This window comes from Corynebacterium sp. H130 (assembly GCF_037572395.1).
In the GTDB taxonomy this organism is placed as follows: domain Bacteria; phylum Actinomycetota; class Actinomycetes; order Mycobacteriales; family Mycobacteriaceae; genus Corynebacterium.
Genome location: NZ_JBBHLA010000001.1, coordinates 630,268 through 714,219, shown reverse-complemented (window position 1 = coordinate 714,219; position 83,952 = coordinate 630,268). Strand labels below are relative to the sequence as shown.

The following is an 83,952-nucleotide window of genomic DNA, read 5'->3' as shown; positions in this document are numbered from 1 at the left end:
TGGTTGATAGCGTAAGGGAAACGCCCGGTCCCATTCCGAACCCGGAAGCTAAGCCTTACTGCGCCGATGGTACTGCACCTGGGAGGGTGTGGGAGAGTAGGACACCGCCGACCAAAAACTTTATAAAAACAGAAAGACCCAGGGAAAAACCCCTGGGTCTTTCGCCATTTATAAAAGAGTTCAAGCCCCATAATCGCCCACAGTCGCTAGTAGGAGCGGAAGGCAACTCTTCCAAACTCCACGTTCTACACCGCGAATAGACGTCATATTGTCCGCGTGAACCCGCGCTTTGGTCTTCTGCTGTCGCCGCGAACAAGGCGTTCCTGATGTCTATAGAATCACGGACTCGAAGAATCGTCGCCGAAGGTTCCAGGACCGAAAAGTAGTCGAGCTTAACAAGCTAGGTGCCAAGACCGCAGCCGTAATGGCCCAAAGAAAAAGCCCGGCCGAAGCCGGGCTACACATTAGGTATTAGAGAACCAAGAGATTGAGCGGAGTCGCTTTTACGTCTTCAAGCTTGTCCAAGTACTTGGCCAAGCGGTTCCACTCGCTTTCCGGGATCGCCTTCTGAGCATCCGATAAAACCTCTGCAGAAGGCGTACCCCAAGCAATCGGCATCGGCGAGATTTCATCCCACTGGTCTGAGGATCCAACGGAGCGCCGCCCGGCTACTGCCACTGCAGGAACACGCTCGCCGACTTCGCGTTCGTGTCCACGCAAGTTAGAGATATTGCGGATCGCGAGCGCCGGCACGGGCTTGCCGGATTCGGAGGCGTTGGCGTCGACAAGCGCCATGAGCACGAGGCCGCGGGGCAGCACCTCAGCGACCATCGCAGGAACCAATGGGTAGCTGTCGAACATGCGCTGCGCGGAGCCCATCTGGCGGGGGAGGATGAAGATGAGGGCGAAGCAGAAAATCGCGAAGGAACCGAGGGCGATAGCAACAGCGAGGGACCACGCGGCGCCAATGCGGAAGATCAAGAACGCGATCGCGGCGAGGATCAGGCCGAAGATGCCGCTCGTGATCTGGAGCCGGGAGGCGTCGCGGAAGAACTCATTGTTCTTCTTGTTGTGCTCGGAGTCAACGGTGAAGTCAAAGTGTCGCATTACAGGTCCTCAGAATCGATGATGCGGTAGGCATAGCCCTGCTCAGCGAGGAAGCGCTGGCGGTGAGCTGCATATTCAGCGTCTAGCGTATCGCGGCTAACAACGGTGTAAAAGTGGGCCTCGCCCCCGTCTGCCTTCGGGCGGAGCAGGCGACCCAATCGCTGGGCCTCCTCCTGACGCGAACCGAACGTGCCGGAGATCTGAATGGCTACCGCAGCCTCTGGCAGATCAATGGAAAAGTTGGCGACCTTGGAGACAACCAAGGTGTTTAGAGAGCCGTCACGGAAGGCGTCGAAGAGCTTCTCACGCTTGGCATTGGACGTCTTGCCCTCAACCACCGGCACATCCAAGAGCGCTCCAATTTCCTCCAGCTGATCAACGTACGCCCCAATGATCAGAGTGGGAGCCCCAGCGTGGCGCTCCAGCAGGCGACGAATGACAGAAATCTTGGCAGAGGAGCACGCAGCTAGTCGATAGCGGTCCGCTGACTCTGCCGTCGCATAGGTCATGCGCTCGTCTTCTGGCATGGTGACGCGAACCTCGGTGCACTCCGCCGTCGCGATAAATCCTTGTGCTTCCAGGTCCTTCCATGGCGCGTCGTAGCGCTTGGGTCCAATGAGGGAGAACACGTCGCCCTCGCGGCCATCCTCGCGCACCAGGGTGGCCGTCAGACCGAGGCGACGGCGGGACTGGAGATCGGAAGTCATACGGAACACCGGGGCGGGGAGGAGGTGGACTTCGTCGTAAATAATGAGCCCCCAGTCACGGGAGTCGAAGAGCTCGAGGGCGCGGTATTCGCCCTTCGTCTTGCGGGTGACCACCTGGTAGGTAGCGATGGTGACCGGCCGGATCTCCTTCTTCTCTCCGGAGTATTCGCCGATCTCTTCTTCAGTGAGGGAGGTACGAGCAAGAAGTTCATCTCGCCACTGGCGCCCCGCCACCGTGTTGGTGACAAGAATCAGCGTGGTTGCCTGTGCCTTCGCCATCGCGGCCGCACCCACCATCGTCTTTCCAGCGCCACACGGTAGTACCACGACGCCGGAGCCACCTTCCCAGAACGCCTCGGCGGCATACTGCTGGTAGTCGCGAAGCTGCCAGCCGTCCTCCACTAGGGAAATCGGGTGTGCCTCGCCGTCAACGTAACCCGCAAAGTCTTCTGCAGGCCAACCGACCTTGAGCAGCTCCTGCTTGAGTCGGCCACGTTCGGAAGGGTGCACCACGATGGTCTCAGCATCGATCACCGCGCCGAGCATCGGCTTGATCTTCTTATGGCGCTGCAGTTCCGCCAAAATCGCCGGCTCTTTGGACTCCAAAATCAGTCCGTGGGCGGGGTGTTTGTGCAAGCTAACTCGCCCATAGCGCGACATGGTCTCCGCAATATCCACCAACAATGGCTGTGGCACCGGGAAACGGGAGTAGGTTTCCAACATGTGGACCACCTGCTCAGCGTCGTGCCCGGCCGCGCGAGCATTCCACAGTGCAAGCGGAGTAATCCGATAGGTGTGAATGTGCTCGGGAGCGCGCTCGAGCTCAGCGAAAGGGGCGAGAGCAGCGCGCGCCTCGCCAGCTTTCGGGTGATCGATCTCCAGCAAGATCGTCTTGTCAGACTGGACGATCATCGGCCCATCAAAATTCACGGGTTCAACTCCTTAGCAAGTCAAACCACCATTATTGCACTATTACTTCAGTGATTCTGTGCACCTGGAAGCGGTGAACGTCGCCCGTGGTGGCATCGATGGCGTCGACAAGCCCGGCCGCAACCGTCACGGGCCGCACCACTCGGTGTACGGCAACGCCATGCTTATCGACGAAGCCCAGCGTCACCGTCTTCCCCGCGCGGGCAGCGGCCTGCAAGATGCTGAGCGTCTCCGACGCAGGCGCACGGGTTCCTGCAGAAACCGCGGCCTTGGCGGTGTCCCCGCGACGAATCGCAGCAACGGCTGCCTCGATGCGACCTTCGTCGATAGTGCTGGCAGGCGGGCGGTGCTCAGGCTGCGGTACCCGGCTTGGCTCGGGTGCGAGGTCTAGGCTGAGCCCGAACGCATCTTCTGCGATGGGTTGGAAGCCCGCAGCGCGCAACGCTTTGATGACCTGGACGAGCGGAGCTTGGGCCACCGCGACCGTAGGTGCCACAGCCCTTAGCGCAACGGCGTCACCAATGGCGGAAACAGCCTGGGCGATGAGCGAAGGATCATCGCACCGGAGATAGCTCATTGCCGGTCCGCCACGAAGGCTGCCGTGCTTTCGCGCAACGTCATCGACCAGATAGCTGATCGACTGTGGCAGCTCCATCACGGACAATTCCTTCAGCTGCCCAATGATGTCGGGGCCGGAGAGCCCTGAATCGAGCGCCCTGCGAATCGACGCTTCGGTAACCCGGTACACGCTGGCTAGGCCAGAAGATTCCACATCCGCTATCTGATCAACAAACTTTTGTGCCCGCGGGGTGAGTGGGCCTGGTGCGAGCATCGTCATGTCTGCCTGGACGATGAGCTGCTCGACGGCCGCGGGCACATCAATTCGGTCAAAGCGCATCGCACTAGTCACCGCGCCATTAGCTACAGCTCCGATCCATTGAGCCTCATCCAACAGCTGGGCAAAAGTCTCTTTACTCAGCGAGAGCGTAGTGAGCGGGTATCGGAACCTGACGTAGTCGTGGGGCTCGGATACGGCTCCGCCTGGGGGAAGGTGGCTCAGGGCGTCGATAAGCTGCTCTCTCCAGCGAGCAAACCGTTCCTCGTGCATCTCCCTGGCGAGGAGGTGGACCTTCGACTTATCGATGGTGGTGCCCAGCAGCCATGGGGCCCACGAGCTGGAGTGCCACCCGGTTAAGAGGGTTCGCAGTTGCTCGTCGAGGGGCTGACTGACCCACTCATCGGCGCGTGGGGTGGGGGCGTAGTAGTCGCCGCCGTCATCGTCCTCGGGGAGCGGTTCGGGTACACCGCGCGCGATGAGGTCGCTGGCGACGCCGAGACACATAAGCCTCGCGATCTCGGTTTCGGTGGCATCCAGCGTCTTACTCAGGCGACCGATCATGCGCACACCCACAGCGCCACCCTTCAGGGTTGACACCGGATGCTCGCCCAGCTCCTGCAACAGGAGCCTCATCTGGCGACAGACCTCCAGGCCTGCGGAAATCCCCGAAGGGTCAGCAATGGCCAGCGCATCGTCCCCCGAAGTTACGGCCGGAGGTGCGGTGAGCGGAAGCGGGCTTGTCGACGCCATCGCCTGGCGCACAACCTGAGGCAACCTCACCGTGGACTCGTCCACCCGATGCAGTAGTCCTTGCGCAATGAGCTGCGGAATCGGCCGAGCGGGATCCGCATCCAGCGCAGCGTCCTTTGTCACGCCCGTCCCGCCGGATTGGGCCAAGGTGGTGAGGATCTTTTTAGATCGCTGTGGCAAGGATTCCAGCACCTCAGTGAGGTTGTCCGGAGACTGTTCAGCATCGGGGAGCAGCTGCCAACCGCTCGGCAGCGCAGACATCGCCTCTTGGACCACCATCTTGGCGTCGCTGCCGTAGATAAGGCCAAAAGACTCGAGCTTGGCCAGGCTAGCGACGATGTAAGCCTCCACCGGAGCTGCTACGCCATGAAAAGAGGTGCGTTCGTTAATGAGCTCCACCACTTCGGGGGCAGAAACAGGGGTAAACTCCCCGCCGAGCTCCGCCACGGACTCCATGACCAGAAGATCGGTGGTATTGAGCATCCGAAGCGCCCGGCTCACCGATGCCCGCAGTTGTAAACGCGCAGCTAACGGCCCAATTCCAGGTGGAAGTGGCAAGACCGTATCTGGACGCAACTGAAGCAAACCCGACAGTTGCTCGTCATTCAGCCCGGCGAGCCAGTCCCGGAATGAGGCCACTTCAGGCGACGGTGACGTTGGTTTTTTCATGATTCACCAAGTTTAACGTCTCTAGAAGTGACTTTTTTAGCTGAGGTTTGAAACAATAGACGCATGGCAAAAATCGAGAAGAAGAGCTACGTCGATCCGGGCTGGCCAGAGCACATCCCGGGTACCAACAGTCACCCTGTTACGGAAATGGTTTCCCGTCTCGCTGGCGCATCCAGCCCATTCGGTGACGAGACGCCATTCCCGCTGCCAGTGGAGAAGATTGGTTACGTCCACCCATACACCCGCATTAACAAGTAATTGTTAGCTTTTCGGCCCCGGTAGCTCTTCGGCTGCCGGGGCCTTTGCTTTTTGTGCCTCGATGGACCGCGAGTTTAGGACCCCGAGTTTCGGAGGGGATGAGGACAATTTGCCCGGTGCTCTCGCCGAAACTCGGGTTCCTAAACTCGGATTTTGCCCTTTTGCCACGGACGAAAAAGAGCGAGCCCGGGGTAGGGGGGGGCTCGCTCTAGCTTTAGCCGTCGAAACGCTTAGTGCGCCACGGCCTTTTCTACGCCAACACCGGTGAGGGAGCGGACTTCCATCTCGGCTCGCTTGAGTGGGAAGTTGTCAGGCTTACCGATCAGCGTGCCGATGATGCCAAGGATGAAGCCAGTTGGGATCGCAACGATAGACGGGTTGGTCAGCGGGAACCAGGCAAAGTCAGCGCTCGGGATCATGGAGGACGGTTCTCCGGAAACTGCTGGGGAGAAGATGATCAAGATGATCGAGGTCAGCAGTCCGCCGTAGATGGAGAACAGTGCGCCCGTGGTGTTGAACTTGCGCCAGTACAGCGAGTACAGGATGGTCGGAAGGTTCGCTGCCGCGGCGATGCCGAAGGCGAGGGCCACCAGGAAGGCGATGTTCTGTCCCATGGCGCCGATGCCCATGACAATCGCCAAGACTCCAATGACGACCACGGTGATGCGCGAGACGCGGACCTGCTCTTCTTCGGTGGCGTTGCCGTCGCGAAGCACAGAGTTGTAGATGTCGTGGGCGACGGATGCGGAGGCCGTGATGGCGAGGCCTGCGACAACGGCGAGGATCGTGGCGAACGCGACAGCGGAGATACATGCCATGAAAATCGTGCCACCAACCTTTGAGGAGAGCAGCAAGACTGCGGAGTTCGCGCCACCTGGAGCTGCGGAGATCTGCTCAGGGCCGACGAGTGCAGCTGCGCCGTAACCCATGACCACGGTCATCAGGAAGAACAGTGCCACGATGGCGGTGGTCCACACGATGGAACGGCGGGCTTCCTTCGCGGTAGGGACGGTGTAGAAACGCATCAGAACGTGTGGCAGACCCGAGGTTCCGAAGACGAGAGCCATACCGAGGGAGATGAAGTCCAACTTGGTCAGCTCGTTCTTGCCGTATTTGAGTCCTGGATTCAGGATCGCGTCGCCCTTTGGATGATTGGCGACAGCAGCCTCAAGCACCGCGTTGAAACCGCCTTTGACTGCGAAGAAAGTGAGCAGGGTGATGATGATGGAACCACCGACCAGGAGAACGGCCTTGATCATCTGCACGTACGTCGTGCCCTTCATGCCACCGACGAGGACGTAGACGATCATCAGCACACCCACGATGGCAACAACAATCGCCTGTGCTGCCTTGCCACTAATACCAAGCAACAGCGCGACAAGTCCGCCAGCGCCAGCCATCTGGGCGATGAGGTAGAAAAGGGAAATCGCGAGGGTGGAGATGGCTGCAGCCATGCGAACTGGCTTTTGCTGCAGGCGGAAGGACAGCACGTCGGCCATCGTGAATTTTCCGGTATTTCGCAGCGGCTCGGCCACGAGAACCATGGCAACCAGCAGCGCGATGAGGAAGGCAACGGAGTAGAGGAAGCCGTCGTAACCGCTCAGTGCGATAGCGCCAGTCACGCCCAGGAAGGCTGCTGCCGACAGGTAGTCGCCGGAAATTGCGAGGCCGTTTTGCCAACCAGAGAAGGATGCGCCGCCGGTATAGAAGTCAGAGCCCTTTTGGGAGGTCTGGCGGGTGGCGCGGACAACGATGCCCATCGTCACCACGATGAAGAGGACGAAGATGGAAATGTTGAGGATTGGGTTGCCGGTTGACACTGCTTCCGACGAGGCCAGGTTGTAAGACATTTAGACCACCGCGCTTTCGTGGGAGGAGTCGGTCATGGAATCACGCAGCGCTGCCGTAGCGGGGTCCAGCGTGTTGTCCGCAAAATGGACGTAAATCCACGTGACGAGGGCAGTTGTTGCGAACTGGGCCAGGCCGAGGACCATGCCAACATTGATCGCGCCGTACAGCTTCGTGGACACGAAATCATGGGCGTACGTAGCTGTGACGATGTAGAAGAGGAACCAAGCGAGGAACGCGAAAGACAGCGGAAAAGCGAACTTGCGGAACGTTCCACGAAGCTCACGGAACTGTTCGGACTCACTGACTGCGAGAAACTCTTCAGGAGTTGGGACTGCGGGTTTCATAATCACCTCGATTGCAAATGCGATGTCTGTCACCTTTGTGAAGATCATGTGTGACGCTACACACTAATTCAGTGTGATGTAAGTCTTTCGAGGTGATGGGTGTGATTTGAGGCAAAGTTCAGTATTTGCAACTTTGTGAAGATGTGGCTCAAAGTGATGTTTGTGAACCTTTTAAATCGGGTTGCGGGGGTGAAATTGTGCCCTGATGGGGTGGAAAAGTGGATCCGAAAGCTGTCAAATAACAAATCTGAAGGCTGGGGGGACTTTCGAGTTGTAGACGTAAATGGGGGTAGTGGAAAAATGAAAAATCCCCTAACCACTCCATGTGGTTAGGGGATAAAAGCTCTAAAGACTAGGAGCTGGTGACAACCTGGTTCAGGTCAAGGTTCATCAGAGCCTGTACATTGCCCTTGTTGGCGTTGTAGAAGTCAATGACGGCCTGTGGGGTAGCCATGCCGCGAGCGGAGAAGAAAGCGTTGATCTGCGCGAGCATTGGGTCCTGTGCTGGAGCTGGTGCAGGAGCAGCCTGCTCTGCTGGAGCGTCGTAAGCAACTGGAGCTGGTGCAGGAGCAACGTCGCGTGGGGTTGGTGCGGAGTTCAGGCCGAGGGAAGCGGAGCAGGCTGGCCATGCGCCCCAGCCCTGGCCGGCGAGAACGCGCTCGCCAACAGCGATCTGCTGCTCACGGGTTGCCATGTATGCGTATGGTGCGAATTCCTGTCCACCGTATGCGTTCCAGGTGGATGGGGAGAACTGCAGGCCGCCGTGGTAGCCGTTGCCGGTGTTGATGGCCCAGTTGCCGCCAGCTTCGCAGCCTGCGAGGCGATCCCAGTCGGAGTCAGATGCAGCGGAAGCGGTCGGGGCAAGCAGGGTAGCTGCAGCGCCGAAAGCGACGGTGGAAGCAGCGAACTTAGCCTTGAAAGATGCGGACTTAGCAGCGTGACGTGCCATGTGAATGTTGTTCCTCTCATATAACGCCTGCGAGGTTAGCTGTCGGGTTCGGACGGAGGAGCATGGTGTCCGGCCTCTGTGTAGAGGCTTCACCCCTAGGGAAAATCCCAAAGTTGGGTTCCCCGCCCCTGTCTGTGTATGAAATTTCGGTTTCAGGATGTTCAATTGCACTGACTTGTACTCATCGTCTCTCCGCTCAGACAGGGTTAGGCGAAAAACGAAAAGGCAACGAGTGCCGTGCTTGAGAAGTAACGGTACTTGTTTGTTGCTGAAGAGTCACGCTCCTGGGCTGGAAAAACGCTGACAATCTCATTTTGATAACGAACTGCCTGCGTAGCTGGGGTAAATTTCTCCTGTGAACTGCGTCACTTATTCGCTTTTGCTGGTAAGTATGATGTGAATGTGAAAAGAGTAGATAGGTGGGGAAATGCCCTCTGATCGCTACTTAGTTTGACCGCTGCGCTACAATCTAAGCTTTATCTTGACGTGCAGAAAAGGCGTGTCTCACATCCGCCTTCAAGCGTCCCTATATAAACAGGAGGTCCAATCATGCCAATTGGCAAAGTGAAGTGGTTTGATGTGGAGCGCGGTTTCGGATTCGTGTCGAACCCGGGTGACGAGGATGTGTACGTCAACAAGCAGGTGCTTCCAAAGGGAGTTACTGAGCTGCACCCTGGCCAGCGCATCGATTTCGATTTCGCTGCTGGACGTCGTGGCCCGCAGGCGCTGCGGGTGCGCGTGCTTGACGACGCCCCAGCCCGCAAGCCTCAGCACAAGTACAAGCCCGAGGAACTGGCGTCCATGATTTCCGACATGATGACCCTGCTGGAAACCTCCATCCAGGGTCCGCTGCTGGCTGGGCGCTACCCGGAGCGCAAGGAAGGGCGTCAGGTAGCAGAAATCCTTCGCGCTGTGGCGAAGGAATTGGACGCCTAAGAAGCGTTAACCGACCAAACCACGGTGTATGGCGTTTCCACGCCATTGGCATCGTGACCAATGAGAACCGTTGACACCTCGACCACAACCAAACGTGGTCGAGGTTCTCCGTCTGTAGACCCTGGTACTTCAACGCTCTTCATCTCATTGCCCTTGAAGTAATCCTGGGCATTTGCGACTGGATCGTCGTAAATCTTCAGCAGCGACCAGTCATGGTCATAGATTTCGCGCGGGACCTCGATCTTCAGCTTTTCATCTGCACCGATCTGGACACGCGGAACCTCGCCCTCAGGGCACTCCACTCCCGGCTCGCACACCATGTAAGGCTTAATCTCCTGGCCGTTGACCTTGATAGTCACGGTCTCTGGCTCAGGGCCTGGGCGGGAGTTCCACCAATTTTGGAAGGCGATAGAACCGGCGACTACGGCCACCACCGCCACAATCAAAACGAGGAACTGGATGAGGTTCTTCTTGCGCGTTGCTGACATGGAAAGTAATGCTAGTTAACTTTTCGGAACAAACCGAACTTCGTACACATCCGGCCACCTCTTTCCGGTGACATAGAACCGGTCGGTGCCTGGAATATGGGCAATTCCGTTGAGCACGTTGTTCGGATCTTTAGCAGCATTGTTGGGCAGGCCGGAGGCGTCGATATGTGCCTGCACCGCACCTTCGGGGCTGATCTTGACGATCTCCGCGGTCATGAAGCGGTTCGCGTAAATGGCACCGTCGGCGCACTCCAGCTCGTTGAGCTTGTCGACGCCCGTGGCCACGCGTCGCTTTTCCGCAAAGGTTTGTGCGTCCAAGACCCGTAACGTGTCGGTGCCGTCGGACAAGTAGAGGTCGTTGCCCAGCGCGCACAGCCCCCAACCTTCACCCGGGAAGGATGCTTGTTGGGTGACCTGCAGCGTCTGTGGATCGCGTTTGTAAGCGACCCCGTTCTTCCAGGTAAGTTGCCATACGGCGCCATCCACTTGAGCGATGCCTTCACCGAATTCATTGGGCGCGAGCCCGGCACTAGCGAGTTCTTTGCCGTCCAGGGTGCGTCGATAAATGCGGGACTCGCCGTACCAACCCGTGCCTACATACAACTCACTGGGGTTGGTGCGAGAGACTTCGAGCCCCTGGGTGAAAGTCGCGGGATTTCCCGGGTGAGTGGCCACAATTTCGGCAGTCAGATTCTGTGTTGACTGCTGCGGTGCCGGTTCACTTGAACACCCCACAGCGAGAGGACAAACAGCCACGACCCAGAACAACTTCGATCTCATAGCTATTCATTTTGCCTCATCGGACATAATGGTTGGGTGCCACAAAAGAAACAAGGACATCGAGGACCGCTGTTTGACGCTCGCGCCATCGGCATTGCTCGGCGTGCCCTAGCAGACATGGGGGAGGACGGCGTCGGCGATCACGTGGGAGTGACCGTGCTATCAAAAGACGCGGTCATGCACCATTTTGCTGCCGACGTGCCCGGCTACCGTGGCTGGGAATGGAACGTAGTGTTGGCATGCGCGCCGGGCTCACGCTTTGTCACCATCAACGAAGTTGCGCTCATGCCTGGCCGCGACGCCCTGCAGGCCCCTGATTGGGTGCCATACGAGGACCGCGTGCAACCCGGAGACCTCCAACCCGGCCTATACATCCCGCCACGCGCCGACGACGAGCGATTGGAAGAAACTCCGAACGGCCACAAACTCACCAAGAAAGGCCTGGACAGTGCGCTAGCTCGCTGGCGCGAGGCCTACGGCCCCACCACTGAGAGCGCGGAAAAGTCACCATTGCAGTGCACTACCTGCGCATTCTTCCTTCCGGTGGAGAACATCGGCAACTTCTTTGGAATTTGCAGTAACGAATTCTCCGACGACGGTCACATCGTGCACGCCACTTACGGATGCGGCGCCCACTCCGAAACTCCACCAGCGAAAAACCTGGCGAGCCAGGAGCACACGCCTTTCGACGACGAACAGTTCTAGAAATCTTTCCCCTCAAAAGATCGCGTTTCAAGCGTTTCCCCAGGACGCCCGGCCCAAATACGGGAAAGATTTCGGCTATACCGACTCCGCGAGCTCCCAGAGCCGGGCGTTAATCTCTTCTACCGGGTAGCTTTCGTCAGTGGTTCGCACTCCGGAAAAGGCGTTGAGCAGCCACAACGGCTGGCACAGGTCTTCTGGAGTGAGGAGATCGAGATCGATGTCCATTAGCTGTCGCACCGCAGCAAGAGTGGTCGAGTTCAACGCTCTTGGGTGGGCGGATGCGACTGGCTCGCCGTCGCGCCATACGATGAGCGCAGAAAACACACCCTCGACGAGCACGCCGGAGGAATCCATCAATATTCCTTCGTCGAAGCCCCGACGCTGAGACGCAGCTTGACGTTCATCTAGCCACGCCAAATCTGGCCCCTTTACCGTGGGATTCGTTCGGGCATCGAAGTGTGGCCTCGGGTCCACTGTGATCAGTGGCGAAAAGGGGCGGTCGGGGCGGAGAGTGACGGTGCCGGAGGCGTCGATAAGCGGGAAGAATGCGCCGGGGCCGGCGCTGCGCAGCTGGGCGTTGATCGCGGTGGGGTCGGTGATGTCCAACCGCTCATAGTGAGCCGTCAGGTTGCGCACGCGGCCGTCAACCATGCGAAAGCTTGTCACTCGCATTGTTGCCCCAGTGTGAGGAAGAAGGGCTGCATTTTGACCAGGACTTCGTCGTACTCGTCGTCTGCGTCGCTGAGGGCTGTGATGGCACCACCTGCACCGTAGGTCAGCATTCCGGCTTGATGAACAATGGTGCGGATCAGGATAGAGAAATCGGCGTCTCCGTTGGCGGAGACGTAACCCATGGCGCCGGAATAGAAACCGCGAGGCTCCTCTTCCAGCTCAGCGAGGATTTCCATTGACCGTTGCTTCGGTGCGCCCGTCATGGAGCCGCCTGGGAACGCCCGCTGGATGGCATCGAGAGCGGACACCTCAGGACGGAGCTGCCCGGAAATAGTTGAGATCATCTGATGCGCACGGGAAAAGGTGTACACCTTGCATAGCTCAGGCACCTCGATGGATCCTGGGACGCAGGAGCGCGCGAGATCATTTCGTAGCAAGTCCACAATCATTAGGTTTTCTGCGCGGTCTTTCACGCTGCTTGCGAGGTCGGCTACAAGGCGTGCGTCCTCCTCAACACTTTCGCCGCGACCGCGGGTTCCTTTGATCGGGCTGGCAGAAGCGACCCCACCGCGTATCTGCAAGAACCGCTCCGGTGAAGCGGAGAGAACGTCCACAGGGCCGAGGAAAAGCCCGGCCATGGGGGAGGGCGCGAGCTCGCGAAGCCTCAGATAGAGCGCCAATGGGTCCACCTCGCAGGAAGCGCTGGCAGAGGTGGTCAGGCATAGTTCGTAGGAATCGCCCGCTGCGATCGCCTCCTGGCAGTGAGCAATCAGGGTGGCGTAGTCCGCGCGAGAATGGCGCAACTGAATTTCTGCAGCGACGGGGGTGGGAAGCGGAACCTCCCGAAGCTTTGGCAGGGAAATTCGCTGACGCGACAAAAGATAGGCCTCGCCGTCGCAGACCTGGTACACGACCTCTGGGGCTAGCAGCATACTTCCCACCAACTCGCCCCCATCGATGCCACCGGTGGCCTCATAGGGGAGCACACCTAACGCGCCGGGAATGAAATCGAGCGGAGCCTCGCAGGAGTCATGGGACAACATGCCATGGGGAATCTCGTGTGGGGCAACCAATGTGTGGCCGGCTCCGATCAAATGCATGCCGTCGCCTGAGGCAGAATCGAGCCAGCACACCAGGGGATATTCTGCGCGCCACGTCGCGGCAAGCGCTGCTGGGTCAACAAGCTCGGCATGCTGCCGGTGCCAAGTGGGAATCGTGCCGGTGGCGTCGAGAAGCTGGCGCAGGAGCCGTTCGCCGTGCTCGGAACCGATGGACTCGGGGTGAAACTGCAGCCCCCACTGTGGCTTGTCGAGGCGGCGCAGGGCCATGATCGTGCCGTCTTCTGCGCGCGCTAGGACTTCGATCCCTTCAGGGTGGGTGACTTCGAGAGAGTGGTAGCGAATGACATCAAATGGTGACGGCAAGCCTGCGAAGATGCCGGTGCCGTCATGGTGGACCTGGCTGGTGAGGCCGTGCCGGGCATGTCGAGCACGCTCGACGACGCACCCCGCGTCCAGCGCGATCGCCTGGTGCCCCAGACAAATGCCGATGACAGGGGTGTCCCCAGCTATCGCGTCCATTGAAGAGCCGATGTCGGCAGGGATACCCGGGTGGCCCGGACCAGGGGAGATCACGATGACGTCGGCCTCGGGCAGTGGTTGATCGTTGGTGACAATCTCGGGACGGATGCCCACCGCGCGATATATGAGGTCGCCGAGCAAATGGGTGAAGGAATCGTGATTGTCGATGAGTAGGATCTTGGTCACTGTGCTGGCGCCCGCTTTCGGTGTTTTACGCATTTATCCTATCGCTCTAGTTGCTAATGCCAGGTGTGAGGTGCAATTGTTAATCGGGCACCAATCAACAATTTAAGGTGCACAAATTCTTTTGGGAGAACACATGACGGCATCTGCCACGCCACCCAAGGGTGCGCTCGATAGATTCTTTTCCATTAGCGACCGTGGATCAACAGTCGGCACGGAAATCCGCGCTGGCGTTGTCACGTTCTTCGCGATGGCTTACATCATTATCCTTAACCCGCTGATCATCGGCACCATCGAAGACCACACTGGTCACGCGCTCGGCATTCCGCAGGTTGCGGCAGCCACCGCTCTCGCTGCCGGCGTTATGACCATCTTCTTTGGCCTCGTGGCCCGCTACCCGTTCGGTATCGCAACGGGTCTCGGCATTAACACCCTGGTCGCAGTCACGATGGTGGCTGGCGAGGGCCTGACCTGGCAGGAAGCCATGGGCCTGGTGGTCATCGACGGCATCATCATCGTGTTGCTGGCGATTTCCGGCTTCCGTGTGGCCGTGTTTAACGCTATTCCTGATTCTCTGAAGGCAGCGATGGGCGTGGGCATCGGCCTGTTCATCGCCATGATCGGCCTGGTCGACTCCGGCTTCGTGCGCCGCATCCCAGACGCTGCCGGAACCACCGTGCCAGTAGGCCTGGGCATTGATGGCTCGATCGCTTCCTGGCCGACCTTCGTCTTCATCATCGGCCTGATCATTTCCGGTGTGCTCGTGGCACGCAACATCCGTGGTGGCCTGTTCATCGGTATCGTGTCCACCACCCTGATCGCCATGATCGTCGAGGCCCTAACCGGTGCTGGCCCATCCTTCGTCGACGGCAAGCCTGTCCCAACCGGCTGGTCCCTGGCCGTGCCTGAGATGCCGAGCTCCCTCGGCGGCATGCCAGACCTGTCCATCATCGGAGCTGTCGACCTCTTCGGCGCGTTTTCCCGCCTGGGCGTTCTCGCCGCTACCTTGCTGGTCTTCACCCTCGTGCTGGCGAACTTCTTTGACGCCATGGGCACCATGACCGCACTGGGCAAGCAAGCAGGGCTTACCGATGAGCACGGCAACCTGCCAGACATGAAGCAGGCCCTGATCGTGGAGGGCTGTGGCGCCATCGTCGGTGGCGGCATGTCCGCGTCCTCCAACACCGTCTACATCGACTCCGCAGCAGGTATTGCTGACGGTGCCCGCACCGGTCTGGCAAACGTTGTCACCGGCGTTCTCTTCCTGCTGGCCATGTTCTTGACCCCGCTGTACTCTGTCATTCCGATCGAAGCTGCCGCTCCGGTCCTCGTCATCGTGGGTGCCCTGATGATGGGACAGATCAAGGAAATTGATTTCACCGAGTTCAATATCGCCTTGCCTGCATTCCTCACTATCGTGGTCATGCCTTTCACCTACTCCATCGCCAACGGTATCGGTGTCGGCTTCATCGCCTACACCCTGATGCAGCTGGCTTCGGGCAAGGGCGCGAAGGTGCACTGGCTGCTGTGGCTGATCTCCGCGCTGTTCATGGTGTACTTCGCCATCGACCCTGTGATGAGCCTGTTCCAGTAACTTCCGTACCATTTGGGTATGGAGATTCAGTACATCGAGGACCCGAGCGATCCTCGCCTCGACGACTTCCGCGACCTCAAGCACTCTGACAATCGCCCCGACCTGCCAGGCGGGAAGGGGCTAGTCATTACCGAAGGCCCCCTCGTGGTGCGCCGATGCTTGGAGTCGCGGTTTTCTGTTCGCACACTCTGCGGTTTCGAGGCCAAGCTGGAGTCCTTCCTCGCGGAACCCGGTGTCCCCGAGCTTGTGAAGGACATTCCGATCTACTGCGTCACCCGCGAGGTCCTCGCTGAAGTTGCAGGTTACGACATGCACCGCGGACTTCTCGCCGCAGCCGACCGTGCGCCTGCCCTGACCGTCGAGGAAGCAATCGAGGGCGCACGCACCGTGGTGATTCTGGAGGGCGTGGGCGACCACGAAAACATCGGCTCGATCTTCCGCAACGCCGCCGGCATGGGAGTTGACGCCGTGCTATTCGGAGCTGCCTGCGCCGACCCACTGTATCGACGCTCCGTACGTGTCTCGATGGGGCATGTGCTGCGAACACCATTTGCCCACTTCGGCGGCACCCCGCGTACCTGGCAGCATGAACTGCAGCTTCTCGACGGCTACCGCCTCGTATCCCTGACCCCGAACACAGACACTTTGCTCAAAGAGGCATTGGCTGGCAATCCTGAAAAGGTCGCCTTGCTGGTTGGCGCGGAGGGGCCGGGGCTTACTGAACGCGCGATGCGCGCGACGCATGCGAGGGCAAAGATTCCGATGGCTCCTGGCACTGATTCCCTGAACCTGGCAACTGCCGCCGCGATCGCATTCTACGAGAGGCAGCGCGCGCTCGTCGATTAGCCTCGATCGGTGTGCTTGAGCTTGTCTTTGACCACGGAGCCGAAGTTTCGTAGTTTTCGGCCTACCGAGCGGGCAAAGCGCTTGGAACCCGTGACGGCCTGATTCACGTACTCACTGCTTGGTTCGGTTGGAGGCGCATCTTCGTAGTCGTCGTAGTCACGGGTGGCTGGGTTGATTCCCAGCTTTGTGGAAGCAGAGGAGACGACATCGGAGACGGTCTTTACCGGCTTGCGAATTTGCACGCGCGGCTCCTTGCGACCGTCCACGGCGTATCCAACCACCTGGAGGTCCGGGCCTTGGTCCGAGACATCGATGCCGATCCAGTGGGTGTCGGCTTCGCGCACGAGGTCGATGGGATTGAACGGCAGATCGATCCCGGATCGGGAACCACTATCTCTCTCGCCTGACCAGAAGGGGTTTTCAAACGGCTCTGGAAGCCCGATGTCTTCATAGACGCGATCGCGCTTTGCGCAAAAGCTGCGCCTGATCTTGCCGCCCCGCCAATGGGCGATTCCGCCGAATCCAGTGTCGGTGTTCTCGGCGAAGGCGAAAATGTTGGGGGCCTGAATGGAATTGAGCAGCTTGGGGCTGAGCTCGGACAGCACAGTCATGTTTTCGACCAAAGTCTGCACGACGGTGACACCGGGGTATCCCGCAATGTAAAACTCACCCCTGGACGCTGCAACAGAGCGGTTCAAGGGGAACTCTCCGATGACCGCAATCGGCCAGGTTGGGTCCATGAGGGCTAGGTACTTTCGGCCAAAGCCACGATCCGCTTTAGGGCTCGTAGATAGCACCTCGGCCGGATTCTCAGCGCTCACAAACCACAATGTCACCACGGCATCGTGCGGCTGCATCGGACTTAGCTCCTAGGTCGCTTGGTGTTGGTACGAACGCCGAGGAGCACATCCTCCCAATGCGGGGTAACTGCCTTGCGGCGACGCTTGTTCGGCTGAGGCTGATCATCAGGATGCTGGAGGAAATCTTCCGACGCCTCCACCGTCTCGACAGGCTCCGCCTCGTCCTCCACTGGGGAGAGATTTCGGACGGCAGGCTGACCGAAATCTGGATCGGTGAGATCGGCAGCGATGGCATTTCGGGCGACGGCCGTCGCATTACTAACGCCATGGCTGTGGTAGGACCACTCAGCGACGTTGTCGGAAAGGCCTGCCTGCCAAGACACCCGCACGACCCACTGGCCGGCTGGATCCTTGTACGCGTCCCACTTGGTAGTGGTCAGGTCATTGCCACGTGCGGCAAATGCCGTTGCCAGGACCTCCCACAAGGTGAGCTTGGCTGGGCCATCTTCGCGAACCGGGTGGGAACGCTTGGCCATGTCGGCGATACGGGCACGCTCGATGAGCACAGGGTGCGCGAATGGCTCGATGCGGGCTTCCGCGACATCGTTCTCAGCTGCGACCTCGGCGATAGTGGCGCCAGATCGGATGCGTTCCTGGATTTCGCGCGGACGCATCTTAAGCGGAGCGGACAGCCGCGGGTCGATTTCCCGTGGTGCGGGCTTTTCTTCTACAGCTTCTGGCTCCGGCTCCGGTTCGACTGCAACCGGTTCTGGTTCTGCCTCGACTGGAGGGGCGACCTGTTGGCCGTCGATAAGCGCGCGCAGTTCGTCGGTGACCTCGATGAAGAAATCCTCGTCGCCGTCGCGCAGCACCAGGGAAGTGGCGGTCGATTCGGCGCTTACGAGCTTGAGTTCGCGCAAGGGGCACTCCTTATCGAGGTTGAATATGTCACAGACCACTGTAGACCAAAAAAGCGCAGCAACGTGGGAGTTACTGCGCTATTTGAAGGGTGTGTTTAGAGCTGCTCGATCGCCCAGTCAATGGCACGGGTGAGCTTCTCGACGTCCGCGGAATCGATCGCAGGGAACATACCGATGCGCAGCTGGTTGCGGCCGAGCTTGCGGTAAGGCTCGATGTCGACGATGCCGTTGGCGCGCAGCAGCTTTGCGATCTGAGCTGCATCGATATTCTCGTCGAAATCGATGGTGCCGACGACGAGGGAACGCTTAGCAGGATCGGTCACGAATGGGGTTGCGCCCTCGCGGGCCTCGGCCCACTGGTAGAGGATGTCGGAGGATTCGGTGGTGCGCTTAACCATGCCGTCAAGGCCACCGTTTTCATTCATCCACTTGACCTGGTCGTCCATCATCAGCAGGGTGCCGACTGCTGGAGTGTTGTAGGTCTGGTTCTTGCGGGAGTTGTCCACCGCGGTCTGCAGGTTCAGGAAGGCAGGGATGAAGCGATCGGAAGCGTTGATCTTCTCGATGCGCTCAATAGCCTTAGGTGACATGGCTGCAAACCACAGGCCGCCGTCGGAAGCGAAGCACTTCTGAGGGGAGAAGTAGTAGACGTCAGCGTTGGACATGTCCACTGGCAAGCCGCCGGCGCCGGAGGTGGCGTCGATGGCAATCAGCGCGTCGGTGTCTGGACGAACGACGGGGACCATAGCGCCGGTCGAGGTCTCGTTGTGTGCCCAACCGATGAGGTCAACACCTTCCATCGCCTGTGGGGCAGGGGCGTCGCCTGGCTCTGCCTCGACGACGACTGGTTCTTCGAGCCAAGGAGCCTGCTTGGAGGCCTTAGCAAACTTGGAGGAGAACTCGCCGTAGGTCAGGTGGCCGGACTTCTTCTCGATGAGACCGAAGGTAGCGGCATCCCAGAATGCGGTTGCGCCACCAAGGGACAGTACAATTTCGTAGCCTTCAGGCAAGGAGAATAGGTCGCTGAGTCCCTCGCGCAGAGAGCCGACAACATCCTTGACAGCAGGCTGGCGGTGTGAGGTGCCGATGATTCCCGTTGCGCCCTTCACGATCGCGTCGATCTGCGCTGGGCGAACCTTGGATGGTCCGCAACCGAAACGGCCGTCTTCTGGGAGGAGTTCTGCGGGCAGGGTAGGGAACTGTTCAGGCATGACCACACCTTCTGTAGTTGTCGTGGATAACGATGTGCATATTTTAGCGAAAAATCTTCCATTTCAGTGCAATTATGCAGAAATGGGGGTGGTGGCTCCGTTGTTTGCAGAACTGGCAGTGATGCCCACGGAGGGGTGAACTTGCAAAGTTTGCGAACGTTTTTACCTGCGTTGCAAATATTGCAAGGGGGTGGCTGGGGAAAATTTAGAATCAAATGTAGGCGACGTCACAATTTTTGCTATGATGTGTGATGTCCCACGGATGGTTGGGTGGTCACCGCGATTCGTGAGCCAGAAACTAATGCGCAACGCGCAAAGGTTGGCTAAAGGCGTACATGCAGTCACAACTGCGCAACAGGCTAGCTTTTGGTAACCGGTTTGTAAAACTGTGGACCAGATTGTGTAGGTTTGCCTAAGTTGCAATATGATGTGGCTCATACGTGCTGCACTTTACAATCCTACTTTTCTTACGAAAGGTAGGCTCAAGTAAGGACGCCAAAGCCTCACACTAAGTGGCGACAATTAAATAGCACTACCCGCTGACAGCGCCGATAGCCCAACAGGGAACCTGGCCTGTGAACAATTGAAAGGGAAACTGTGGCTTCTGACAATAACGAGAAGGCTGTACTCCACTACCCAGGTGGCGAGTACGAGTTCGATATCATTCGTGCAACCGAGGGTAACGACGGTCTCGTCCTCGGCAAGATGCTGGCTGAAACTGGCCTGGTTACCTTTGATCCTGGTTACGTGAGCACCGGTTCTACCGAGTCCAAGATTACTTACATTGACGGCGAGCAGGGCATCCTGCGCTACCGCGGTTACGCCATCGAGGACCTGGCAAAGCACGCGACCTTCAACGAGGTCTCTTACCTCCTCATTAACGGTGAGCTGCCAACTCAGGAAGAACTGTCGAAGTTCAACGACGAAATCCGCCACCACACCCTCCTGGACGAGGACTTCAAGGCACAGTTCAATGTCTTCCCACGCAACGCACACCCAATGGCAGTGCTTGCATCTTCCCTGAACATTCTGTCCACCTACTACCAGGACACTCTGGATCCACTTAACCCAGAGCACCTGCACAAGGCCACCATTCGCCTCATGGCGAAGGTCCCAATGCTGGCTGCATACGCTCACCGCGCACGCCACGGCGAGCCTTACATGTACCCAGACAACGCCCTGAACGCACGTGAGAACTTCCTCCGCATGATGTTCGGTTTCCCAACCGAGCCATACGAGGTTGATCCACTGTACGTCAAGGCTCTCGACCAGCTGCTCATCCTGCACGCTGACCACGAGCAGAACTGCTCCACCTCCACCGTTCGCATGGTTGCTTCTGCACAGGCAAACATGTTCGTCTCCGTCGCTGCTGGCATCAACGCACTGTCCGGCCCACTTCACGGTGGTGCAAACCAGGCTGTTCTGGAAATGCTCGACGAGATCAAGGCTAACGGCGGCGACGCTACCGACTTCATGACTCGCGTCAAGAACAAGGAAAAGGGCGTCAAGCTGATGGGCTTCGGCCACCGCGTGTACCGCAACTACGACCCACGCGCAGCCATCATCAAGGAGACCGCTCACGAGCTGCTCTCCAAGAACGGCAACGACGAGCTCCTCGAGCTCGCCATGAACCTCGAGCAGATCGCTCTGGCCGACGACTACTTCATCAGCCGCAAGCTGTACCCGAACGTCGACTTCTACACCGGCCTGATCTACCGCGCTATGGGCTTCCCAACCGACTTCTTCACCGTGCTCTTCGCTATGGGTCGTCTCCCAGGCTGGATTGCACAGTACGTCGAGCAGGTTTCCCAGCCAAACGGCAAGATCTACCGCCCACGTCAGATTTACACCGGCGAAGCCCTTCGCCAGTGGGTGCCACGTGAGCAGCGCGGCTAATCAGCAGATTTAACGAGTGAGCCAAGCCTCTCCCAAAAATTGCGTAAGCTGTTTCGGGAGAAGTTTGGCTCACTTTTTGCAAAGGAGAAAACAACATGGAAAAGCCAGTTATCGAACCCCAGCAGGGCCCAGCTCCAGAAGACCTCGTCATCAAGGACATCATCGTCGGCGACGGTGAGGAAGCACAGGCCGGTGGCATGGTCGAGGTTCACTACGTAGGCGTGGACTTCGAAACCGGCGAGCAGTTCGACTCTTCCTGGGACCGTGGCCAGACCATCGAATTCCCACTTGCAGGCCTCATCGCGGGTTGGCAGGAAGGTATCCCAGGCATGAAGGTGGGCGGCCGTCGTCAGCTCACCATCCCACCAGAGGCAGCTTACGGCCCAGCCGGTGGCGGACACCCACTGTCCGGTCGCACCCTGGTCTTCGTTATCGACCTGGTCAGCACCCGCTAGTAGAAAAGCAAAAAAGACTCACGACCCGTTAGTGGCTGTGAGTCTTTTTGTATGTGTAAAACCTATTTCCGTGCGATTGTCGCTGCTCGCACTGCCTCAGCCACGGCTGGAGCCACGCGAGGATCAAGTGGCGACGGCACGATGTGGTCTACGTCGAGATTCTCGTGCGCAATGTCAGCGATGGCCCGCGATGCTGCCAACTTCATCGTCTGAGAAATCTCGGTAGCCCCAGCTTCCAGGGCGCCCTTGAAGATGCCCGGAAACGCCAACACATTGTTGATCTGGTTCGGCAGGTCTGATCGGCCAGTGGCAACCACGGCGCCGAACTTGCGGGCAAGCTCTGGGTCGATTTCAGGAGTTGGGTTGGCCAGCGAAAAGAGGATCGGTTCCGGAGCCATGAGCTGCAGCTGTTCCTCGGATACTCTGCCCCGAGACAGGCCAATGAACACGTCAGCGCCAAGCAAAGCGGTCTCAATGCCGCCGGTGAGCCCTGCGGTATTGGTAATTTGGGCCAGCTCCTGCTTGATGCTGGTCAGGGGAGCACGGTCGGGGTGGATGATGCCACGGGAATCCACCATCACGATATTCTTCACGCCAGCGGCGATGAGCATCTTTGCCGTCGCTACGCCCGCGGCACCCGCACCAGTGATGACTACTTTCAGGTCGCCCAGCTTGCGTCCCAACACCTCGGCTGCATTGCGTAGGCCGGCGGTGATGACGATCGCGGTGCCGTGCTGGTCATCGTGCATGATCGGCATGTCGAGCGCCTTGACGAGGCGACGCTCCAGCTCAAAGCACCGCGGGGCGGAAATGTCTTCCAGGTTGATGGCGCCGAAGGATGGCGCGATGCGGACGATGGTGTTGAATAGCTCATCGACGTCCGTGGTGTCCAGAACTACTGGGACCGCGTTCAGTCCCGCGAAGCGCTGAAACAGCTGCGCCTTGCCTTCCATGACTGGCAGAGCAGCGGCTGGCCCAATATCGCCGAGGCCAAGCACTGCGGTGCCATCGGAAATCACGGCGACCGTGCGAGATGTCCAGGTGTATTCCCGAGTAAGTGATGGATCCTCATGAATCGCCTCGCACACCCGGGCAACACCCGGGGTGTAGGCGAGAGAAAGGTCGCGAGTGGTCTCGAGGGGCCGGGCCGAAGAAACGGTCAGCTTGCCCCCACGGTGGGCATCGAAGATATCCTGGTCGCTGATCATCTTTCCAGGCTACTGCAGGGTTGCTAGCTTCTCGTAGTGCTGGAAGCGCTGCTCGCGCCCAACACGCGACGGATTGTGATCCAGTTCCCATAAAGTGTGGCTAATCGTCGTTAGAACTCGGTCAATGAACTCCGTTGGTTCGTCCGCAGCGTCCCCCTTTTCGGGGATAATGCTGTCGACGATACCCGCCTTGAGCAGTGCAAATGATGAAACGTCTTGCTCTTCCATCATTTGTGGTGCGTGTTCTGTGTCACGATAGATGATCGCAGAGGCCCCTTCTGGGGGAAGCGGGGACAGCCAGGCGTTGCTGGCGGCCAGAACACGGTCGGAAGGCAGCATCGCGAGGGCGCCACCGCCACAGCCTTGGCCGAGGATGATCGAGATCGTAGGAACATCCAGGTAAGCGAGTTCGCCAAGCGTGCGCGCGATCGACCCGGCCATGCCGTGTTCCTCGGCATATTGCGACAACTCGGCGCCTGGCGTATCGATGATTGACACAAGAGGCAACTGGAGCTGATGTGCCAGCGCAATGCCACGACGAGCCATACGCAGCGCCTCGGTGCCCAGCGGATGCACGCCAAGCGGTGGCTGTTGGTGCCGGTCCTGCCCAATGAGCACCACCGGGCGTCCATTAATCTTCGTGAGCGCGACAGTCACAGCAGGGGAGCGACGACCATCGCCACTACCCGACAGTGGAATCAACTGTGAGCGCAGCTTTGCGACGATATCCTGCACGCCAGGCCTGTCGGTCCGGCGGGTGCGCTGAATCGAGTCCCAGACGCTCCCCGGTTCCGGCATATCAATCTCTGGGATTTCCGGCTGCACAGTCGGAGCCTCGGACAGCAGCACCTCATTAATCTTTTGCACAGCCGCGCGCAGGTCCTTAGGGGAAACAACGCCATCGATGACGCCGCACTTGGCCAGGTTTTCGCCGGTCTGCACGCCTTCTGGCATTGGGGTGCCAGTGGTCAGTTCGACAACGCGAGGGCCGAGGAAACCAAGCAGAGCGTCCGGCTCCGCGAAAGTGAAGTGGCCCGCCGAGCCCCAGGACGCCATCACTCCACCCGTGGTTGGGTTACGTAGGTAAACCAGGAATGGCAGGTGCTGATCCTTGTGACGGTAAACCGCAGTCGTGATAGACACCATGAGTGCAAAGGCGGGGGTGCCTTCCTGCATGCGGGTGCCACCGGAAGACGGGGAAATGAGGAGTGGAAGCTTCTCTGAGGTGGCGCGGTGGATGCCGTCGATAATGCGGCGCGCGGTCGCAGCGCCGATGGAGCCACCGAGGAAGCTGAATTCAGACAAGATAGTGGCTACTCGACGCCCATTGATGGTGCCCTCACCAGTAATAACAGACTCGTCAACGCCTGACTTCTCGCGGGCGCGTTCGAGGGAAGCGCGATAGTCGTCGGAGATATCGCCGTAAACGGGTGGCGTGTCCCAGCTGACGTAGGAATCAGGGTCGAGGACTTGGCTGATGAGGTCGTGTGCGCTGGTGCGTGTCATGACTTAAAAGTAGCGAAACCCACACATGGTTCGTGTGGGTTTCGGGAATGCGGGGGTGAAATTGGTTCAGCTAGTCCTCGTCAGGCTTATTCCAGGCCAAGGCGAGCGCGGGGTAGCCTCCCACCGTTAATGTGATGAGCAGAAGCAAGTAACCAGCCACCATGTAGATAGCTCGCGGATTCACTGCCAAGTCGGGAATAAATGACCCCAGTGCAATGAGGAAGAATGCAATAGCTGAGGCAAAGAAACCGTAAAGGCGGAAAGCGAAAGAACGGTAGCCTTCCAAGCGTTCGAATTGGAACTCGTCTAGCGCTTCCGGTGGAGCTTGATCTTCGGAATCGATGGTGATGCGGATGATCGTCCATAGAATGGCCAGCGCTCCCAGGCCGGCGATCAAGGAGAGATAGATGTTGCTGCTTGGGATGAGCAACACTCCTAATGCGGTGAGGGCGGCAATGATCACGTAGACGCTAACTAGTACGCGCCTACGGCTTTGGCTGCGCCAACCCGGAAGCATATTCGTGGTGCGTTCCTGCTGCTTGCGGTAGGTTTCGAGCTTCATTACTTGTCTCCTTGGTAGATCTGCGTGGACATCGGGGCGAATTCGGTGCGGGAGAAGATGGCTTCGATGGGGAGGGAGAAGGCCTCGGAGAGGTTCATGGCGAGGTCGAGGCTGGGGTAGTGGTCGCTGCGCTCGAGTGCGCCCACCGTTTGAACGTTGACTCCGATGATCTCGGCGAGCTGGGCTCGGGAGAGTCCGCGTTCTGTTCGGAGTAATCGGATCCGATTGAATATTGGTTTCGTAGGCTTCTTTGCTGGGCTCATGCTTCATAGTGTTGTATAAACACAACAGTTTGTCAAGAGTTAGCAATTCTCCCTGCATGAGTGGCCTAAACCGCGTTTAATGGGGGATATGACTAGCGCCACCCAGCAGACCACCCTGACCTTTCGCGACGGCACTGAGTTTCCCCAGCTAGGACTGGGAACTTGGCAGCTTAAAGATGACGCCGCCTACCGTGCGGTCCGTACCGCAATTGAAGTTGGCTACCGACACATCGATACCGCGGCGATCTACAAGAATGAAGAACAGGTAGGCAAGGCCATCGCCGATGCGATCAGCGCAGGTGACGTCACCCGAGACGAGCTTTTCGTCACCTCAAAGCTGTGGCATAACCAGCAGGGCGAGGACGCCCCGACGGGCTTCAATCAGTCCCTTGAGCGACTCGGCCTCGACTACTTGGACCTCTACTTGATTCACTGGCCATGGGCGTCGGCAAGCAAATATGTGCGTTCCTTTGAAGAAATGGCGCGCTTGCAGGGGCTCGGTAAGGTGCAATCCATTGGTGTGTCGAACTTCTACCCGGAGGTGCTGGATGATCTCATTGAGCAGACGGGGATCGTTCCTGTGTGCAACCAGATTGAGCTGCACCCGGGCTTTTCGCAGGCAGGGCTGCGCAAATACCATCAGGACAAGGGCATCGTAACCGCAGCCTGGTCGCCGCTGGGTAGCGGAGAGACGATTGATCTGCCGGAGATCGCAAAAATTGCGGAAGCGGTGGGCAAGACCAATGCCCAGGTCATTTTGCGCTGGCAGCTGCAGCTCGGCAACCTGGTGATTCCGCGCTCGCAGAACCCAGAGCGCATCGCGCAGAACTTTGAGATTTTCGATTTCGAGCTCAGCGACGAGCAGATGTCGGCCATCACTGCCCTCGACGAAGGCGACGCTGCAGGCCGTCGTGGCGCCGACCCGCTGACCTTCCCAGAGCCAGTAGAGCAGGGCTAAATCATGTCAGCAATTGTGCGTACCGCAGAAGATAAGGTCCTCATTCTCACCATCGATCGTGATGAGCGACGCAACGCCCTCACCGCGGACATGTGCATGGACATCGCCGAAGCTGTCAACGCCATCTCCTTGGAAGACGATGCCCCCATCCGAGCGGTGCTCATTCGAGGCGAAGGAGCTGCTTTTTGCGCAGGTGCGGACCTGGGAGATGACGCCGGCGGAGTGTTCGGAGACAACTTCCACACCTGCCTGCAGCACATGCTCACTTCCCTGATGAATTGCCCAGTCCCCATCATCGCCGACATCCAGGGCCCAGCCGTCGGTGCCGGAGTGCAGCTGGCCCTCGCCTGCGATTTGCGTGTCGTCGGGCCAAACGCTTGGTTCCAGGTACCACCTGCAAAGCTCGGATTTGCGCTGGACAACTGGACAATCCGCAGGACCGTGGAACTGCTCGGTGGCTCCATCGCCCGTGGCGTCCTCATTGCCGCGCAGAAGATCGATGCTCAGCAGGCACACAATGTGGGTTTCGTGCATGTGCAGGGTGATGCGGCCGCAGCACTCCAATTCGCGCACGAAGTGTCTGGTAACGCGCCACTATCGATGAAGCATCTCAAGAGCGTGCTCAACGATGAAGGCTTCGGCTTCGAACTATCCGCTAAGCAACATCAGGACTATCTCGCAGCTTGGAAGAGCGAGGATGCCAAAGAGGCACGTTTGGCCCGGAGTGAAAAGCGTCAACCCGAATTTAAGGGCCGCTAGCCTGCACTAGACTTATGGCCCATGAGTTTCGTGGTGCCCGCAACTGGCCTCAGTGCGACTGAGGTGGCCGATAGGCGTGCCCGAGGGCAGGTCAATAAGGTCGTTCGGCGCGCGGGCCGCACGAACTGGCACATCATCAGGTCGAATGTCTTCACGCGAATCAACGCGATCCTGGCCATCCTGTTTGCCATCGTGATGACCACCGGCAGTTGGATCAACGGCGCGTTCGGCCTGCTCATCATCGCCAACTCAAGCATCGGAATCATCCAGGAAATGCGCGCCAAACGCACTCTGGATCGCCTCACCATCCTCGGCGAATCACGCCCCAGAGTGCTTCGCGACGGCCAAAGCCAAGAAATCGCCCAGTCTGACATCGTCCTGGATGATCTCATTGACCTCGGCGCAGGCGATCAACTCGTGGTCGACGGCATCGTCCGATCCGCCGCTGGGCTCAAAGTCGATGAATCCATGCTCACTGGTGAGTCCGATGCGGTCCACAAAAGCGTCGGCGATAAAGTCCTGTCCGGTTCCTTTGTTGTTGCAGGTGAAGGCACTTTCCAGGCGACAGCAATTGGCGCCGATGCTTATGCTGCCCGGCTCATTGCAGCCGCCGGGGAATTCACGCTAACCGGTTCCGAGCTGCAAAAGGGAATCGACAAAATTCTGCGCTTCATCAGCTGGCTGCTCATTCCAACCGGCGTGCTCACGATGTGGACCCAACTGTGGCGAACCGAAGCGCCCCTGAATGAAGCGATCCTCGCGATGGTTGCCTCTCTCGTACCGATGGTCCCCGAAGGGCTGGTCCTCATGACCTCGATCGCCTTTGCCGTCGGGGTGGTGCGCCTGGGACGTCGACAAGCGCTCGTCAATGAACTCAACGCGATTGAAATGCTGGCGCGCGTTGACGTGGTGTGCGTGGACAAAACCGGAACGCTGACCGAAAACCGCATGGAACTGGTGCGGATTCGTGCTTTGGAGGGGGAGCCGGAGAATGCGAAGCGCGTGTTGAGCTCCATGGCGGCTGCCGACAATCGGCCGAATGACACGATGAAAGCCATTGCAGAGGACCTTGAGGGAGTCGCGCCTTGGCCGGTCGTTGGTATTGAGCCCTTCGACTCGAAAAAGAAGTGGTCCGGAGTTGACCTTGGCGAGCACGGCACATGGGTGCTCGGAGCCCCCGACATGCTCACGAGTGATCGCGAACTCCTCGGTATTATCAGCGACGATTCCGATGCCGGCCTGCGAGTGCTACTTCTGGGCCAAGTTCCTAGCTTTGCGGATATCACGAAAGTACGCCCGAGAGCGTTGGTCGTGCTGCAACAGAAGGTTCGTGCGGATGCGCCGGCAACACTGCAGTTCTTCGAGAAGGAGGGCGTGGACCTTAAGGTCATTTCCGGAGACAATGCCGTCTCGGTAGCCGCGGTGGCGCGGCAGGTAGGGATTGATGCGGAGCCCGTCGATGCCCGCGAGATGCAACCCAACGATGTCCTCGATGGCAAGGTCTTCGGACGCGTCACCCCAGAACAGAAGCGCGATATGGTGCAGGAACTCCAGCGCGCCGGGCATCACGTGGCCATGACGGGCGACGGTGTGAATGACGTGCTGGCGCTCAAAAGCGCGGACATTGGAGTTTCCATGGGTACCGGCGCACCAGCTAGCAGGTCGGTCGCCCAGGTGGTGCTGCTCGACAACAGCTTCTCGACGCTGCCCCACGTAGTAGCCGAGGGGCGACGCGTGATCGGAAATATTGAGCGAGTAGCCAATCTCTTCCTCACCAAGACGATCTATTCGGTGGTGCTAGCTGCCGTCATTGGGCTGTGGGGAGCCACCTACCCGTTCCAACCCATCCATGTGACGATGATCGGTTGGTTCACCATCGGCATCCCTGCGTTTTTCCTGTCGCTTGGCCCTAACACGGAACGGGCCCGGGATGGGTTTGTACGCCGAGTTCTGACCCAGGCGGTACCAGCGGGCCTGCTGATTTCCGTGTTCACCGTGGGCTTTTGGATGATGCACTACCCGGCTGAAGTAGGTGGTCAAGAGCATCGACAGGCCTCGACCGCGACCTTAGTGGTGCTGCTAGTCATGGCAATGTGGGTGCTCGGCATTGTTGCTCGGCCATGGACGTGGTGGAAGGTTTTGCTCGTGGCTGGTGGCGTTGCCGGCTATATGGTGATCTTCTTGATTCCGCAGGTGGGGCAGTGGCTTCTTTTGGACGCTTCCAACACGACTCTCATGTTGCGCGCACTCTGCGTGGGAGCGGTCGGCGCGGGCTGCATTGAGCTCGCACGCATGCTTTTCCATCAACACAAAGTTGGCTAATGCGTCGTTTGCGAAGCGAAGAATTGCAAGTTTTTAATCATTAACAAAATTTGCAAACCGTGGTTGTTGGCATTAGTGGGGGTGATTTCGCAACATGCATAAGGCCTGTTCAATCGCGTTAGCGGGGGTGGCTGTTAACTTGCGAAGAAAAATCTTGGGAGAAACAGTTCTTCATTGCAATGTGAGCTAGGTAACTTCACTTGCAAGCGGAAAATTGTGATCGGCTACACACTGTCAACTAAGTGAAGTGCAGATTACCTCCGCAGATTGTTTCAACGTGTACCAACCAAGAAAGCGAGAGGACCGCCACGATGAGCACCGGAACTCGACCACAGCTCACGCGCCGTGAACCCACGGCTGCGGAGTTTCGCGCTATGCAGCAAAGCCCACAGTTCCAAGAACTGCGTTCCACTTTCCGAGGCTTTACTTTCCCCATGTCCGTTCTGTTCTTCGTATGGTTCATCGCCTACGTGCTGGTCGCGACCTACATGCCAGAGCAAATGGGAATGAAGGTGTTCGGAAACGTTAACCTGGGCATCGTCCTGGGAATCCTCCAGTTTGTGACCACCTTCATCATCACGTGGGTATACATCAAGTTCGCAAACAAGAACATTGAGCCGCGGGCCACCGCGATTCGCCAGGAAATGGAAGGGGTCTAAGGTGTCCAACACTGTTTTTCTCGCAGCTGAAGCTGGTACGAACACCGGCAACCCGATTCTTAACATCGCGGTCTTCGTTATCTTCATCGTTGTCACCATGGGCATCGTCATGCGCGTGGGCAAGAAAACCTCCGAAGCCTCCGACTTCTACACCGGTGGCGCATCCTTCTCCGGCACTCAGAACGGTCTCGCCATTGCTGGTGACTACCTTTCTGCTGCGTCCTTCCTGGGCATCGTGGGCGCCATCGCACTCACGGGTTATGACGGATTCCTTTACTCGATCGGTTTCTTCGTGGCTTGGCTTGTCGCCTTGCTGTTGGTGGCTGAGCCGCTGCGCAACGTCGGCAAGTTCACCATGGCAGACGTTCTGTCCTTCCGACTGAAGCAGAAGCCGGTCCGCATGGCAGCTGCGATGGGCACGCTGTTCGTGTCCTTGTTCTACCTGATCGCCCAAATGGCTGGTGCCGGTTCCCTGGTGGCCGTGCTGCTGAACCTGCACGGCAAGACTGAACAGGCAATTGTCGTGATCGTGGTCGGCGTAATCATGATCGCCTACGTTTTGATCGGTGGCATGAAGGGCACCACCTACGTGCAGATGATTAAGGCAGTGCTGCTCGTTGGCACGGTCCTCATCATGACCGGCATGGTGTTCTTCGCAGTCAAGGGTGGCTTCTCTGAACTATTCACTAAGGCCGTCGAGGCGCACAAGGGCAACGAGGCCCTGCTCAAGCCAGGCATGAAGTACGGTAAGACTGAAATTTCCAAGCTGGACTTCGTCTCTCTCGGCCTGGCGCTGGTGCTCGGTACGGCAGGTCTGCCTCACGTGCTGATGCGTTTTTACACCGTCCCAACGGCAAAGGAAGCCCGCAAGTCCGTGACCTGGGCGATTATCCTCATCGGTGCCTTCTACCTGATGACCTTGGTTCTTGGCTACGGCGCCGCAGCGCTTGTCGGCCCAGATGCAATCAAGAAGGCACCAGGCGGCGCGAACGCAGCAGCTCCACTGCTTGCTCTCGAACTGGGTGGTTCCTTCTTCATGGCAATCATCTCCGCAATCGCCTTTGCGACGGTTCTTGCAGTCGTGGCAGGCCTAGCGATTACCGCCTCCGCGTCAGTTGCTCACGACGTCTACCACTCCATCATCCGCAATGGTCAGTCCACGGAAGAGGAGCAGGTCCGTGTCTCTCGCATCACCGTGGTTGTCATCGGTGTCGTCGCCATTGTCCTTGGCATCCTGGCTATGAGCCAGAACGTGGCCTTCCTGGTGGCACTGGCCTTCGCAATCGCGGCTTCCGCAAACCTGCCAACGATCCTGTACTCCCTGTACTGGAAGAAGTTCAACACCACCGGAGCCGTCGTAGGTATTTACGCAGGTCTCGTATCCGCCCTCGTGCTAATCGTCTTCTCCCCGGCAGTGTCCGGATCGGCGACCGCGATGTTCCCGAATGTCGACTTCGCATGGTTCCCACTGGCTAACCCTGGCATCGTGTCGATCCCGCTCGGCTTCCTGGGTGGCATCATCGGTACATACATGGGTAAGCCGGACAACCTCGATGATCTGCAGGCTGAGATGGAAGTTCGCTCCCTCACCGGTGTGGGTGTGGAAGCTCCAGTTGATCACTAATTGAGCAGATCGAATCAAAGATAGCCCGTAGTTCCAGAAAACCTGGACTGCGGGCTACTATCTTTTCTCGTGTTCGAAAATCGGTTGGCGACGGTGCGCTTTGTTGGCGCTTTAGGCTTGGTTATTGCAGGCATTGCTGGAACCGTCACGCTGAAACACGAAACAACGGTCGTATCTCCTGAGCTGCAGCAGGTTGCTGCAGAGGCGGCTCCAGCGTCGGACTACATTGACCGCGCCAGCCTCGATAACTTCATCGACAATCCGGCAGGTACCCAGCTCACCTTCGTCCGGTTGTCTGATGGTGAGCATCTTGGGAGCTCAACTGAGCGTTTTCCGCGCCCCGCGTTGAGTTTGATCAAGCTCTACGTGGCTGATTATGTGCTGCTCAAGGGGACTGAGGATGAAAAGCAGCTTGCCCTGGAGATGATCAAGTCCTCTGACGATGAAGTCGCGGCCGAACTGGTGGAGGAATACCCTGATGCCATCGAGGCAACGGCCCGCACCTACTCGCTGTGGTCAACTGAGGCAGGGGAGAGCTGGGGAACCAGCAGGACGTCGACCTATGACGCAGTGAAGTTCCTGCGGGCGAAGATCGAATCCGATCCGAATTCGCCGCTGCTGGAAGCGATGCGTGAAAGCCATGAGGTAGCAAATGACGGCTACGAGCAGGACTTTGGCACAGCGACGCTCCCCGGGGTGAAGGGGACCAAATGGGGCTGGTCAAACGATCGCATGCTGCACTCGTCGATAAGCTTCGGCGACGACTTCGTGGTAGCCGCCGCCGTACTGGGGTCAGCGGAAGACCTCACTGACCTGGTGGAGCGCCAGGTGGCGCCGCACCTAGCTCGATAGCGCCTGGGCGCGACGCACTAGCTCCATCGCGGTGTTGATTTCCTGCTGGCTTGGGAGGCGAATGCCTCGCAGGTCGGCGGGCAGGAGGCTGGAGAGCTGGTCAACGTTCGGGATCGATGGAATGGTTTCCGGTGCCGGGGTTGGGCCGTAGCCTGGCTTCCACTGGCCCCAGTCGTGTGCGTAGACGTTATTGACGTCCACTTCGATGCCACTGATCGTTTCGCGCAGGCCGGCCTTTTGGTGGATGGTGGTGCGTGGGTGGATTTGGCCGTTGGAGCCCCAGTCGTGCATCCAGAAGAACTCGCCGAGGCCGTCGCGGGACGCCCACTCGATGACGTTGTAGTTGCCGTACACGCCGAGCTTCAGGCCGGCGCCTTCGAGGGCGGTCTTGAAGGCCTGCAGGTATGGCTTGATCTGGTTGTCGTACTGTGCGCGGGAAGGGTTGTCATCGATCGCGACATAGATCGGGCGACCGGTCGGGCCACCTGCTGCGGCGTGCAGGGAAATGGCCTGAGGTGCGTGGACAGCTGCACCGGCAGCGCCCTGGAGCCAGTCAGCGGTGGTGCCCTTGCCGAACTGGTACACGGAAGCCACCTCAAGGCCAGCGGCTGCGAAAGCCTTGGTCTCATCGATGCGCACCGGCTTGCCCTTCATCCATTCCGCGCCCGGGCGACGCTCAGAAACGTAGCGAACAGCGCCCAGGTGGCCACGAGCCTTCACCTCGCCAGCATTTGGAACGCCAGCAGAGTAGTCAATCACGGTGCCAACCGGTGCGCCGAGTGCGTGCGCAGCGGGCAGCTTCTCGACGGCGCTGAGCGCGAATGGTGCTGCACCCGCCAGGGCGGTGGCCTTTAGGAATGAACGACGGGACAGGGACATAGATACTCCAGGTGCTGTAGTGAACTCATGAGTCGTCTCTAGAAACAATAGTCACAATAGCAACTGGCGGGGAAAGATGATAGGTCAAAGATGCGCTAAGCCCCGACACGAGTCGAAAACACCAGGTAAACGACGCATATCGGGGCTTAGAAAGTGGTGCCCCAGAGAGGAATCGAACCTCCGACACCGGCTTTAGGAGAGCCGTGCTCTATCCACTGAGCTACTAGGGCGCGAAAAATAAGTTTAGCGCACCGCGTTCTACGGCCAAATCACGTGCCCAACGTACACTTTTGGGGGGCGAAATGATCGAATCCCAGCGAAAGGTGGGTGATTCGGAATACTGTAGACATAAGTCTTGCTCACAACTTAGAAGGAATAGGTGTTTATCATGGCCGATCTGAAGCCAACTTTCACGGATGTTAACCGTCGCGATGTTCTCGCCCGCATTATCACCAAGAACGATGTTCCAGTTCTGTCCGTGGAGGAAATCCTTGAAGACGGCACCACCAAGCGCATTATGCTGCTGAACAAGTATGACGCTAAGCAGCTCTCCGCGATGTGCGAGCTTTATCTGCAGCAGATTTTCTCTGTTCAGTTCCACCAGAACACTAACTCCCTGTCCCCAGAGGAGATGGCTGAGATCTTCCACGACCTCACCTAAAGTCAGTTCTTCTTACGCCACCTGAAAAAAAATTGGGTGGCGTTTTCTTTTGTTATAAACGTAGGTATGCGACACATCGAAGTCATCGGCATCGGCGCGGGAAATCCCAACCACCTCACCCTGCAAGCCATTGAGGCACTACGCCGGTCTGATATGGTGTTGGCCCTGGACAAGGGCGACGAAAAGGCCGACTTGCTGAACGCGCGACGGGTAATCGTCGACAAGCATGCGCCCGGCACGCCAATCGTGAGGGTGACGGACCCCGAGCGCGACCGCAACCCCGCCGACTACAAAGCGGAGGTGGAGCGCTGGCACCAAGAACGCGCCCAATTGCTTCTCGACGCCATGCCCGCCGAAGGCACCGTCGCGTTCCTCGTATGGGGAGATCCTTCGCTGTACGACTCCACCTTGCGCGTCATCGAGCGGATGCGTGGGCTTGGACTAGAGGCGACAGTCAATGTCACGCCTGGAATTACCGCAGTGCAGGCGCTGACGGCAGCGCACGCTGTGTTGATCAACCGCATTGGTGAAGATATTCGCATCACCACCGGACGTGCGCTTTTGGACGGACCCACTTCCAATTGCGTGGTCATGCTCGATGGCGGGGCCGCGTGGATGCGCGTCCCTGATGCCGAGATCTATTGGGGCGCTTACCTCGGCACGGATAAGGAAGTGCTTCGCAGCGGTCGCGTGTCCGAGATAGGGGCGGACTTGGCGCAAGAAAAAGCCGCGCTTCGGGAAAAGCACGGCTGGATCATGGATATCTACTTGCTTAGGAAGTAAGCCTGGTGTACTTCCGGATGGCCACCTTCGGCTGCGGATTAGTCGCCACCGAGCCATCCGGGTACTTCACCGTCGGGACAATGCGGTCGCCGTTATTCACCGATTCGACCCACGCGGCAGCTTCCTCGTCTTCCTCCACGTCGATGCGGACGTAAGGGATCTCGGCCTCATCGAGAGCTGCGACGAGCTTCTGGCAAAACGGGCACCACTCGGTGGTGTACAGGGTGAAATCAGCCATGTCAGAGCCTTTCGTAGGTGAGGAAACGATACTTCAGAGGGGATTTCTCCGGATCAGATAGCAGGTGTCCTGTTTCGGAAGTCATCCACTCGGATTCTTGTGCGAGCGCGAATTCTTCCAGCGATGGTGCGTGAACTGAGCCTTCGAGATCGGCCAGCTCTACATCGATTTCCGTGACGATAACCCGGGAAACCTGCTTGAGGGTAGTTCGGTAGACCTGGCCACCTCCCATGATCCAGGCGTCGATAAGCGGAGGTTCGGTGACCACCTGCGCACCTTCAGACCACTCGCCGGGCGAACGACGGGAGAGCACGTAGTTGTCACGCCCTGGGAGTGGTCGGAACTTTTCTGGGATCGACTCCCACGTCGCGCGGCCCATAATGACTGGCATGCCAAGGGTGGTTTCCTTGAAATGCTTCAGGTCTTCGGGCAGGTGCCAAGGCATGTCGGTGCCGTCGCCGATGACCCCGTCGCGCGACTGCGCCCAAATGGCCTGCCACATTAGACGGCGACCTCAGCTTTGATGGTTGGGTGAGGGTCGTAGCCCTCGAGCTGGCAATCCTCGAAGCTGTAGCTGAACAGATCATTAGCCTTGTTGAGCTTCAGCTGTGGGTAAGGTCGTGGCTCCCTTTGGAGCTGGGTCTCGACCTGTTCGAAGTGGTTGTTGTAAATGTGGCAGTCGCCACCAGTCCAAATGAACTCGCCGACATCCAGGCCTGCCTGCTGCGCAAACATGTGGGTGAGGAGAGAGTAGCTCGCGATGTTGAACGGCACGCCCAGGAACATGTCGGCGCTGCGCTGGTAAAGCTGGCAGGACAGCTTACCGTCAGCGACATAGAACTGAAACAGCAGGTGACACGGTGGCAGGGCCATGTTCTCCAGCTCGGAGACATTCCACGCGGAGACGATATTGCGACGGGAATCCGGGTTGTTCTTAAGCATCTCCAACGCGCCACTGATCTGGTCGATGTGGCGGCCATCCGGGGTTGGCCAGCTGCGCCACTGCACGCCGTACACCGGGCCCAGCTCACCCTCAGGCGAGGCCCACTCGTCCCAAATATGGATGTTGTTGTCCTGCAACCACTTCACGTTCGAGGAGCCCTGCAGGAACCACAGCAGCTCGCCCACAACGCCCCTCCAGTACACCTTCTTCGTGGTGATGAGCGGGAAACTCTCCTGCAGATCAAAGCGAATCTGCTGGCCGAACAGGCTTTTCGTGCCTGTTCCGGTGCGGTCGCTCTTTTCGGCGCCTTCGCGCAGGATCTTGGCAAGGAGGTCTTCATAAGGGGTCGCGATCATGATTCAAAGAATACACAGTGCCCCGTGGGGGTAGGGTTTTTCGATTGATAACCAGCGGTGTTCGAATGGGGTGGGGGTGGTGTCTGGGGTGGTTTGTAGGGTCAGGGGCGTGAATCAATTCGAATGTATCGCGGAACAGCTGGAGCGGGCTCATGAGGCCCAGCTTCATGCCTCCGCCATGCTCGAAAACCACCTCGCAAACGCTGAAAATCTAACAGAACTGCTATTACAGGTTCGATCGCTGACGCGCACCTGCGAGCTGCTGAGCATGCAGCTTATCCGCGAATTGGAACGCTCTCATGCCTTCCATCCGAACTCTCGAGCGAGTTTCAACGACCTAATGCACAAGTGCCGATTGGGGAGGCGGGAACTAAAAGACCTGGTCACCCTGGCACAGAGCCTCTTCGAACAACCTGCCACCGTCGACAGCGACCCGATTCCGGCGCGCATGCCTGCCACTGCACGCGGGCTTGTCGACGCCACCTTCGGTGCCAACTCCGCCATGGAAATTTCCAAAGTCCTGGACCTGATTCCAGAGGGAACACCAGAGGAGACGGTTCGGCAAGTCGAGGAAATGATGGCCGGATTCGCCTCGGTCTTGGCGCCTGATGACCTCCGCAAAGCTGGTATGAAGATCTTGCAAGGCCTCAATGCCGAGCACCCGCCGACTGATGCGGATAGGCAGCGTCGACGAAACATCCAGATTTCACCTCAGCAGGCGGACTTGATGTCCACTCTCAAAGGCGAGATCACCCCTGATCTCAAGGCACTGCTAGACCGTCTTTTCGCTGACTATGCCGGGCCTGGAAACTTACTCCCAGAAGGGGAGAAGGAGTCTGATTCCCGCTCGGCTGGCCAACGTCGTCACGACGCCCTGGTGGCTGCATTGAAGACGGCACTGCACCGAGAAGGTCCGATGCCTCCAACCCGTGGCTGCAGCACTGTGGTGGCAACCATGACACTTGAGCAACTGCAGCGTGCAGCGGGGATCGTCCCCACCGATGTCGGGACAGTACTTTCTATTCCGGACTTGATCCGGCTGGGTGCGGACAAGAATGCTTTTCTTGCTGTACTGGATGACAGTACCGGAAATCTCATTGAGCTTGGCCGATCGAAGCGCGCTGCGGATGTCTACGCATACCTGGGGCTCATCGCCGCGCAAGGTGGAGACATGACCCCTGGATCTGACCTTCCAGCAGCACTGTGCGAGATTCATCATCCGCACGCCTGGCGACTCGGAGGCTCAACTACCGGGGACAACCTGTTGTTTGTAGGACATAAGGTTCACCGAAACATTGATGACCTGCGTGAAAACCCGCAAAAGTATTGGACCTGGTGCTCGGCAACAGGGCAGATGCTGTGGCGACTGCCGAAAAACCTCGACCCCGATCGAAGACCGACAGCAAACTTCAATCCCGCGACCTGGTTCAACCCAGGGCAGATGCTGCGATTCGGGATGCACATCCCGCAGAAAGACCCGCCATTCCAGAAACCATTGTGCGCGGAGTGCGGAAAGCAGGTGGCCTAGAGATGCTTGAGTGCTTCCCGCTTCGACAGTGGCTGCATTTCATCCTCGTGCGCTGCAACGAACTCGCGAACCCACTCGGGGTTGTGACGTGCGTAGTCGCGCAGCGCCCAGCCGATGGCTTTAGCGATGAAAAATTCCCGATCAGCAAGATTAGGAAGGATGCAATCCGACAACAGCGAAGTGTCAGTGTCCTTTTTGCAGTGCAGCTGGCTGATGATTGCGTATCTGCGGACCCACATATTCGAGTCCGTAGCCCACGCACGCATGAGCGTTGCCGACTCCTTTGGGAAGGCCGGTCCGAGGTAGGTTTGCACCTTCACCACTGCATCAACCAGATCCCACCACGCACCCTCGCGGACGATCTGTTTCACCAAAGACATCGCCGTCATGGAAAGGCTTCGACCGTATCGGGGCAGCGTGAGCACAAAGATCGCAGCCCGCCGTTCATCGCGTGACTCCGCTTCGGTCCACAGAGTGCTGACTTCTGCCAGGATTTCCGCTTCCGTCGCGCTCTCGCCAAGGACATCCAAGGAGTGCACGTTGGCGAGCCTGCGCAAGTCCTCAGTGACCAGACCATGCATGGGCTCGGTCGTTTTCAGATAGCGTTGCTGCCCGGCTGCACGTTCGGGGTCGGCTAGTTCTTCGAAAGCAGGACGCAGCGACAGCGCTAGTCGGCTAGTAAGAGCCATGCGAGTCGAGGTAAGTGTTTGCGTGCTCGATAATCTCGTCAGCAAGCTCCGGACGGCAGATGAGCAGGTCCGGCATGTAGGTGTCCTTGTTGTTGTAGGTCAACGCATCGCCATTGAGACGAGAGCAGTGCAGGCCTGCTGCCTTCGCCACACCCACAGGCGCAGCAGAGTCCCACTCGTACTGGCCACCTGCGTGCACGTAAGCATCGGCGTCGCCGAGCAACACGTGCACCGCCTTCGCGCCAGCGGAGCCCATCGGGGTGAGCTCGTAACCCATCGAGTCAGCAATATGCTGTGCAACCTTTGGGGCGCGGTTTCGGGACACTACGATTTTGCGGGCTAGTGGTCCGGTCACTGCCTTGGACTCTTCGCTGGTTAAAACTACACCGAGGTCGGGGAGTGCCACAGCAGCCTGGATTGGCGTGCCATTCTCAACCAGTGCGATGTGGACAGCCCAGTCCTGGCGGCCACCTGCGAACTCCTTGGTGCCATCGAGTGGGTCAATGATCCACACGCGGTCCTTGCTGAGGCGGGACTGATCATCGGCAGCTTCTTCCGACAGCACTCCGTCCTCAGGGCGGTGCTGCGCGAGCACGCGAGCGATCCAGTTTTGGGCGAGGTCATCGCCGGCATCACCAAGGTTGCGGTCGCGGAGCAAACCGACACCGCGGACACCCTTTAGGATTTCACCGGTGCCAAGGGCAAGTCGGAAAGTCAGGCGCGCGTCATCAATCGAAGCAGTCATACGTTTCATGCTAGTTGTTTGGTTACATAGAAGCATGACTACCGAGGTTTTGGAGCGCTTCCGCCCCCACGTAAAAACGTGGTTTAGCGATGTTTTCGCAGCTCCCACCCCGGTGCAGGCCCACGCGTGGGAGGAAATTTCCGCCGGATCGCATGCCTTGGTCGTTGCCCCGACGGGTTCCGGTAAGACACTTGCAGCGTTTTTGTGGGCAATCAATTCACTGGTCGGCGAACCAGATCAACCCGCACTACCAGCGCTTATCGACGCCCCGCTGGCGCCAACTCGCACAGGTGGCAAGGTCAAGGTCGTCTATATCTCTCCGCTCAAGGCTCTGGGCGTGGACGTGGAGAACAACCTGCGAGCGCCACTGCTTGGCATCAGCCGAGTCGCCAACAGACTTGGGATTCCTGAGCCCGAAGTCACCGTCGGGGTCCGTTCGGGGGATACACCTGCGAGCGAGAGGAACCGCCAGCTAAGGAACCCGCCGGACATCCTTATCACGACCCCAGAGTCGCTGTATCTGATGCTGACTTCAAAGGCTGCCGCGATTCTTGACGAGGTCGACACCGTGATTGTGGACGAAATCCACGCCATGGCGGGTACCAAGCGTGGTGTGCACTTGGCCCTCACCTTGGAACGTTTGGCAGAGAAGGCCGGCGAGTTTCAAAGAATCGGGCTATCTGCCACGGTGCGCCCCCTCGAAAGAGTAGCTGCGTTCCTTGGTGGCGATCGTCCAGTGGCACTCATCGCTCCGGGCGCGGAAAAGAGCTGGCAGCTGGATGTGCATGTGCCAGTTGAAGACCTTTCCGATTTGCCCACACCAGACCAGGGGTCGCCTATTGGGGAGGCAGTGCTCGATGATCCGCACGGTTTTGGCGGTCCAACCCCGGCACAAGAGTCAGCGTTGCCACAGCAGAAGTCGATTTGGCCTTTCATCGAGCAAGAGCTGTACCAGGAAGTCATGGCTGCTCAGTCGACGCTGGTCTTTGTGAACTCTAGGCGCAGCGCCGAACGGCTCACCTCGCGACTCAATGAGATCTACGCCCAAGAGCACGATCCATCAGCCTTGAGCCCCGAGCTTAGACGCGACCCGGCGCAACTCATGAAATCAGTGGATGTGGCGGGCAAAGCGCCTGCGATCATCGCGCGGGCTCACCACGGCTCGGTGTCGAAGGAAGAGCGTGCTCACACGGAAGCCCTCCTGAAGTCAGGCGAACTCAAGTGCGTGGTTGCCACCAGTTCCTTGGAACTTGGCATCGATATGGGTGCGGTCGACCTGGTCGTTCAGGTGGAGTCGCCACCATCTGTCGCCTCCGGCTTGCAGCGCGTGGGTCGTGCCGGGCACTCCGTGGGGGCAGTGTCCAAGGGCTCGTTCTATCCCAAGCATCGCGCTGACCTGGTGCAGTCCGCGGTGACTGTGCAGCGGATGAAGAGTGGCATGATCGAGGAACTAAAGATTCCGCAGAACGCGCTTGATGTCCTCCTGCAGCAGACCGTGGCCGCGGCGTCGATAAGCGATGTGGCGGTGGATGAGTGGTACGAGCGCGTGCGACGCGCATATCCCTACCGTGACCTGCCACGGGACGTTTTTGATGCGGTGATCGACCTGGCATCTGGTGTGTATCCCTCGACGGACTTTGCTGAACTCAAGCCACGCGTGGTGTTCGATCGTGCTACCGGCGTGCTGCAGGGTCGCCCGGGTGCCCAGCGCGTCGCGGTGACTAGCGGTGGCACCATCCCTGACCGAGGCATGTTTGGAGTGTTTCTGGTCGGCTCCGAGGGAGCGCCGCGTCGCGTGGGTGAGCTCGATGAGGAGATGGTGTACGAGTCGCGTGTCGGTGACGTCTTCACACTGGGAGCCACCAGCTGGCGCATTGAGGACATCACCCGAGATCAAGTGCTGGTCAGCCCCGCGCCTGGCCACACCGGGCGCTTGCCGTTTTGGACCGGTGACCAAGCCGGACGCCCCGCCGAGCTAGGCCGGGCCGTCGGTGCCTTCCGCAGGGAAGTGCGCGCAAATCCGGGAATTGTCACGGACTTGGACGAACGTGCCCTGAACAACCTCGTCGCCTTCTTACAGGAGCAGGAGGAAGCCACCGGCATCATCCCGGATGAGCAGACGCTGCTTCTGGAGCGCTTCCGAGATGAGCTGGGCGATTGGCGCGTCGTCCTACACACCCCGTTCGGTAGAGGAGTCAACGCTGCGTGGGCGCTGGCCGTTGGCGCCCGGATTTCGGACACTACAGGCATGGACGCGCAGGCAGTGGCCGGTGATGACGGCATCGTCCTGCGCTTGCCGGAGTCCGACCGGGAGCCCTCAGCCGACCTGTTCTTGTTCGACGCCGACGAAATCAAGGACATCGTCACGGAACAGGTAGGCAATTCGGCGCTGTTTGCTTCTCGTTTCCGCGAGTGCGCCGACCGAGCGCTTCTGCTTCCGAGGCGAAACCCAGGCAAGCGTGCCCCGCTCTGGCAGCAGCGACAGCGGGCGGCCCAGTTGCTCGATGTGGCACGGAAATACCCGAGTTTCCCGATCATCCTCGAAACGGTCCGCGAGTGCCTCCAGGACGTGTATGACCTGCCGGAACTGACCCAAGTGCAAAAGGATTTGGGGCTGCGCAGGATCCGCATTGCCGAGGTCACAACTGATCAACCCAGCCCCTTCGCATCCAGCCTGCTGTTTAACTACACGGGCGCGTTCATGTACGAAGGCGACACGCCGCTGGCCGAAAAACGTGCGGCAGCGCTCGCCCTGGATCCGACTCTGCTGGCAAAACTGCTCGGCACCGTCGAGTTACGGGAACTGCTGGACCAGGACATCATCGCCGAGATCCATGCCCAGCTCCAGCGCACCACTCCTGACAGGCGCGCCCGCACCGCCGAAGAACTCGCCGACACGCTGCGACTCATTGGCCCCATCCCGGTTGATGACCTAACAGACCACACCGACGTCCCGCTGGACACCGCGCTGCAGACATTGGGGAGTCGAGCCATGCTCGTGCGCATCGCCGGCCGTGACCACCTCGCCCAAAGCCTCGACGCGCCTCTGCTTCGCGACGCCCTAGGCATCCCCGTTCCCGCCGGCGTATCCGCTCAAACCACGGTCATTACCGATGCGTTGGCACAGCTGGTCAACAGGTATGCCCGCAGCAGAGGGCCATTCACGGTGGCAGAGCTTGCGGAAAGTTTCGGCCTCGGCCACTCGACCGCGCTCACCGCCATCCAGGGTGCCTTGACCCAGAAAGTCGTTGTCGAGGGGCATTTCCGCACTGGGATCGAAGGTAATGAATACTGTGCCTCTGAGGTGCTGCGCAAGATCCGTTCCCGCAGTTTGGCTCAGGCTCGCGCCGAAGCTGAGCCAGCGTCAGCGACCACCTTTGCCCGCTTCCTTCCCGAGTGGCTCGGCGTGGCTCCCATTGGGGAACATCCACAACTCAGTGGAGCCGATGGAGTATTCCAGGTGCTTGAGCAACTGGCCGGGGTGCGTCTCCCGGCGAGCGCGTGGGAAAGCATCATCTTGCCAAGCCGAGTTGGAAACTATCAACCAGGAATGTTGGACGAACTTACAGCCAGCGGTGAGATCCGCATCCTTGGGGCTGGCGTCGCTGCTGCCAAGGACCCATGGATCATGCTGCTTCCTGCTGACTATGCTGCGGAGCTTGCTCCGGAACAGCCGGAACCAGCACTGTCACCGCTGCAGGAGCAAGTCATTCAGGTTCTTGGCCAAGGCGGAGGCTTCTACTTTTCAGACTTGCTCGATCAGTTAGACGTGCCCGCCTCTGAATTGAAGGACGCACTGTGGACGCTGGTGGATGCGGGCCTGGTCACGCCCGATAGTTTCGCAGCGATCAGGGCTCGGCTCTCTGGCACTGCGGTTAAAGGCGCAGCACATCGCGCCTCCAGGAGGCCAACCCGCGGTCGACTGCGCATGGGGCGCACGTCCTTTGCCCAGAGTCAGCAGCAGGGAACTCCGCCGGACATGCTCGGGCGTTGGTCACTTGCTGTGCAGCCGAGTACCGACGCCACTTCTCGCTCAGTTGCACATGGTGAAGCTTGGTTGGACAGGTATGGCGTGGTCACCCGCGGATCCATCGTCGCTGAGGACGTGCTCGGCGGATTCGCCCTGGCATACAAGGTGTTGTCCCGCTTCGAGGAAAACGGCAAAGCGCTGCGCGGATACCTCATCGAGGGACTCGGGGCCGCCCAGTTTTCCGCGCCTGCGATCGTCGATAGGCTCCGCGGCCTCGCCGACAGCCCCGACCTGACTGGCTGGCCATCCGGTACCGACGACCCACGCACCTACGTTCTCGCCGCCACCGACCCCGCGAACCCATATGGCGCAGCGCTGCCGTGGCCGGACACCGACCTGCGACCTACCCGCGCTGCCGGGGCGCTCGTCGTGCTTGTCGACGGGCTGCTCCTCGCACACCTGTCCCGTGGTGGCCGCACTCTGAACCTATTCTTCGATCAGCTCCCTGGTGGCATTGGAGAATCAAATCAAGATCTGGCCGGGCGAGTAATTCAAGCGCTGGGCACATTGGTCGCCGAAGGGCACATGAGCCGCATCATCGTGGAGAAAATCAATGGCGAGTCCGTGTTCGAGTCGACTTACCTCGGAGACCTCAAAGCCGCCGGTGCCTCGATCACCCCGAAGGGCCTGCGGATCGGTGGCACGACGCTACCTGCGCGTAAGCCCGTGGTTCGCACGCTCGAGGACATTTCCTTCGACGACGATGACGATCCACCGCCCATGAGCTTCGGTAATCCTTTTGGTAGGAGGCGCTGATGCCCGAGGGAGATTCCGTCTATCAGCTCGCCAAAAGGCTGCAATTCATGCGTGGCAGGGAAGTGCTCCGGACTTCACTCAGAGTTCCAAGCGTCGCCCTAGAAAGCTTTGATGGCCAGCGCGTGCAGCGAGTATGGCCCTATGGCAAGCACCTATTCATGCAGTTCAATGGTGGGAAAGTGCTGCACACTCACCTGAAGATGGAGGGTACCTGGTCCATCCACCGGCTGGGCGAGAAGTGGCGCAAGCCCGGGTACAAAGCCCGCGTGGTCCTGGTGCTCTCCGAAACTCCAGTTCCCATCGAACTCGTCGGCTTCGAACTTGGTCTGGTGGATGTCTTTCGAGCCAACGAGTACGCTGAGCGAATGGGCTATCTTGGCCCCGACGTGCTCTATCCCGACTGGGACTCATACGGCAAAGAAGAAGCGAAGCGTCGCCTAGCCGTGATCCCGGACCGACCCATTGGCTCCGCCCTGCTCGACCAAAAGAACCTCGCCGGCGTGGGCAACGAGTACCGTGCTGAAATATGCTTCCTCGCCGGACTCCATCCGAAAACGCCGGTCGCACACACTGATCTGGACAAAGTCCTCGACATCACCCGTCGCATCATGTGGGCAAACCGAAACTCGCCCATCCGCGTAACTACCGGCGTGAAGCGTGCCGGGGAGAACGGCTACGTGTTCGGGCGCGAGGGCCAGCCTTGTCGACGCTGCGGCGCCCCGATCCACAAAGACACGTTGCAATGGGGTAATGACGAACTCGAAAGACTGATCTGGTGGTGCCCCAACTGCCAGCTAGGACCCTAGCTCCTTCATGCGTTTCTCCGCTTCAAGCAGACGCTGCTGACGTTCCTTTTCCTCCTGCTTCTCCAGCGCTTTGAGCGCCTTTTCGTCGGCTGAATTCACACCTAGGAACTGCCGAGACAGCAAAATGACTGGACTGACAGCGAGGAACGCCAGCCAGGAGTAGCTCCAATGGAAGACAAAGAGGCCGAGGAAGAACACAATGAGAGCGAGCGATCCGGCCACGGAGTCGATCGTCTTAATCAGGTCGCCTTTTTTCTTTAATTCAGCGAGCTCCCTAGAGGAGTCGCTTGCTGTCGTCGCGGGCAAATTTGGGGTCAGTGAGCCTGGCTGGAAGGGGATTCCGCCCGGGAGGTCGTCGAAAAGCGGGCGGAGTTCGCCGATGGTGCGGGCCTCGCCGACCTTAGCGGTGCGCTCGTTGAACTCGGTGATGTCGAGTCGGCCGTCGGCGAAGTGGGTGCCGAGGGCTTGGAGAGCGGTCATGCGTTCGTTGTCGGAGAGGCGGATTTCGTCGTGGCTCACGGTGTTTATCCTAGTTATGCTTGAGTCATGAAGACGATTCTGAACATTATTTGGGTGATCACCGGTGGCATTTGGTTGGCACTGAGCTACTGGGTGGCCGGCGTTATTGCGTGCCTATTTGTCGTGACTATTCCGGCAGGTGTGGCTAGTTTCCGCATCGCAAATTACATTTTGTGGCCGTTCGGTCGCACGGTGGTGCAGCCGGTCGGCGGTGACAGCGCGATGGGCGCGATCTCCAACGTGATTTGGTTCCTGGTCGCTGGCCTCTGGCTGGCGATTGGGCACGTGACGACGGCTGCCGCTCAAGCAGTCACGATTATCGGTCTTCCGCTGGCGTGGGCCAACATTAAGATGATCCCGGTGACGTGCTTCCCATTCGGCAAGAAAGTTGTCAGCTCCGACGCTATCCCGTATGGCTACGAACCGATGGTGAAGATGTAAAACGAAAACCCCGCCGAGGCGGGGTTTTCCTATTGTTCTGCAGCTCGCTTGGATTTGATGTCGCGGCGAACCAGGTGCACGAACAGCCAGACCAGCGCAATGCCGACGATGGCATAGACCACGTTGGAATACTTGTCGATGACGTCGGCGACGATGGTGTAGCGGTCGCCCAACCAGTAGCCCAGGGCCACGAGAATAGCGTTCCACACTGCCGAACCCAGGGTGGTGTACAAGCCGAACTGCAACAGATTCATGCGGTCAATACCAGCAGGAATCGAAATCAGGGACCGAATACCAGGAATCAGGCGGCCGATCAGAATCGACCAGGTGCCGTACTTATCGAACCAGTGCAGGGACTTATCGACGTCTTCACGAGTGGTCAACCACATCCAGTCCGCAATCTTGCGGAGGCGCTCAGCGCCAACGGCTGCGCCCACCCAATACAAAATGTAGGCGCCGACCACGGAACCAATTGTGGCGAACACGAACGCTAAGTACACGTTCATCTTGCCTTGCGCAGCAGTGAAACCAGCCAGCGGAAGAACGACCTCGGAAGGAATCGGTGGGAACAGATTCTCCAGAAGAATCGCGACGCCGACGCCTGGGGCGCCGAGCGTAGCCATGAGAGAAACTACCCAGTCAACGATAGAAGACAACAAACAATCCTTTGGTTCAGAAGTGGCCTATTGGCGCAGGTAGATCGAAAGTCTAACAGAAACATCCAGCGCTTGCCGATAGGCAGCGCCTACTGAGTCTGCTGCGCTGGCTAGAGGTTTAGTTCGTGCTGCGAGCGACGTCGGGCGTACTGGCGATGTAGTACTACTACAGGCGAGGCCAGATTTTCTCCGAAAACAATGGCGGGGAAGTCGTAGTACTACATTTCGAGTACGCCACCCCAAGAAAACAAGAAAATGCAGCCCGTCGAACTGAACGTCGACGGGCCGGATTTGCGAGCGAAAACTACTTCTGCGCGCGGTACCAGTTGATCAGCGCGTCGGTAGAGGAGTCGCCGGATTCAGCTGGGGCTGCGCCGGTGACGGCTGGCAGCAGATCGCCGGCTTGCTTCTTGCCGAGCTCAACGCCCCACTGGTCGAAGGAGTTGATGTCCCAGATGATGCCCTGGACAAAGGTGATGTGCTCGTAGAGGGCGATGAGTGCACCGAGCACTGCTGGGGTGAGCTCTTCGGCCATGATAGTGGTGGTTGGGCGGTTGCCTGGCATGACCTTGTGGTTCACCAGCTCAGGAGCAACGCCTTCTGCTTCGATCTCTTCTGCAGTCTTGCCGAAGGCCAGCACCTTGGTTTGTGCGAAGAAGTTGGACATCAGCAGATCGTGCATGGAGCCGTCGCCGGAAGCGGTTGGCAGGTCTTCCTTTGGGCAGGCGAAGCCGATGAAGTCGGCTGGTACCAGGCGGGTGCCCTGGTGGATCAGCTGGAAGAATGCATGCTGGCCGTTGGTGCCTGGCTCGCCCCAGTAGATTTCGCCGGTGCCTGCGGCGACTGCAGTGCCGTCGCGCTTGACGGACTTACCGTTGGATTCCATGGTCAGCTGCTGCAGGTAGGCAGGGAATCGTGCCAGGTCCTGGGAGTATGGCAGCACGGCGTGGGTTTCTGCGCCGTAGAAGTCGGAGTACCAGATTCCGAGAAGTGCCATGAGCACTGGAACGTTCTGAGCGAATGGGGTGGTGCGGAAGTGCTGGTCCATGGCGTGGAAGCCTTCGAGGAAGCGCATGAAGTCCATTGGGCCGATGACTGCCATGAGGGATAGGCCGATGGCGGAGTCAACGGAGTAGCGGCCGCCTACCCAGTCCCAGAAGCCGAACATGTTCTTGGTGTCGATGCCAAACTCAGCGACCTTTTCAGCATTGGTCGACACTGCCACGAAGTGCTTGGCGATCGCGGACTCGTCGCCATCGAACTGCTCGAGCAGCCAGCGCTTTGCAGCATGTGCGTTGGCGAGGGTTTCCTGCGTGGTGAAGGTCTTGGAAGCGATCACGAACAGGGTGGAGTGTGGGTCGAGTTCGTCGAGGGTGGCGACCATGTCTGCTGGGTCCACGTTGGAGACGAACTTGGCATTGATGCCGGCTACTGCGTAGTGGCGCAGGGCCTTGACTGCCATTGCTGGGCCGAGGTCGGAGCCGCCGATGCCGATGTTGACGATGGTCTTGATGGTGTGGCCAGTGTGGCCAAGCCATTCGCCGGAGCGGAGGTCGCGGGCGAAGTCACGCATGCGTCCAAGGACTTCGTGCACGTCAGCAGCCACGTCCTGGCCATCGACCTCAAGGGAGCCCTCCACTGGCATGCGAAGTGCGGTGTGCAGGACAGCGCGGTCTTCGGTGTTGTTGAGGTGCTTGCCGGTGAACATGTCCTCGGTGCGGGCCTTGAGTTCGGCTGCCTCTGCAACCGCGACGAGGCTCTCGAGTACTTCGGAGTCCACGAGGTTCTTGGACAGGTCGACGCGAAGGCCAGCTGCATCGAAGGTCAGCTTGTCTGCACGTGCTGGGTCGGCGGCGAACAGTTCGCGAAGGGTCTTGCCTTCGAAGTTCTCGAACTGCTTCTCAAGCTCAATCCACTGGTTGGTGCTCGTGATATCCATGGCGCTTATGCTCCCAAAAGTTAAGGTTGTATAACTTGCACTCCACAGTAGTTCGGTGCGGGCGTTCGCGTGTGCTAGCCGAGCTTGCCTCGCCCCATTCGCAGCAAAATACCAGCTAGGGCGGGCCCTTCCTCGCCGATTTCGTCCCGAAAGTGGTTGATGATTGCCACTTCGCGGGTGTGGACGAGTCGTGTACCGCCGGAGCCCATGCGAGTGCGGCCGATGGCTTGAGAGACGGCGGTGCGTCGCTTGACGGCGTCAAGAATGACCTGATCGAGGCGGTTGATTTCTTCCCGGTACTTTTGAATCTCCGCGTCCGACAGCGGGTCATCTGTGCCCGAAGGCATCCGAATATCAAGTTGTTCGCTCATGAGTAACTATTGTGCCACCTGGCGTCACCCGGCCAGTAGGCTAATAGGCATTATGAACATGAATGTGAGTGGTGACAGCCCGTTTGGGGGCCGAAGGGCGTCGATAAGCAGCGCTGACCTGCTAATGGACCTCAACCCGCAGCAGCAGGCCGCGGTGGAGCATCGGGGGGTGCCGCTGCTCATCGTTGCGGGCGCCGGTTCCGGCAAGACCGCTGTGCTGACGCGACGCATCGCGCATTTGCTCACTCAGGGCGTGCAGCCGGGGCAGATCCTGGCGATTACCTTCACCAACAAGGCGGCCGCGGAGATGCGCGAGCGCGTGATGAACCTGGTGGGGCCCGAGGCGGAGCGGATGTGGGTGTCGACGTTCCACTCAACGTGCGTGCGGATCTTGCGGCAGCAGGCGGGCCTTATCGACGGCCTGAACTCGAACTTCACCATTTACGACAGTGACGATTCGAAGCGACTTCTCACGATGATCGCGAAGGATTTCGATCTGGACGCCAAGCGTTTTACTGCGCGCGGTTTGGCCAATGCGATTTCGAATCACAAGAATGAGCTGGTGGGGCCGGAGGAGGCACTCTCTGAGGCTGGTGCGGATCCTTATGCTCAGACCGTGGCGAAGGTGTACGCGGAGTATCAGCGTCGCCTGCGCGGGGCGAACGCTGTGGACTTCGATGACCTCATCGGCGAGGTTGTGTATCTGCTGCAGTCGCACCCCGATATTGCTGAGTACTACCGCCGTCGTTTCCGCCACGTGCTGATCGATGAGTACCAGGACACCAACCACGCTCAATATGTGTTGGTCTCCACGCTGGTGGGTCGTCCGTCTGATGATCCGCATGCGGTGCCACCCGCGGAACTGGCTGTGGTTGGTGACGCTGACCAGTCCATTTACGCCTTCCGTGGCGCCACGATCCGTAATATCGAGGAGTTTGAGAAGGACTATCCGGAGGCGCGCACGATCCTGCTGGAGCAGAATTACCGCTCGACCCAAACGATCCTGTCCGCTGCGAACGCTGTGATCGCGCAGAACGAGAATCGTCGCGAGAAGAAGCTGTGGACCGCTCTGGGGGACGGCGACCCAATCATCGGCTATGTTGCCGACAATGAGCACGACGAGGCTCGCTTCGTCGCCTCCGAAATCGACCGCCTCGTGGATAACGGCATGAACTTCGGCGACATCGCCGTCATGTACCGCACCAACAACGCCTCCCGCGCGCTGGAAGATGTGTTCATGCGCACCGGCATTCCATACAAGGTGGTCGGCGGCACGCGTTTCTACGAGCGCAAGGAAATCCGCGACATCGTCGCCTACCTGCGCGTCCTCGACAATCCTGATGACGAAATGTCGCTGCGCCGCATCATCAACACCCCGCGCCGCGGCATCGGCGACCGCGCCCTCGCCTTCATCGGCGTCCACGCCCAGCAGCACGGCGTTACCTTTGGACAAGCGCTTATCGACGCTGCCGAAGGCGAAGTGAACCTGCTCGGCGGCCGTGGCCGAAACGCCGTGGCTAAGTTCAACGAAATGATGACGTCGCTGCGTTCATCCTTGGACACGTCTGAGGTACCTAATTTGGGTGCGGTGGTCTCCCAGGTCCTCGATGTAACTGGCTACAAGGCCGAGTTGGAGGCCTCAAACGACCCACAGGACGGCGCTCGTTTGGACAACCTCAACGAGCTTGTTTCCATCGCCCATGAGTTTTCCTCCGAAGCAGCTAACCTGTTGGCGCTTGATGAAGCACCCGTTGCCGATGGTGAGCCGGAAATTGGCTCCCTGCAGGCCTTCCTGGAGCGCGTCTCCCTGGTTGCCGACGCCGACCAAATTCCAGACAACGATCAAGGCGTCGTCACTCTCATGACGCTGCACACGGCTAAGGGCCTTGAGTTTCCGGTCGTTTTTGTCACCGGTTGGGAAGATGGGCAGTTCCCGCACTTGCGAGCCCTTGGCGACCCACGAGAGCTCGCCGAAGAACGACGCCTGGCCTACGTGGGCATCACTCGTGCTCGCAAGCGCCTGTACCTCACGCGTGCGATGATCCGCAGCTCCTGGGGTAATCCGCTCACCAATCCGGCATCGCGCTTCTTGGGGGAGATCCCATCGCATTTGGTGGATTGGAAGCGCGAGGAACCGACCAGCTCCTTCGGAATGGGCTGGGGATCCGGCGGTGAATCCGGTTGGGGTCGCCAAGGTAGCTCCAGAACTGAGTGGAAGAAGCCTGCTGCTCCGTCAACGCTGCCTAAGGCACCGAAGCGCAATAACGATTTGCAGTTGGCGCCAGGGGATAGGGTCAACCACGATAAGTACGGGCTTGGCAAGGTGCTGTCGGTCGACGGCGTCGGGCCGCGTGCGACCGTGACTATCGACTTCGGCTCCTCGGGAACGGTCCGCCTCATGCTTATCGGTGGCGTGCCGATGGAGAAGCTGTAGTTCTCCGGTCCCACGCGGTTTGTAGCTGCTAGTAAACGTGAAAAGAGAGGCTGTCTGATCAGACAGCCTCTCTTCGTTTATGAGCTCTTAGAGGTTAATTCCGCGCTGTGCGAGCCACGCAGCTGGGTCAACTGGGGTCTTGCCATCTGGGTGGATCTCGAAGTGCAGGTGGGAACCGGTGGAGAAGCCACGGCTGCCCATGCCCGCGATCTTCTGGCCGGCGGTGACCTTCTGGCCCGCTACGACGTCCAGGGTCTCCATGTGGCCGTAGATGGAGACGGAGCCATCTTCGTGCTGGATGCGGATCCAGTTGCCGTAGCCGGAGGCTGGGCCGGATTCGAGAACGGTGCCGTCCATGACGGCGACGATTGGAGTGCCGACGGCGTTCGCAATGTCAACGCCGTTGTGCATGGTGCCCCAGCGTGGGCCGAAGCCGGAGGTGAAGGCACCTTCAGCTGGCTTTGCAACCTTTGGTGCGCGGGCTGCGAGATCAGCTGCAACGCGCTCCTGGTTGTACTGGATCGCCTTGTTGATCTGCTCGTTCAGGTTAGCCATTGGCTTGAACTCGGAGATAGCAAGGATCTGTGGGGTTTCGTTGGAAAGTGCTGGGGCAGCGTCTGCTGCGAGCTCAATGGTTGGCTGAGCGTGTACTTCCTGGTTAGTAGCTTCAGCTACGGCAATTCCACCAGCACCTGCGGTAGATGCTGCGCCGGTTGCGACTGCGACGAGGGCGACGCGTCCTTTGGTCGTCGGCGAAACGCTCTGCTTGCGGTGGCGACCGACGCCCGCCCGCGTTGCACGCTTTTGCATGTAGCCTTCTTCCATCGTTACTCACAAAACATATATTTTGTGACCGTCTCGTTACCTAACGAGAGATTACGATAGCGCTTCGTTACAACCGGGGCAAGTGAAAATGATTCAATCCAGTAAATTTTTTGTCACTTGATTGGAAAAGATTCAACCTTGGGTTGAGGGTTCGCTGTCATTGTGTTTATAAATACTTGTTAAGTAGTATCTCAGGAAATTGTCAGAAAGTGCAAATTTTGCCCCTGAAGGGAGCGCCTTTCCAGCCATGGGTGGGGGAGCGTGGCACAGTGGAGATGATGAGTAAAAACACTAGTCCACAGGCGCGTCCGTCGCGAAGGGTGCGCAGTCGCAAACGTGATGGTGCAGCTACGGCCGTCGGTAAGCGTGTGCGAGCCGGTAAGGCGTCACTCCCAGACCGTTCAAATAATCGGGCTCGCCTCCGGGAGTTTCTCCCACTGTCGTTAATCGCGAATGTGATCATTGTCTCATTCTTGATTATTCTGGCCTTGGCGGCACTGTTGCTCACAAATTCCAGCTTCGTGGCGCTGCCGGCGAGCATCGCTCAGCTGTGGCTCCTGGCTAATGCTGCGCCCGTCGCGAGCGTGAATGCCGAACTTGGGTTCGTGCCTCTACTGCCGGCGATGGGTGTGATCGCGGTAATTGCCTGGCGTGTGTATTCCGTGGTGAAGGAAAAGGTCTCGCTCGCGGATCTCACTATTCTTATTGCGTGCATTCTTGGCGTCCCACTCTTGCTGACGTTGACTGCGCTAGCGATGCTGCTCGACGCCTCCACGGTCCTGCCGGTCGCGGTACCAAATGTTGCGTTGGCATCGGGGCGGACGCTGCTCGTCCACTCGCTTGCCATGATTATCGGTATGGGGCCTAGGTTGTGGCGCGCGCTGGAGCGTCGATATGGAGGAGGCCTGTCGCTGTTTGACACGGCCGTTGTTGCGCTGAAGTACTGGGGTTATTTCTTCGCGACGGCGCTCGTCGTGCTCGTCGTACTACTGGCTACGCACGCAAAGACCGTGGGGGAGCTTTATCAAAGCATGGGTGGCGCAGGATCCGCTGCGGGACTCACTGCTCTTAATATCGTGTACCTGCCCAACCTGCTCATCGCGATCGTCATGGTGCTAGCTGGTGGCGAATTCGCCATTGGCGATGGCAGTGTCAGTTTGTTCGGCTCGTACTTGGTTCCATTGCCTCCGCTGCCGATTCTTGCCGCGGTGCCTGGTTCGATGTGGTCCTATGCGTGGCTGTTCCTGCTAATCCCACTCGTGCTGGCAGCCTTCGTTGAATTCCGTTACCTCCGCGGTGCCGACCGCCCCTTCCGTGACGCGGGCCTTATTGGTGCGTGGTCGCTCGTCATTGCGCTCATCGTGATCGCTTTCGCCACTGGTCGGCTCGGAGGCTACGGAGTTATCGGCCCTGTTTGGTGGCTCGCGCTGGTCACGGCGCCAGTTTGGCTCTGGGGTGTTGGGCTGGCGATTGCTGGCGTTGGTTGGGTTATGGACTCCCGCCATGACGCGGAGCTTGTCGACGACATAGAGGATGAATCCGAAGAGGTCGCTGAAGAAGAAACCTCTGAGGAAGTCTCTGAGGAAGCAATGGAAGAAGAAACACCGGAAGAGCAGGCTTCTGAAGAAGAAGTGGAAGAAGAGGAAGCTTCTGAAGGGGAGGCACCTGAAGAGGATGCTTCTGAAGAAGAAGTGGAAGAAGAGACCGAGCAGGAGGAGGAACGTAATGGCAAAGACGACGACTAGGAAAGTGGTCATTCTTGCCTCGGGGACGGGCTCTTTGGCGGAATCGATCATTCGCGGTGCTGGCGAAGGCTATGAAGTGGTCGGAATTATCGTCGACCGCGAATGCCGCGCAATGAAAGTTGCAGAAGAAAATGGTGTGGCGTGTGGTGCTGTTATATATAAGGACTACAGTGATCGCGAAGTATGGAATAAAGACCTGCTTGCAGCGATTTCCGGCATGAATCCAGACTTGGTTGTTTCTGCCGGGTTCATGCGCATCATTTCTCCGATCGTGCTGGAAGTTTATGGCGGTCGGATCATCAACACGCACCCCGCCCTTCTGCCTTCGTTTAAGGGCGCGCACGCGGTCCGGGACGCCTTGGATGCAGGCGTCCGGGTTACGGGTTCAACGGTGCACGTTGTAGATGCGGGTGTAGATACAGGTGCCATCATCGCTCAAGTTCCGGTACCTGTGGAACTCGGTGATACCGAGGAAACCCTGCACGAACGGATCAAGGTCGCCGAGCGAGAATTGATCGTCAAGGTGCTCAATTCGTCAGATCCACTAGCTGCGCAATAGTATCAATACCGGTCAACTGAAAATTTGGGAAAGGGCTGCTCACCATGAGTGAAGATCGCAAGGACATCAAGCGCGCCCTCGTGTCGGTCTACGACAAGACCGGCCTCGAGGACCTCGCGCGTGCACTGAACGAAGCCGGCGTGGAAATCGTCTCCACCGGCTCTACAGCAGCAAAGATCGCTGACCTGGGAATCCCGGTCACCCCGGTTGAGCAGCTCACGCAGTTCCCGGAGTGCCTGGAGGGCCGCGTTAAGACCCTGCACCCACGCGTGCACGCTGGCATCCTCGCTGACACCCGCAAGGAAGATCACCTCAACCAGCTCGCTGAGCTGGGCATTGAGGCTTTTCAGCTGGTAGTAGTCAACCTTTACCCATTCCGCGAGACCGTCGCCTCCGGCGCTGACTTTGATGGCTGTGTTGAGCAGATCGACATCGGAGGCCCTTCCATGGTTCGCGCAGCAGCGAAGAACCACCCTTCCGTGGCAATCGTCGTCGATCCAGCGCGCTACGGCACCGTCATCGAGACCCTCGGCAAGGGTGGCTTCACTCTGCAGGAGCGCCGCGAGCTTGCCCGCGATGCCTTCCTCCACACCGCTTCCTACGACGCGGCAGTTTCCGAGTGGTTCGTCTCCCAGCTTTCCGAGACTGAAACCACCACCACGCTGCGCTACGGCGAGAACGCTCACCAGTCCGCCACCGTCACTCGCATTGGCTCCAAGGGCCTGGCAAACGCCAAGCAGCTGCACGGCAAGGAAATGTCCTACAACAACTACCAGGACGCTGAAGCTGCCTGGCGCGCTGCGTGGGACCACGAGCGTCCATGTGTTGCGATCATCAAGCACGCTAACCCTTGTGGCGTTGCAGTGTCCGAGGTGTCTATCGCTGATGCTCACCTCAAGGCTCACGCTTGCGACCCAGTGTCTGCCTTCGGTGGCGTTATCGCGGTAAACCGTGAGGTCACTGCCGAGATGGCCAACCAGGTCAAGGACATCTTCACTGAAGTTATCCTCGCGCCTTCCTTCGAGGACGAGGCAGTCGAGATCCTGAAGACCAAGAAGAACCTGCGCATCTTGGTTGCCGAGTACGAAGCCCCAACTGAGGAGAAGAAGTTCATCTCCGGTGGCATCCTCGTACAGGAGCCAGACCTCTACCAGGCAGAAGGCGACAAGCCAGAAAACTGGCAGCTCGTCTCCGGCGAGGCACTGTCCGCCGAGGAACTCGCTGAGCTCGAGTTCGCTTGGCGCTCTGTTCGCGCCGTCAAGTCCAACGCCATCATCCTGACCAAGGATGGGGCTGCTGTAGGCGTCGGCATGGGCCAGGTTAACCGCGTTGACTCCGCACGCCTGGCTGTCGAGCGCGCGAACACCCTTGCCGACGGTGAGGAGCGCGCACGTGGCTCCTACGCAGCCTCCGATGCTTTCTTCCCATTCGCTGACGGCCTTGAGGTGCTGATCAACGCTGGTGTGAAGGCTGTTGTGCAGCCTGGTGGATCCATCCGCGACGCTGAGGTTTTCGAGGCAGCAGAGAAGGCCGGCGTGACCATGTACGTCACTGGCGTGCGCCACTTCTCTCACTAGGAACTGCTTGAAATCAGCCCCTTTTTTAAGGGGCTTTTTTCATGACCTCTGCCTGGGCAAGGCGGTCAAAAATTGACCGAGATTGCTTGTCAGCGGCCATAGAAACGACCACCACGAGCACAATAACCGAACCGAGAATCCGGCCTGCGAACTCCACCCCGAAGCTGAGCACAAACGGCAGGAGCAGCCAGCTATTTCGGATGAGCGCGGTGACTAGTGGCTGGTATTTCTTTGGCTGAACTGTCAGTCCGTATTTTCCTGCCGTGGTGCCGAAAACCGTTTCGCACACGACTTTGTAGGCGTAAAACGCGGGTGTTGCGTAGGCCAGATAGTCTGTTTCTCTGCCCATTGCTAGTGCCAGCAGGCTGAGTGAGCCACCAATGACGAGCGAATCGAGGGCATAGCCAACGCCACGATTAAAAAAAGATGTTCATCTACCACTTCTTTACCATCCGGCAGCCGGACACGAGATCTCCTAAATGTCGTTTGGAATTGGAAAAGAGCAAGCTCAGTCCCACAACTAACTGGAAGGAATCAAAGGAATCGGCCCAGGTTTCGGGCCATATTAGCCATCCTGCCAGCGGGATTATGTACCAACTATTGCGAAGCCAGACCCGCCACCAAGCGGGCTTGTTGTACTCGGGTTTGATGCTGAGTGACCAATGACCCAAGGTGCGTCCGACACTGAGTTCGCAGGCAATCTTGTACACTCCGAGCACAGCTCCACCAATTGGGGTTGGGGATGCAAACGTGTGGGTTGGCAACGTCACCACGTAGTGAATCAAGCTCGACACGACCGCGCACACGATGGAATCGATAAGCAGGGCTAGGAATCGAGAGGTCCTTGAGGCGGTCATGTAGCCACTATAACAATGATAAGAATTTTCAACTATCGCTGCGACGCGATGCCAGCCTCCCACGTGAGATAGCCACCATCAAGGTTGATCGCTTCGACGCCAAGTCCAGCGAGAATTCGTACCGCGATGTGTCCGCGCAGGCCGACTCGGCAGTGAACAACAACAGGGCCGTCGCCGGCAAGGGCACGCACCTCGTCGATGCGTGTCCGTAGATCATCCACTGGAATGTTCACCGCGCCGGGGATCGGGGCATCGGAGTATTCGCCAGGGCTTCGGACGTCGATGAGTGGCAACGCAGAATCGGCGAGCTCGTGCCACTGGATCGTCTTTTCGCCAGCGACAATGTTGTCATTAACCATGCCGATCAGCGCAACCGGGTCCTTGGCCATGCCGAACTGCGGAGCGTATGCGAGCTCAAGGTCGGCGAGGTCGGACGCGGTCAGGCCGCCTGTCATGGCGGTGAGGATGACGTCAATGCGCTTATCGACGCCCGCCCGGCCCGCAGCCTGGGCACCCAGGATCTGATCGGTTGTCGGGTCTACCAGCAGCTTGATCGTCATCTGCTCCGCCCCAGGGTAGTAGCCAGCATGGTTGATCGGATGGGTGTGGATGGCACGATAGTCGCGACCAGCGGCGCGCAGACGCTTTTCATTCCAACCGGTGCCTGCGACGGTGAAGCCGAAAGCGCCGATGATGGACGTGCCGTAGACAGGCTTGGTAGTTACTGGACGGCCTGCAATCACATCCGCGATCACGCGGCCGTGGCGATTCGCATTCTGTGCCAGCGGTAGCGGGTTGTCGGAGCTGTCGAGGAAGTCGCGCTTCATCACGGCGTCGCCGAGGGCGTAGATGTTTGGCACGTTGGTTCGGCCGTGCTCGTCCACCAGGATGTGGCCGGATTTGGCCGTGGCGATGCCTGCCTCGGAGATGAACGCGGCATCTGGGCGCACGCCGATCGCGGCGACCACCATGTCGGCAGGGAACTGCTCTTCCTTGGTTTCGACCGTTGTAGGGCCGATGGAGGTGACCACGGCATTTGTGCGTACATCGATGCCGTTTGCTTGAAGTTGGCGCTGCAGCAGGATCGCAATCTCAGGGTCGAAGGGAGCCATGATCTGTGGTGTGGCCTCGACCAGCGTTACTTTGAGTCCGCGGTGCGCCAAATTTTCCGCAACCTCAACACCGATAAAGCCACCACCGATAACGACGGCGGTATTGACATCTTCGGTCACCAGTGACTTCAGGTGATCGAGGTCTTCCACGGTCCGCAGAGCTCCTGCGCGCTCGATTCCTGGGATTGGAGGGACGAAGGGCTGGGCGCCGGGCGCGAGGACAAGGTCGTCGAAAAGCTCGGTGCTTTCGGTGCCGGTCTCCAGATTGCGGACGACGACGCTATTCGAAGTGGTGTCGATCGAGATGACCTCGTGACGGACGCGGACGTCGATGTTGAAGCGTTCCTTCAGTGACGCTGGTGTTTGCAGGAGCAGCGCATCGCGGCTTTCGATGACACCGCCCAGGTGGTAGGGGAGGCCACAATTGGCGAAGGAAACGTAGCCCGAGCGCTCGAAAACGATGATCTCGCGGGCTTCGTCATTGCGGCGCAGGCGAGTGGCGGTGGACATGCCACCAGCGACGCCGCCAACGATGATGGTGCGTGTCATTTAGCGACCCCCGAATAGCTTGCCCAGGAAACCGACTGGCTGAGCGGCGCGAGCCTCAGCGGTGGTTTGCGGATTGCACTTGCAGCGGTTGGCGGCTGCGATGCCGGCCATGACCTGATCGACGTGACTACCGCATCCGGTCCAGGTGGTCTTGTTGCACTTTGGGCAAGCTACTGCACGACACATGATTAACTCCTTTGAGGTCATCCAAGGTGGTGACTCCATTGTCCCACCAGGTTCACTTAGAAGAACCTCAAAGTGAGCGGGGCTATTCCAAACGGGGGCACCCGCAACTATCGATGTTGTGCCTTATCCTTGAGTAAACCGAGATTAACAGGAGTTAGCCCATGCAGTTTGACCACCTCATTGCCGGTCCCGCCATCCTTTTTGCCCCGGCCGGTCGCGCCGACATTATTCCCAAAGCTGCTGCCAAAGCCGATATGGTGATTCTCGATCTCGAGGACGGTGCGGGCGACATCGACCGCCAAGAGGCGTATCGCAACATCGCCGAGTGTGGACTAGATCCAGCCAAGACGATCGTTCGTGTTGTGGGCCCTGAATCCGAACACTTTCCTTCCGATGTTGAGTTCGTGCGAACCACCCCATTTGGCTTGGTCATGGTCCCGAAAATAGTCGACCGCATCCCCGAGGAACTGGCCGGGCTGAAGGTTATTGCAATGGTGGAGACGCCGCAGGCCGTCGTGAAGCTGCCTGAACTTGCCGCGCATCCGGACGTCGTTGGCATGTTCTGGGGTGCTGAGGATCTCACGGTTCTTTTGGGCGGGACGCACTCGCGCCTGCAGCTCGATGAGGGGGCGCCAGCAACCCGACCAGGCCCGTACCGAGACACCATGGCGCTGACGCGCTCACTCATGCATATTCATGCCGCCGCGCATGGGAAATTCGTCATCGACGCAGTTCACGCCGATTTTCGAGACGAAGAAGGGCTGTTTCTCGAGGCTGTCGATGCGGCGCGCTCCGGCTTCATTGGCTTCGCATGTATTCATCCGCTGCAAATCGACGTGGTGCGCCGAGCATTTGCCCCAACTCCTGAACATCTCGAGTGGGCGCGCCGGGTTGTGGCGGAGGCTGCGAAATTCCCCGGCGCATTCAAGCTTGATGGGGAAATGATTGACGCACCGCTGATTTTGCAGGCGAAGCGGGTGGTGGCGCGTGCCGACAGCTAGGGAGCTGGCCAAAGCGCAGCGTCGCCAAGAGCTGCTCAACGCAGCTGCCCGCATCATGGCGCAGCGTGGTTTCCATCAAACCCGGCTCAGTGACGTTGGCGCCGAGGTGGGTATTTCCGGCCCCGGCGTGCTTCGGCACTTCAAAAGCAAAGACGAGCTGCTGGAGATGTTGCTGGTCGACATCTCGATCAGGCTTGTCGACGGCGCGCGCGCTGCCATCTCTGCTCATGAGGAATCTGGTTCTGAGAATCCGGAGGATCTCATGCGTGCGCTGGTCATGAGGCACGTGGAATTCGCCTCGACTGAGCCGGACATCATTCGTGTGCAGGGGCGCGAGATCCACAATCTGGAGCCTGATGCGCTGAAGAAGGTGCGCTCATTGCAGCTGACCTATTTGCGCATGTGGACAGATGTTTTGCTCGATTGTCGGCCGGACTTGGGGCGCGAGGCGGCCAGGTTGCGGGTTCAGCTTGCTGCGGGACTGATCAACTCGGTGCGCTATGTCATTCACTGGGCGGGGGAGGATCTGGTTCGGGATCAGACGTACCGCATGGCGGTGGCCGCGCTGCTGACGGATTGATTGCCGAAACTCGGGTTCATGACTGATTTGGGCCTAACATCGCCCCTTTTCCGGTAGAAACCCGAGTTTCGGACAGTGTCTTCCAGGGGTATTCACAAGGGGTGACGTGGGTCACTCCGTGCCCTTGAGTAAAGGGCGTGGATAGCGCCCTTTTTTAATCTGTGGAGTCTTGCAAAGAATTGTGATGCAGAATTAACAACCGTGTTTTAGTGTCGCGGATCACATAACTGGGTAGCCTAACTTTAAGTTAATCGTCATTAACTAAAGGAGTGTGGAGCGAACCCATGACAGCACCTCAAACGAATCGCCAGCGCCACGAGGAACTTGTTTCTGAGCTGCGTGAATTCGTCTCTACTGCCGCTGAAGGCGGTTCCGAAAAGGCCCGCGAACGCCATGTCAGTCGCGGTAAGCTCCTGCCCCGCCAGCGCATCCAAGAACTGCTGGATCCAGGCAGCCCCTTCCTGGAGGTAGCTCCACTCGCAGCGCATGACATGTACGGTGGCAAAGTTCCCGCGGCTGGTGCTGTCGCTGGCATCGGCTTGGTGCAGGGGAGGCGCTGCATGATCGTTGCCAACGATGCGACGGTCTCCGGTGGCACCTACTACCCGATGACGGTGAAGAAGCACCTCCGCGCCCAAGAAATCGCCGCCGATAACCGGCTGCCGTGCATCTACCTGGTGGATTCCGGTGGTGCCATGCTGCTGAATCAAGACGAGGTCTTCCCGGACCGCGATCACTTCGGTCGCATCTTCTTCAACCAGGCCCGCATGTCTGCAGCCGGAATCCCGCAAATCTCCGCTGTTCTTGGCTCCTGCACCGCCGGTGGCGCTTACGTTCCTGCGATGTCCGACGAAGCGGTGATCGTCAAGGAACAGGGCACGATCTTCCTGGCTGGCCCGCCACTGGTGAAGGCAGCTACGGGCGAGGACGTCACCCCAGAGGACCTCGGCGGCGGCGATCTGCACTCCAAAACCTCCGGAGTGACGGATCACCTGGCTCTGGACGATGCCGATGCCCTGCACCGCGTTCGCAAGATTGTCGACACCTTCCCACAAGATAGGCAGCCAGAGTGGGACGTCGCCGCGGTTGTCGATCCGACCCGGCCACAAACCGACCTTTATGACGTCGTTCCCGTCGATGCGAAGATCCCATACGACGTGCGCGAAGTCATCGAGATCATCTCCGACGGCGGTCAGTACCAGGAATTCAAGGCCGAGTACGGCACCACTCTCGTCACCGCCTTTGCACGTATTTTTGGCCACCGGGTCGGAATCATCGCCAACAACGGCATCCTCATGAGTGAGGCAGCGCAGAAGGGCGCCCACTTTATCGAGCTGTGCGACCAGCGTGGCATCCCGCTCATCTTCCTTCAGAACACCACCGGTTTCATGGTGGGGCGGGAGTATGAGGCAGGTGGCATCGCGAAGCATGGCGCGAAGATGGTCAATGCCGTCGCCACGGCCCGCGTGCCGAAGTTCACCGTGGTCATCGGCGGTGCCTTCGGTGCTGGCAATTACTCAATGTGTGGCCGTGCCTACAGCCCGCGGTTCCTGTGGATGTGGCCGAATGCCCGCATCTCCGTGATGGGCGGGCCACAGGCCGCGATGACCATGTCCACCGTGCGCCGCAACCAAATCGAGCGCGGCGGTGGAACTTGGTCGGCGGAGGAACAGGAAGAGTTCGAGAGGCCGATTCGCGAACAATTCGAGCGCCAATCCGACCCGTATTACTCAACCGCCCGAATGTGGGACGACGGCGTGATCGACCCAGCCGATACCCGCCGGATTCTCGGCCTTGCGCTCGACGTGGCAGCCGGATCCCCACTGCCAGAGACCAGCTTCGGCGTCTTCCGGATGTAGGAGAAATCATGATCGACACCGTATTAGTTGCCAATCGTGGCGAAATTGCTTGCCGCGTCATCCGCACCCTGAAAGAGCAATGCATCACCTCAGTCGCTGTGTACTCCGATGCCGACGCCGATGCGCCCCACGTGCGTGACGCTGACATCGCCATCCACATTGGGCCAGCTCCCGCTCGCGAGTCCTACCTGGTGATCGAAAAGATCATCGACGCAGCCAAGCGCAGTGGCGCCCAGGCTATCCACCCGGGCTATGGTTTCCTTTCCGAGAACGCCGAGTTCGCGCAGGCCTGCGCCGATAACGGCATCGTGTTCATCGGCCCGCCCGCCAGCGCGATCGAGACCATGGGCGACAAAATCTCTGCTCGTGCCGCCGTCGAGGCCCGCAATGTGCCGACCGTCCCGGGTATCTCCCGGCCAGGGCTGTCCGACCAAGAGATCATCGACGCAGCTCCCGGCATCGGCTTCCCGGTCTTGATCAAGCCTTCCGCGGGCGGTGGTGGCAAGGGCATGCACCGCGTTGAGCGAATTGAAGATCTACCGGAGGCGCTGGCCACTGCACGTCGAGAAGCAGCGGGCGCGTTCGGCGATGACACCCTCTTCCTCGAGCACTTCGTGGACACTCCGCGCCACATCGAGGTGCAGGTCATGGCCGATTCGCACGGCAACGTCATCCACCTGGGGGAGCGCGAGTGTTCGTTGCAGCGTCGTCACCAGAAGGTGATTGAGGAAGCGCCATCGCCTCTGCTCGATGAGCGAACTCGTGAGCTCATCGGAGCAGCAGCGTGCGATGCTGCACGGTCGGTCGGCTATGTCGGCGCAGGCACGGTCGAATTCATCGTGCCGTCCAAGCAGCCGGAGAAGTTCTACTTCATGGAGATGAACACCCGTCTCCAGGTCGAGCACCCGGTCACCGAGGAAGTGACCGGGCACGATCTGGTGGCGTTGCAGCTCGCGGTCGCGCGTGGAGAGGAGCTGCCTGTTTCCCAAAGCGACATCGAGCTCACTGGACACGCCATCGAGGCACGCATCTACGCCGAAGACCCAGCTCAGGGCTTCTTGCCGACGGGCGGCCGCGTCACCGCAGTCCACGTACCAGCCGGGGTGCGCGTCGATTCCGGCATTACCGACGGCTCTGAGATTTCCTCTCTATACGACCCGATGCTAATGAAGGTCATCGTTCATGGCGCGGATAGGGCAGAGGCGCTGGCGAAGCTGGACAAGGCACTCGCCGAGACCGTTGTCGCAGGTGTCACCGTCAACACTGACTTCTGCCGCTACCTCATGCAGGTGCCGGAGGTTGCTGCGGGAGATTTGGACACCGGCCTGCTCGATCGCGTGGCCGGCGATTACGTTCCAACGCGGGTACCTACGGACGCACTGGTCGCTGCAGCCATGATGTGGCTCGCCACCCGCTGGCCGACCAAGCCCTGCAACGCATGGGCCATCCCCGATGGCTGGCGCCCAGGCCGCACCGCCGCACAAGCCATCCGGTTTGGGGAGACCCTGATCACCGTCGCTGGTTCGCCTACCGACGCCACCGTCACCGTGGGAGAAGGCGAGCTAGCATCCGTGTCCGCCACCATTCACCAGGTCGGAAACAACTGGCGCGTGACCATCGACGGTTCGTCTGCGCGGTGGTCGCTGGAGGAGCTTGCTCCTAACTTCGCGCAAGTGGTGGTCGTCGGTCCACACGGAGCCTTCGAACTCCGTCGTGCCGACGCCGTTCGTTCAGCCTCAGATAGCGACCAAGTCGGTGACACGGAACTGGTCTCTCCGATGCCGGGCACCGTGGTATCGCACTCGGTCGCCGACGGCGCATCAGTACAGGTCGGAGATGCCGTCCTTGTGGTGGAGGCCATGAAGATGGAGCACACCCTGCGCGCCGCCGTTGCCGGCACCGTGACCTTCCACGCCCAGCCGGGAGAACAAGTCCCGGCCGGAAAACTTCTAGCAACCGTTAACCCAGAACAGGACGAAAACAATGACTGACATCAACATCGCCGATCTGCCAGAAGAGTACCGCGAGCTTCAGAACGTGGTGCGCGAGTTCGCCAACGAAGTAGTCGAGCCGGTGTCCTACCAGCACGACAAGGACCACACCTTCCCTTATGAGGTGGTGTCCGGCATGGCAGAGATGGGTCTGTTTGGCCTGCCCTTCCCAGAAGAGGTCGGCGGCATGGGTGGCGACTACCTCTCCTTCGGCATCGCCCTCGAAGAGCTTGCGCGCGTGGACCAGTCCGTCGCGATCACCCTGGAAGCGGGCGTTGGCCTGGGCGCAATGCCGATCTTCCACTTCGGCAATGATGCCCAGAAGGAGAAGTGGCTGCCAGAGCTCACTGCTGGCACCAAGCTCGCTGGCTTCGGCCTCACCGAACCCGGTGCGGGCTCTGACGCCGGTGCCACCCGCACCACTGCCGTCGAGGACGGCTCGGACTTTGTGATCAACGGCTCCAAGCAGTTCATCACCAACTCCGGCACATCGATTACCTCGCTGAACACGGTGACGGCAGTCACCGGTGAAAAGGACGGCAAGAAGGAAATCTCCACCATCATCGTGCCGACCGATACCCCAGGCTTCGTGGCCGAGCCTGCCTACGACAAGGTCGGTTGGAACGCTTCCGATACCCACCCGCTGACCTTCACCGATTGCCGCGTGCCACAGGAGAATCTGCTCGGCGAGCGCGGCCGAGGCTTCGCCAACTTCCTCTCCATCCTGGCCGAGGGCCGCGTGGCCATCGCTGCACTCGCTACCGGTGCGGCCCAGGGCTGCGTGGACGAGTCCGTGAAGTACGCCAAGGAGCGCACCTCGATGGGCCGGGCGATCGGCGAGTACCAGGCGATTTCTTTCAAAATCGCCCGCATGGAGGCCCGCGCCCACACCGCGCGCCTGGCCTGGATGGCGGCGGCTGCCCGCATGGCGAAAGGCCTAGATTTCCGCAAGGAGGCGTACATCGCCAAGCTCGTGTCCTCCGAGGCAGCCATGGACAATGCCCGCGACGCCACCCAGATCCACGGTGGCTATGGCTTCATGAACGAGTACCGCGTGGCACGTCACTACCGCGACTCCAAGATCCTGGAGATCGGCGAAGGCACTTCGGAAGTTCAGCTCATGCTGATCGCGCGCGGATTGGGGCTGTAAATGACCGACATCATTCAACGCGGACTCTGGTTCGAGGAGTACGAAGAAGGCGCCCGCTACCTGCACCGACCCGGTCGCACCGTCACCGAAGCCGACGACGTCGTCTTCACCACCCTCACCATGAACACGCAGCCACTGCATCTCGACGCCCACTGGTCCTCGCAACAGCCAGGCTTCGGAGGCGAGCGTTTGGTGAACTCCATGTGGACCCTGTCCACCGTGGTCGGTCTCTCCGTCGGCCAGCTCACCCTCGGCACGATCGTGGCGAACCTCGGTTTTGATGAAATCTCCTTCCCGAAGCCGATGTTCCACGGCGATACCCTCTACGCGGAAACCGTTTGCCGTTCCAAGCGCCTGTCCAAGTCCCGCCCCGGTCAGGGCATCGTGGAGCTGGAGCACATTGGCAGGAACCAGCACGGTGACATTGTCTGCAAGGCGGTGCGTAAAACCCTGGTGCAGTGCGACCCCGAGGGGCAGTCATGAGTATGTGGACTCCTCTCGGACCTGCAATCCTCTTCACCCCGGCTGATAGGGAAGATCGCTTTGCCAAGGCGACGGAACGTGCGGATATGGTGATCCTCGACCTGGAGGACGGCTGCCAGCCTGCTAACCGGGCAGCCGCGCGCCAAGCAATCGAAGCCTGCACACTGCCTCCGGAGAAGGTAATTGTTCGTATCAACCCGCCGTTGTCGGCCGATGGTGCCCAAGACCTAACTGTCGTTGCCCGAACGAAGTTCACCCAGATTATGGTGCCCAAGGCTGAAAGCGCAGCCGACGCCGCAGCAGTCACCGCTGTGATCCCGGAAGCACAGGTCATCGCCCTCATTGAAACCCCGTTGGGCGTCCTTCGAAGCGAAGAAGTAGCAGCCGCAAGCAATGTAGTCGCAGTGTTCTGGGGCGCAGAAGACCTGGTGGCTGGCCTGTCGGGCTCCGCGTCGCGGTTCCCGGATGGCAGCTACCGCGGCGTCGCCAAGCACGCCCGCGCGCAGGTACAGCTCGCCGCAGCCGCTTATGGCAAGGCAGCGTTGGATTCGGTGTACATCGATATCCCAAACAAAGAGGGGTTGAAGGCAGAAGCCGAAGACGCCGCGGCCCTGGGGTATTCCGCGACGGTCTGCATCCACCCCTCGCAGGTCGACGTGATCAGGGAAGCGTACCGGCCTTCCCCGGAAAAGATTGACTGGGCTCGGCGCCTGCTCAAGGAAGCCGAAACCAACACCGGCGCCTTCTCTTTTGAGGGACGCATGGTCGACGAACCGCTGTTTAGACAAGCACACGCAATCCTTAGCCGAGTACGCACAGAAAGTTAACCGTCATGACTCTTCAAACCAAGTCCACGTCCTACGGCTCCATCGTGGTGGACGACAACGGTCAGCTCATGTCCCACGTGATCGGTGCGGGCGTCGACCAGGGCGCCGCTCCGCTGCGCGAGGAAACCCTTGGTCAGATTTTGCGCACCATGGTGGAAAAGTACCCGTCCCGCGACTGCATCGTTGACGTTTACGCCGATGTCTCCTTCACCTACGAGCGCTTTTACAACCGCGTGCTGCGCCTATCTAGCGAGCTCATCCGTCGCGGCTACCGACGTGGCGATCGCGTAGGCATTTGGTCGACCAATCGTTGGGAGTGGCTTGTGGTGCAGTGGGCCTGCCACCACCTTGGGCTCATCTTGGTCAACATCAACCCCGCCTACCGCCAATCTGAGCTCAACTATGTGCTGGAAAAGGCTGGTGTGAAGCTCGTCTTTGCTGCTCGCCGATTCAAGGACTCGGAGTACCGCACCATGCTCAATGAGGCCCGCAAGCAGCGCGGATCCAAGCTGAAAGAGGTCATCTACTTCGGTGGATCCGAATGGTATGACGCCATGCACGGCGAGATCGACGACCTTTCCGAGTACGTGGCGGAGGTGAAGAACACCGACCCGATCAACATCCAATTCACCTCCGGCACCACCGGCTTCCCTAAGGGCGCGACGCTCACGCACCGCAACATCCTGAATAACGGCTTCTTTGTCGGCGAGATGCTGAATTACACGGAAGAAGACCGCGTGTGCGCGCCGGTGCCATTTTTCCACTGCTTCGGCATGGTCATGGCCACCATCGGTATCTTCTCCCACGGTGGCTGCCTCATCGTGCCCGCCCCGTCCTTCAAGCCACGCGAAACCCTCATGGCTGTCCAGGCTGCCAAAGCAACCTCGCTCTATGGCGTTCCGACCATGTTCATCAAAGAACTCGACGAGGCCCACGACCACGAAGAATACGGCTCCCCCTACGGGCTCGGCACGCTGCGCACCGGCATCATGTCCGGCACCTCCTGCCCTTCGAAAACCATGCGCGAAGTCATGGACAAGTTCAACATGCAGGAGATCTCCATCTGCTACGGCATGACTGAAACCTCGCCCGTCTCCTTCCAAACCCGCGCCGACGCGCCACTTGAGAAACGCGTGAACACCGTGGGCCAGATCATGCCGCACATTGAATGCAAGCTTGTCGACGACGCGACCGGCGAAACCGTCCCCGTCGGCACCCAGGGCGAGATCTATGTCCGCGGTTACTCAGTGATGCAGGGCTATTGGGAGCACCCGGAGAAGACCGCGGAAGCAATCAGTGAGGACGGCTGGATGCGCTCAGGAGACCTGGGCACCTTTGACGAGGACGGCTACCTAATGGTCACCGGACGACTCAAAGACATGCTGATCCGCGGCGGCGAAAACATCTACCCACGCGAAATCGAGGAGTTCCTTTTCACCCACCCAGATGTGGTGGACGCGCAGGTCATCGGTGTTCCCGACGACAAGTACGGCGAGGAGATCATGGCCTGGATCATCCTGCAGGATGGGGTGGAGGACCTCACGGTGGACCAGATCGCGGAGTTCGCCCACGGCAAGCTCTCCCGTCACAAGATCCCGAAGTACGTCCACATCGTCGACTCCTACCCAATGACCGTCTCCGGCAAGGTCCGCAAGGTGGAGCTGCGCGAAATGGCACCGAAGGTATTGGGGTGGGTGTAAATGGACAAGGTTCGATCTTCAGTCGTCGACCTGGTCGGGGACACGGTGAAAGATGGCATGACGCTCGCCGTCGGTGGCTTCGGGCTCTGCGGCGTGCCCTTCCTGCTGATCGAGGCGCTTCGCGACGTCGGCCGCAGAAACCTCACCGTCGTCTCCAACAACATGGGCATCGACGGCAAAGGCCTCGGCCTCTTGCTAGAAAACGGGCAAGTCTCTAAGGTCTTGTCCTCCTATGTGGGCGAAAACAAGGAGTTTGCCCGCCAGTACTTGGCTGGCGAATTGGAAGTCGAGTTCAACCCGCAAGGCACCTTGGCGGAGCGCCTGCGCGCCGGGGGAGCGGGCATTCCAGCGTTCTACACCGCGACCGGTGTTGGCACCCTGGTGGCCGAAGGCAAGCAGATCGCTACGTTTGATGGTCGCGAGTACGTACTAGAACGGGGAATCGTCGCAGATGTCGCCCTCGTCCACGCCTTTGAAGGTGATCGCGCCGGAAACCTCATCTACCGCAGGACCGCCCGCAACTTTAACCCGCTGTGTGCAGAGTCGGGCGTCGTCACGCTAGCGGAGGTCGAGCATATCCGCGAGATCGGCGACATTGACCCGGACCTGATTCACACCCCGGGTGTCCACATTGACCACATGGTGCTCACCGGCCGGGACAAGCCCATTGAGCAGCGCACAGTGAGGAGTATGTAATGCCGTGGACTCGTGATGAAATGGCAGCAATCGCGGCTGCGGAACTACAGGACGGCGACTACGTCAACCTCGGCATCGGCATCCCGACGCTGGTGGCCAACCATTTGCCGCCGGGCGTTCACGTGGTGCTGCAGAGCGAAAACGGCATCCTCGGTATGGGGCCGTTTCCAGTTGAAGGTACAGAAGATCCGGACCTGATTAATGCTGGTAAGCAAACTGTGACTCTGATCGAAGGCGCCTCTACCTTTGATTCGGCCACCAGCTTCGCAATGATCCGCGGTGGCAAGGTCAAGATGGCGGTGCTGGGGGCAATGGAAGTCTCGCAAAGCGGCGACCTTGCCAACTGGATGATCCCAGGCAAGATGGTCAAGGGCATGGGCGGCGCAATGGACCTGGTCGCGGGCACCCCACGCGTCGTGGTGATTACTGATCACGTGGCTAAGGATGGCTCGCCGAAGCTGGTTCGCGAGTGTTCGCTCCCGCTCACCGGTGTTGGGGTGGTGCAGCGCATCATCACTGACCTAGGCTTATTCGACGTGGACGGTGATCACCTGGTGCTGCGAAAGTTGGCACCGGATGTGACGCTCATGGACATCGAGAAGAACACGGCAGCAGCTTACGTGGTGGAGCTGGATTAGCTAATCGCATCCTGCAGGTTCACGGGAACGATGTGCGAAGCGTGACAGCCTCCGAGAAGCCGGTCAGCGAGACTCTGGCAAGGATGTCCTCGTTGTGATGACTGAAATACGAATCCACGTACTCTTTGTGGGAGTGGTAGAAGCCCAAAAGCTCGTGATGTATTCGTCCCAGGAGGCAGTTCAGAGCACCTTCGAGTTCCCATTCGGAGCGCTCGGGACAAATGTCTGACCAGGTAATGACGCGTGTCTCCGGTCCCCTACAGTCAAAGCTACCGAGTGGATGAGTTAGGAATTCCGTGATTAGTGCAACTTGGTCGAAGCTTATCGAGAGTCGGTATGTTGCGGAATGGTCGAAGGGCGTTGCATTGCCAAAGAGGCGCCCTGCACGGGCCTCCACCACTGCATCGGTGTCGGTCAGCGACTTCACTTTCACGAACTTGGTCAGCAGGCTGCGCCTTATCACACTGAGGAAGTTTTGGTTTAGGTGTTCCGCTAGATCGAATGGGGGAAATCGCAGCTCTCCGACCCACGAGTTGCCCGAAGGGATGTCATGCAGGGTGCGCGGAAGGCCAGTCTCGCCTTGCGAATAGCGCCAATGAATGTCCTCAGAGGGCTCCGGAGCAAGGTACTGCACCATTGCGTCACCATACATTTGCAGGACGATATGATGAGCTAACGCCGCTTCAAGGTCATCCTGCCGCTTCCTCATTGCTGTGCTCATCGAGTCTGAGTAACCGACATAGCCCCGTTGCGGTCCCGCGTCGATCTTGATGACGACCCAAAACTTTTCTCCGTCGTCCCATGTGGCAGCAACCGAAAGCTTGGATTGCCGTACCTGGTCATCGCTGGTGCGATAAAGGTTTTCGGATTCCAGCAACCACAGATTTCGCTGCATTCGTTCGGCAAATCGCTTTGGGTCCATGTCTTCTCCTTCGCGTGACCACCAGTAAGACCCAATAAACCACAAAAGCGGCCCCTTCAACGTGAAGGAGCCACCCCGTGTTAGACGCTTAACGGTTCGTGACCTCGCCGAACGGGCGGGCAAGGACAGCGAGGACCAGCGGTCGTGCTGCGAATGCAGCGCCTGCGGTGACCAGCACCGACACCAGGAACAGCACGAGTCCGAGCCATCCACCGTCCGGGGTGGCGGCGAACATGTGTCCCAGGTTCTTCATCATGCCGGTGGTGAACACGAGGAATACGTGCACGATGATGAACAGCACGAAGTACAGCATGACCGGCATGTGCAGCTTTCGTGCGATCTGAACTGGGAAGAACTTCCAGTCCTTTGGCCACCACGTGCTCATCCGGTAGCCAGTGATCGCGGCGAGTGGCGCAGCAATGAACACGGTGATGAAGTAGGCCATCTGCTGCAGTGCGTTGTAGTGAATCCAACCGTTCTCGGTTGGCCAGTTCAGCGACAGGTACTGCAGCCCTGCGGAGGCCATGTTCGGGAAGATATCCCAGCTGGTCGGCACGATGCGCATCCACTGCCCGGTGGTGAACAGCAGTACGTAGAACACCAGGCCGTTCAGCAGCCACAGCAGGTCGAGGGAGGTGTGGAACCAAATGGTCAGCGACACCTTCTTGCCCGTGCGCCTGGACGTAAAGTACGCCGGCGGCTTGCGCTCTCCGCGGATCTGGAGGCCGGTCCTAATGATCAGCACCATGAGGAACATGTTGAAGAAGTGCGACCAACCAAGCCACGCCGGCAAACCAACCGGTGCGTTCGACAGCATCGGAGCGACACCCGTGTAACGCTCGGTGAAGTCCGAACCAGCGATAATGCCCCGCGACACAAAGACCCCAGCCACGAGCAACACCAGCGCAGCGATACCCCCCGCGATGGCCTTGCCAAGCCACGCAGGCTTTTCGACGGCCGGTTCCGCCTTCGCTGGTTCCGCAGGCCTCTCTGCCTTCTTCACTTCCTGAGCAGCCACAGGAGGCGTAGCTGCTGGTGGTGCAGCAACCGGAGCTGCTACACCTGGGGCTGCGGGTGGGACGGCAGCTGGCGGAGTAGCCGCAGGAGGGGTCGCGCTTGGTGGCGCTGCTACTGGAGCAGTTGCCACCGGAGGGAATGGCGCTCCTCCTGGCGTGCGCGGAAGTCCTTGGCGAAGGGGTTGATCGACAGTAGCGCCACCTGGGGCAGCAGCAGCCGGTGGTGCTGCAACTGGGGGAGTAGCCATTGGCGCAGCTGCTCCCGGTGCCGCAGCAGCCGGTGGGAATGGTTCGCCACCTGGAGTGCGAGGCAGACCTTGACGAAGGGACGCAGCCCCTGGTGCAGTGGCCACTGGTGGGGAAGCTACCGGAGGAGGGGCCACCGGTGGCTTTGCGCTGGGCACAGCAGCACCAGGAACCGCAGCACCAGGAACCGCAGCACCAGGTGGGGTTGCTGCTGGTGGGGTAGCACCTTCTGGTGGCCACGGCTCATCGCCGGGCTCTCGGGGAAGACCCCTGCGAAGGGGAGGAACATTCATCGTCGCGCCTTGATCTCTTCAATAAGCTTCGGAATGATTTCGAAAACATCGCCTACAATACCGAAGTCGGCAATCTCGAAGATAGGTGCCTCGCTGTCTTTGTTGATCGCGACAATGTTTTTCGAGGTTTGCATACCGGCCAAGTGCTGAATCGCACCGGAAATTCCCAGCGCAACGTAGAGATCTGGCGAAATGGACACGCCGGTTTGGCCGACCTGTGCAGAGTGATCAATATAACCTGCGTCGACCGCCGCGCGGGAAGCGCCGACGGCGGCGCCCAGCTCGTCGGCAAGCTGGCCAACGAGTTCGAATCCTTCTTCAGAACCGAATCCACGCCCGCCAGAGACGACCTTCTTGGCGCCGATCAGTGACGGGCGTCCGGTGTTTTGTGGCAACGGTGCCGCGGAAACTATCGTGGCAGTCCTGCGTTGTGTGGCGGGAGTGTCAAGGTCGATGACGGTGCCTGCGCCTTGCTGGGGCTGCTCGGTGATGGCGCCTTTGCGCACCGTGATGATGGGGCATCCGAATGTAGGCGCGGAGGTGACGTTGTAGTTTCCGCCGAACACGGAGTGCTCGATGATGATGCCTTCTTCGTCCTGCGAGATCGCTACGGCATCGGCGGCCAGTGCGAGTTTGAGGCGAACGGACAACCGCGCGGCGATCTCACAGCCTTCTACTGAATGTGAGAGGAGGATCGCGGATGGTTGTTCCTGCTCGTAGACGTGGCAGGCGGCGTCGATAAGCGCGTCCTTGGGGGCGGTGTAGATGCGTTCGGCCTGGAGGTCGGTGGCGTCGGTGGTGAGCGCGACTGGGGTACCGAGGGCGGAGGCGGCGCCGAGCAGCTCGGGGGAGTCGATAACCAGGATGTTCATGGCGAGTCCTTAGATGAGGGAGTTGGCGGCGAGGTAGTCTGCGAGCTGTGCGGCAGCGGTGCCATCGTCGGTGATCTTTGTGCCGGCTTCGCGAGGCGGACGCTGAGCGACTGCCGTCATGATGAGGCGCGGATGGGAGAAATCTTCCGGATCGACACCGAGATCAGCGCAGGTGAGAGCAGTGAGAGGCTTCTTCTTCGCCGCCATGATGCCCTTAAAGTTGGGGTAGCGCGGGTCAGGGAAGTTTTCGGTTATCGACACCACTGCGGGCAGCTCAGCCTCGAGCTCCTGCTCCTCTGTGTCAGTGGCGCGCTTGCCTTTCAACTTCCCGTCAACGGATAGCTCCGTGAGCTGTGTGAGGCTCGGCCACCCCAAATGCTCAGCGATCATCGCGGGAAGCACTCCGCCGTTGCCATCCGTGGAAAGGTTGCCGGCCAACACAAGGTCATAACCGTGCTTTTCGACGGCCTTCGCAATCACCTCAGCAGTCACTGTGAGATCCGCGCCCTTGAGCTTCTCATCCGCGATATGCAGGGCTTCGTCTGCGCCCATGGCTAGCCCCTTGCGAATCGACTTCTCGGCGCTGGAGGGGGCCATTGTGAGCAGGTGTACTTCGTCGCCGTCATCTTTGAGTTTCAGTGCTGCTTCAATGGCGCGCTCGCAGATTTCATCAAGGACGTTGTCTGCGTGCTCGCGCTCGGCGAGGCCTGTCTCAAGGTTAAGGTGGCGTTCGCCGTAGGTGTCGGGGACTTCTTTCACCAAAACTACGATCTTCACAATGCATCCTTTCCGCAGCAAATGCCTCATGCGGGAATGTCAGTTAATGGTCATTAACTAACTTAGTGGAAGAAATGTGACCTGGGCAACGTTTTGGGAAATTTGGTGTGGGATTTGCTCTTAGTGGATGTAGCGGCAGTCCTCGGCACTTCGAATCAAGTTGGTCGTAAAACCCCATTTTTTTCGCCGGCCACTGAGGGGCTCTCTAAAGTTCCACGACCAATTGGGTACGAACATTGTGCAAACTAACAGTTCATCAAAGAAACGAAGAAGACCCTCACCAATAGGTGAGGGTCTTGCTTCTTGCCTTTGCCGTGTCACGATTGTCAGCGGCATTGGCGCGCTGTGTTATCGATTAGCCGCTGGATTCCCAACGGCAGAGCGTTTATGCGTTGTACTTCAGTCGACTTAGCGGCTGGTGAACGGCAGGAGAGCCATCTCGCGTGCGTTCTTCACAGCGGTAGCAACCTGGCGCTGCTGCTGTGGGGTCAGGCCCGTGACGCGACGAGAGCGGATCTTGTGGCGGTCAGAGATGAAAAGGCGAAGGGTGTTGATGTCCTTGTAGTCGACCTTCTCAACGCCTGCAGCCTTGAGTGGGTTCTTCTTTGGGCGGCGGGACTGCTCGATCCGCGCCTTCTTCATGTTGGTGCGCTTCATTGTGGCAAATCTCCCTAATTACCAGCTGGACTTACGGACGCCCGGCAGCTCACCGCGGTGAGCCATTTCGCGAACGCGAACACGGGACAGACCGAACTTACGAAGGAAGCCGCGTGGACGGCCGTCAGCAGCGTCGCGGTTGCGGACGCGGACTGGGGAGGCGTTACGTGGCTGACGGTTCAGCTCGAACTGAGCGTCGAGACGCTCTTCGTCAGTGGAGTTAGGGTTCTTGATAATAGCCTTGAGCTCAGCGCGACGCTCCGCGTAGCGGGCGACGATTTCCTTGCGCTGCTCGTTCTTGGCGATCTTAGACTTCTTAGCCATAGATTATCGCTCCTCGCGGAATTCGACGTGCTTGCGGACGATCGGATCGTACTTCTTCATGGTCATACGGTCCGGGTTGTTGCGCTTGTTCTTACGGGTGACGTAGGTGTAACCGGTGCCAGCCGTAGACTTCAGCTTGATGATTGGGCGAATGTCATTACGTGCCATGGGTTAGAACTTCTCCCCTCGTGCGCGCAGCTGAGCAACGACGGACTCGATGCCGTCGCGGTCAATGACCTTCAGGCCCTTGGTGGATACGGTCAGGGTGATGGTGCGTCCGAGGGACGGCACGAAAAACTTACGACGCTGCACGTTGGGGTTCCAACGGCGAGACGTGCGTCGGTGCGAGTGGGAAACGGACTTGCCAAACTCTGGCTTCCGTCCCGTTACCTGGCAAATAGCCGACATAACTTTCTTTCTCCTAGCCGCCCACCTGCAACTAGACGAAAGGTGCCACGCCTAACCGCTGGTTAGGGGCACACTTGAGCCGGCTGAGGAGGGCGAAAACGAATATTTCGACAACAGCAAGGGGAAACCTTACCGCTTGACGGGCGAAAAACCTAATCGCCTAGTGGCGCACGTTTATCGACGCAACATGCGTCACAATCACATCGCATGTGCCAACTTAAGAGCGAGTTGTGTGCGATCTGCTGCCTCAAATTTTCGGAGCAGTTGCGACACGTGATTCTTCACGGTTCCCTCAGCAAGACAGAGCTTATCCGCGATCGCCCGATTGTTCATCCCGAGTGCCACCAGCTTCGCGACACGCGTCTCCGCAGGCGTAAGGATGGACAACTCCTCGTGCCGAGCAAAGCGCGCCACACGGGGGTCAAGCACGAGGCCGCCGTTGGCGACCGCCTTGATTGCCTCCACCAACTTATCCAGTCCGACGTCTTTCAATAGGTATCCGGAGGCGCCGGCGTCGATAAGCTGCGAGACAGCACGCGCATCCTCAAAAGTGGTGAGAATGAGCAGTGGAATGTCCGTGTGGCGCTCGCGACATGCCCGGACAAGGCCGAGGCCGTCGAGTTCAGGCATGCGCGCATCGGTTACCACCACGTCGGGCTGCGTGGCATTGACGACGGCTAAAGCTTGATTTCCATTGTGGGCGGTGCCGACAACGTCGATCTCCGGCACCTCTTCAAACATCAGCTGCATGCCACGTAGGAGGAGATCATGATCATCGACGAGGACGATACGCATTAGGAAACTGCCTCTTTCGTTGGCATCGTGAGCGTCAGAGAGAATCCGTTCGAGGTGTCATAAGAGACGGTGGCTTCCTGTTCAAGGGCTCGTTCGGTGAGGGATCGTATGCCGAAGCCAGGAAAGGTGGCGGTAGGGGGAGCGCCATTGTCGTGAACGGTGAAGGTGGTGCGTTCGCCAGATTTGAGAGACATCCTTACTTCAGTGGCATCAGAATGTCTCACCACATTGGTCAACGCCTCCTGTGAAAAGCGGAGTGCGAGGAGTGCTTGCTCTTCTGGTAAGTGGTCGATGTTCGTTTCAAAGCTCACCTGCAAACTAGTGGTGGAAAATGACTCCGCGAGTGTCTGAATCGTTGTGATTGGATTGTTGTCGATCGCGATCGGATTCATGGCGCGCACTACCTTGCGCATGTCATCGATGGCTTCAGAAGTGAGTTTGCGAGCAACTTCTGCTTCTGCCTGCGCCTTCTCTGGGCGACTCGGGATAGTCTTCGATATGAAATCGAGGCTCATGCACACGGCTGTAAGTTTATGTCCGAGGCCATCATGAAGTGTGTCCGCAATTCGTGCACGTTCTTCATTGATCACGAGGTCTTGGCTTTGCTCAAGTTGGCGTTGAAGTCCCGAGTAAGCAACGGCTCTTTCTTCGTCGAGACGTATAGCTCTCTTGAGAAGCATCGCAAAGTTGATCCCCCAAGCCATGAGGAGCGCCATCGCGCTTGCTTCCCAAATTCCCTTCCAAAAGTTGGCGCCGACGACGGCATGCAACACAAAAGTCACTGAAGAAAGAGTCGCGAGGTAAACCAACGTCCAGCGAAGGCGAAGACTAAAAACTAGCTGAGTCAATGCGAGCCACACTAGTGCGATACCGATCAAGTTGCCGATCAAAATGAACCCTACAGTGCTGGCCACAGTGAAGAGGAAAGCTGAAACTGGGGAGGAAAACGGTGCTCGCCTCCAGCGGTGCCACATCACAATCATGACGAGTAGTGCGCCAATCGACAAGACCCATCCCAGGGTGTCTTCAACGAATCCAAAAACTCGTAAGTACAAGGCGATTGTGATGTAAAAGAAGGCGTCGAAAAGCTTGGGATCAATCACGCTGTTGTGGAAGGAATGGCGAGCCATGTCAATGAGTGTATGTAGCTTTTAAGTCAAAAAATCATGACTAGGGTCATGGTTATTCATGACCTTCGGAAGTGTTGGTCTATCGGGGATGACAGGACACTAAGGGCATGACTATTCGATCACTTCCGAAACCTTTGGTCCCGTTGAACTGGTGGGGACTGGCAATACGCAGCATCGTAGGCGTGGGAATCTTGTTTGGTGCAAATATTGCTGCTGGCCTAATTGTCGAAAAGACGGTGCGGGGCGACAACCTCAGCCACTATCAGCAACTGGCGGCAGTCTCTGCAATATTCATCATAGTATTTCTGCTGGTCTGGGCAGCGACCGCAATTTGGATCAGGTTCGTCGAGCGACGTGCATTTCAGTTCACCGGAATGCGATTCCATCGGAAATGGGCAAGTGGACTGGCGGTTGGGTCGGTGCTTAGCGCGGTCATTGTAGTAGCGTCCCGCGCACTTTCTGTAGCATTTTTCCCTGACGTGGCACGCGAAACTATTGACGGTCCACAGATGGGGGAGGCAACTTGGTGGACTTTCACCCTGTTTGTCTTGGGGCGTGCGTATTTTCTCCAAGGAATTCCGGAGGAGCTATTGTTCCGCGGATGGCTCCTTCAGCTCTTGCCTCAGCGACCGAAGGGAATGCTTGCTTTTACGACTTTAGTTTTCACCATCATTCACCTCTTTTCCAACGGCGGACAACAGAATTTGCTTGAGCGCATTTTGTACTTGATGATCCCGCTAGGTTTCGGCTTACTTGCCGGGACGCTAGTGATTCAAACTGGCAACTTTTGGCAGGCTGTGGGAATTCACGGTGGATTTCATGTCGGCACCGTGTTGGCAGCGATAGCCGTGCCGTATGCCATGGTCGCCGTTGACTGGGTGATGATCGGAGTCGGTTATCTGATTGTGGCAGTAGGATTGTTGAAATTGGGAAAGAGTACGAGATTAGAAATTTCGTCTCCGGACCTGCAGCGTGTATAGTCTTTGCGGTGCTGACTAAAAGGTCAGTCAAAGTCTTGTCAATCCCAACTCAGGCACGATCGGCGCTAAAGAGCGTGCAGAAGCGACCTGAAGTTCAATCCTGAGGGAATAAACATATGAAGAAGGATATCCACCCGGATTACCACCCAGTGGTCTTCCAGGATGCAGGTACTGGTTTCCAGTTCCTGACCAAGTCCACCGCTACTTCCGACCGCACGGTTTCTTGGGAAGACGGTAACGAGTACCCACTGATCGTGGTTGACGTTACCTCTGAGTCTCACCCATTCTGGACCGGTGCACAGCGCGTCATGGACACCGCTGGCCGCGTCGAGAAGTTCAACCAGCGTTACGGTGCACTCGCTCGCCGTAAGAAGAACAAGTAAAGAAGGAGGGAAAACAACATGGCAGTTCCAAAGCGTCGTATGTCGCGTGCTAACACCCACGCACGTCGTTCCCAGTGGAAGGCTGACAATGTCGCCCTCCAGACCGTCAAGATCGATGGCAAGGAAGTTCAGATCCCACGCCGTCTGGTCAAGGCAGCTCAGCTCGGTCTCGTAGACGTCGAGCAGTTCTAAGATTTTTAGCGGTTTTTCGCTGAAAAATAATAACCGACTCATTCCTGATCATACTTTTAAGGAATGAGTCGGTTTTTCCTTATGTTTATGCCGTAGAATGTACAGACAGTATCGAAACTTTTTCGAACCAACTTCCATCTAGTCAGGCGTAAACTCTCATGAAACTTCTTGTTGTCGACGACGAACAGGCCGTTCGCGATTCGCTCCGACGCTCGCTCACCTTCAACGGCTATGAGGTCCTCATGGCCGATAACGGCGCAGCGGCTCTCGAAATGATCCACAAAGAGCAACCAGACCTGGTCATTCTCGACGTGATGATGCCAGTCCTTGATGGCCTTGAGGTGTGCCGCAAGCTGCGCAGCACCGGTGACAACCGACCAATCCTCGTGCTTACCGCACGCGATGGTGTGTCTGACCGTGTTGCGGGCCTGGATGCCGGTGCCGACGACTACCTTCCAAAACCATTCGCATTGGAAGAACTCCTCGCGCGTGTTCGTTCCCTGCTTCGTCGCTCCTTCAACGAGGCTGGCCCAGGTGAAGACGAGTCGCCGGAGCTCGCATTCGAGGATCTTCGCCTCAACACCGAAACTCGCGAAGTTTACCGTGGTGAGCGCCAGATTAGCCTCACACGTACTGAGTTTGCACTGCTCGAACTTCTGCTGGCTAACCCGCGTCGTGTGCTGAGCCGTAGCCACATCCTCGAAGAGGTGTGGGGCTACGACTTCCCAACGTCCGGAAACGCGCTCGAAGTGTACATTGGCTACCTGCGTCGTAAGACTGAGGCAGAGGGCGAATCTCGCCTCATCCACACTGCACGTGGCGTTGGTTACGTCCTGCGTGAGAATGCCCAGTGATTCTGAAGAACCCTGCGGTAGAAGAAGAGCCACTTAGCAAGCAGAATTGGCAGCGTGGCTCTTGGAGCAAAGCTCCACTGCGCTGGCAGCTCGCAATCGTCACCGCCGTGATGGTTGCAGCGGCAGTGAGTGTCATGACGATTGTCGCTTACTGGACTGTCTCTACCTCGCTGAATCGCAGTGTCGACAGTGAGCTCACTACGACGGCGCAGTCGTTCCTAAAGCGCAGTAACGATCCGGAGTTTGCCAGCAAGATCGACCAAGAGCTGGCAACGTTCCGCACGTACAACCCTAATGTGCAAATCAGGTTCTTCCCACAGGGAGAAGCTGAAGGTTACGGTGACAGCATCCTCCTTGTTGACGAGGGGGAAGTGATCCGCGGCGAGACCCAGATGAGCCTGCGCAATCAGGGCGACGAGCGCGTCATTGCCGTCAACAATGCTGCGGGATCCACAGTGGTCCTTTCACAGGACCTGGGCCCGACCTACGCCCTGGTGAGCTCCTTGGGTATGGTGCTGCTGATCATCGCTGGTTTGGGCACCCTGATGGCTATTGCAGCCGGCATGGTGGTGTCCACCACGGGTCTTCGCCCGGTGACCCGCCTGCAACGAGCTGTTGAGCACGTGACGGCAACGGACTCCCTGGAGCCAATTGAAGTACACGGACGTGATGAACTGGCTCAGCTCACGCGAAGCTTCAATGACATGCTTGCATCGCTTGACGCGTCGAGAAGGCGACAAACTGAGCTGGTCGCCGATGCTGGCCATGAGCTCAAGACGCCATTGACATCGCTGCGCACCAACATTGAGCTGCTCATGATGGTCAGTAAGTCGCCAACCCCGAACTTCTCCGACGGCGACCTGCAGGATCTGGAGAAGGACGTCATCGCGCAGATCGACGAATTGTCCACCCTGATCGGCGACCTCGTTGACTTGGCTCGCGAAGATTCCAAGCGCAGCGAACTGGAACTGGTGGACCTTGAAGACACCATGGCGAACTCGCTCGAGCGTGTGCGCCGCCGTCGCCCGGACGTGGAATTCACCTTCGAACGTGCCCAGTGGTACCTCATGGGCGATTCCTTCGCGCTCGGCCGCGCTACCGTCAACCTCATGGACAACGCCGCCAAGTGGTCTCCGCCGAATGGCGTCGTGCGTTTGAAGATGGTGCCTATCGACGACAAGTCGATCCACGTCCTCGTGGCCGACTCCGGTCCCGGCATCCCTGAAGAAGAGCGCGAGAAGGTCTTCGAGCGCTTCTACCGCGCAGTGCAGGCTCGATCCATGCCTGGCTCTGGCCTCGGACTTTCGATCGTGAAGCAGGTTATTGACCGCCACAACGGCACGATCGAAGTCCGGGATTCAGAAGATGGTGGCACCCTCATGCAGATTACGCTTCCGGGTGGCAGAACCCCAGAAGCGGGTCGACTCCACGAAAAAATTGATTCGAATCAAACGCGAGAATTGCCGTTCAGTTAACGTACAGTAAGTGTTCAGCAACGTGCTGGAGCTCACTCAGAGCTTCGTCAGTGCAGAAAGGTTTACTGTTCGCATGAATGAGACTCAAGGGAATTATCCGCAGGATGGGACGCAGGCGGGCCAAGGTCGGCCTGCTCCAGCCAACCCATATGCCCAACTAGGTGGCGGGCAGCCTGGACCGTCTCAATGGGAACCAGACATGGGAACCAACTCTTTTGCAACTCAGCCTCCTGCTGACCCCAATTTTGCAGCACCTGGAGCTCAGCCCCCATTCCCGCAGCCACAGCCAAAACAGAAGCGCAAAGTCGGCCTCGGCGCAGCGCTGGCATTGATGCTGGCCGCGTCGGTTGGAACCGGCGTGATTACCGCCGTGGCGCTTAACCAGGCCTCGCCAACCAGCACGGTGTACAGCTCCCTGGACAAGGAATCCCAGCCTCGCGCTGGCTCAGCTGAGCCGGGCTCTGTAGAAGATGTGGCACACCGCGTGCTTCCTGCCGTGGTATCCATCCAGGTTTCCACGCGAACGGGCATGGGTGAGGGATCCGGCTCGATCATCTCCTCAGACGGATTGGTGTTGACCAACAACCACGTCGTCGGCGACGCAGCCAAGGGCGGACGCATTGAGGTCTCGCTCAACGACGGCACCATCCACGACGCCGAACTCATCGCAGGCGATGCCAGCACCGACATCGCAGTAATCAAGATCCGCGACGTCCAGGGCCTGCCAACCCTCAATTTCGGTAACTCTTCCGAAGTAGCAGTAGGCCAGGAAGTCGTCGCAATCGGCTCTCCGCTGGGGCTGTCTGCGACCGTGACCTCCGGCATCGTCTCCGCTCTCAACCGTCCTGTGCGTGCCTCCGGTGGCGAAGGCGGCGAAAGCTCGCTTATCGACGCCATCCAGACCGACGCAGCCATCAACCCGGGCAACTCTGGTGGCCCGCTCGTCGATATGCAGGGCAACCTGATCGGAATGAACTCCGTCATCGCCACGATGAGTGAAGGCGCCGGTGGCCAGTCCGGTTCCATCGGCCTCGGCTTCGCAATCCCGGCCAACCAGGCAAAGCGCATCGCAGATCAGCTGGTCAAGACCGGCAAGGTGAAGCAGCCGATGATTGGCGTGAAGGTCGCGCAAAATAACCAATACCGCGGCGCGCTTGTCGCCGGTGTGGAGCCAGACGGTCCAGCAGGCAAGGCAGGCATTTCCGACGGCGATGTCATCACTAAGGTCGGCGATCGCGTCATCGATAGCGCAGATGCTCTCATCGCGGCGATTCGATCCCGCAACTTTGGTGAAACCGTGACCTTGCAGGTCGTGGATCCAAAGACGAAGCAGAGTAGGGAAGTGCAGGTCACGCTACCGAACGAGTAGTAAAACTGCTCTTTCGGTATCTTTTCCAGCCCGAGCGGTTTATTCTTCAAAGTGAAGGGAAACCGCTTACTTATGAAACAAACCTAATGCGAGCAAAGGACGTCGATAACTATGGCTAGCCCGACCACCTCGGAGGAATTCACGGACGACCTCATCGAGCGGGACATGCTCCCAGAAACAGGGCTGGCTACCTCGATCTTGGACGAAGTTGCCGAGCCAGACCCTGACTTCCTCATCGCCCAGGAAAACGAAGCCCTCAAGGCTGCAGCTATGCGACGCGCCCTGGTGGTGCTGGTCGCCGACCACTCCCTGCAAACGGGAAACGACGCCGACAGGCTCATCACTGAGCTGCTTGAGGAAGACGGTTTCGCAGTCGATGCAGTTGTGGAAGTGAGGGCGAAGAAGTCCGCTATCCGCAAGGCTATTGAAACCGCAGTTGTAGGCGGCGTGGACTTGGTCCTCACCGTCGGTGGTGTTGGCGTCGGTCCGCGCGACAAGACCCCTGATGCCACTCGTTCGGTCCTCGACCAACTGCTGCCGGGCATTTCCCAGGCCCTCCGGGCTTCTGGCCTGGCGTGTGGCGCCATCGACGCGGGTGTGTCCCGTGGCGTGGCGGGAGTTTCCGGTTCCACCGTGATCGTGAACTTGGCGTCGTCACGCGCTGCCGTCCGCGACGGCATGGCGACCCTTGGCCCATTGGTTCACTTCGTCATTGACCAGCTGCAGACCGCTTCTGTGGACTAGAGGTTTCCTGTATGTCAGCAGAACCACGTAAGCGTCGGCGTGCAGTACGCCCGACCGACGCAGCTGAGATCGATCGCTCATGGGATAGCGCGGAGGCAACCCAGGCATTCCTTGGAAGCGTTGACCTAACTGATCCCCGGCACAGCGATGACTTCGTCGTGATCATGGATGACTCCGCTCCGGAAGAAGAGGAATCGGCCGAACTGGATGAGGATTTCTGGAACAGCCAGCGACCTCCACACTCCGGCTAAAGAAACGAAGAAGGCCCGGCAAAAACCGGGCCTTTTCCTATGCGCAATAACTGCGATTAGACGCCACGAGCCTTGAGCAGGTCGCGGATCTCCTCGAGTAGCTCAGCTTCGATGGAAGCTGGGGTCTCTTCGTCCTCGTTGGCACCCTTGCGGGCAGCCTGCAATTCCTTCAGCTTGTTCATTGGCAGAACGAGGATGAAGTAAACAACAGCAGCGATGATCAGGAAGTTGATAGCGGCGGTGATGATTGCACCGAAGTCAACGAAGGTGTTCTCGTTGCCAGCAACAACGTAGAAACCCAGGCCCTTGACCTCTGCGCCACCGAGGGCAGCGATCATTGGGTTGATGATGTTGTTCGTGAAAGCGGTAACGATTGCGGTGAAAGCGGTACCGATAACGACTGCAACTGCGAGGTCGACAACGTTGCCGCGCATGAGGAAGTCTTTGAAGCCCTTAAGCATGGACATGCTCCTTAAGAATTATGAAAAGTTCTACGATGCAAACAATATGGCACGAGCCACAAACTTGCATGACGAGGCAACCTTATCCGAGATTTGTATGTGTTTGTCAACAAATCAATGAATAATAGGCTGTTAATTTCACACGATCAGACATCTCTGGTGCGCGATGTCACACTTTCGGCGTCAAAATCACAGTTAGTGGCATGCCCAAAGAGGCTGCAGCTACCCGGGCGGCGCTCGTGGCATCCATCGCGAGCAGGACTGTTCCGGCCTCGGTGCTGTCCGTTTTGCGTTCCGTGGCAAAAACCACCCTCGCCCCCTCAGCGATGGTCGAGGTTTCAGTATCGGAGCGAGCTGCCACAACAGACACCACGGCCCCAGGAATCGCTAGTTCCGCAGCTGCTGGATCAGATAGCTTCACGGGCACCAGGGACTCCGCACCAAGCGCCTGTCCCAGCTCGGGGCCGAGGAGATGGTGCTCCTGCACAAAATCACCACTTTTCAGCGGCGCG

85 protein-coding genes, 1 tRNA gene, 1 rRNA gene, 1 pseudogene and 1 riboswitch (1 of these 89 only partly in view) are annotated in these 83,952 nt (G+C 58.9%); of the genes and pseudogenes, 43 read left to right on the top strand and 45 right to left on the bottom strand.

The features are described from left to right. Window positions 1-113 (top strand): 5S ribosomal RNA (rrf, locus tag WG939_RS03525); the annotation flags it as partial. A 358-nt stretch (window positions 114-471) separates the two neighbouring features. Here the strand turns inward: rrf and WG939_RS03520 are convergent. From WG939_RS03520 to WG939_RS03510, 3 genes are read right to left on the bottom strand one after another with little or no spacing between them, the layout of a single operon-like run. Next, window positions 472-1,107, bottom strand: a complete 636-nt coding sequence (locus WG939_RS03520; protein ID WP_339982555.1) for a DUF3239 domain-containing protein — start codon at window positions 1,105-1,107, stop codon at window positions 472-474. Continuing rightward, on the bottom strand, window positions 1,107-2,726 hold the full coding sequence (locus WG939_RS03515; protein WP_445227866.1) for a DNA repair helicase XPB: 1,620 nt from the start codon (window positions 2,724-2,726) through the stop codon (window positions 1,107-1,109). The genes WG939_RS03520 and WG939_RS03515 overlap by 1 nt, the downstream gene beginning before the upstream one ends. A 49-nt stretch (window positions 2,727-2,775) precedes the next feature. Continuing rightward, window positions 2,776-5,001: a helicase-associated domain-containing protein gene (locus WG939_RS03510; RefSeq protein WP_339982548.1), complete on the bottom strand. Its 2,226-nt coding sequence runs from the start codon at window positions 4,999-5,001 to the stop codon at window positions 2,776-2,778. A gap of 63 nt (window positions 5,002-5,064) precedes the next feature. On the opposite strand from WG939_RS03510, the gene WG939_RS03505 reads away from it, so the two are divergent. After that, entirely contained in the window at window positions 5,065-5,259 is a 195-nt protein-coding gene (locus WG939_RS03505) for a hypothetical protein (protein WP_339982545.1), read from the top strand. A 230-nt stretch (window positions 5,260-5,489) separates the two neighbouring features. Here the strand turns inward: WG939_RS03505 and WG939_RS03500 are convergent, their stop codons facing one another. The 3 genes from WG939_RS03500 to WG939_RS03490 form a co-directional block, all read right to left on the bottom strand. After that, entirely contained in the window at window positions 5,490-7,109 is a 1,620-nt protein-coding gene (locus WG939_RS03500; protein ID WP_339982542.1) for a solute symporter family protein, read from the bottom strand. Next, window positions 7,110-7,502, bottom strand: a complete 393-nt coding sequence (locus WG939_RS03495; RefSeq protein ID WP_339982539.1) for a DUF485 domain-containing protein — start codon at window positions 7,500-7,502, stop codon at window positions 7,110-7,112. A 304-nt stretch (window positions 7,503-7,806) separates the two neighbouring features. Then, a complete protein-coding gene (locus WG939_RS03490) occupies window positions 7,807-8,403 on the bottom strand; it encodes a resuscitation-promoting factor Rpf1 domain-containing protein (RefSeq protein ID WP_339982536.1) in 597 nt (198 codons plus the stop codon). 8 nt (window positions 8,404-8,411) lie between these two features. Beyond that, a riboswitch (cyclic di-AMP (ydaO/yuaA leader) is annotated at window positions 8,412-8,571 on the bottom strand. 381 nt (window positions 8,572-8,952) lie between these two features. On the opposite strand from WG939_RS03490, the gene WG939_RS03485 reads away from it, so the two are divergent. Further along, on the top strand, window positions 8,953-9,339 hold the full coding sequence (locus WG939_RS03485) for a cold-shock protein (RefSeq protein WP_339982533.1): 387 nt from the start codon (window positions 8,953-8,955) through the stop codon (window positions 9,337-9,339). Here the strand turns inward: WG939_RS03485 and WG939_RS03480 are convergent. Further along, window positions 9,336-9,827: a DUF2771 domain-containing protein gene (locus tag WG939_RS03480; protein WP_339982530.1), complete on the bottom strand. Its 492-nt coding sequence runs from the start codon at window positions 9,825-9,827 to the stop codon at window positions 9,336-9,338. The two genes, WG939_RS03485 and WG939_RS03480, sit on opposite strands and share 4 nt — an antisense overlap. Window positions 9,828-9,842: 15 nt before the next feature. After that, window positions 9,843-10,607, bottom strand: a complete 765-nt coding sequence (locus WG939_RS03475) for a glutaminyl-peptide cyclotransferase (protein ID WP_339982527.1) — start codon at window positions 10,605-10,607, stop codon at window positions 9,843-9,845. Between the two features lie 36 nt (window positions 10,608-10,643). On the opposite strand from WG939_RS03475, the gene WG939_RS03470 reads away from it, so the two are divergent. Next, complete coding sequence (locus WG939_RS03470; protein ID WP_339982523.1) at window positions 10,644-11,312, top strand: DUF3027 domain-containing protein; 669 nt, start codon at window positions 10,644-10,646, stop codon at window positions 11,310-11,312. Between the two features lie 75 nt (window positions 11,313-11,387). Here the strand turns inward: WG939_RS03470 and WG939_RS03465 are convergent, their stop codons facing one another. Continuing rightward, on the bottom strand, window positions 11,388-11,984 hold the full coding sequence (locus WG939_RS03465; RefSeq protein WP_339982520.1) for an aminotransferase class IV: 597 nt from the start codon (window positions 11,982-11,984) through the stop codon (window positions 11,388-11,390). After that, entirely contained in the window at window positions 11,975-13,783 is a 1,809-nt protein-coding gene (locus WG939_RS03460; RefSeq protein ID WP_339982517.1) for a chorismate-binding protein, read from the bottom strand. The genes WG939_RS03465 and WG939_RS03460 overlap by 10 nt, the downstream gene beginning before the upstream one ends. 100 nt (window positions 13,784-13,883) lie before the next feature. Here WG939_RS03460 and WG939_RS03455 point away from each other — a divergent pair, with 100 nt between their 5' ends. After that, window positions 13,884-15,341 carry an NCS2 family permease gene (locus tag WG939_RS03455; protein ID WP_339982514.1) on the top strand — a complete coding sequence of 486 codons (1,458 nt, stop codon included), beginning with the start codon at window positions 13,884-13,886 and terminating at the stop codon, window positions 15,339-15,341. An 18-nt stretch (window positions 15,342-15,359) separates the two neighbouring features. Further along, window positions 15,360-16,187, top strand: a complete 828-nt coding sequence (locus WG939_RS03450; protein WP_339982511.1) for a TrmH family RNA methyltransferase — start codon at window positions 15,360-15,362, stop codon at window positions 16,185-16,187. On the opposite strand, the gene WG939_RS03445 is transcribed toward WG939_RS03450, so the two are convergent. The 3 genes from WG939_RS03445 to serC all read right to left on the bottom strand — a co-directional run bounded on the left by WG939_RS03445 (window position 16,184) and on the right by serC (window position 19,118). Further along, entirely contained in the window at window positions 16,184-17,044 is an 861-nt protein-coding gene (locus tag WG939_RS03445) for a DUF6928 family protein (protein WP_339982508.1), read from the bottom strand. The two genes, WG939_RS03450 and WG939_RS03445, sit on opposite strands and share 4 nt — an antisense overlap. Before the next feature lie 5 nt (window positions 17,045-17,049). After that, window positions 17,050-17,907: a septation protein SepH gene (gene sepH / locus WG939_RS03440; protein WP_339982505.1), complete on the bottom strand. Its 858-nt coding sequence runs from the start codon at window positions 17,905-17,907 to the stop codon at window positions 17,050-17,052. A 95-nt stretch (window positions 17,908-18,002) separates the two neighbouring features. Continuing rightward, entirely contained in the window at window positions 18,003-19,118 is a 1,116-nt protein-coding gene (gene serC, locus WG939_RS03435) for a phosphoserine transaminase (protein WP_339982502.1), read from the bottom strand. Here serC and WG939_RS03430 point away from each other — a divergent pair. The 3 genes from WG939_RS03430 (at window position 19,117) to fkpA (ending at window position 21,469) form a co-directional block, all read left to right on the top strand. Beyond that, the gene (locus tag WG939_RS03430) at window positions 19,117-19,257 is read left to right on the top strand and encodes a hypothetical protein (protein WP_339982499.1); all 141 of its coding nucleotides are present in this window, start codon (window positions 19,117-19,119) and stop codon (window positions 19,255-19,257) included. The genes serC and WG939_RS03430 overlap by 2 nt on opposite strands. Before the next feature lie 458 nt (window positions 19,258-19,715). Next, entirely contained in the window at window positions 19,716-21,014 is a 1,299-nt protein-coding gene (locus WG939_RS03425; RefSeq protein ID WP_339982496.1) for a citrate synthase, read from the top strand. 95 nt (window positions 21,015-21,109) lie between these two features. After that, window positions 21,110-21,469, top strand: a complete 360-nt coding sequence (gene fkpA, locus WG939_RS03420; RefSeq protein WP_339982493.1) for an FKBP-type peptidyl-prolyl cis-trans isomerase FkpA — start codon at window positions 21,110-21,112, stop codon at window positions 21,467-21,469. 62 nt (window positions 21,470-21,531) lie between these two features. On the opposite strand, the gene WG939_RS03415 is transcribed toward fkpA, so the two are convergent. From WG939_RS03415 to WG939_RS03400, 4 genes are all read right to left on the bottom strand, one after another. Then, the gene (locus tag WG939_RS03415; RefSeq protein ID WP_339982490.1) at window positions 21,532-22,677 is read right to left on the bottom strand and encodes an NAD(P)-dependent malic enzyme; all 1,146 of its coding nucleotides are present in this window, start codon (window positions 22,675-22,677) and stop codon (window positions 21,532-21,534) included. A gap of 9 nt (window positions 22,678-22,686) precedes the next feature. Then, window positions 22,687-24,183 carry a carboxyl transferase domain-containing protein gene (locus tag WG939_RS03410; protein ID WP_339982488.1) on the bottom strand — a complete coding sequence of 499 codons (1,497 nt, stop codon included), beginning with the start codon at window positions 24,181-24,183 and terminating at the stop codon, window positions 22,687-22,689. A gap of 70 nt (window positions 24,184-24,253) precedes the next feature. Beyond that, complete coding sequence (locus WG939_RS03405) at window positions 24,254-24,745, bottom strand: hypothetical protein (RefSeq protein WP_339982485.1); 492 nt, start codon at window positions 24,743-24,745, stop codon at window positions 24,254-24,256. Continuing rightward, window positions 24,745-25,008, bottom strand: a complete 264-nt coding sequence (locus WG939_RS03400) for a helix-turn-helix transcriptional regulator (protein ID WP_339982482.1) — start codon at window positions 25,006-25,008, stop codon at window positions 24,745-24,747. Before WG939_RS03400 ends, WG939_RS03405 begins: the two co-directional genes overlap by 1 nt. A gap of 88 nt (window positions 25,009-25,096) precedes the next feature. Here WG939_RS03400 and WG939_RS03395 point away from each other — a divergent pair, with 88 nt between their 5' ends. From WG939_RS03395 to WG939_RS03370, 6 genes are all read left to right on the top strand, one after another. Continuing rightward, the gene (locus WG939_RS03395) at window positions 25,097-25,966 is read left to right on the top strand and encodes an aldo/keto reductase (RefSeq protein WP_339982480.1); all 870 of its coding nucleotides are present in this window, start codon (window positions 25,097-25,099) and stop codon (window positions 25,964-25,966) included. 3 nt (window positions 25,967-25,969) lie between these two features. Next, window positions 25,970-26,725, top strand: a complete 756-nt coding sequence (locus WG939_RS03390) for an enoyl-CoA hydratase (protein WP_339982478.1) — start codon at window positions 25,970-25,972, stop codon at window positions 26,723-26,725. A gap of 21 nt (window positions 26,726-26,746) precedes the next feature. Further along, window positions 26,747-29,047: an HAD-IC family P-type ATPase gene (locus WG939_RS03385; protein WP_339982476.1), complete on the top strand. Its 2,301-nt coding sequence runs from the start codon at window positions 26,747-26,749 to the stop codon at window positions 29,045-29,047. Window positions 29,048-29,358: 311 nt separating this feature from the next. Continuing rightward, window positions 29,359-29,706 carry a DUF485 domain-containing protein gene (locus WG939_RS03380; RefSeq protein WP_339982474.1) on the top strand — a complete coding sequence of 116 codons (348 nt, stop codon included), beginning with the start codon at window positions 29,359-29,361 and terminating at the stop codon, window positions 29,704-29,706. A 1-nt stretch (window position 29,707) separates the two neighbouring features. Continuing rightward, entirely contained in the window at window positions 29,708-31,330 is a 1,623-nt protein-coding gene (locus WG939_RS03375) for a solute symporter family protein (RefSeq protein ID WP_339982472.1), read from the top strand. A gap of 69 nt (window positions 31,331-31,399) precedes the next feature. Further along, window positions 31,400-32,182, top strand: coding sequence for a hypothetical protein (locus tag WG939_RS03370; RefSeq protein WP_339982469.1), 783 nt, complete (start codon window positions 31,400-31,402; stop codon window positions 32,180-32,182). Here WG939_RS03370 and WG939_RS03365 read toward each other — a convergent pair. Continuing rightward, window positions 32,171-33,061, bottom strand: coding sequence for a DUF1906 domain-containing protein (locus WG939_RS03365; RefSeq protein ID WP_339982466.1), 891 nt, complete (start codon window positions 33,059-33,061; stop codon window positions 32,171-32,173). The genes WG939_RS03370 and WG939_RS03365 overlap by 12 nt on opposite strands. A gap of 154 nt (window positions 33,062-33,215) precedes the next feature. After that, window positions 33,216-33,291, bottom strand: a tRNA-Arg gene (locus WG939_RS03360). Window positions 33,292-33,449: 158 nt separating this feature from the next. Here WG939_RS03360 and WG939_RS03355 point away from each other — a divergent pair. Then, window positions 33,450-33,722: a hypothetical protein gene (locus WG939_RS03355; protein WP_339982464.1), complete on the top strand. Its 273-nt coding sequence runs from the start codon at window positions 33,450-33,452 to the stop codon at window positions 33,720-33,722. A gap of 66 nt (window positions 33,723-33,788) precedes the next feature. Further along, window positions 33,789-34,505 (top strand): precorrin-6A synthase (deacetylating), encoded by a 717-nt coding sequence (cobF, locus tag WG939_RS03350; RefSeq protein ID WP_339982462.1) that lies wholly within the window; start codon window positions 33,789-33,791, stop codon window positions 34,503-34,505. On the opposite strand, the gene WG939_RS03345 is transcribed toward cobF, so the two are convergent. Genes WG939_RS03345 through WG939_RS03335 form a run of 3 tightly spaced genes read right to left on the bottom strand, consistent with a single transcriptional unit; the run spans window position 34,495 to window position 36,045 of the window. Then, window positions 34,495-34,743: a mycoredoxin gene (locus WG939_RS03345; protein ID WP_339982460.1), complete on the bottom strand. Its 249-nt coding sequence runs from the start codon at window positions 34,741-34,743 to the stop codon at window positions 34,495-34,497. The two genes, cobF and WG939_RS03345, sit on opposite strands and share 11 nt — an antisense overlap. Before the next feature lies 1 nt (window position 34,744). Then, a complete protein-coding gene (locus WG939_RS03340; protein WP_339982458.1) occupies window positions 34,745-35,245 on the bottom strand; it encodes a dihydrofolate reductase in 501 nt (166 codons plus the stop codon). Continuing rightward, window positions 35,245-36,045, bottom strand: coding sequence for a thymidylate synthase (locus WG939_RS03335; RefSeq protein WP_339982650.1), 801 nt, complete (start codon window positions 36,043-36,045; stop codon window positions 35,245-35,247). The genes WG939_RS03340 and WG939_RS03335 overlap by 1 nt, the downstream gene beginning before the upstream one ends. A gap of 106 nt (window positions 36,046-36,151) precedes the next feature. Between WG939_RS03335 and WG939_RS03330 the strand changes: the two genes are divergently transcribed. Beyond that, window positions 36,152-37,570, top strand: a complete 1,419-nt coding sequence (locus tag WG939_RS03330; protein ID WP_339982456.1) for a DUF222 domain-containing protein — start codon at window positions 36,152-36,154, stop codon at window positions 37,568-37,570. Here the strand turns inward: WG939_RS03330 and WG939_RS03325 are convergent. After that, window positions 37,567-38,259, bottom strand: coding sequence for a DNA alkylation repair protein (locus WG939_RS03325; protein ID WP_339982454.1), 693 nt, complete (start codon window positions 38,257-38,259; stop codon window positions 37,567-37,569). The two genes, WG939_RS03330 and WG939_RS03325, sit on opposite strands and share 4 nt — an antisense overlap. Continuing rightward, window positions 38,246-39,004, bottom strand: coding sequence for a 3'(2'),5'-bisphosphate nucleotidase CysQ (locus WG939_RS03320; RefSeq protein ID WP_339982451.1), 759 nt, complete (start codon window positions 39,002-39,004; stop codon window positions 38,246-38,248). Before WG939_RS03320 ends, WG939_RS03325 begins: the two co-directional genes overlap by 14 nt. A 34-nt stretch (window positions 39,005-39,038) precedes the next feature. Between WG939_RS03320 and WG939_RS03315 the strand changes: the two genes are divergently transcribed. After that, window positions 39,039-43,790 (top strand): ATP-dependent helicase, encoded by a 4,752-nt coding sequence (locus tag WG939_RS03315; protein ID WP_339982449.1) that lies wholly within the window; start codon window positions 39,039-39,041, stop codon window positions 43,788-43,790. Continuing rightward, window positions 43,790-44,596, top strand: a complete 807-nt coding sequence (locus tag WG939_RS03310) for a DNA-formamidopyrimidine glycosylase family protein (protein WP_339982446.1) — start codon at window positions 43,790-43,792, stop codon at window positions 44,594-44,596. Before WG939_RS03315 ends, WG939_RS03310 begins: the two co-directional genes overlap by 1 nt. Here WG939_RS03310 and WG939_RS03305 read toward each other — a convergent pair. Then, the gene (locus tag WG939_RS03305) at window positions 44,585-45,115 is read right to left on the bottom strand and encodes a DUF1707 SHOCT-like domain-containing protein (RefSeq protein WP_339982443.1); all 531 of its coding nucleotides are present in this window, start codon (window positions 45,113-45,115) and stop codon (window positions 44,585-44,587) included. The genes WG939_RS03310 and WG939_RS03305 overlap by 12 nt on opposite strands. Window positions 45,116-45,142: 27 nt before the next feature. Here WG939_RS03305 and WG939_RS03300 point away from each other — a divergent pair, with 27 nt between their 5' ends. Next, window positions 45,143-45,556: a YccF domain-containing protein gene (locus tag WG939_RS03300; protein WP_339982441.1), complete on the top strand. Its 414-nt coding sequence runs from the start codon at window positions 45,143-45,145 to the stop codon at window positions 45,554-45,556. 29 nt (window positions 45,557-45,585) lie between these two features. Here WG939_RS03300 and WG939_RS03295 read toward each other — a convergent pair whose 3' ends face one another. The 3 genes from WG939_RS03295 to WG939_RS03285 form a co-directional block, all read right to left on the bottom strand. Then, window positions 45,586-46,212 carry a DedA family protein gene (locus WG939_RS03295; protein WP_339982438.1) on the bottom strand — a complete coding sequence of 209 codons (627 nt, stop codon included), beginning with the start codon at window positions 46,210-46,212 and terminating at the stop codon, window positions 45,586-45,588. A gap of 304 nt (window positions 46,213-46,516) precedes the next feature. Further along, entirely contained in the window at window positions 46,517-48,151 is a 1,635-nt protein-coding gene (pgi, locus tag WG939_RS03290) for a glucose-6-phosphate isomerase (protein ID WP_339982436.1), read from the bottom strand. Window positions 48,152-48,225: 74 nt separating this feature from the next. Then, window positions 48,226-48,522: a chorismate mutase gene (locus WG939_RS03285; protein ID WP_339982433.1), complete on the bottom strand. Its 297-nt coding sequence runs from the start codon at window positions 48,520-48,522 to the stop codon at window positions 48,226-48,228. A gap of 58 nt (window positions 48,523-48,580) precedes the next feature. On the opposite strand from WG939_RS03285, the gene pcrA reads away from it, so the two are divergent. After that, window positions 48,581-50,956, top strand: a complete 2,376-nt coding sequence (pcrA, locus tag WG939_RS03280; protein WP_339982431.1) for a DNA helicase PcrA — start codon at window positions 48,581-48,583, stop codon at window positions 50,954-50,956. An 87-nt stretch (window positions 50,957-51,043) separates the two neighbouring features. Here pcrA and WG939_RS03275 read toward each other — a convergent pair whose 3' ends face one another. Then, entirely contained in the window at window positions 51,044-51,766 is a 723-nt protein-coding gene (locus WG939_RS03275; protein WP_339982428.1) for a M23 family metallopeptidase, read from the bottom strand. A 470-nt stretch (window positions 51,767-52,236) separates the two neighbouring features. Here WG939_RS03275 and WG939_RS03270 point away from each other — a divergent pair, with 470 nt between their 5' ends. The 3 genes from WG939_RS03270 to purH are packed head-to-tail and all read left to right on the top strand — an operon-like array spanning window position 52,237 to window position 55,662. Continuing rightward, window positions 52,237-53,526, top strand: coding sequence for a cell division protein PerM (locus tag WG939_RS03270; protein WP_339982425.1), 1,290 nt, complete (start codon window positions 52,237-52,239; stop codon window positions 53,524-53,526). After that, on the top strand, window positions 53,507-54,085 hold the full coding sequence (gene purN, locus WG939_RS03265; RefSeq protein WP_339982423.1) for a phosphoribosylglycinamide formyltransferase: 579 nt from the start codon (window positions 53,507-53,509) through the stop codon (window positions 54,083-54,085). The genes WG939_RS03270 and purN overlap by 20 nt, the downstream gene beginning before the upstream one ends. A 44-nt stretch (window positions 54,086-54,129) precedes the next feature. Continuing rightward, window positions 54,130-55,662 carry a bifunctional phosphoribosylaminoimidazolecarboxamide formyltransferase/IMP cyclohydrolase gene (gene purH / locus WG939_RS03260; RefSeq protein ID WP_339982420.1) on the top strand — a complete coding sequence of 511 codons (1,533 nt, stop codon included), beginning with the start codon at window positions 54,130-54,132 and terminating at the stop codon, window positions 55,660-55,662. A 25-nt stretch (window positions 55,663-55,687) separates the two neighbouring features. Here the strand turns inward: purH and WG939_RS03255 are convergent. From WG939_RS03255 to WG939_RS03245, 4 genes and pseudogenes are all read right to left on the bottom strand, one after another. Beyond that, window positions 55,688-56,068: pseudogene (locus WG939_RS03255) on the bottom strand (RDD family protein); the annotation flags it as partial. Window positions 56,069-56,096: 28 nt separating this feature from the next. After that, window positions 56,097-56,519: an RDD family protein gene (locus tag WG939_RS12035; RefSeq protein ID WP_445227856.1), complete on the bottom strand. Its 423-nt coding sequence runs from the start codon at window positions 56,517-56,519 to the stop codon at window positions 56,097-56,099. 32 nt (window positions 56,520-56,551) lie between these two features. Further along, on the bottom strand, window positions 56,552-58,180 hold the full coding sequence (locus tag WG939_RS03250; protein WP_339982418.1) for an FAD-dependent oxidoreductase: 1,629 nt from the start codon (window positions 58,178-58,180) through the stop codon (window positions 56,552-56,554). Next, window positions 58,181-58,366, bottom strand: coding sequence for a hypothetical protein (locus tag WG939_RS03245; RefSeq protein ID WP_339982416.1), 186 nt, complete (start codon window positions 58,364-58,366; stop codon window positions 58,181-58,183). A gap of 161 nt (window positions 58,367-58,527) precedes the next feature. Here WG939_RS03245 and WG939_RS03240 point away from each other — a divergent pair, with 161 nt between their 5' ends. From WG939_RS03240 to WG939_RS03195, 10 genes are all read left to right on the top strand, one after another. Next, window positions 58,528-59,367, top strand: a complete 840-nt coding sequence (locus WG939_RS03240; RefSeq protein WP_339982413.1) for an HpcH/HpaI aldolase/citrate lyase family protein — start codon at window positions 58,528-58,530, stop codon at window positions 59,365-59,367. After that, entirely contained in the window at window positions 59,354-59,947 is a 594-nt protein-coding gene (locus WG939_RS03235) for a TetR/AcrR family transcriptional regulator (RefSeq protein WP_339982411.1), read from the top strand. The genes WG939_RS03240 and WG939_RS03235 overlap by 14 nt, the downstream gene beginning before the upstream one ends. A 284-nt stretch (window positions 59,948-60,231) precedes the next feature. Further along, on the top strand, window positions 60,232-61,806 hold the full coding sequence (locus tag WG939_RS03230) for a carboxyl transferase domain-containing protein (protein ID WP_339982409.1): 1,575 nt from the start codon (window positions 60,232-60,234) through the stop codon (window positions 61,804-61,806). An 8-nt stretch (window positions 61,807-61,814) separates the two neighbouring features. Then, entirely contained in the window at window positions 61,815-63,797 is a 1,983-nt protein-coding gene (locus tag WG939_RS03225; RefSeq protein ID WP_339982407.1) for an acetyl/propionyl/methylcrotonyl-CoA carboxylase subunit alpha, read from the top strand. Next, window positions 63,790-64,947 carry an acyl-CoA dehydrogenase family protein gene (locus WG939_RS03220; RefSeq protein ID WP_339982405.1) on the top strand — a complete coding sequence of 386 codons (1,158 nt, stop codon included), beginning with the start codon at window positions 63,790-63,792 and terminating at the stop codon, window positions 64,945-64,947. Before WG939_RS03225 ends, WG939_RS03220 begins: the two co-directional genes overlap by 8 nt. Next, window positions 64,948-65,430 carry a MaoC family dehydratase gene (locus WG939_RS03215; RefSeq protein WP_339982402.1) on the top strand — a complete coding sequence of 161 codons (483 nt, stop codon included), beginning with the start codon at window positions 64,948-64,950 and terminating at the stop codon, window positions 65,428-65,430. Further along, window positions 65,427-66,257, top strand: a complete 831-nt coding sequence (locus tag WG939_RS03210) for an HpcH/HpaI aldolase/citrate lyase family protein (protein ID WP_339982400.1) — start codon at window positions 65,427-65,429, stop codon at window positions 66,255-66,257. Before WG939_RS03215 ends, WG939_RS03210 begins: the two co-directional genes overlap by 4 nt. Before the next feature lie 5 nt (window positions 66,258-66,262). Next, complete coding sequence (locus tag WG939_RS03205) at window positions 66,263-67,957, top strand: AMP-binding protein (RefSeq protein ID WP_339982396.1); 1,695 nt, start codon at window positions 66,263-66,265, stop codon at window positions 67,955-67,957. Beyond that, window positions 67,958-68,653, top strand: coding sequence for a CoA transferase subunit A (locus WG939_RS03200; protein ID WP_339982393.1), 696 nt, complete (start codon window positions 67,958-67,960; stop codon window positions 68,651-68,653). Beyond that, entirely contained in the window at window positions 68,653-69,291 is a 639-nt protein-coding gene (locus WG939_RS03195; protein WP_339982391.1) for a 3-oxoacid CoA-transferase subunit B, read from the top strand. Before WG939_RS03200 ends, WG939_RS03195 begins: the two co-directional genes overlap by 1 nt. A gap of 19 nt (window positions 69,292-69,310) precedes the next feature. Here the strand turns inward: WG939_RS03195 and WG939_RS03190 are convergent, their stop codons facing one another. The 10 genes from WG939_RS03190 to WG939_RS03145 form a co-directional block, all read right to left on the bottom strand. Then, complete coding sequence (locus WG939_RS03190) at window positions 69,311-70,213, bottom strand: hypothetical protein (protein ID WP_339982389.1); 903 nt, start codon at window positions 70,211-70,213, stop codon at window positions 69,311-69,313. Between the two features lie 88 nt (window positions 70,214-70,301). Then, the gene (locus WG939_RS03185) at window positions 70,302-71,768 is read right to left on the bottom strand and encodes a cytochrome b/b6 domain-containing protein (protein ID WP_339982387.1); all 1,467 of its coding nucleotides are present in this window, start codon (window positions 71,766-71,768) and stop codon (window positions 70,302-70,304) included. After that, window positions 71,765-72,640 (bottom strand): electron transfer flavoprotein subunit alpha/FixB family protein, encoded by an 876-nt coding sequence (locus WG939_RS03180; RefSeq protein WP_339982385.1) that lies wholly within the window; start codon window positions 72,638-72,640, stop codon window positions 71,765-71,767. Before WG939_RS03180 ends, WG939_RS03185 begins: the two co-directional genes overlap by 4 nt. Window positions 72,641-72,649: 9 nt before the next feature. After that, complete coding sequence (locus WG939_RS03175; protein ID WP_339982647.1) at window positions 72,650-73,420, bottom strand: electron transfer flavoprotein subunit beta/FixA family protein; 771 nt, start codon at window positions 73,418-73,420, stop codon at window positions 72,650-72,652. Between the two features lie 405 nt (window positions 73,421-73,825). Next, window positions 73,826-74,074 carry a 30S ribosomal protein S18 gene (gene rpsR / locus WG939_RS03170; RefSeq protein WP_047239834.1) on the bottom strand — a complete coding sequence of 83 codons (249 nt, stop codon included), beginning with the start codon at window positions 74,072-74,074 and terminating at the stop codon, window positions 73,826-73,828. 18 nt (window positions 74,075-74,092) lie between these two features. Then, window positions 74,093-74,398, bottom strand: coding sequence for a 30S ribosomal protein S14 (gene rpsN / locus WG939_RS03165; RefSeq protein WP_182386608.1), 306 nt, complete (start codon window positions 74,396-74,398; stop codon window positions 74,093-74,095). A 3-nt stretch (window positions 74,399-74,401) separates the two neighbouring features. Beyond that, complete coding sequence (gene rpmG, locus WG939_RS03160) at window positions 74,402-74,566, bottom strand: 50S ribosomal protein L33 (RefSeq protein ID WP_156192867.1); 165 nt, start codon at window positions 74,564-74,566, stop codon at window positions 74,402-74,404. 3 nt (window positions 74,567-74,569) lie between these two features. Then, complete coding sequence (gene rpmB, locus WG939_RS03155) at window positions 74,570-74,806, bottom strand: 50S ribosomal protein L28 (protein ID WP_339982372.1); 237 nt, start codon at window positions 74,804-74,806, stop codon at window positions 74,570-74,572. Between the two features lie 198 nt (window positions 74,807-75,004). Next, window positions 75,005-75,601, bottom strand: a complete 597-nt coding sequence (locus WG939_RS03150) for a response regulator transcription factor (protein ID WP_339982369.1) — start codon at window positions 75,599-75,601, stop codon at window positions 75,005-75,007. After that, the gene (locus WG939_RS03145) at window positions 75,601-76,731 is read right to left on the bottom strand and encodes a sensor histidine kinase (protein ID WP_339982366.1); all 1,131 of its coding nucleotides are present in this window, start codon (window positions 76,729-76,731) and stop codon (window positions 75,601-75,603) included. Before WG939_RS03145 ends, WG939_RS03150 begins: the two co-directional genes overlap by 1 nt. Before the next feature lie 107 nt (window positions 76,732-76,838). Here WG939_RS03145 and WG939_RS03140 point away from each other — a divergent pair, with 107 nt between their 5' ends. The 8 genes from WG939_RS03140 to WG939_RS03105 all read left to right on the top strand — a co-directional run bounded on the left by WG939_RS03140 (window position 76,839) and on the right by WG939_RS03105 (window position 82,979). Further along, the gene (locus tag WG939_RS03140; RefSeq protein WP_339982363.1) at window positions 76,839-77,711 is read left to right on the top strand and encodes a CPBP family intramembrane glutamic endopeptidase; all 873 of its coding nucleotides are present in this window, start codon (window positions 76,839-76,841) and stop codon (window positions 77,709-77,711) included. Window positions 77,712-77,827: 116 nt separating this feature from the next. Then, window positions 77,828-78,094, top strand: a complete 267-nt coding sequence (locus WG939_RS03135) for a type B 50S ribosomal protein L31 (RefSeq protein WP_339982361.1) — start codon at window positions 77,828-77,830, stop codon at window positions 78,092-78,094. Window positions 78,095-78,112: 18 nt separating this feature from the next. Next, window positions 78,113-78,286, top strand: coding sequence for a 50S ribosomal protein L32 (gene rpmF, locus WG939_RS03130; RefSeq protein ID WP_339982358.1), 174 nt, complete (start codon window positions 78,113-78,115; stop codon window positions 78,284-78,286). 158 nt (window positions 78,287-78,444) lie between these two features. Then, window positions 78,445-79,140, top strand: coding sequence for a response regulator transcription factor (locus WG939_RS03125; RefSeq protein WP_339982355.1), 696 nt, complete (start codon window positions 78,445-78,447; stop codon window positions 79,138-79,140). Then, window positions 79,137-80,615, top strand: a complete 1,479-nt coding sequence (locus WG939_RS03120) for a HAMP domain-containing sensor histidine kinase (protein ID WP_339982353.1) — start codon at window positions 79,137-79,139, stop codon at window positions 80,613-80,615. Before WG939_RS03125 ends, WG939_RS03120 begins: the two co-directional genes overlap by 4 nt. 73 nt (window positions 80,616-80,688) lie before the next feature. Beyond that, window positions 80,689-81,984 carry a S1C family serine protease gene (locus WG939_RS03115; RefSeq protein WP_339982350.1) on the top strand — a complete coding sequence of 432 codons (1,296 nt, stop codon included), beginning with the start codon at window positions 80,689-80,691 and terminating at the stop codon, window positions 81,982-81,984. 165 nt (window positions 81,985-82,149) lie between these two features. Further along, a complete protein-coding gene (locus tag WG939_RS03110; protein ID WP_339982645.1) occupies window positions 82,150-82,728 on the top strand; it encodes a MogA/MoaB family molybdenum cofactor biosynthesis protein in 579 nt (192 codons plus the stop codon). Between the two features lie 11 nt (window positions 82,729-82,739). Further along, on the top strand, window positions 82,740-82,979 hold the full coding sequence (locus tag WG939_RS03105) for a hypothetical protein (protein WP_339982347.1): 240 nt from the start codon (window positions 82,740-82,742) through the stop codon (window positions 82,977-82,979). A 56-nt stretch (window positions 82,980-83,035) separates the two neighbouring features. Here the strand turns inward: WG939_RS03105 and mscL are convergent, their stop codons facing one another. Both mscL and WG939_RS03095 read right to left on the bottom strand, forming a co-directional pair. After that, entirely contained in the window at window positions 83,036-83,440 is a 405-nt protein-coding gene (mscL, locus tag WG939_RS03100) for a large conductance mechanosensitive channel protein MscL (RefSeq protein ID WP_339982643.1), read from the bottom strand. 169 nt (window positions 83,441-83,609) lie between these two features. Further along, a protein-coding gene (locus WG939_RS03095; protein ID WP_339982344.1) for an SAF domain-containing protein crosses the window boundary here: on the bottom strand, window positions 83,610-83,952 show its 3' portion. The gene runs 284 nt beyond the window's last position; the window shows 343 of its 627 coding nt (coding positions 285-627); its start codon lies beyond the right edge, outside the window; it ends in the stop codon at window positions 83,610-83,612.

Coding starts and splice junctions, on each gene's coding strand:
- WG939_RS03520 (WP_339982555.1), bottom strand. CDS start 1,107: ATGCGACACTTTGACTTCACCGTTGACTCCGAGCACAACAAGAAGAAC.
- WG939_RS03515 (WP_445227866.1), bottom strand. CDS start 2,726: ATGATCGTCCAGTCTGACAAGACGATCTTGCTGGAGATCGATCACCCG.
- WG939_RS03510 (WP_339982548.1), bottom strand. CDS start 5,001: ATGAAAAAACCAACGTCACCGTCGCCTGAAGTGGCCTCATTCCGGGAC.
- WG939_RS03505 (WP_339982545.1), top strand. CDS start 5,065: ATGGCAAAAATCGAGAAGAAGAGCTACGTCGATCCGGGCTGGCCAGAG.
- WG939_RS03500 (WP_339982542.1), bottom strand. CDS start 7,109: ATGTCTTACAACCTGGCCTCGTCGGAAGCAGTGTCAACCGGCAACCCA.
- WG939_RS03495 (WP_339982539.1), bottom strand. CDS start 7,502: ATGATCTTCACAAAGGTGACAGACATCGCATTTGCAATCGAGGTGATT.
- WG939_RS03490 (WP_339982536.1), bottom strand. CDS start 8,403: ATGGCACGTCACGCTGCTAAGTCCGCATCTTTCAAGGCTAAGTTCGCT.
- WG939_RS03485 (WP_339982533.1), top strand. CDS start 8,953: ATGCCAATTGGCAAAGTGAAGTGGTTTGATGTGGAGCGCGGTTTCGGA.
- WG939_RS03480 (WP_339982530.1), bottom strand. CDS start 9,827: ATGTCAGCAACGCGCAAGAAGAACCTCATCCAGTTCCTCGTTTTGATT.
- WG939_RS03475 (WP_339982527.1), bottom strand. CDS start 10,607: ATGAGATCGAAGTTGTTCTGGGTCGTGGCTGTTTGTCCTCTCGCTGTG.
- WG939_RS03465 (WP_339982520.1), bottom strand. CDS start 11,984: ATGCGAGTGACAAGCTTTCGCATGGTTGACGGCCGCGTGCGCAACCTG.
- WG939_RS03460 (WP_339982517.1), bottom strand. CDS start 13,783: ATGCGTAAAACACCGAAAGCGGGCGCCAGCACAGTGACCAAGATCCTA.
- WG939_RS03455 (WP_339982514.1), top strand. CDS start 13,884: ATGACGGCATCTGCCACGCCACCCAAGGGTGCGCTCGATAGATTCTTT.
- WG939_RS03450 (WP_339982511.1), top strand. CDS start 15,360: ATGGAGATTCAGTACATCGAGGACCCGAGCGATCCTCGCCTCGACGAC.
- WG939_RS03445 (WP_339982508.1), bottom strand. CDS start 17,044: ATGCAGCCGCACGATGCCGTGGTGACATTGTGGTTTGTGAGCGCTGAG.
- WG939_RS03430 (WP_339982499.1), top strand. CDS start 19,117: ATGACCACACCTTCTGTAGTTGTCGTGGATAACGATGTGCATATTTTA.
- serC (WP_339982502.1), bottom strand. CDS start 19,118: ATGCCTGAACAGTTCCCTACCCTGCCCGCAGAACTCCTCCCAGAAGAC.
- fkpA (WP_339982493.1), top strand. CDS start 21,110: ATGGAAAAGCCAGTTATCGAACCCCAGCAGGGCCCAGCTCCAGAAGAC.
- WG939_RS03415 (WP_339982490.1), bottom strand. CDS start 22,677: ATGATCAGCGACCAGGATATCTTCGATGCCCACCGTGGGGGCAAGCTG.
- WG939_RS03410 (WP_339982488.1), bottom strand. CDS start 24,183: ATGACACGCACCAGCGCACACGACCTCATCAGCCAAGTCCTCGACCCT.
- WG939_RS03405 (WP_339982485.1), bottom strand. CDS start 24,745: ATGAAGCTCGAAACCTACCGCAAGCAGCAGGAACGCACCACGAATATG.
- WG939_RS03400 (WP_339982482.1), bottom strand. CDS start 25,008: ATGAGCCCAGCAAAGAAGCCTACGAAACCAATATTCAATCGGATCCGA.
- WG939_RS03395 (WP_339982480.1), top strand. CDS start 25,097: ATGACTAGCGCCACCCAGCAGACCACCCTGACCTTTCGCGACGGCACT.
- WG939_RS03390 (WP_339982478.1), top strand. CDS start 25,970: ATGTCAGCAATTGTGCGTACCGCAGAAGATAAGGTCCTCATTCTCACC.
- WG939_RS03385 (WP_339982476.1), top strand. CDS start 26,747: ATGAGTTTCGTGGTGCCCGCAACTGGCCTCAGTGCGACTGAGGTGGCC.
- WG939_RS03380 (WP_339982474.1), top strand. CDS start 29,359: ATGAGCACCGGAACTCGACCACAGCTCACGCGCCGTGAACCCACGGCT.
- WG939_RS03365 (WP_339982466.1), bottom strand. CDS start 33,061: ATGTCCCTGTCCCGTCGTTCATTCCTAAAGGCCACCGCCCTGGCGGGT.
- WG939_RS03355 (WP_339982464.1), top strand. CDS start 33,450: ATGGCCGATCTGAAGCCAACTTTCACGGATGTTAACCGTCGCGATGTT.
- cobF (WP_339982462.1), top strand. CDS start 33,789: ATGCGACACATCGAAGTCATCGGCATCGGCGCGGGAAATCCCAACCAC.
- WG939_RS03345 (WP_339982460.1), bottom strand. CDS start 34,743: ATGGCTGATTTCACCCTGTACACCACCGAGTGGTGCCCGTTTTGCCAG.
- WG939_RS03340 (WP_339982458.1), bottom strand. CDS start 35,245: ATGTGGCAGGCCATTTGGGCGCAGTCGCGCGACGGGGTCATCGGCGAC.
- WG939_RS03325 (WP_339982454.1), bottom strand. CDS start 38,259: ATGGCTCTTACTAGCCGACTAGCGCTGTCGCTGCGTCCTGCTTTCGAA.
- WG939_RS03320 (WP_339982451.1), bottom strand. CDS start 39,004: ATGACTGCTTCGATTGATGACGCGCGCCTGACTTTCCGACTTGCCCTT.
- WG939_RS03315 (WP_339982449.1), top strand. CDS start 39,039: ATGACTACCGAGGTTTTGGAGCGCTTCCGCCCCCACGTAAAAACGTGG.
- WG939_RS03310 (WP_339982446.1), top strand. CDS start 43,790: ATGCCCGAGGGAGATTCCGTCTATCAGCTCGCCAAAAGGCTGCAATTC.
- WG939_RS03300 (WP_339982441.1), top strand. CDS start 45,143: ATGAAGACGATTCTGAACATTATTTGGGTGATCACCGGTGGCATTTGG.
- pgi (WP_339982436.1), bottom strand. CDS start 48,151: ATGGATATCACGAGCACCAACCAGTGGATTGAGCTTGAGAAGCAGTTC.
- WG939_RS03285 (WP_339982433.1), bottom strand. CDS start 48,522: ATGAGCGAACAACTTGATATTCGGATGCCTTCGGGCACAGATGACCCG.
- pcrA (WP_339982431.1), top strand. CDS start 48,581: ATGAATGTGAGTGGTGACAGCCCGTTTGGGGGCCGAAGGGCGTCGATA.
- WG939_RS03275 (WP_339982428.1), bottom strand. CDS start 51,766: ATGCAAAAGCGTGCAACGCGGGCGGGCGTCGGTCGCCACCGCAAGCAG.
- purN (WP_339982423.1), top strand. CDS start 53,507: ATGGCAAAGACGACGACTAGGAAAGTGGTCATTCTTGCCTCGGGGACG.
- purH (WP_339982420.1), top strand. CDS start 54,130: ATGAGTGAAGATCGCAAGGACATCAAGCGCGCCCTCGTGTCGGTCTAC.
- WG939_RS12035 (WP_445227856.1), bottom strand. CDS start 56,519: ATGACCGCCTCAAGGACCTCTCGATTCCTAGCCCTGCTTATCGATTCC.
- WG939_RS03250 (WP_339982418.1), bottom strand. CDS start 58,180: ATGACACGCACCATCATCGTTGGCGGCGTCGCTGGTGGCATGTCCACC.
- WG939_RS03245 (WP_339982416.1), bottom strand. CDS start 58,366: ATGTGTCGTGCAGTAGCTTGCCCAAAGTGCAACAAGACCACCTGGACC.
- WG939_RS03240 (WP_339982413.1), top strand. CDS start 58,528: ATGCAGTTTGACCACCTCATTGCCGGTCCCGCCATCCTTTTTGCCCCG.
- WG939_RS03230 (WP_339982409.1), top strand. CDS start 60,232: ATGACAGCACCTCAAACGAATCGCCAGCGCCACGAGGAACTTGTTTCT.
- WG939_RS03225 (WP_339982407.1), top strand. CDS start 61,815: ATGATCGACACCGTATTAGTTGCCAATCGTGGCGAAATTGCTTGCCGC.
- WG939_RS03220 (WP_339982405.1), top strand. CDS start 63,790: ATGACTGACATCAACATCGCCGATCTGCCAGAAGAGTACCGCGAGCTT.
- WG939_RS03215 (WP_339982402.1), top strand. CDS start 64,948: ATGACCGACATCATTCAACGCGGACTCTGGTTCGAGGAGTACGAAGAA.
- WG939_RS03210 (WP_339982400.1), top strand. CDS start 65,427: ATGAGTATGTGGACTCCTCTCGGACCTGCAATCCTCTTCACCCCGGCT.
- WG939_RS03205 (WP_339982396.1), top strand. CDS start 66,263: ATGACTCTTCAAACCAAGTCCACGTCCTACGGCTCCATCGTGGTGGAC.
- WG939_RS03200 (WP_339982393.1), top strand. CDS start 67,958: ATGGACAAGGTTCGATCTTCAGTCGTCGACCTGGTCGGGGACACGGTG.
- WG939_RS03195 (WP_339982391.1), top strand. CDS start 68,653: ATGCCGTGGACTCGTGATGAAATGGCAGCAATCGCGGCTGCGGAACTA.
- WG939_RS03190 (WP_339982389.1), bottom strand. CDS start 70,213: ATGGACCCAAAGCGATTTGCCGAACGAATGCAGCGAAATCTGTGGTTG.
- WG939_RS03185 (WP_339982387.1), bottom strand. CDS start 71,768: ATGAATGTTCCTCCCCTTCGCAGGGGTCTTCCCCGAGAGCCCGGCGAT.
- WG939_RS03180 (WP_339982385.1), bottom strand. CDS start 72,640: ATGAACATCCTGGTTATCGACTCCCCCGAGCTGCTCGGCGCCGCCTCC.
- rpsR (WP_047239834.1), bottom strand. CDS start 74,074: ATGAAGCGCACCAACATGAAGAAGGCGCGGATCGAGCAGTCCCGCCGC.
- rpsN (WP_182386608.1), bottom strand. CDS start 74,398: ATGGCTAAGAAGTCTAAGATCGCCAAGAACGAGCAGCGCAAGGAAATC.
- rpmG (WP_156192867.1), bottom strand. CDS start 74,566: ATGGCACGTAATGACATTCGCCCAATCATCAAGCTGAAGTCTACGGCT.
- rpmB (WP_339982372.1), bottom strand. CDS start 74,806: ATGTCGGCTATTTGCCAGGTAACGGGACGGAAGCCAGAGTTTGGCAAG.
- WG939_RS03150 (WP_339982369.1), bottom strand. CDS start 75,601: ATGCGTATCGTCCTCGTCGATGATCATGATCTCCTCCTACGTGGCATG.
- WG939_RS03145 (WP_339982366.1), bottom strand. CDS start 76,731: ATGGCTCGCCATTCCTTCCACAACAGCGTGATTGATCCCAAGCTTTTC.
- WG939_RS03140 (WP_339982363.1), top strand. CDS start 76,839: ATGACTATTCGATCACTTCCGAAACCTTTGGTCCCGTTGAACTGGTGG.
- WG939_RS03135 (WP_339982361.1), top strand. CDS start 77,828: ATGAAGAAGGATATCCACCCGGATTACCACCCAGTGGTCTTCCAGGAT.
- rpmF (WP_339982358.1), top strand. CDS start 78,113: ATGGCAGTTCCAAAGCGTCGTATGTCGCGTGCTAACACCCACGCACGT.
- WG939_RS03125 (WP_339982355.1), top strand. CDS start 78,445: ATGAAACTTCTTGTTGTCGACGACGAACAGGCCGTTCGCGATTCGCTC.
- WG939_RS03115 (WP_339982350.1), top strand. CDS start 80,689: ATGAATGAGACTCAAGGGAATTATCCGCAGGATGGGACGCAGGCGGGC.
- WG939_RS03110 (WP_339982645.1), top strand. CDS start 82,150: ATGCTCCCAGAAACAGGGCTGGCTACCTCGATCTTGGACGAAGTTGCC.
- WG939_RS03105 (WP_339982347.1), top strand. CDS start 82,740: ATGTCAGCAGAACCACGTAAGCGTCGGCGTGCAGTACGCCCGACCGAC.
- mscL (WP_339982643.1), bottom strand. CDS start 83,440: ATGCTTAAGGGCTTCAAAGACTTCCTCATGCGCGGCAACGTTGTCGAC.